Annotated in this window: 98 protein-coding genes, 4 tRNA genes and 9 pseudogenes (1 of these 111 running past the window's edge); 63 read left to right on the top strand and 48 right to left on the bottom strand. The window is 35.8% G+C overall.

Annotation, left to right across the window (positions count from 1 at the left end; translation table 11 throughout):
• Both rmuC and ABWU36_RS00550 read right to left on the bottom strand, forming a co-directional pair.
• A protein-coding gene (gene rmuC / locus ABWU36_RS00555) for a DNA recombination protein RmuC (protein WP_353272872.1) crosses the window boundary here: on the bottom strand, nt 1-957 show its 5' portion. It extends 375 nt beyond the left edge of the window; the window shows 957 of its 1,332 coding nt (coding positions 1-957); the start codon lies at nt 955-957; the stop codon falls past the left edge of the window.
• 434 nt (nt 958-1,391) lie between these two features.
• The gene (locus tag ABWU36_RS00550; protein WP_264688134.1) at nt 1,392-2,591 is read right to left on the bottom strand and encodes a phage major capsid protein; all 1,200 of its coding nucleotides are present in this window, start codon (nt 2,589-2,591) and stop codon (nt 1,392-1,394) included.
• 92 nt (nt 2,592-2,683) lie between these two features.
• Here ABWU36_RS00550 and ABWU36_RS00540 point away from each other — a divergent pair, with 92 nt between their 5' ends.
• Nucleotides 2,684-2,941 carry a hypothetical protein gene (locus tag ABWU36_RS00540; RefSeq protein WP_264688133.1) on the top strand — a complete coding sequence of 86 codons (258 nt, stop codon included), beginning with the start codon at nt 2,684-2,686 and terminating at the stop codon, nt 2,939-2,941.
• 229 nt (nt 2,942-3,170) lie between these two features.
• On the opposite strand, the gene pyrF is transcribed toward ABWU36_RS00540, so the two are convergent.
• From pyrF to ABWU36_RS00525, 3 genes are all read right to left on the bottom strand, one after another.
• Nucleotides 3,171-3,839: an orotidine-5'-phosphate decarboxylase gene (pyrF, locus tag ABWU36_RS00535; RefSeq protein WP_253307329.1), complete on the bottom strand. Its 669-nt coding sequence runs from the start codon at nt 3,837-3,839 to the stop codon at nt 3,171-3,173.
• A gap of 36 nt (nt 3,840-3,875) precedes the next feature.
• A complete protein-coding gene (locus tag ABWU36_RS00530) occupies nt 3,876-5,249 on the bottom strand; it encodes a hypothetical protein (RefSeq protein WP_353272870.1) in 1,374 nt (457 codons plus the stop codon).
• Nucleotides 5,250-5,339: 90 nt separating this feature from the next.
• Nucleotides 5,340-5,600, bottom strand: coding sequence for a hypothetical protein (locus tag ABWU36_RS00525; protein WP_353272869.1), 261 nt, complete (start codon nt 5,598-5,600; stop codon nt 5,340-5,342).
• 81 nt (nt 5,601-5,681) lie between these two features.
• Between ABWU36_RS00525 and ABWU36_RS00520 the strand changes: the two genes are divergently transcribed.
• Nucleotides 5,682-6,684 (top strand): IS630 family transposase gene (locus ABWU36_RS00520; RefSeq protein WP_353272868.1). Its coding sequence is split into 2 segments (ribosomal slippage): nt 5,682-6,191 and nt 6,193-6,684, totalling 1,002 coding nucleotides; the frame shifts between segments, so codons are not numbered across the junction.
• Nucleotides 6,685-6,802: 118 nt separating this feature from the next.
• Nucleotides 6,803-8,033 (top strand): annotated as a pseudogene (locus ABWU36_RS00515) (IS256-like element ISWpi15 family transposase).
• On the opposite strand, the gene ABWU36_RS00510 reads toward ABWU36_RS00515, so the two are convergent.
• The 4 genes from ABWU36_RS00510 to ABWU36_RS00495 all read right to left on the bottom strand — a co-directional run bounded on the left by ABWU36_RS00510 (nt 7,974) and on the right by ABWU36_RS00495 (nt 13,027).
• Nucleotides 7,974-8,792, bottom strand: coding sequence for a hypothetical protein (locus ABWU36_RS00510; protein ID WP_253307326.1), 819 nt, complete (start codon nt 8,790-8,792; stop codon nt 7,974-7,976). The pseudogene ABWU36_RS00515 and the gene ABWU36_RS00510 overlap by 60 nt on opposite strands.
• Nucleotides 8,792-10,024, bottom strand: coding sequence for a hypothetical protein (locus ABWU36_RS00505; RefSeq protein WP_353272867.1), 1,233 nt, complete (start codon nt 10,022-10,024; stop codon nt 8,792-8,794). Before ABWU36_RS00505 ends, ABWU36_RS00510 begins: the two co-directional genes overlap by 1 nt.
• 19 nt (nt 10,025-10,043) lie before the next feature.
• Nucleotides 10,044-10,379, bottom strand: a complete 336-nt coding sequence (locus ABWU36_RS00500) for a hypothetical protein (RefSeq protein ID WP_353272866.1) — start codon at nt 10,377-10,379, stop codon at nt 10,044-10,046.
• 65 nt (nt 10,380-10,444) lie between these two features.
• Entirely contained in the window at nt 10,445-13,027 is a 2,583-nt protein-coding gene (locus tag ABWU36_RS00495) for a valine--tRNA ligase (protein ID WP_353272865.1), read from the bottom strand.
• Nucleotides 13,028-13,704: 677 nt separating this feature from the next.
• Here ABWU36_RS00495 and ABWU36_RS00490 point away from each other — a divergent pair.
• Nucleotides 13,705-14,571 carry a hypothetical protein gene (locus ABWU36_RS00490; protein ID WP_353272864.1) on the top strand — a complete coding sequence of 289 codons (867 nt, stop codon included), beginning with the start codon at nt 13,705-13,707 and terminating at the stop codon, nt 14,569-14,571.
• A 467-nt stretch (nt 14,572-15,038) separates the two neighbouring features.
• Nucleotides 15,039-16,313, top strand: a complete 1,275-nt coding sequence (locus ABWU36_RS00485; protein WP_353272863.1) for an MFS transporter — start codon at nt 15,039-15,041, stop codon at nt 16,311-16,313.
• Between the two features lie 520 nt (nt 16,314-16,833).
• On the opposite strand, the gene ABWU36_RS00480 is transcribed toward ABWU36_RS00485, so the two are convergent.
• Together ABWU36_RS00480 and rsmH are read right to left on the bottom strand one after the other, a co-directional pair.
• Nucleotides 16,834-17,145, bottom strand: coding sequence for a hypothetical protein (locus tag ABWU36_RS00480; RefSeq protein ID WP_265016323.1), 312 nt, complete (start codon nt 17,143-17,145; stop codon nt 16,834-16,836).
• Nucleotides 17,142-18,095: a 16S rRNA (cytosine(1402)-N(4))-methyltransferase RsmH gene (gene rsmH, locus ABWU36_RS00475; protein WP_253309686.1), complete on the bottom strand. Its 954-nt coding sequence runs from the start codon at nt 18,093-18,095 to the stop codon at nt 17,142-17,144. Before rsmH ends, ABWU36_RS00480 begins: the two co-directional genes overlap by 4 nt.
• A gap of 220 nt (nt 18,096-18,315) precedes the next feature.
• Between rsmH and ABWU36_RS00470 the strand changes: the two genes are divergently transcribed.
• Complete coding sequence (locus tag ABWU36_RS00470; protein WP_253309685.1) at nt 18,316-19,527, top strand: MFS transporter; 1,212 nt, start codon at nt 18,316-18,318, stop codon at nt 19,525-19,527.
• A gap of 50 nt (nt 19,528-19,577) precedes the next feature.
• Here ABWU36_RS00470 and map read toward each other — a convergent pair whose 3' ends face one another.
• The 3 genes from map to ftsA all read right to left on the bottom strand — a co-directional run bounded on the left by map (nt 19,578) and on the right by ftsA (nt 22,192).
• Nucleotides 19,578-20,360: a type I methionyl aminopeptidase gene (map, locus tag ABWU36_RS00465; protein ID WP_353272862.1), complete on the bottom strand. Its 783-nt coding sequence runs from the start codon at nt 20,358-20,360 to the stop codon at nt 19,578-19,580.
• Nucleotides 20,361-20,510: 150 nt separating this feature from the next.
• On the bottom strand, nt 20,511-20,912 hold the full coding sequence (locus ABWU36_RS00460; protein ID WP_253309683.1) for a nucleoside triphosphate pyrophosphohydrolase: 402 nt from the start codon (nt 20,910-20,912) through the stop codon (nt 20,511-20,513).
• Between the two features lie 41 nt (nt 20,913-20,953).
• A complete protein-coding gene (ftsA, locus tag ABWU36_RS00455; RefSeq protein ID WP_265016322.1) occupies nt 20,954-22,192 on the bottom strand; it encodes a cell division protein FtsA in 1,239 nt (412 codons plus the stop codon).
• A gap of 138 nt (nt 22,193-22,330) precedes the next feature.
• Here ftsA and def point away from each other — a divergent pair, with 138 nt between their 5' ends.
• Both def and ABWU36_RS00445 read left to right on the top strand, forming a co-directional pair.
• Nucleotides 22,331-22,870 (top strand): peptide deformylase, encoded by a 540-nt coding sequence (gene def / locus ABWU36_RS00450; RefSeq protein WP_253309681.1) that lies wholly within the window; start codon nt 22,331-22,333, stop codon nt 22,868-22,870.
• Nucleotides 22,860-23,681 (top strand): uracil-DNA glycosylase family protein, encoded by an 822-nt coding sequence (locus tag ABWU36_RS00445; RefSeq protein ID WP_353272861.1) that lies wholly within the window; start codon nt 22,860-22,862, stop codon nt 23,679-23,681. Before def ends, ABWU36_RS00445 begins: the two co-directional genes overlap by 11 nt.
• Nucleotides 23,682-23,770: 89 nt before the next feature.
• Here the strand turns inward: ABWU36_RS00445 and ABWU36_RS00440 are convergent, their stop codons facing one another.
• Nucleotides 23,771-24,043, bottom strand: coding sequence for a hypothetical protein (locus ABWU36_RS00440; protein WP_264329155.1), 273 nt, complete (start codon nt 24,041-24,043; stop codon nt 23,771-23,773).
• Nucleotides 24,044-24,563: 520 nt separating this feature from the next.
• Between ABWU36_RS00440 and ABWU36_RS00435 the strand changes: the two genes are divergently transcribed.
• Nucleotides 24,564-25,427, top strand: coding sequence for a leucine-rich repeat domain-containing protein (locus tag ABWU36_RS00435; protein ID WP_353272860.1), 864 nt, complete (start codon nt 24,564-24,566; stop codon nt 25,425-25,427).
• A gap of 345 nt (nt 25,428-25,772) precedes the next feature.
• On the opposite strand, the gene ABWU36_RS00430 is transcribed toward ABWU36_RS00435, so the two are convergent.
• Nucleotides 25,773-26,726: a helix-turn-helix domain-containing protein gene (locus ABWU36_RS00430; protein ID WP_265016319.1), complete on the bottom strand. Its 954-nt coding sequence runs from the start codon at nt 26,724-26,726 to the stop codon at nt 25,773-25,775.
• Nucleotides 26,727-27,712: 986 nt separating this feature from the next.
• Between ABWU36_RS00430 and ltrA the strand changes: the two genes are divergently transcribed.
• The 9 genes and pseudogenes from ltrA to ABWU36_RS00385 all read left to right on the top strand — a co-directional run bounded on the left by ltrA (nt 27,713) and on the right by ABWU36_RS00385 (nt 34,631).
• Entirely contained in the window at nt 27,713-28,606 is an 894-nt protein-coding gene (gene ltrA / locus ABWU36_RS00425) for a group II intron reverse transcriptase/maturase (RefSeq protein ID WP_353272859.1), read from the top strand.
• 58 nt (nt 28,607-28,664) lie between these two features.
• Complete coding sequence (locus ABWU36_RS00420; protein ID WP_353272858.1) at nt 28,665-28,964, top strand: group II intron maturase-specific domain-containing protein; 300 nt, start codon at nt 28,665-28,667, stop codon at nt 28,962-28,964.
• A gap of 557 nt (nt 28,965-29,521) precedes the next feature.
• Nucleotides 29,522-31,315: a reverse transcriptase/maturase family protein gene (locus ABWU36_RS00415; protein WP_253309139.1), complete on the top strand. Its 1,794-nt coding sequence runs from the start codon at nt 29,522-29,524 to the stop codon at nt 31,313-31,315.
• 168 nt (nt 31,316-31,483) lie between these two features.
• A pseudogene (locus ABWU36_RS00410) lies at nt 31,484-31,678 on the top strand (PD-(D/E)XK nuclease family transposase); the annotation flags it as partial.
• 359 nt (nt 31,679-32,037) lie between these two features.
• Entirely contained in the window at nt 32,038-32,304 is a 267-nt protein-coding gene (locus tag ABWU36_RS00405; protein WP_265017506.1) for a hypothetical protein, read from the top strand.
• Nucleotides 32,305-32,312: 8 nt separating this feature from the next.
• Entirely contained in the window at nt 32,313-32,552 is a 240-nt protein-coding gene (locus tag ABWU36_RS00400) for a reverse transcriptase N-terminal domain-containing protein (RefSeq protein WP_253309103.1), read from the top strand.
• 155 nt (nt 32,553-32,707) lie between these two features.
• Nucleotides 32,708-33,382, top strand: coding sequence for a reverse transcriptase domain-containing protein (locus ABWU36_RS00395; RefSeq protein ID WP_353272857.1), 675 nt, complete (start codon nt 32,708-32,710; stop codon nt 33,380-33,382).
• On the top strand, nt 33,382-33,858 hold the full coding sequence (locus tag ABWU36_RS00390; RefSeq protein ID WP_353273207.1) for a group II intron maturase-specific domain-containing protein: 477 nt from the start codon (nt 33,382-33,384) through the stop codon (nt 33,856-33,858). Before ABWU36_RS00395 ends, ABWU36_RS00390 begins: the two co-directional genes overlap by 1 nt.
• On the top strand, nt 33,855-34,631 hold the full coding sequence (locus ABWU36_RS00385) for an Rpn family recombination-promoting nuclease/putative transposase (RefSeq protein WP_353272856.1): 777 nt from the start codon (nt 33,855-33,857) through the stop codon (nt 34,629-34,631). Before ABWU36_RS00390 ends, ABWU36_RS00385 begins: the two co-directional genes overlap by 4 nt.
• Before the next feature lie 34 nt (nt 34,632-34,665).
• Here ABWU36_RS00385 and ABWU36_RS00380 read toward each other — a convergent pair whose 3' ends face one another.
• A complete protein-coding gene (locus tag ABWU36_RS00380; RefSeq protein ID WP_265016784.1) occupies nt 34,666-35,307 on the bottom strand; it encodes a latrotoxin-related protein in 642 nt (213 codons plus the stop codon).
• 2 nt (nt 35,308-35,309) lie between these two features.
• Between ABWU36_RS00380 and ABWU36_RS00375 the strand changes: the two genes are divergently transcribed.
• Complete coding sequence (locus tag ABWU36_RS00375; RefSeq protein ID WP_253309672.1) at nt 35,310-35,534, top strand: ankyrin repeat domain-containing protein; 225 nt, start codon at nt 35,310-35,312, stop codon at nt 35,532-35,534.
• Between the two features lie 158 nt (nt 35,535-35,692).
• On the opposite strand, the gene ABWU36_RS00370 is transcribed toward ABWU36_RS00375, so the two are convergent.
• From ABWU36_RS00370 to ABWU36_RS00355, 5 genes and pseudogenes are all read right to left on the bottom strand, one after another.
• Entirely contained in the window at nt 35,693-36,802 is a 1,110-nt protein-coding gene (locus tag ABWU36_RS00370; RefSeq protein WP_265044935.1) for a hypothetical protein, read from the bottom strand.
• Between the two features lie 375 nt (nt 36,803-37,177).
• Nucleotides 37,178-37,314, bottom strand: a pseudogene (locus ABWU36_RS06795) (IS4 family transposase); the annotation flags it as partial.
• 204 nt (nt 37,315-37,518) lie between these two features.
• Nucleotides 37,519-39,330, bottom strand: coding sequence for a glutamine--fructose-6-phosphate transaminase (isomerizing) (gene glmS, locus ABWU36_RS00365; protein WP_253309670.1), 1,812 nt, complete (start codon nt 39,328-39,330; stop codon nt 37,519-37,521).
• A 32-nt stretch (nt 39,331-39,362) separates the two neighbouring features.
• Nucleotides 39,363-39,809: a preprotein translocase subunit YajC gene (gene yajC, locus ABWU36_RS00360; protein WP_353272855.1), complete on the bottom strand. Its 447-nt coding sequence runs from the start codon at nt 39,807-39,809 to the stop codon at nt 39,363-39,365.
• Between the two features lie 132 nt (nt 39,810-39,941).
• Nucleotides 39,942-40,018 (bottom strand) — tRNA-Asp (locus ABWU36_RS00355).
• A 192-nt stretch (nt 40,019-40,210) separates the two neighbouring features.
• On the opposite strand from ABWU36_RS00355, the gene rpsB reads away from it, so the two are divergent.
• Genes rpsB through ABWU36_RS00320 form a run of 7 tightly spaced genes read left to right on the top strand, consistent with a single transcriptional unit; the run spans nt 40,211 to nt 45,032 of the window.
• On the top strand, nt 40,211-41,059 hold the full coding sequence (rpsB, locus tag ABWU36_RS00350; RefSeq protein WP_253309669.1) for a 30S ribosomal protein S2: 849 nt from the start codon (nt 40,211-40,213) through the stop codon (nt 41,057-41,059).
• The gene (gene tsf, locus ABWU36_RS00345; protein WP_353272854.1) at nt 41,040-41,900 is read left to right on the top strand and encodes a translation elongation factor Ts; all 861 of its coding nucleotides are present in this window, start codon (nt 41,040-41,042) and stop codon (nt 41,898-41,900) included. Before rpsB ends, tsf begins: the two co-directional genes overlap by 20 nt.
• Before the next feature lie 10 nt (nt 41,901-41,910).
• Complete coding sequence (gene pyrH / locus ABWU36_RS00340) at nt 41,911-42,645, top strand: UMP kinase (protein WP_182182811.1); 735 nt, start codon at nt 41,911-41,913, stop codon at nt 42,643-42,645.
• 7 nt (nt 42,646-42,652) lie between these two features.
• Nucleotides 42,653-43,210: a ribosome recycling factor gene (gene frr / locus ABWU36_RS00335; protein ID WP_164224746.1), complete on the top strand. Its 558-nt coding sequence runs from the start codon at nt 42,653-42,655 to the stop codon at nt 43,208-43,210.
• A gap of 6 nt (nt 43,211-43,216) precedes the next feature.
• Entirely contained in the window at nt 43,217-43,720 is a 504-nt protein-coding gene (locus ABWU36_RS00330) for a hypothetical protein (protein WP_264688263.1), read from the top strand.
• The gene (gene uppS, locus ABWU36_RS00325; RefSeq protein ID WP_015589050.1) at nt 43,721-44,416 is read left to right on the top strand and encodes a polyprenyl diphosphate synthase; all 696 of its coding nucleotides are present in this window, start codon (nt 43,721-43,723) and stop codon (nt 44,414-44,416) included. It abuts the gene before it with no gap.
• On the top strand, nt 44,406-45,032 hold the full coding sequence (locus ABWU36_RS00320; protein ID WP_253309667.1) for a phosphatidate cytidylyltransferase: 627 nt from the start codon (nt 44,406-44,408) through the stop codon (nt 45,030-45,032). The genes uppS and ABWU36_RS00320 overlap by 11 nt, the downstream gene beginning before the upstream one ends.
• Before the next feature lie 24 nt (nt 45,033-45,056).
• Here ABWU36_RS00320 and ABWU36_RS00315 read toward each other — a convergent pair whose 3' ends face one another.
• Together ABWU36_RS00315 and coaD are read right to left on the bottom strand one after the other, a co-directional pair.
• Nucleotides 45,057-45,248 (bottom strand): zinc-finger domain-containing protein, encoded by a 192-nt coding sequence (locus tag ABWU36_RS00315; RefSeq protein ID WP_253309666.1) that lies wholly within the window; start codon nt 45,246-45,248, stop codon nt 45,057-45,059.
• 68 nt (nt 45,249-45,316) lie between these two features.
• The gene (gene coaD, locus ABWU36_RS00310) at nt 45,317-45,823 is read right to left on the bottom strand and encodes a pantetheine-phosphate adenylyltransferase (RefSeq protein WP_253309665.1); all 507 of its coding nucleotides are present in this window, start codon (nt 45,821-45,823) and stop codon (nt 45,317-45,319) included.
• An 81-nt stretch (nt 45,824-45,904) separates the two neighbouring features.
• On the opposite strand from coaD, the gene ABWU36_RS00305 reads away from it, so the two are divergent.
• Together ABWU36_RS00305 and ABWU36_RS00300 are read left to right on the top strand one after the other, a co-directional pair.
• Nucleotides 45,905-45,977, top strand: a tRNA-Phe gene (locus ABWU36_RS00305).
• Nucleotides 45,978-46,057: 80 nt separating this feature from the next.
• Nucleotides 46,058-47,059, top strand: a complete 1,002-nt coding sequence (locus ABWU36_RS00300; RefSeq protein WP_353273206.1) for a gamma-glutamyl-gamma-aminobutyrate hydrolase family protein — start codon at nt 46,058-46,060, stop codon at nt 47,057-47,059.
• 120 nt (nt 47,060-47,179) lie between these two features.
• Here ABWU36_RS00300 and ubiH read toward each other — a convergent pair whose 3' ends face one another.
• The 8 genes from ubiH to ABWU36_RS00260 form a co-directional block, all read right to left on the bottom strand.
• On the bottom strand, nt 47,180-48,328 hold the full coding sequence (ubiH, locus tag ABWU36_RS00295; protein ID WP_353273205.1) for a 2-octaprenyl-6-methoxyphenyl hydroxylase: 1,149 nt from the start codon (nt 48,326-48,328) through the stop codon (nt 47,180-47,182).
• Nucleotides 48,329-48,857: 529 nt separating this feature from the next.
• Nucleotides 48,858-49,868 (bottom strand): Mrp/NBP35 family ATP-binding protein, encoded by a 1,011-nt coding sequence (locus ABWU36_RS00290; protein ID WP_253309664.1) that lies wholly within the window; start codon nt 49,866-49,868, stop codon nt 48,858-48,860.
• 646 nt (nt 49,869-50,514) lie between these two features.
• On the bottom strand, nt 50,515-52,344 hold the full coding sequence (gene typA, locus ABWU36_RS00285) for a translational GTPase TypA (RefSeq protein ID WP_253309662.1): 1,830 nt from the start codon (nt 52,342-52,344) through the stop codon (nt 50,515-50,517).
• A 105-nt stretch (nt 52,345-52,449) separates the two neighbouring features.
• Nucleotides 52,450-53,046 carry an orotate phosphoribosyltransferase gene (pyrE, locus tag ABWU36_RS00280; protein WP_253309661.1) on the bottom strand — a complete coding sequence of 199 codons (597 nt, stop codon included), beginning with the start codon at nt 53,044-53,046 and terminating at the stop codon, nt 52,450-52,452.
• A gap of 3 nt (nt 53,047-53,049) precedes the next feature.
• The gene (locus ABWU36_RS00275) at nt 53,050-54,234 is read right to left on the bottom strand and encodes a dicarboxylate/amino acid:cation symporter (protein ID WP_264732084.1); all 1,185 of its coding nucleotides are present in this window, start codon (nt 54,232-54,234) and stop codon (nt 53,050-53,052) included.
• A 1,006-nt stretch (nt 54,235-55,240) separates the two neighbouring features.
• The gene (locus tag ABWU36_RS00270; RefSeq protein WP_353272853.1) at nt 55,241-56,566 is read right to left on the bottom strand and encodes a dihydroorotase; all 1,326 of its coding nucleotides are present in this window, start codon (nt 56,564-56,566) and stop codon (nt 55,241-55,243) included.
• Nucleotides 56,567-56,688: 122 nt separating this feature from the next.
• Nucleotides 56,689-57,930 carry a hypothetical protein gene (locus ABWU36_RS00265; RefSeq protein WP_265016776.1) on the bottom strand — a complete coding sequence of 414 codons (1,242 nt, stop codon included), beginning with the start codon at nt 57,928-57,930 and terminating at the stop codon, nt 56,689-56,691.
• Nucleotides 57,931-58,032: 102 nt separating this feature from the next.
• Entirely contained in the window at nt 58,033-58,212 is a 180-nt protein-coding gene (locus tag ABWU36_RS00260; RefSeq protein ID WP_253302580.1) for a hypothetical protein, read from the bottom strand.
• 22 nt (nt 58,213-58,234) lie between these two features.
• Here ABWU36_RS00260 and ABWU36_RS00255 point away from each other — a divergent pair, with 22 nt between their 5' ends.
• Together ABWU36_RS00255 and secF are read left to right on the top strand one after the other, a co-directional pair.
• The gene (locus tag ABWU36_RS00255) at nt 58,235-60,055 is read left to right on the top strand and encodes a heme lyase CcmF/NrfE family subunit (protein ID WP_253309656.1); all 1,821 of its coding nucleotides are present in this window, start codon (nt 58,235-58,237) and stop codon (nt 60,053-60,055) included.
• Nucleotides 60,056-61,062: 1,007 nt separating this feature from the next.
• On the top strand, nt 61,063-61,938 hold the full coding sequence (secF, locus tag ABWU36_RS00250) for a protein translocase subunit SecF (protein ID WP_265044950.1): 876 nt from the start codon (nt 61,063-61,065) through the stop codon (nt 61,936-61,938).
• Between the two features lie 6 nt (nt 61,939-61,944).
• Here secF and ABWU36_RS00245 read toward each other — a convergent pair whose 3' ends face one another.
• Nucleotides 61,945-62,460: a TIGR02281 family clan AA aspartic protease gene (locus tag ABWU36_RS00245; RefSeq protein WP_182182693.1), complete on the bottom strand. Its 516-nt coding sequence runs from the start codon at nt 62,458-62,460 to the stop codon at nt 61,945-61,947.
• A gap of 134 nt (nt 62,461-62,594) precedes the next feature.
• Here ABWU36_RS00245 and yidC point away from each other — a divergent pair, with 134 nt between their 5' ends.
• Genes yidC through nusB form a run of 3 tightly spaced genes read left to right on the top strand, consistent with a single transcriptional unit; the run spans nt 62,595 to nt 65,192 of the window.
• A complete protein-coding gene (gene yidC / locus ABWU36_RS00240) occupies nt 62,595-64,304 on the top strand; it encodes a membrane protein insertase YidC (RefSeq protein WP_264688255.1) in 1,710 nt (569 codons plus the stop codon).
• Nucleotides 64,282-64,710 (top strand): 6,7-dimethyl-8-ribityllumazine synthase, encoded by a 429-nt coding sequence (locus ABWU36_RS00235; RefSeq protein WP_253309653.1) that lies wholly within the window; start codon nt 64,282-64,284, stop codon nt 64,708-64,710. The genes yidC and ABWU36_RS00235 overlap by 23 nt, the downstream gene beginning before the upstream one ends.
• Entirely contained in the window at nt 64,710-65,192 is a 483-nt protein-coding gene (nusB, locus tag ABWU36_RS00230; RefSeq protein ID WP_264688254.1) for a transcription antitermination factor NusB, read from the top strand. Before ABWU36_RS00235 ends, nusB begins: the two co-directional genes overlap by 1 nt.
• A 110-nt stretch (nt 65,193-65,302) precedes the next feature.
• On the opposite strand, the gene ABWU36_RS00225 is transcribed toward nusB, so the two are convergent.
• The 3 genes from ABWU36_RS00225 to ABWU36_RS00215 all read right to left on the bottom strand — a co-directional run bounded on the left by ABWU36_RS00225 (nt 65,303) and on the right by ABWU36_RS00215 (nt 67,428).
• Nucleotides 65,303-65,932 (bottom strand): hypothetical protein, encoded by a 630-nt coding sequence (locus tag ABWU36_RS00225; protein WP_264688253.1) that lies wholly within the window; start codon nt 65,930-65,932, stop codon nt 65,303-65,305.
• 78 nt (nt 65,933-66,010) lie between these two features.
• A complete protein-coding gene (gene dut, locus ABWU36_RS00220; RefSeq protein ID WP_264688252.1) occupies nt 66,011-66,472 on the bottom strand; it encodes a dUTP diphosphatase in 462 nt (153 codons plus the stop codon).
• A gap of 149 nt (nt 66,473-66,621) precedes the next feature.
• Nucleotides 66,622-67,428, bottom strand: a complete 807-nt coding sequence (locus ABWU36_RS00215; RefSeq protein ID WP_253309649.1) for a YgfZ/GcvT domain-containing protein — start codon at nt 67,426-67,428, stop codon at nt 66,622-66,624.
• A 173-nt stretch (nt 67,429-67,601) separates the two neighbouring features.
• Here ABWU36_RS00215 and ABWU36_RS00210 point away from each other — a divergent pair, with 173 nt between their 5' ends.
• The 5 genes from ABWU36_RS00210 (at nt 67,602) to ABWU36_RS00190 (ending at nt 75,428) form a co-directional block, all read left to right on the top strand.
• Nucleotides 67,602-67,892 (top strand): co-chaperone GroES, encoded by a 291-nt coding sequence (locus tag ABWU36_RS00210; protein ID WP_373457551.1) that lies wholly within the window; start codon nt 67,602-67,604, stop codon nt 67,890-67,892.
• Nucleotides 67,893-67,992: 100 nt separating this feature from the next.
• Nucleotides 67,993-69,642, top strand: a complete 1,650-nt coding sequence (groL, locus tag ABWU36_RS00205; RefSeq protein ID WP_264688251.1) for a chaperonin GroEL — start codon at nt 67,993-67,995, stop codon at nt 69,640-69,642.
• A gap of 631 nt (nt 69,643-70,273) precedes the next feature.
• A complete protein-coding gene (locus ABWU36_RS00200; protein WP_253309646.1) occupies nt 70,274-70,777 on the top strand; it encodes a protein-disulfide reductase DsbD domain-containing protein in 504 nt (167 codons plus the stop codon).
• A 254-nt stretch (nt 70,778-71,031) separates the two neighbouring features.
• A complete protein-coding gene (locus ABWU36_RS00195; protein WP_253309645.1) occupies nt 71,032-72,366 on the top strand; it encodes an alanine/glycine:cation symporter family protein in 1,335 nt (444 codons plus the stop codon).
• Nucleotides 72,367-72,485: 119 nt separating this feature from the next.
• Nucleotides 72,486-75,428 carry a hypothetical protein gene (locus ABWU36_RS00190; protein WP_353272852.1) on the top strand — a complete coding sequence of 981 codons (2,943 nt, stop codon included), beginning with the start codon at nt 72,486-72,488 and terminating at the stop codon, nt 75,426-75,428.
• A gap of 274 nt (nt 75,429-75,702) precedes the next feature.
• On the opposite strand, the gene ABWU36_RS00185 is transcribed toward ABWU36_RS00190, so the two are convergent.
• Both ABWU36_RS00185 and ABWU36_RS00180 read right to left on the bottom strand, forming a co-directional pair.
• The gene (locus ABWU36_RS00185) at nt 75,703-76,134 is read right to left on the bottom strand and encodes a hypothetical protein (protein WP_253309643.1); all 432 of its coding nucleotides are present in this window, start codon (nt 76,132-76,134) and stop codon (nt 75,703-75,705) included.
• A 65-nt stretch (nt 76,135-76,199) separates the two neighbouring features.
• A tRNA-His gene (locus ABWU36_RS00180) sits at nt 76,200-76,275 on the bottom strand.
• A 150-nt stretch (nt 76,276-76,425) separates the two neighbouring features.
• On the opposite strand from ABWU36_RS00180, the gene murJ reads away from it, so the two are divergent.
• The 4 genes from murJ to ABWU36_RS00160 all read left to right on the top strand — a co-directional run bounded on the left by murJ (nt 76,426) and on the right by ABWU36_RS00160 (nt 81,508).
• Nucleotides 76,426-77,922, top strand: a complete 1,497-nt coding sequence (gene murJ, locus ABWU36_RS00175) for a murein biosynthesis integral membrane protein MurJ (RefSeq protein ID WP_253309642.1) — start codon at nt 76,426-76,428, stop codon at nt 77,920-77,922.
• Nucleotides 77,915-78,187 carry a hypothetical protein gene (locus ABWU36_RS00170; RefSeq protein ID WP_253309641.1) on the top strand — a complete coding sequence of 91 codons (273 nt, stop codon included), beginning with the start codon at nt 77,915-77,917 and terminating at the stop codon, nt 78,185-78,187. The genes murJ and ABWU36_RS00170 overlap by 8 nt, the downstream gene beginning before the upstream one ends.
• Entirely contained in the window at nt 78,184-80,736 is a 2,553-nt protein-coding gene (locus ABWU36_RS00165) for an AsmA-like C-terminal region-containing protein (protein WP_353272851.1), read from the top strand. Before ABWU36_RS00170 ends, ABWU36_RS00165 begins: the two co-directional genes overlap by 4 nt.
• Nucleotides 80,737-80,833: 97 nt before the next feature.
• Complete coding sequence (locus ABWU36_RS00160) at nt 80,834-81,508, top strand: hypothetical protein (protein ID WP_265044955.1); 675 nt, start codon at nt 80,834-80,836, stop codon at nt 81,506-81,508.
• Nucleotides 81,509-81,810: 302 nt separating this feature from the next.
• Here the strand turns inward: ABWU36_RS00160 and ABWU36_RS00155 are convergent, their stop codons facing one another.
• The 3 genes from ABWU36_RS00155 to ABWU36_RS00145 form a co-directional block, all read right to left on the bottom strand.
• On the bottom strand, nt 81,811-82,995 hold the full coding sequence (locus ABWU36_RS00155; RefSeq protein WP_353272850.1) for a phage portal protein: 1,185 nt from the start codon (nt 82,993-82,995) through the stop codon (nt 81,811-81,813).
• A gap of 235 nt (nt 82,996-83,230) precedes the next feature.
• A complete protein-coding gene (locus ABWU36_RS00150) occupies nt 83,231-83,473 on the bottom strand; it encodes a type II toxin-antitoxin system RelE family toxin (protein WP_264688493.1) in 243 nt (80 codons plus the stop codon).
• Nucleotides 83,470-83,703: a DUF6290 family protein gene (locus ABWU36_RS00145; RefSeq protein WP_010081986.1), complete on the bottom strand. Its 234-nt coding sequence runs from the start codon at nt 83,701-83,703 to the stop codon at nt 83,470-83,472. The genes ABWU36_RS00150 and ABWU36_RS00145 overlap by 4 nt, the downstream gene beginning before the upstream one ends.
• A gap of 275 nt (nt 83,704-83,978) precedes the next feature.
• Between ABWU36_RS00145 and lipB the strand changes: the two genes are divergently transcribed.
• The 3 genes from lipB (at nt 83,979) to ABWU36_RS00130 (ending at nt 86,185) form a co-directional block, all read left to right on the top strand.
• Nucleotides 83,979-84,596, top strand: a complete 618-nt coding sequence (gene lipB / locus ABWU36_RS00140) for a lipoyl(octanoyl) transferase LipB (RefSeq protein ID WP_253309637.1) — start codon at nt 83,979-83,981, stop codon at nt 84,594-84,596.
• A complete protein-coding gene (locus tag ABWU36_RS00135) occupies nt 84,596-85,573 on the top strand; it encodes an LD-carboxypeptidase (RefSeq protein ID WP_253309636.1) in 978 nt (325 codons plus the stop codon). The genes lipB and ABWU36_RS00135 overlap by 1 nt, the downstream gene beginning before the upstream one ends.
• A 414-nt stretch (nt 85,574-85,987) precedes the next feature.
• The gene (locus tag ABWU36_RS00130; RefSeq protein ID WP_341814129.1) at nt 85,988-86,185 is read left to right on the top strand and encodes a hypothetical protein; all 198 of its coding nucleotides are present in this window, start codon (nt 85,988-85,990) and stop codon (nt 86,183-86,185) included.
• Between the two features lie 89 nt (nt 86,186-86,274).
• Here ABWU36_RS00130 and ABWU36_RS00125 read toward each other — a convergent pair whose 3' ends face one another.
• A complete protein-coding gene (locus tag ABWU36_RS00125; protein WP_353272849.1) occupies nt 86,275-87,522 on the bottom strand; it encodes an IscS subfamily cysteine desulfurase in 1,248 nt (415 codons plus the stop codon).
• A 107-nt stretch (nt 87,523-87,629) separates the two neighbouring features.
• On the opposite strand from ABWU36_RS00125, the gene ABWU36_RS00120 reads away from it, so the two are divergent.
• From ABWU36_RS00120 to ABWU36_RS00085, 8 genes and pseudogenes are all read left to right on the top strand, one after another.
• Nucleotides 87,630-87,911, top strand: a complete 282-nt coding sequence (locus ABWU36_RS00120) for a hypothetical protein (RefSeq protein ID WP_341814130.1) — start codon at nt 87,630-87,632, stop codon at nt 87,909-87,911.
• A 70-nt stretch (nt 87,912-87,981) separates the two neighbouring features.
• A pseudogene (locus tag ABWU36_RS00115) lies at nt 87,982-88,997 on the top strand (IS110 family transposase).
• A 1,344-nt stretch (nt 88,998-90,341) separates the two neighbouring features.
• On the top strand, nt 90,342-93,782 hold the full coding sequence (gene dnaE, locus ABWU36_RS00110; protein WP_265016792.1) for a DNA polymerase III subunit alpha: 3,441 nt from the start codon (nt 90,342-90,344) through the stop codon (nt 93,780-93,782).
• Nucleotides 93,783-93,830: 48 nt separating this feature from the next.
• Nucleotides 93,831-94,613 carry a 30S ribosomal protein S6 gene (gene rpsF / locus ABWU36_RS00105; RefSeq protein ID WP_265016769.1) on the top strand — a complete coding sequence of 261 codons (783 nt, stop codon included), beginning with the start codon at nt 93,831-93,833 and terminating at the stop codon, nt 94,611-94,613.
• Nucleotides 94,613-94,888, top strand: coding sequence for a 30S ribosomal protein S18 (gene rpsR / locus ABWU36_RS00100; protein ID WP_064125330.1), 276 nt, complete (start codon nt 94,613-94,615; stop codon nt 94,886-94,888). Before rpsF ends, rpsR begins: the two co-directional genes overlap by 1 nt.
• A gap of 7 nt (nt 94,889-94,895) precedes the next feature.
• Nucleotides 94,896-95,441 carry a 50S ribosomal protein L9 gene (gene rplI / locus ABWU36_RS00095; RefSeq protein ID WP_264735518.1) on the top strand — a complete coding sequence of 182 codons (546 nt, stop codon included), beginning with the start codon at nt 94,896-94,898 and terminating at the stop codon, nt 95,439-95,441.
• Between the two features lie 112 nt (nt 95,442-95,553).
• Nucleotides 95,554-96,846 carry an adenylosuccinate lyase gene (gene purB, locus ABWU36_RS00090; protein ID WP_253309630.1) on the top strand — a complete coding sequence of 431 codons (1,293 nt, stop codon included), beginning with the start codon at nt 95,554-95,556 and terminating at the stop codon, nt 96,844-96,846.
• A tRNA-Met gene (locus tag ABWU36_RS00085) sits at nt 96,846-96,918 on the top strand. Before purB ends, ABWU36_RS00085 begins: the two co-directional genes overlap by 1 nt.
• 195 nt (nt 96,919-97,113) lie before the next feature.
• Here ABWU36_RS00085 and ABWU36_RS00080 read toward each other — a convergent pair.
• Nucleotides 97,114-98,451: an iron-containing alcohol dehydrogenase gene (locus ABWU36_RS00080; RefSeq protein WP_264688448.1), complete on the bottom strand. Its 1,338-nt coding sequence runs from the start codon at nt 98,449-98,451 to the stop codon at nt 97,114-97,116.
• A 42-nt stretch (nt 98,452-98,493) separates the two neighbouring features.
• On the opposite strand from ABWU36_RS00080, the gene dapE reads away from it, so the two are divergent.
• The 4 genes and pseudogenes from dapE to ABWU36_RS00060 form a co-directional block, all read left to right on the top strand.
• Nucleotides 98,494-99,699: a succinyl-diaminopimelate desuccinylase gene (gene dapE, locus ABWU36_RS00075; protein ID WP_353272848.1), complete on the top strand. Its 1,206-nt coding sequence runs from the start codon at nt 98,494-98,496 to the stop codon at nt 99,697-99,699.
• Between the two features lie 644 nt (nt 99,700-100,343).
• A complete protein-coding gene (locus tag ABWU36_RS00070; protein WP_253309627.1) occupies nt 100,344-100,871 on the top strand; it encodes a c-type cytochrome in 528 nt (175 codons plus the stop codon).
• A gap of 1 nt (nt 100,872) precedes the next feature.
• Nucleotides 100,873-101,622 (top strand): alpha/beta hydrolase, encoded by a 750-nt coding sequence (locus ABWU36_RS00065; protein ID WP_353272847.1) that lies wholly within the window; start codon nt 100,873-100,875, stop codon nt 101,620-101,622.
• Nucleotides 101,623-101,726: 104 nt separating this feature from the next.
• A pseudogene (locus ABWU36_RS00060) lies at nt 101,727-102,429 on the top strand (transposase); the annotation flags it as partial.
• A 228-nt stretch (nt 102,430-102,657) separates the two neighbouring features.
• On the opposite strand, the pseudogene ABWU36_RS00055 reads toward ABWU36_RS00060, so the two are convergent.
• Nucleotides 102,658-103,673, bottom strand: a pseudogene (locus ABWU36_RS00055) (IS110 family transposase).
• Between the two features lie 384 nt (nt 103,674-104,057).
• On the opposite strand from ABWU36_RS00055, the gene carB reads away from it, so the two are divergent.
• The 3 genes from carB (at nt 104,058) to ABWU36_RS00040 (ending at nt 108,961) form a co-directional block, all read left to right on the top strand.
• Nucleotides 104,058-107,360 carry a carbamoyl-phosphate synthase large subunit gene (gene carB / locus ABWU36_RS00050; RefSeq protein WP_353272846.1) on the top strand — a complete coding sequence of 1,101 codons (3,303 nt, stop codon included), beginning with the start codon at nt 104,058-104,060 and terminating at the stop codon, nt 107,358-107,360.
• Between the two features lie 129 nt (nt 107,361-107,489).
• On the top strand, nt 107,490-107,651 hold the full coding sequence (locus ABWU36_RS00045) for a hypothetical protein (protein WP_264688451.1): 162 nt from the start codon (nt 107,490-107,492) through the stop codon (nt 107,649-107,651).
• 29 nt (nt 107,652-107,680) lie between these two features.
• Nucleotides 107,681-108,961 carry a hypothetical protein gene (locus ABWU36_RS00040; RefSeq protein WP_353272845.1) on the top strand — a complete coding sequence of 427 codons (1,281 nt, stop codon included), beginning with the start codon at nt 107,681-107,683 and terminating at the stop codon, nt 108,959-108,961.
• 291 nt (nt 108,962-109,252) lie between these two features.
• On the opposite strand, the gene ABWU36_RS00035 is transcribed toward ABWU36_RS00040, so the two are convergent.
• Complete coding sequence (locus ABWU36_RS00035; protein ID WP_353272844.1) at nt 109,253-110,068, bottom strand: SDR family oxidoreductase; 816 nt, start codon at nt 110,066-110,068, stop codon at nt 109,253-109,255.
• A 5-nt stretch (nt 110,069-110,073) separates the two neighbouring features.
• Nucleotides 110,074-110,718, bottom strand: coding sequence for an alpha/beta hydrolase (locus tag ABWU36_RS00030; RefSeq protein WP_309166945.1), 645 nt, complete (start codon nt 110,716-110,718; stop codon nt 110,074-110,076).
• 253 nt (nt 110,719-110,971) lie between these two features.
• Here ABWU36_RS00030 and ABWU36_RS00025 point away from each other — a divergent pair, with 253 nt between their 5' ends.
• Nucleotides 110,972-111,127 carry a hypothetical protein gene (locus tag ABWU36_RS00025; RefSeq protein ID WP_253309621.1) on the top strand — a complete coding sequence of 52 codons (156 nt, stop codon included), beginning with the start codon at nt 110,972-110,974 and terminating at the stop codon, nt 111,125-111,127.
• Nucleotides 111,128-111,628: 501 nt separating this feature from the next.
• Nucleotides 111,629-112,331: pseudogene (locus ABWU36_RS00020) on the top strand (transposase); the annotation flags it as partial.
• Nucleotides 112,332-112,559: 228 nt separating this feature from the next.
• Here ABWU36_RS00020 and ABWU36_RS00015 read toward each other — a convergent pair.
• Nucleotides 112,560-113,575, bottom strand: a pseudogene (locus ABWU36_RS00015) (IS110 family transposase).
• 223 nt (nt 113,576-113,798) lie between these two features.
• Here ABWU36_RS00015 and ABWU36_RS00010 point away from each other — a divergent pair.
• A pseudogene (locus tag ABWU36_RS00010) lies at nt 113,799-114,344 on the top strand (IS256-like element ISWpi15 family transposase); the annotation flags it as partial.
• A gap of 23 nt (nt 114,345-114,367) precedes the next feature.
• On the opposite strand, the gene ABWU36_RS00005 reads toward ABWU36_RS00010, so the two are convergent.
• On the bottom strand, nt 114,368-115,264 hold the full coding sequence (locus tag ABWU36_RS00005; protein ID WP_265045026.1) for an Rpn family recombination-promoting nuclease/putative transposase: 897 nt from the start codon (nt 115,262-115,264) through the stop codon (nt 114,368-114,370).
• Between the last annotated feature and the right edge of the window lie 79 nt (nt 115,265-115,343).

Here is a 115,343-nt window from a genome sequence, read left to right as displayed (position 1 = left end):
AGCAGGCTCATATTCCAGTGCTGCGCTAAAAACCCCCTCCCCTGTTAAGAAAAGCACCACAAGTTCTGGCGTATTTTCAAATTGATTCCAATACTCTTTTTTACCCAAGTCATTTATGTGTTTTTTTATTGCCAGGGAATGATTCTTTAATTTCTCCTTTTGTATTTGCAAATCATTTTGTGATATAGCATCCATGTAAGAATCAAGCGGCACTTTAGCATCTATTATTATTTGCTTTCCAGATGGCATTTTGATTATTAAATCAGGACGCAATAAATTATCCTCGTTTTTATCAACCACTGACGGCTGAGTAAAAAAATCGCAATATTCAATCATTCCCGCCATTTCTACCACTCTCTTTAACTGCATTTCACCCCATTTTCCTCTAATGTGGGGCTTTCTCAAGGCATTAGCAAGGCTAGAAGTTTGGTTCATCAGCGCTCCAATTTGCTCCTTTAAACCTTCATAGGCCCCTACCCTCTCCTTTTCTAGCTCACGTATTTCGTTATCGAATTTTTCTAATTTTTCTTTTATTGGCGTTACAACTTCGTTGATCGTTGCTTGTCTTTTTTTGAAATCGCTTTCTGTTTCTTTTAATTTACTATCGATTACTTCCTTTGCTAAGTTCAGAAAATTATTGTTATTTGTCTGCAAAGCATCAAGAGAGAGCGCTTTAAAAGTGTTTGTTAATCTCTCCTCTGCTTTTGTTAGTAACTCTATTTCCTTTTTCTTTTCCTCACGTTCTTTTTGCAGAGTTACTTCAAGCTTTGCTCTTTTGACCCTTAAATCAACTATTTCTTCATTCTTTGTAAGTAAAGTTTGCTTTGTTTCTTGAAGCTCACGCTCTAATTTACATAAATTACCCTCAAGGTTTGCTTTCTTTTCGCTCAGTTTTTTTACAATAATGTAGAAAAATAGTAATAGAGAGACAACCAGAGCTATAGAATTGAAAAGCATCAGAATAAAAAAACTGCGTTTACAATTCTATATGATTTTTGTGTGTATAGCTATAAGTAACAACGTCATACCGCACACAACTGTACGAATGTCTAGTTTAGTTATAAAATGTATATAAAATATTAACCGCTGATGTCATCCCAGTGCGTGACACTGGGATCCAAATTTTTTAGACTGGATCTTATGGTCAAGCCCACAGATGTATGAACATTGTCTACCAGGAGGGTGTCATCCCAGTGCTTGACACTGGGATCCAGGAATTTTATTAAGTTGGTAAGCATAAAAGTAGCCGTTTTATGTTAAAATACAACGTTTTGATGATTATGAAAAGGCTGGATTCCAGACTGGAATGACAAGAAGAGGGCATGGGATGACAGGAGCGGAGCTATACAAAAAGAAGTAAAACGGCTCTAAAGATGATGCTATAGAAGTTTTTAGTACTTGCTCGCAACTTTCAACAATTTAATAGCACTGGTGTTTACAACCTCTCCGCCGACACGCTTAGTGACAAAAAACCTCACATAAGGTTTATTCGTATAAGGGTCTCGTAATATTCTCATTCCTCTGTTATCTACAATCTTATAAGCTTGTTTGAAATCTGCCATCGCAATTACCGGTAGCTGATTGTTTGGCACCGGTGGCATATCGGCAGATTGATATACTGGTATTCCCATTAAGGTATCTGGAGCTTCAAGCGACAAACTTGGTTGCCAAAGATATTGACCTGTTTGAGCTTTTAGTAGCCTAACATTCTTCAACGTACTCCTGTTCATCAAAAATGATGCATTTTTGGAATAATATTCATCCAGAGAGTAATACAATATCATTATTGAATCGCTATCCAATTTTTCAGTTTTAACTTGCTCTATTTTATTGTAGCCCTTTCCATCATCATAAGCTAAAATTCCTTTGGGTTGAAAAGTGCCATCACCCTTAATGAAGGCTTCGTTTTCTTTCTTACTAAAAGTCTCGGCAATCTTTTCCACCAGCCAACTCTCAACATCGACAAACGCATCATCGAGTAACTTTTGTGATATCTGTGGTTGAGCATATAACTCGTAAGTCGTGATAGAAATCTTTTGGATTTTAGGCGTGTCCGTATCTTTTGCAAAATCATACTTAGATTTATTGCCACCGTCCTCATCATCTACTGTTTCACTGCTCCAACCTGCACCGGCACGGTCAAAATCTTCTATAATGTAATCCAATGTTTCAGTAGAGATTCTTTGACTGGAGCATATTTGTCGCATTGGGGACGAATCAGTTACGCGCTTGTTTATGCGTTTTACAATATGCGGAGTAACTAGATACCCTCCGATATCATTATCATCTCCACTGAGGGTTTTGTGTGATAAACCGCTTTCCATTCCCTTGCGGATATAATCAGAAAAATATTTATCACTTGTGCTAAAATCTGTATTTACTTCTGGACGTTGAGCTGCAGTTTCGATCAAGTCTAAACGCTCTTTGCAACTATCAATGGCATTATTTACCTTGCATAGCTGCTCAATCGTTGCAGAATCAGCACGCCCTTTGCTCTCAATTTCTTTTAATTTGCGATCATTTATTAATTTAAATTGCTCCCATGATGAAGCGAGTTCATTGATACGGTGAGCGATATCGGTAAGTGACATAATAGCCTCCTTTGAAAATAAAATTAGAATGGAAATAAGGTAATAGGAATGGCACCCATAGATGTTTCCCACAGTTGTACGAATATTGCAATATGGTACATAGTAAACGATGTCATTCCAGTGTCTGGGCACATAACTGTACGAACATTGTAGTTTGGGAGCAATTCCCTACCAGTGGGGTGTCATCCCAGTGCCCAGACACTGGGATCCAGCTTCTATGCAACTTAATTAAAAACGTTTGTTTTAGCGTAAGACAACTACCTTTAGCTCATCAGCTCAGTTATAAGCAAAATTTCTGGATTCCAGACTGGAATGACATCATCTGTTGTGCAATTTATCTTCAAAAATGAATATTCGTACAGTTATGTGCCCAGACACTGGCATGACATCATTTGTTTATCTGTTGAAAATGTAAATCGGAAAATAGCGTGGCACTTTGTACCACGCTTAGTGATGTAAGCTTAATCCAGTAATTAAATTAAGCGAGGTAAAACAAAAGACAACAACAATATATAATGTTCGTTTTTTTATGTCAAGCACTTTTTTTATCTGCTTCAAACTTTTTTTTATCTGCTTCGATTAGATAAGGGATTTCAATATTAATTCTGCACTACTTGCAGTTTTTGTAATGGGTCTGCCAATGACGATATAATCAGCTCCTAAATTTATTGCTTCTCTTGGTGTTGCTGTTCTTTTTTGGTCGTCATGACCTGGATCTATACGAATTCCTGGAGTAATAATTTTAAAGTCTTCACCGCATTCTCGGCGCACTTCTTGAGCTTCTAGTGCAGAACAGACTATTCCATGGAGTCCAATCTTTTTTGCAAGCTTTGCAAGCAAAATTACCTGTGATTTTACCTCTCTTGCTACTCCAAGCTCGTTTAAATCCTCATTGCTCATACTAGTTAGCACTGTCACTCCAATCAGCTTTATTTTTGTGCCTTGCACCACACTTAGCGCTTCTTCAAGCATTTTTGTTCCGCCACTGATGTGCAGAGTTAACATTTCAACACTTAGAACTTTTATTACTTCAACTGTTTTAGCCACAGTGCTCGGAATATCATACAATTTCAGATCTAAAAAAATTGGTACATTGCATTTTGCAACTTCTTGCACTCCAGAGAGACCATGAGCAGCAAAAAATTCTAATCCCAGCTTTACCATGCCAACTTTACCACGCAGAGCATTAGCTAGAGAAATAGCCTTATTTAAGTCTTGTGTATCCAGTGCGCATATTATTGGGTTCATTATCTTGCATAATTTTTTTTATAATAAAGCTAATTATTATGTTTTGCAAATACCTTCACTCTGATTACGTTCATAAGATTCTGTCAATAGTGAATTTGGCAATTTGATCGGGGTGGATGAGCGACTGTTATATCCAGAATCTTCCTCGGATCCATATCCAGGATCTCCTGCATGTAAAGGAACAGATGTTTCGTCTGGCGATGATGCATATACAAGATCTTCCAGCGAAGAAGAAGGCATTTTGTCTGGCAAAAGCCGTGCAAATTCTTCTTGTAACGCAAACTTTAATATTTGAATCGTATTTAATATTGCTTTTCCATCATTATTTCTTATAGGTTCTTCTATATTGTCTGTTACGCATCTTATCAACAGTTGCACAAAATTCACTTGTTTTTCTTTCTCTTTCAAAAAATCTTCTATTTGACTGTCTCGTTCTAAAAGTGAATTTCTTAAACTTTTCACTTCGTTATTACAATCTTTTCTTATCCCATCTAACTCAAAAGATTGATTTTTAATTAAATCATCTGCTTTATATAGCTCTTCAAATTTCCTTTTTAATTCTTGAGATAAGTTTTTATTTTTCTGATTAATTTCTTTAAATTTACATTGTAATTCATCTAATTCTACACAAAGTTCTTCTTGTCTTTTATGTAATTCTTCTTTTTTTTCACATAATATATGTTTTTCCTTACACAATTTTTCTATTTCCTTACACAATTCCTCTTTTTCTTTAGATAATTTTTCTATTTCCTTATATAATTCTTCATTTTTTAATTCTGCATGTTTATTATTGTCTATTTTCCTTTTCAATTCCGTCATGCGTTTTTCTTTTTCAGCTAGATTACCTTCTTTTTCTTGTAACTGTTCACGTAAACGCGAGATTTTAAGATGCAATTCTTCTTCTCGTGCAACAAGCTTATCTATTTCCTCTTTTGTTTTGTCCAATTCATTGTCTATTTCAAACGTACGATTCTTTGCTGTTTCTAATCTTTTCTCTAAAGATTTTTTTTCTTCAAGAAGAGATTCTCTCTCAACTTCTGACTCATTTACTTTCTGATCCAATTTTTTTGCTCTCTTGTCTAAATTTTGCTTTTCTCGAGTTAATTCATGTTTTAATTTTTCCACTTCTTTGTTTGCAGCTTTTTCAGCTTCCTTTCCTAGAGTTATTTTATTTTCTAACTCTTGCTCTTTCTGAGCGAATTTACTTCTCTCAACCTCTATTTTTTTATTATTACTAATCATTTTATACGAAAGTGCAAGCACCAAAACAGATAATGCAGCTAAAGCAAGAATTAGAGGAAGAGGCACATTAGAAGTTACAGTAAGCGCTAAAGATGTAAGTAACGTAAGAGTAGCTAAGGAACTAGCTACAAAATAAAATGTGTTAGCTTTGTTAAACAAATTGCTCATTACTCCCCTCCCCTCATGAACAAAACTTCAGCAGTCTTGTATATATTTATTAAAATTCTCTTATCTGTGGAGGTCCCTGCACTTACATCGTTAAGGTGTGATAGGAATTATTTGTTGCATCTCTAAAAGCGATAAATTAGGGCTGCCGGTACTTGTATTAGGATTTTCGTGATTTAGTTGCTCTGAATTTTCTTTATTCTCATCCTCATCTTCCTTTTTAGGAGATAGAGATTTTCTAGAATATCTTCTTGGTGTGGATGTGCGAGGAGAAAGTGGTTTCGGGAAAGTTAGTCCATTAGCAAGCTTATTTTCACCTGTTCCTTCAAATTCTGATGAATGTTTACTACTCATACCAATTCCCACTATGTAAAGAACAGATAGACAATAATGGGAAAGAAGTGATACTAAAGTAGATAAAATAGAGAGGTATAAATGGCATTAAGGTCAAAACTATTAGACGAAAAAGTTGTAAATTTGGCGAAAGAAATGTTAAAAAAGGTCAGAAATAACGCATATGTTTCAAAAAAGTTACAAGCGGTGATAGTAGGAAAAGAAAGTAGTATAAGCGCTGTGGCAAGAATATGTAAAATTTCAAGGACTGCTTTGACTGAATGGATAAAGCATCTAAAATTTGGTAGAGTAGAAAGATTATTTGCCCCGTCTCAACGGCGAAGGAAAAGCAAATTAAACAAAAATCAACGTGAGCAAATTGAAATATGGGTAGAAAGAAATCCAAATATTACTATTAAGGAAGTGCAAATAAAAATCTCAGAGGAATTTGGCCTAAACATTAGCAAATCAACAGTGCACCGTGAGATACAAAGGATGAAATTTTCTTACATAACACCGAGGCCAATTCACCATAAACAAGATAAAAAAAAGCAAGAAGAGTTTAAAAAATACTTCAATAAAATAGTCAATTCCCACCCTGAAAAGGAGGTATTTTTTTGATGAATCACGATTTGGAACTCATTCAAAAATCGGACACGGATGGTTTAAAAAAGGGGTCAGAACGCAGGTTAAAATGAAAATTGGTAGACAAAATTTCTATATCTACAGTGCAGTAAATCCAAGAAGTGGTAAGAAAATTAGCCTACTTGCTCCATATGTAAACACTGATTGTATGAATATATTTCTGGAGCAGATGTCGAAAGATTTAGGCACGAAAAAAGTCTTTCTTGTAATGGATTGTGCAGGTTGGCATAGATCAAAAAGTTTGAAATTTCAGGAAAACATTACCATTATATACTTGCCTCCTTATTCACCGGAACTGAATCCTGTTGAGAGGCTGTGGCAATATATCAAACACAATACTTTACGCAACAGAGTCTACGATACCATAGGCTTACTTGAAGATGTTCTGTGTAATTTTATTGTCAGTATTTCCAGCACTACTATTAAACGAGTTTGTAATGTTTCTTATTTGTTCGATTAGTAATGGAATTTGGTATCAGATCCTTTATCATTTCCAGTGAATTAGTGGGAGTGTTAAATAAACTGTGTCAAACCGAAAAAAAAGTAATAAATTGATATAAAAAAATGGAGGTTTGACAATGAGTCAGAAAGTAGTAAACAGAACTACCGGTTTGGTAGATTATAAAGAATTAGAAACAAATATCCTGTCGTCTATACGAGAAGGAAGACCGTTGACAGGAAGAGATGGAGCATTAACACCGTTTATAAAAAAGTTGCTGGAGGTAAGCCTGGAAGGTGAAATAGAAAACCACTTGTCGGCTGAAAGCGAAGAGAATAATCGAAGAAATGGGAGGAATGCAAAGACTTTACGTACAAGCGCAGGGTCATTTGAGCTTTTGACGCCAAGAGATAGGGAAGGAAGTTTCGAACCACAAATAGTCAAAAAAAGGCAAACAAACTTACATCCAGAGCTTGAAACGAAGATTTTGAGCACATTTGCCAGTGGTATGGGCTATAGAGATATAGTGTCACATGTTGAGGAAATTTATGATCACAAAATATCGGTGGCAGAGATATCAAGTATTACTGACAAATTGCTACCAGTAATCAACGAATGGCGTAGTCGCCTGCTGCAGTCTGTATATCCGATAGTTTTCATGGTTTTTTAAAGTCAAAGAGGACGGGCATTGCGTAAGTAAATGCATGTATAACATATTAGGCATAGATCAAAATGGCAAAAAAGAAGTATTAGGTTTTTATTTGGCTGAAAGTGAAGGAGCTAACTTCTGGTTGGGAGTGCTAAATGACCTCAAAGAAAGAGGAGTAGAAGATATCCTTATTGCCTGCGTTGATGGGCTGAAAAGCTTTCCTGCAGCTATAAACAGTGTCTTTCCTAATGCGGAAGTGCAGATGTGTATAGTGCATCAGATACGCAACTCACTGAAGTATGTGGCCAGTAAAGATGCGAAGAGTTTTTTGAGCGATTTAAAGAAGGTATATCAAGCTTCAAGCAAGGAAATTGCCGAGAATTATCTGTTGGAATTGGATGAAAAATGGGGCACAAAGTACCCTATGGTTATAAAATCTTGGCAGAATAATTGGGAAAACTTGTCTGGTTATTTTAAGTATTCTGGTCCAGTTAGGAGGATAATCTACACCACCAATCCCATAGAGGGGCTACATAGGCAAATTAGGAAATTCACTAAGACCAAAGGCTCATTTACCAGCATAAATGCCTTGTATAAGCAGGTATATTGTGCTATAAAGAAGGCAGAGGAAAAGTGGACGATGCCTGTACATGATTGGGCATTAACTATCTCTCAACTTGATGTTTTCTTTCCTGGCAGATTGAAAATTGAGTTGAACTAAAAATGCGGTTTGACACAGTTTATTTAACACTCCCGAATTAGTTGCTTCTTGTACTGCATTTTCTTGTAATGAAATTCGTTCCAGCATGCTTAGCGTTTCCTCGTACTTGTTAATATTTTCGTTGAACTTCTTTTCCGCTTTTAGAGCTTTATTAAAAAGAGTTTTATCAATATTAGAATTTTCAGATGAGTGCTTTTTGTTTTGTTTATGTAAACCAATATTTCTACTTGTCATATTGAGGGATGCCTTTAGATCCTCTATTTCTTTTGTTATCTTTTTTTCTAACTCCTCATTTTTATTTTCATCTCCCCCTTTTCCTTCTGATTCATCATACAGTTCTTCTCCTGATTCATCATATAGTTCTTCTTGTGATTCTAACTGTTTCTTTAACCACTCTATTTCCTCATTTAGCCTTTCAATTTCGCTTTCTAAACCCTGCTTTTCTCGAGTTAATTTATTTAATTGATTCTTCACTTCTTTGTTTGCAGCTTCTTCAGCTTCCTTTCCTAGAGTTATTTTATTTTCTAACTCTTGCTCTTTCTGAGCGAATTTATTTCTCTCAACTTCCAGTTTCTTATTATTACTAATTATTTTATACGAAAGTGCAAGCACCAAAACAGATAATGCAGCTAAAGCAAGAATTAGAGGAAGAGGCACATTAGAAGTTACAGTAAGCGCTAAAGATGTAAGTAACGTAAGAGTAGCTAAGGAACTAGCTACAAAATAAAATGTGTTAGCTTTGTTAAACAAATTGCTCATTACTCCCCTTCCCTCATGAACAAAACTTCAGCAGTCTTGTATATATTTGTTAAGATTCTCTTATCTGTGGAGGTCCCTGCACTTACATCGTTAAGGGTGTGATAGGAATTATTTGTTGCATCTCTAAAAAGCGATAAATTAGGGCTGCCGGTACTTGTATTAGGATTTTCGTGATTTAGTTGCTCTGAATTTTCTTTATTCTCATCCTCATCTTCCTTTTTAGGAGATAGAGATTTTCTAGAATATCTTCTTGGTGTGGATGTGCGAGGAGAAAGTGGTTTCGGGAAAGTTAGTCCATTAGCAAGCTTATTTTCACCTGTTCCTTCAAATTCTGATGAATGTTCACTGCTTATATCTAGTTGATTATTTATACCTAACTTTTCATATATAGGTTGCATAAATTCATCAACTGCTTCTTGTATACGGTCTGTATCTTGCATGTCTTGTTCTTCTAAATTAAAAAGTCCTTGCTCTACTCTTTCTTTCACTACACTGAGTACAGTAAATACTGTTTTCGTTACATATTCTCTCTTTTTTTCTTCAAATTTATTTACATTTTTCTTGTAATCATCCTTAACGTTTATTGATTGATTAATAAGTTCTTCCTCGTCTGCTTTTAAAGATAATAATTCCTTTTCCAGCTCCTCAATTTTAGATAAGTGCTTTTTCTCCTTTGTACTTAATTTGTCAACTTCATTTTTAAAACGAGTGTGCTCTTGACGCTCATAACTAACTTCACCTTCTAATCTTTTCTTTTCCCTTTCCAACTGGTATAACTTCTTCTCTAATTCTTTTATGTCGTTACTTAATTCTTTTTCTCTTTTCTTTAATTCCTCCTTCAGAGAGGAAGCTTCATCACTTTTTATTCTTAACTGCACTACTAATTCTTCTACTTCTTTTCTTAATTCTGTTTCTAATTGTATCTTTTCTTTTTCTAACATAGTTAATTGATGATTTAGAGAAGAAACCTTCTCTTTTAATTTACAAGGTAAGTCATTGTATTCATGTTCTAAGTTGCTCAGTTTGTTCTTCATCTCACATAATTCACCTTGTAAATTACCTTTTTTTTCATTTAGTTTCGTATTTTCATCACGTAACTCTTTAGTAAAATCAAGAGAATTTTTCTTTTCACATTCTAACTGACTTACTTTCTTATTCAATTTTTTTATTCTCTCATCTAAACCTTGCTTTTCTCGAGTTAATCTATTTAGTTGATTATTCAATTCCTCCACTTCTTTGCTTGCAGCTTCTTTAGCTTCTTTTTCTAGAGTTATTTTCTAACTCTTGTACCTTACTCTCAAATTGTTGTTTTACGCTTTCTAACTCTTGCTCTTTTTCAGCAAATTTATTTTTCTCAACCTCTATTTTCTTATTATTACTAATCATCTTGCATGAAAGTGCGAGTATCAAAGTAGATAGTATAGATAAACTCAAGGCAACAGGAAGAGCTACATTAAAGACTGCAACTGAAGACAAGAACTCAATATAAGGGGCAACAGCAAGTGTCCCAGATGCAAGCAATACCAAAGTAGCAAAAGCACCAGCTATAAGATATGGTGCATTGGCTTTATTATATAAATCCCCCATTATTATTCCCTCACAACTAAAGTATTATAATAGCATAAATGTCAAGGGAAGTAAAGCTATACAAATCAGTATAAGTCTATATTCACTATGTATTTCCCGTCTTCAGTTTCAAGCTCAGACTGCATCCACTCTATCATTTCCGCATTGCAAACTGCTTGTAGGTCATTCTGCGCGGATTGATTCAATTTGTCCTCTCGTAGATCTGCTTTTATCACTAATTTCTTTATCAAATGCTTAACTGATACATTATTATCTGCTTTTATCTTTCTGATAATGTTTAATATCTGCACGCAATTGTCTCCCATTTCCTCTGAATATTTATCGTAGATAAGCTCTTCTAATTTTGGCCAATTACTTTGATTGTGTACAGAATTATAACTATACAACTGGTGGTATATCTCTTCTGTAATGTAAGGCAAAAAAGGTGCAAATAACCGCAAAATAACATTTAACACATACGCCAAGCTTTGTTTTGCACTTAAGGTTGCTTCACTGCTTCCGTACGCGCGTTTTTTTACTAATTCCAAGTAGTTATCACAAAAATCCTTCCAAAAAAATTCCTCTATTACGCCCAAAGCTTCGCAGTATTCAAACTGTAATAGGTTATTCGTTGCTCTTTCTATAACTTTGTATAACTTAGACAATATCCACTTATCTATTGTCTCGTGAGCAGAATTTATGCTCATTACTTGATGCTTTTCCATGAACATGGAAACAAACTTGCTAGCGTTCCAAAGTTTTGTAACTAGGCGCTTGCCAATTTTAAATATATTTTCAGAGTAGACTGTATCAACTCCAAGCCTTGAGTTCGCTGCCCAATAGCGTACTACATCAGCTCCATAAGTTTCAAGTATTACATGAGGAGTGATGATGTTACCTTTTGATTTACTCATCTTTTTCTTATCATCGGCTAAACACCAACCACTGATCATAATGTTTTTCCAAGGTAAAGAATCTGCATGATAATGTGCCTTTAAAATAGTATAAAAAGCCCAAGTTCTTATTATCTCATGGCTCTGGCTGCGCAGATCTGCAGGAAATATTGTATTATAGCGATGATTTGGTAAGCTAAACTCACTGTTTACTGCCAGTGCACTTAGTTGAGGAGTAATTGAACTTGTGGCCCAGGTATCCATTACATCTTGATCTGGGATAACCTCTTCTTTGCTATACCCTTTTGGCAAATCTTTGAGTGGATCTATAGGTAGGTCCTTTATCTCAGCTAGAATAATTTTACCTTCTTCTCCCTTACGTTTGGAATACCACGCTGGAAATGGCACACCAAAATAGCGCTGCCTTGAGATGCACCAGTCCCAATTTAGCCCTTCTATCCACACTTCCATGCGTTTACGCATATTGCTTGGATGCCAATTGCATTCTTTTACTTTATCTAATACTTGAGCTTTTTGCTCTAAGGTCTTGATAAACCATTGATAAGTAGGCAATATCTCAAGTGGTGCACCAGACCTTTCTGCGCACTTAACAGAATGAGAAATGCTAGTGCTTTCTATTAGTAACTCCTTCTCAGTTAGGATTTCGATCATCCTCTTTCTTGCTGCTGTAACTTTCAATCCATTGATTTCATTGTAGATTCCAGCGTCACGCGCTGGAATGACGCCGGGGTGTGGTGGAATGACGTCTTCTTTTGTCATCTGAGTAGCCCTTTCTCCTGTCATCCGAGTAGCCCCTATGGTGTCATCCCAGTGCCCAGACACTGGGATCCATGCTCTTTCCTTCTGACCATGTGGTGGATGCAGGTTCATCCTCCCATCCTGATCGATGATAATTTTCATCGGCAGATTATGCTTTTGCTGCCAATATATGTCGAGCTCATCACCGAATGTACAACACATAACAAGCCCAGTGCCTTTATCTACTTTAACCTTATCATCAGCTATTATTGGAACTTTTTCCTTTGTTATTGGCGCTACGGCTGTTTTGCCAATCAGATGGGTATAGCGTGCATCCTCTGGGTGGCAAAAAACTGCAACGCATGCGGGAAGTAACTCAGGTCGCGTAGTTGCAATATTGATCTGCTCATTTTCGTGAGTAGAGAAAACTATCGTGTTTAAGGATGACTCAAAAACTTTATCTTCTATTTCTGCTTGCGCAATTGCGGTTTTATCAACCGGATCCCAAAGAATAGGTTGCATTTTTCTATATGCATACCCTTTATTATATAGATCGATAAACGACATTTGAGAAAGTGTCACAGTTTCCTTGCTGATCGTGTGATATTCCAAACTCCAGTCATAACTAATGCCGACCGATTTAAATAGTTCCTTAAATTCTTGCTTTGATTTTTCAATAACTTCATGGCACATCTCTATAAATTTTTCTCTGCCAACTTCTTTTGCACGGGTTTTATAGGTTTGTTCAACCAATCTTTCAGTGGGGAGCCCATTATCATCAAACCCAATTGGATAAAACACATCTTTTCCCAGCATGCGCTGAAACCTTGCAATAAAGTCTGTGTGGCAATAGCTAAATATATGGCCGATATGCAATTTACCCGATATTGTTGGTGGAGGTGTGTCTATAGTGAAAGTGTTATCCTTTTCACCATTCCATTTATAAACTTTACTACCTTCCCATAATATGTTGCATTTGTCTTCAACTTCTTTAAAGCCGTATTTTTCTTTTAACATAAATATTTCTCAATTTTAAACCTTAAGCTAGCAACGTCATACCGCGATTCATTCGCGGTATCTCAGCCGCTAACACGTAGCAAGATACTTAACCGTCATACCGCCGCGGTATCTCTTAGCATAGATCCCGCTAACAAGTAGCGGGATGACGAGGTTATCGTCATACCACCACGAACCGTCATACCGCGATTCATTCGCGGTATCTAAGCCGCTAACACGTAGCAGGATACTTAACCGTCATACCGCCGCGGTATCTCTTAGCATAGATCCCGCTAACAAGTAGCGGGATGACGAGGTTATCGTCATACCACCACGAACCGTCATACCGCGATTCATTCGCGGTATCTAAGCCGCTAACACGTAGCAGGATACTTAACCGTCATACCGCCACGAACCGTCATACCGCGATTCATTCGCGGTATCTCTAGATCCCGCTAACAAGCAGCGGGATGACGATTGTCGATAAACCTAAATTACTTTAGCTATAGCACAATTAAGTAAATACGGCAATTTTACGCCAAAATTTTTTGTTTACGAACATAAATTTTCTATGCTATGATAAAAATATTACTTGACCTTAGGTTCTAAAGGTATTATGTAATGTTAATTATATATATTGAGGTTCGTTATGATAGGATTTGAAAGATTAGCAGGGATTTTGGGTGCTTTAGATAAGAATGGTCATAATCTGGATGCTACAAAAAAAAGAAGAGCTGAGAGTTTTCCTTAAAGGAGTGTTGGAAGGTAAAGAGGAAGAAACTTCAGAAAACATAGTAAGTGCATTCAGAGAGAAACTAAAAACAGAAGCTAAAGATGAACTTAAAGCTGATGAGGCAATAAAAACAGAAGCTAAAGATGAACTTAAAGCTGATGAGGCAATAAAAACTGAAGCTAAAGATGAACTTAAAGCTGATCAAGCAACAATAACGGCTGCAAAAGATGAACTGAAAACTGACCAAGCAACAATAACGGCTGCAAAAGCTGAACTCAAAGCTGATCAAGCAACAATAACGGCTGCAAAAGCTGAACTAAAAACCGAAAAGCTAAAAACTGAAGCTAAAAATGAACTATCAAATGAAATGCAAGAAAAAGTAAATAAACTTGAGCAGATAGAGAAGGAAAAAACAGACTTACAAACTCAATTGGGTGCAGCTAATACGCAAAAAACAGAATTAGAAAAACAATTAAGTAAGAAAGGCGAAGAATTAGAAGCTGAAAAGCTGAAAGCTGAGCAGGAAAAAACAGAATTACAAGCTAAATTCGATCAAGAAAAACAAGCACTAGAAGCTAAAAACAAAACAACTGAGCAACCAAAACAAGGCAATGGAGCACGGTACACCGCTACTGTTGGTATGGGTCTTGCTGCTGGACTGATAGCATTTACTGCACTTGAACGTACAGTTAGGTTAGAGATGTTAGTAATGATTGGTATAGCAGTAGCATCTGCACTCGTAGCTGGTAGTATTACATATGTAGCATTACCTAGTACTCAAGTAGATGGAGCGAAAGCACAAGAAGTAAATGAGAATGGGAAAAAGAAGTAACAAAGGCACTGGGCTGAAACCGTCATAAAGGAACCAGCGTCAGCTACTTGGATGACAAGAAGAGGGCGCTGGGATGAAATCATTATAGAGTGAACCAGTGTCACACTACTAGGATGACATCCTGACAATCGTCATACCGCTACTTGTTAGCGGGATGACGATTAATTATTCTGCGCGGGATGACAAGAAAGGAGCAGCAGGATGACGCCTCACCATGTCATTTGAGTAGCGGACACTGGAATGGCTTTGTTGCATCGCTAGCTATGATGGATTAAAGATAAAAAAGATGGAGAATATCAGTAGCTTATTATTCTGGTGTTTATAACAAGAACGGTCAGTGAATACCTAAATTTTAACAATCTCAATTATCACACACCATAATAAAACAGTCAACTTCACATGCTTAGGTTGCAAAATCCCAAAAAGCAGCCAGAATAGAATAAGCAAACATTTACGAATTAAATTTAGTGGATAATCACCAAATAAGGGTATTGATATCAACCATACTCTGCAGAATCGCAATATGGTATGACTACATGCTCTTCACTGATTTGATTAACATAATTAGCAGAGAGTTTTGTTTTGCAAAAGATGTCTACAGTAACATACTGCAATTATTTGGAATTGTAGGGCTAGGTGCAATTGTAAGGCCACTTGGTGCATTCATATTTGGTCACATTGGTGACAGGTATGGAAGAAGGATAGCATTAATAATTACTATCTTGCTAATATCGATACCATCAAGTCTCATTGCATTTATTCCAAGTCACAATCAAGTAGGTATAATTTCTACTATATTGCTTCTTGCAATCCATGTGACACAAGGAATTGCACTTGGTGGTGAACAGGGAAGTTCTGTTTATCTTATAGAACATTTATCCAGTAGGAAAGAGAACTTAGGAATGTATTTTGGAATAATGGGCTGTGGTCGCTCCATTGGTGTCTTGCTTTCTGCGGTGATAGTAATTATCTGCAAAAAAACTACTGATTTTTGTACCTGGGGTTGGAGATTGCCATTTGTTTTCTCAGCTATTTTAGGATTAATTAGCGCGTATAGCATATACACATTGGGAGAAACTCCAGCATATGAAAAAAATCGAAAACAAAGAAATTTACCTGATTTGCCAATAATAGAGCTTATAAAGCGCCACAAGAGAGCTCTTATACTTGCTATTTTAATATCTGTACCTGTTAATGTTGCTGTCGGATTTACCATATTTCTTCGAACACTCGCAAAGGAAATAGCATCAGTGGATGTGTATGTAACGACATATATCAACGAAATTGTGCTCATTATAACCAGTGTATTAATGCCGATATCTTCAATAGCGTTTGGAATGTTGGCTGATAAAGTTGGAAAAGAGCGCACTGCAATCTTATTTATAGCAATTACAATGGCACTATGTTGTCCTGCGTTATCTATTGCATATTACTACAAAAATTACCTTATAATTATGCTTAGTGTAATGGCTCTTTCTATAATAGAAAGAGGTATAGTTCCCATAGGAATAGTTGCATCTGAACTCTTTCCCACCAATGTTAGATTTAGTGGTGTGAGCTTATCACGCAACATCTCTTATGCGTTACATGGAGGATTTACTCCTATGGTTTGTATTTGGTTGACTGTAACATTTCCTCAAACAAACCTTGCTGCTGGGCTTTATATAGTCTTCTGCTTGTTGATCAGTGTGGTAGCAATATTGCAAATAAAACCGCAAGATAAAAAATGTGATTGGTCTTAATTTTCTCTTATGTGATTTGATAGTGATCTCCACCGGAAAAGGGTTTCATCTAAGTAGCTGACACCCTGACAACCGTCATCCTGCTGCTTGTTAGCGGGATCTAGAGATACCGTAACGGTATGACGTAGGACTGCTGTCATTCCAGTCTGGAATCCAGAAAAAAGGGGCTACTTGGATGACACCCTGACAACCGTCATCCCGCTGCTTGTTAGCGGGATCTATGTTAAGAGATACCGCGAATGAATCGCGGTATGACGTAGGACTGCTGTCATCCCAGTGCCCAGACACTGGGATCCAGGAATTTTATTAAGTTGGTAAGCATAAAAATAGCTGTTTTACGTTAAAATACAATGTTTTTGATGATTATGGAAAGGCTGGATCCCAGTGTCAAGCACTGGGATGACACCATTTGTTGTAAACTCACTTTTACTCTATGGTTATACTACCTTGCCGCTATCCTGAACGGATACAAAGTAAGTTTTATTGTGATGTGCTCATCTGTAAAAAATAAGACTTAATCTCACTGTTGATCATGGATTTTAAGTTGTGCTAACACACTGCGGCCATTTAAAGAGTCAAGATTTTTAACCTGGCTAGCCAGTATTAAAGAGTTATTTTTTAGGTATTTCTTTACAAGGCTTGCAAGTCTTTTTGGATTATTCAAATAGCTCCACTCTGCTTGTAAAACTTTTATATCACTTTGTACTAAACTAATTTCACTTTTTATTTTTATTAGCTCTCTATTTAATGACTGAACATGTAGTTTTATCTTAAATAGTCCTACAATGCTAAGAAAAAACATAACTATTGAGATGATGCAGAAAGTTCTCATGACAACTTCTGTATAGCTCTTAGTTTTGCTGAGCGTGAACGCGGATTTGCACTTACTTCTTCTATACTTGCTTTGATCACTTTTTTATTTAGAAGAGAGAATGTCTTACAATCAGTAGATCTTGGCTCACATAGATCTTTAAAAAAAGTTTTGACTATACGATCTTCCAAAGAATGAAAGGTGACAACAATTAATTTGCCATTCTCATTTAAAATTTCAGATGCAGCTTTAATGCCCCTCTCAAGTTCTCCCAGCTCATCGTTTACCCATATTCTGATTGCCTGAAATGTTCTGGTTGCAGGATCAATTTTGCTTTTTCCACGGAACACCACAGAACGTACAATGTTCGCAAGCTCAAATGTAGTTTTGATAGTTTTCTTCTTCCGTGCACTTACTATTGCTCTTGCGATTTTGCGAGAATGATGCTCTCCTCCGTAGTTATATATAGTATTTGCAATTTCTTCTTCGCGTAAAGCGTTAACAAACGTTGAAGCGTTTATATAAGAAGAGTTATCCATGCTCATATCGAGTGGACCATCATGTAAAAATGAGAACCCTCTATCTCCGTTATCAAGCTGCATAGATGAAACTCCGATGTCAAAAACCACCCCATCCACTCCGTTTGATTTCATTCCAGCGCGTGACCAGTTATTTTTTCCAGTATCAAGTACTGGGATGACAGGAGATGGCTCAACGCTGCTTAGTATACTTTTAATATTACTAAACTTCTCAATGAATAGTTTTATTCTATCGGGATATCTAACGCTTAAATCATCATAAAACTTAGTTACCGTTTCATCTCTATCAATTGCATATACCTTGCAATCAGCTGACTCCAATATTGCTTTGCTATACCCTCCAGCTCCAAATGTGGCGTCCACGTATATACCACCATCCTGCGGTGATAGTAGTGATAGCATCTCTTTTAACAAAACTGGAGTGTGTGTCATAGTGCTCCATCAAAAGACTCTGTGCATACAAATAAAAATAGCTTCCCACTAAAACATATGGAAATATATAGGCAATAATATAAAAATACTTGAATATAGTCAATGATATAAAAATATTAAGATTTAATAAGATACTATTATTAATATAATGTTCAAATTTTTCTATTATATAAAAAAAAGTAATGTATATTACTAAATACTAAACAAACTATAGAAAATTATGCAGCAAATAACAAAAGTAATATTTTCAAGTTTGATTTGTAACACTTTATTGTGGTATGACCACATGCTTTTTGGCCACTTAATAAACATAATAGGTGGTGTGTTTTTTCCATCGGATGATCAACTAACCAGCGTATTGAAGGCTTTTGGAGTGTTTGCAGTGGGTTTCTTAATGAGACCAGTCGGCGCTGCTATATTTGGTCACATTGGTGATAAGCATGGCAGAAGAGTTGCCTTATTGCTCTCGATTATATTAATGACTTTATCAACCGTATTAATTGCTTTTGTTCCAGGTTATCAAAGCATTGGAATACTAGCGTCAATGCTGGTAGTTTGTTTAAGATTATTGCAGGGTATATCCCTTGGAGGAGAAGCAGGAAATGCACCATTTTTAATAGAACACGCTCCTAAAAACAAAAAAGGATTTTTTGGCAGCATTGAAGTATTAAGCGCAATTTTTGGTTCAGTATTAAGCCTGATAGCAGTACTCATATGCAAAAAAGTATCTGATTTTGAATCTTGGGGGTGGAGATTACCTTTCATTTTCAGTTTAGCAATGGGATTAATCAGCATATATATGAGATATATACTTGATGAAAGCCCAGAGTATAAAAGACAGAAAAATCCATCTAAACTGCCATTAAAAGAGTTATTGAATAGCTATAAAAAACCTTTTCTGATATCAGTTGGGGTTGATATAGTTGAAAACTCATCTCTTTACATATATCTGGTATTTTTCAATGTGCTTACATCAACAATAAATACTCATTTTAACCATATGGTAGAAATACTGAGTCAAATTGCGCTCGGAGGATTGACAATATTGTTTGCAATACTTTCTGATAAGGTAGGAAGAGAAAAAGTTATGAAATTTTCATTTATAGCTTTTGTAATAGTGAGTTATCCAGTTTTCTCAATGTTATGTAGTGGCAATTACTTACTCACTTTTACGGCACATATTCTTTTTATAATTCCAATAGCTGCATCGCTTGGTCCTGTCAGTGCATTTATGTGTGAATTATTTCCAACAAAGGTTCGGTACAGCGGATTTGGCTTGTCAAGAAATATAGCTGCTGGATTTTTTGGTGGCCTTGCACCATTTATATGCACAACAATTATCAAAGTTACAGGACAAGAGACTTCAGCTAGTTTTTACATGATTTTCTGTGCATTAATTGGGCTAGTTGCTATATCGCAAATTAAGGATTAGCTTTCTTCAAGATCCAAGTATAGTTGCAGTATAGCAGAGTTTAAAAAAATCTAATTATATGGTGGGAAGTGCCAATTTTTAGGTGATAATGTGAATATTTCAGCACCATCTTTAGTTACTCCGAGCGTATGTTCAAATTGAGCAGAAAGTGAAAGATCGCGTGTTGTCACTGTCCAGTCATCGATTTTACTGAGCAGAGTCTCATGTTTTCCAGCATTAATCATTGGCTCTATTGTAAAAAACATACCTTCCTTCAAGATGAGATTTTCATCTTGATCATAGAAATGCACTACATTTGGTGGAGCATGAAAGACTTTTCCTATACCATGTCCGCAGTAGCTGCGTACGATAGAATATCCAAAATCTCTAATATATTTCTCTATAGCAAGCCCTATTTCATTTAACTTATTGCCGGGTTTAACTTGTTTAATTGCTTCCATCAATGCATGATAAGTAGCGTCACACAAACGTTTTGCTTTTATTGATGGCTTGCCAACCCAAAACATGCGACTTGTATCACCATGCCAACCATTTAAAATCACCGTGACATCAATATTTAAAATATCTCCATCTTTAAGCGTTTTATCATCGGGAACACCATGGCACACAACTGCATTTTTTGAAGTGCAAATCGATTTTGGATACCCCCTATAGTTTAGTGGTGCTGGAATTGCACCTGCATTAATTATAAAATCATGACATAGATCATTTAACTCATTAGCTGTCACCCCTACCTTTACGTACGGTGCAATGAAATCAAGAGTTTCAGCAGCAAGCCTGCCAGCCTTGCGCATAAATTCAAAATCTTCTTGTGAGTGTATAGTTATGTTCATATTTTCCATGTCTTATTGTAATTGGTACGCTTACTTGCAAGTACATAAATGTAATAACTTTACGTATTATGAAAATAAGCCCTATGGATCCTAGTGTCAAGTCATTTGTATGAAAGGTGGTCAAGCAAGAAGTCTATTTAATAATCTGAACTATACAACTACTATCTCAGGATAATCTGAAGGTTTTTTGTGATAGTAATCGATGCTATTAGAATTCACCTCAATGTAAGTATTGTAGATACGATTCTCAAAACCACCTCTCTCTTGTTTTTTAGAGATACGCTTTTCTTCAATTTGTTCTATAGATAGTCCACTTTCTTTGCCTAATGCATGTATGACCTCAAGTAAATCAGCTAACTCTTCAAGGTTTTCATCTGAGGTTTTAGAGGCAATAACTTCCTTTACTTCTTCTAAAAGTTTATCTTTGAGACGTTCAATGTATTCATCTTTTTCCATCACCCTCTCATAAACAATAATTCCATGGGAACGTATAATTTCAGTTGTATGATCACGAACAAGTTTATTAATTTTGAAACAATGTTTTTTATTCATAATGTTTCCTTTGACAGATATAAGAATTTCATTCAGTAAAATTAAACTGTAACTTTTGATTTAACCCAATGGTACAACTTACTTATTTTACCATCTTGACCGAGCATTCCAGAGTTATTCTTATAAAAAGTTTCAACTATTAGCTTTATAGAACCTATAGCAGCAGAAAATACAGGATTTTTATCATATTCGCCATCAAGACCGCTACAAGACTCAGGGCACCCAATTCGAACTTGCTTATTGAATATATAGCCTGCAATTTCCTTCATGCTTGTGAGTTGACTAGTTCCACCTGTGATCACTACTTTATTAATTGGATCTTTCTGCTCTTGAAATTGCTCTCTTACCATTTCAAGTATTTCTTCAACTCTTGGTCTTATGATGTTAATAAGCTCAGATTTGAATACTTGAGTAGGTTCATCATTTTCACTATTTTGGACTGTAATATATTCGTTCTCATCTATTGAAGTTACGATAGTGCTACCATACAGTATTTTTATATACTCTGCACGTTCTATGCTTGTGCATAGCCCGTAAGCAATATCTCGAGTGATATGAACGCCACCAATTGGAACGCTGCTTGCATACACAAGTTTCCCTCTTTTGAAAATTCCAATTGCAGTGCACCCACCGCCTATATCAACAATAGCAGTCCCGAGCTCTTTTTCATCTTCACTCAGACAGGCAAGACCTGCAGAATATGCAGAAGCAATACAACCTGCCATATTTAATCCACCATTATTGGTAATACAGTTTTCAATATTGGTAAGCGCTGGACGCGAAGCAGTGACAACATTAACATCAGCAGATAGTCTTTTTCCGTACAATCCACCAACTTCTTTTATGTCAGTCATGTCATCTAAGTGATATTTCAGTGGTATATTGTGAATGATAACATTTTCTTCAATATATTTCTCAAACGTCTGAAAAACTACACGTTTTATATCCCGGTCAGAAATTTCATGATTAGCTGCAATAATTTCATTATGTACATTAAAAGATGAGATGCCACATCCAGCAATGTTCACATATATCTGGTCTATAGTTTCCTCTGACACTTGCTCAGCTAAACCTATAGTTGATGAGATGGAGTAATTTGCGTGTTTTACATTAGTTATCGACCCACCGTTTACACCTTCTGCAATCTTATAGCCCGTTCCTGTCACTTTATAGCTGAAGTTGCCATTTATTTTAACGATTAGACAAATAATCTTTGTTGTACCTATGTCTAAAACAGCAAAAACGTTTCTCTTTGGTTTTGCTATTACTGCAGAGTACATTAGTTAACCTTATTACGCAATTTCATTTAAATTGTAGCTTTCTTTAATAATTTATATTTCTATTATAGATATAGCAACATTTTAATATACACTAAATTCTGGACAAAAGGAAAAGCAAAACATAGAATTATAATTTTTATGTCCATATTACCAATTGTAATTGCCCCTGATGAAAGACTAATCACACGTGCCAGTGAAGTAACAGATATAAACGATAAAATTAAAGAATTAGTAAACGACATGTTCGAAACTGTGTACGATGCAGAAGGTCTTGGCCTTGCTGCAGTGCAAGTTGGAGTGCTGAGGAGAGTTTTTGTTATGGACATTCAGCTCTCTCGAGCTGAAGACGAGCCAGTAGGGTATGAATCGACTGGCAAATTTTACATGATTAACCCTGAAATTACGGAATTATCCGATGAACAAGTAATTCTCAAAGAAGGGTGCCTTTCAATTCCAGAGCAAAGCTATGAAATTAAGCGTCCAAAATATTTGACTGTGAAATATAAGGATTTAAATAATGAGGAACAGACGCTAAAAGCTTGCGGCTGGCTCGCAAGGTGTATTCAGCATGAGCTAGATCACTTAAATGGCATATTATATATTAGACATTTATCTAAATTAAAGTATGATATGGCCATGAAAAAAGCACAAAAGGTTAAAAAGCATTATGAGCAATGAAGACCTAGAATTATTAAAATTTTACCATGAAGTGGGCGTTGATTGCACACTAACAGAGGGTGAAGAGGAAAAAAAGTTGGAGAGCAAAGAGGGTGTGCAACCCTCTGTTATCCAAACTGGGACCCAGAAGAAAGATGCAGATACGCGCTGGGGTGACACTAAAGATGGAAAAGACATGTTTCCAAGTGATTGGATAATTGAAGCAAGGAAACTTGCAAGTAAATGTAGTAGTGTGGATGAACTAAGAAGTGCAGTTGAATCATTTGAAGGTTGTGAGATAAAAAAAACTGCAACTAATACTGTTTTTTCCGATGGTAATCCAAACACAAAAATTATGCTCGTTGGTGAAGCTCCAGGAGCAAATGAAGACCTTCAAGGCATACCATTTTGTGGTGCAAGTGGAATGTTGCTCGATAAAATGTTAAATGCAATCAATCTTGATCGCACTAAGGTATACATAAGCAATACCGTATTTTGGCGCCCACCTGGCAATAGAAAGCCAACCGACCTAGAGCTTGATATGTGCAGACCATTTGTTGAGAAGCATGTTGCACTGGTTTCACCGCAAATTCTAATTTTGGTCGGGGGAATTGCGTGTTATAGCCTTCTTGACAGCACAAAAACTATATCGAATTTGCGTGGTAGATTTCATACGTACACTAACCAATATTTATCTCACTCAATCACTACAGCTGCTATATTTCACCCAGCTTACCTACTGCGTCAGCCAATGCAAAAACGTTTAGCCTGGGAGGATTTAAAGAAGATTAGGGAGTATCTTAATAATACCAATAACTGTACGAATACTTAACACCACTGGTGTCAAGAAGTAGCCCGCAGAAACGAAAAAACTTACTTGACAAGTTTCGTCAGCCCCCTTATCATGAAACTGAAGCTATTTCATTTAACTTCGCAATCTGTGCAGATTAAAACGACAAGAAAACTTGTATTTGTCGTACTATGCTTAATTTTTTGCACGATGACACTCTCGCATATAAACTCACTACTTTCATTTGTTTCTTTCTCTCTATTTTCTTTTTTTCTCTTTATCAATCTCTCTATCAGTTGCCCGTATACATCCGATAAGCGTTTATCTGCTAACTCATCAGGCTCATATCGACAGGTAACAGTTAATGTTCTTTTTCTCATAGTTTCTCCTGTAAATGTTTTCATAGTTCAGGCACTCCTTTTTTCCATAAATCCATTTATCAGCTATTCTTGCGAAAAAGACGCAACTGTTAACCTTCGTTTTGTTTTACTTTTATGCACAATTTTGGAAACACATAGCGCTATCTTTCATCAATTAAGCTCTCTTCCAAATCATCAAGCTCCTCTTTTCCCTCTAATGATCTTCTTTTCCAAATGACACGTTCGAACTTTTCTTATAATAATTTTACTATACCACAAAACTAGCTATATTGGCCTACTTTTACCATATTTATATACGAACCAATTTGCTTAACTTCGTTGCAACAATTTCAACCTTCTATTTTCACAACCTTATTTTTACCAAACAAGCTCTCACAAAGATACGTACTTTTTTGCGGTTTTAGAAAAAGTAAATGAACAAATTTTTTGTGACGCTACAGAGTCTGGTATTTTCTACAAATTTTCACGTAATTTGTTAACAAAATTGACAATCACTGAAATACTGGCTAAAATATTTATATGATAATTTTAGTAAGGAGAAGAAATGGATTTTAATGAACATGTTAAGTACGGTGTCCTTTATTGTCATTGCGCCGTAAACGTAAGTGAACTAGTAAGCTTTTTACAAAATAGAACAGACGTTACAAAACTTAGTTTGCACAGAGCAGAAATTGGCAATGAAGTTGCAAAAGCTTTAGCTAATCTTACAAATCTTACTACACTTGATTTGAAATATAACAATATTGGCAATGAAGGTGCAAAAGCTTTAGCTAGTCTTACAAACCTTACTAAACTTGAATTATCTGATAACAATATTGGTGATGAAGGTGCAAAAGCTTTAGCTAGTCTTACAAACCTTACTACACTTGATTTGACATGTAACAATATTGGTGATGAAGGTGCAAAAGCTTTAGCTAGTCTTACGAATCTTACTAAACTTGATTTGAAATATAACAATATTGGTGATGAAGGTGCAAAAGCTTTAGCTAGTCTTACGAATCTTACTAAACTTGAATTATCTGATAACAACATTGGTGATGAAGGTGCAAATGAGTTAGCTAATCTTATACATTGCGGGATAGGTTTTAAAAGACACCCTAAATTACAAATAAAATCTAAAAACAACAACAAATACTATGTTTGTGGCGGTATAGCAATTGGTTTGTTTTTAGGTTTGAGCATAGCATATCTTGCAGGAGCTGCTACTTTAACTCCTGTTGGTGCTGTTGCGGTGTTTCTTGTAGCTGCAGTAATTGGTGCATTAGTAGGTTATGGTGTTGGAAAGTTTTGCGAGAGAGTTAGTGAGGAAAAGCAAGAAGATCCCGATATAGGTACGTGTGATGCTGTTAAGAGCGTCCTTTCTAGTGTATGGACTACTGGGCACAATAAATCGCCAGTGTATTCTTAAATCTTGATTCAAATTATCAGCATATGCACAAGCTTTAAGTAACCTAAAGTCCAATATGTTGGCCTATTTTCATCCTATTTAGACACATACTAGCAATGATAGTTTCGCGTTTTTAGAAAGAATTAAAGCAGTCAAACAAGCATGTAGTACCTAAAGATACATTTCTTTGAAGATTTATGTACTTTTTTTTTCAACACTTTCCCAAATTAATTCCCATTTCTAGTTGCTTTTTAAGATTAGGAATAACTTATGATTGGTTCTGATATTCTGAAGTAAAAAAAACTTGACATACGAAATAATGTTTGTATTTTTACCATATTGTTTTCATATATTGTACTTTTTAGACTAGGAGGTATATATGGGTTTTCTAGATAAGCCAGTTATTGAAGAAATAGCATCAACAGAAATACCTAGTATAAGTAGATTATTTGCTACTTTTATCCCTTCTGCTTTGTCGATCTTTTCTCTGTAGATTTGCCTTCTTTCGGACAAAAATTCTATTAGTATGTTCAGTTCATCTCTTGATTCCTGATTATCAATTCTTTTGAATTCTCTCGTCAAACTTAATAGCTCATTTTCCGCTTCCTCGTCTTCACCTTCATAGTAATCTTCTTCCGTTATTAGATCTTCAGCATCCACTGATAATATTTCTGCAACTTTACACGCCACCTCGCTTAAAAAGGTACTCTTCCCTTGTTCATAGTTATGTATTTGTGAACGTGCTACACCTAGCTCTTTTGCCAATTCCTCTTGAGTATATTCTCTTATTATCCTCCATTTCTTCATCTCTTGTCCTTCCTTGTAACGCTTACAGACAACTAGCTCTTTATTATTATATTCATTTGTTGATAAGCCTGTTGCTCGGTAGATAATATCAGCATCAAATTCTAACTTGAGCATATTTTTTGCCATTCTTATTCTTGCTGCTTTTACATCACTTTCCTCTTGAGCTCGAATAAATTTGGTTAATGGATTAATTGCCTTGCGCGGTTCTCTCCCCTTTGTTTTCATGTATTTTCCCATGAAATCGTACGTCTCTTGCGCCTTATCTTTATCAAAACAACTGTCTTCTCTTGGTGGAGGAAGTAGATTACTAATAGGAACTGACAATGCCTTTGCTATACGTTTTAACTTTTCAGTTGGAATGCCACATTTTCCTTTTACATACCTTAGCAGCGTATAGTATTCTATACCTGTTTTATTTGCTAAATCTTTTTGGGTATATTTTCGCTTTAATATCCAGCTTCTTATATTTTGTGCTATTTTGTACCTTATGGAGATAGTAGTACGTTTTGCCATGCCGCTAACAGAAATAAACTACACATTATTACACAGGTTAGCATAAATTTACTATGAAAATGTTGACGTTAAACTTCAAGCTCTTTATTATGAAAGATGTGAGAGCTCGATGGTAGGTTTGAGCTTTTGGCTCGTATTTTATTAGGCTCTCACACCAAAAATAAGTATTTTTAAAGCTCTTTATAGCTACTAAATCCATGAATTCATTTGCCGGGGTTTTTAGGCGCTTTATGAGGGGGGTATAAAAAGATCTACAAAAGGACCTCTAAGGTGCGTAGTAGTATTCTAAAGCCACCTATGGGAGACATTTTTTTCATCAACGCATTCAAAACTTAAAAAAATAAACTAAAAATAAAGAAGTTGAATATTTTTTCAGAATTGTGTATAATTATTAATGCTTTTTAGGTTAGTTCGTTATGGCTCTTTCGAAGTTTCTCGATCCAAAGAATGATGGTGTGCTGCAGCAACAAACAGGGTAATGTTTGTGAGAAGCTTTATTGAAGATGAAGGAAGGTCCTTCGAAATCGGTTTTCAGGAGCAGGTTTCAAACCACCTTAAGTGGCTCTATTTAAGAGATAGGGTCATAAGCGTTAAGGAAAAATCAGCGTAAGAGCTGGAAGGTGTGGATCAGAAAGGCGAACGTAAGTGAACCACTGATGAACGTGTCGAAAAGGGAAGTGAACATCGAAAGGAGGAGTGAGTTGTTCTCCTCTTAAAAGCGTACAGGGAACCTGATTACTGTGTAGGCGGTGTTCGGCATAAAGGTGGCGTGAGTCTGATCTGGGCTTTAATAAGGAACTGCAGGAACCAGTCGATTTGATGCAAAGCGAGACAAGCAAGAGGCAAATCCTCAAGCTTTAGAGTAGCGATACAAATCACTGGGGCGGATCAACTCGTAGTAGTGAAGAAGTGGTTGTAATGACCATGGAGCGAAGGGGTTGAACTAGTCGACTTTAGTAAATCATTCAACTTGAAGGAGGATGAAAATGATTGAACGAACAAAGCCTTTTGATATACCGAAATCTCTAGTGTTTATGGCTTATAAAAGAGTTAAAGAAAACAGAGGAGGAGCAGGTATTGATGATCTAACAATTGAAAAGTTTGATCAAGACTTAAGCAAGAACCTTTACAGGCTATGGAATAGGCTATCATCTGGTAGTTATTTTCCACCTGCAGTTAAGGCTTGTGATATAACCAAGGCAGATGGAGGGACAAGGACACTTGGAATACCAACTGTCTCGGATCGTATAGCACAGGAAGTTGTAAGAAGTGTTTTAGAACCAGAACTTGAGAAGGTATTTGATGAGGATTCATATGGTTATAGGCCAAATAAATCAGCATTAGATGCCATAGGACAAACCAGGAAGCGATGCTTCGACCAAAATTGGTTAATAGAGTTTGACATCAAGGGAATGTATGATAACATAGACCACAATCTACTGATGAAAGCAGTCAGAAAGCACACTACAAACAAATGGGTTCTCTTATACATACAAAGATGGCTAAGTGCAGATATACAACTTGAAGATGGAACAAAGATAAAGCGTCTCAGCGGAGTGCCGCAGGGAGGTGTAGTTAGTCCTATCTTAAGTAACCTATTCATGCACTACAGCTTTGATGTGTGGATGAGAAGAAAATATCCAAGTGTAAAGTGGGCAAGATATGCTGATGATGGTGTTATACATTGTGTAAGCAAGATCCAAGCACAACTAATTTTAAGTCAACTTGAGCAGAGACTGAAGACTTGCAAGCTGGAAATAAAACATACAAAGACCAAAATCATCTACTGTCAAGATGGAAAACGAAAGGATAGTCATGAGAATGTGTCATTTACATTCCTAGGATATGAATTTCGCAAAAGGCTTGTAAGAAATAGATAAAGATGGTAGTCTATTTGTAAGTTTTACTCCAACCGTAAGTAAAGAAAGTCTGAGAAAGATGAAGAAAGAAATTAGAGGCTGGAAATTTGCTAGAAGAACAAACTTGGAAATAGAAGATATATCACGAATATGTAATCCAATTCTAAGGGGTTGGTTTAACTATTACGGGAAGTATCACATAACTGCGCTAGAGGACATAATAAGAATGTTTAATAGGAAACTCAGAAAGTGGTTTCAGACAAAGTACAAGAAGCTGAGTAGGCATAAAACCAAAGCAGCTAAGTTACTAGAAAGAATCGCAAAGAGTAGACCAAATCTTTTTGTGCACTGGAAATTAAGTATAGGGTTAGGGCAATGACTAGTGGGAGCTTTATGAGACGCGAGTGTGCGCCGTGGTACGCATTAAGAAATACTTAGCAGAGCTAAGCGGGATTCAGAATAAATGGCCTCGAGGTGAACAACTAACTTTAACCCGAAAGGGAAGGAGGACAAGAGCATGTATGTAAAGCGAGAGTTATCTGAAGATGTGTAAGATAACGGCTTGCAACACCTGATCAATATGGTTAAAGCTAAACTGCTTGAATTCTAATCTTCAGGGGTGGGACTTCACATCCATGGGTATCGCATTTAAAACCCCATGTCTACGGTAAGCACAGATTAAACTTTCGTTTGTGTGACATTCTGGCTGTAGAACGATAAGTAGTGAACTTATTTAAGAGGATGAATGGAAAACCTAAGTTGATCTAGAACAGTTCTTAGTGACGGAACATGGGATGACCTAAGGAACGCGAGTTCTATGGTTACGGAGTCATCGTAGTAGTCGTGAAAGTAACGAATCACCGGGGAGCGTGGGAAAGCCACATACAGGGCAAAGGGTGACAGATAATTGAATGTTGAAATTGGGAGGTACGCAAGATGCGGAAAGCTGAAACAATACTTAACATTATACGTGAACGTGGACAAAGAAATTTGCCGGTTAAAAACGTATATCGCCTACTTTATCAGCGTGATCTTTACCTTCGAGCGTATGGCAAACTTTGTCGTAATAAAGGTGCTATGACAGAAGGTGTGACAACTGAAACAGTTGATGGTATGTCTTTGGAGAAAATCGATAAAATCATAGAGGATTTACGCTATGAGCGATATCGGTGGACACCAGTAAAACGTATCTATATTTTAAAGAAGAGTGGTAAACGCAGGCCGTTAGGATTGCCAACATGGTCAAATAAGTTACTTCAAGAAGTAATCCGATTAATATTGGAAGCCTACTATGAGCCTAAATTTAGTGAATGTTCACATGGATTTCGACCAAAGCGTGGATGCCACACTGCATTAAGAGCAGTAATGCAAAAAGGCAGAGGTACAAAATGGTTTATAGAGGGAGATCTCAGTGCATGTTATGACTCAATTGATCATACTATGTTGTTGAAAATACTGAGTGAAAGCTTCCAAGATAACCGTTTTATTCAGCTAATCAATCGACTGCTAAAAGCAGGATATATGGAAAATTGGAAGTACAATAAGAGTCATAGTGGGGTACCACAAGGTTCTATTATTGGTCCAATTTTGAGTAACATATTACTCGATCGGTTAGATAAACATGTGGAACATATACTAATACCAGCAAATAACCGAGGTAAGCGAAGAAAGACAAATCCAAAATATTTAAGGTTAACCATGCAAGTATCGATGATGAGAAAACAAGGGAACTGGGATCAAGCAAAACAACTGCGTCAATTAGTGCAGGGTATGCCATCTAAGGATTCTTGTGATCTAAATTATCGACGTCTTTGGTATGTTAGGTATGCTGATGATATTCTGGTAGGGTTTGCAGGACCAAAAAATGAAGCTGAACAAATTAAAAATGAGATTGCTAAATTCCTCAATGAGGAGCTCAAACTTATGCTTAATGAAGATAAAACGCTTATTACACACGCGTGTGATAGCAAAGCCAATTTTTTAGGTTATAAAATACACGTCTTGCATGCAGATGATAAACATGATCATCGGACACAACGATGTATTAACGGTAGTATTGGGTTACGTGTACCACATCATATAAAGCAGAAAAAGTGTTCTGAATATATGCGTTGTGGAAAGCCTATACATTTACCTCAACGTACACTTGATACAGCTTACAGTATTGTTGCTCAGTATCAAACTGAATATCGAGGAATTGTACAATATTACAAAATGGCCTACAACCTTCACACACTAAGTTATTTGAAGTATGTGATGGAAGTATCATTAGTAAAGACTTTAGCATCTAAATACAAAACAACTTGCAGGAAAATTTATAGAAAATTTGGTGCAATGATTGAAAACGACGAAGGTGAAAAACGAAAAGTCATCCAAGTCAGAGTAGATCGTTTACCATCAAAGATACCATTAATTACACACTTTGGTGCTGTGTCACTAAAATGGAATAAATGGGTAAGTATAAGTGATAACCTTATACCAATATGGAATAAGCGTAGTGAAATAGAGCAAAGACTATTGGCACAAACTTGTGAATTATGTAAATCACAAGAGCAGATTGAAGTACATCACGTACGTAAACTTGCTGATTTGCTAGGTAAACGTAATACTGAGCTACCGAAATGGAAAAAGAGAATGATTGAACGACAGAGGAAGACTCTTGTTGTTTGTCATGAATGCCATAAGAAAATCCAATATGGAAAATATGATGGTGACTCCTTAAAACGTTAGATTATTGGAGAGCCACGTGATACGGAAACGATCATGCGTGGTTCGGAGAGGGGTTGTTGGAAAAGTACTTAACAAGTAACTCGCTGGCTGCCCACTCTACCTCACGTAGGGTTCTGCGAGGGGCCAGGAAGGAAGTTTTCCTGGTCTACTCTCCTCGCCTTTCGCCGTATCTTTGGTACTGAAAAGAATAAAGATATCCTCATTCACTTCCTCAATGATATTCTGGGTTTTGCTGGCAAAAATGCAATACAGGATATAGAGTTTTTAAGTACTATTCAAGACCCTGATATCGCCGCTAAAAAGCAAAGTATTGTTGATGTTCTCTGTAGAGATTCTACAGGTGCTCAATACATTTGCGAGATGGTGCGACCTGAAAGTCTTCGGTCATATTGTTTAAAGGGAGAGGAATTCCTTCAGAAAGAAACTGAAAGAATTCTAAAACTTATTAAACCAGATGTTTTGCCATCTGAGTCTACGCATCAGTGCGAATCGGGTAACCGGTTGGTGCCGAGCGATGCGGACAATGAACCTCCTCTTGAAAAAAGAAGATGCGTAATCGTAAGAGGAGCATAAACTACAAGCATCATGTGGTTGGAGGGCTAGGCTAGTGGTATGGTGAACGTAAGTGAAGCTTCGTAAGTATCGTAAAAATTGAAGAGCTAAAGATGCTGATAAGCTCTGACCAAAAGGTAATGTGGATAAGTTACATTTTTCATCTCTAGATGTACGCAAATAATAACTCCACCGGTATAGAGAAGTCACCTAACCCACTGTTGTATGACAGAAGGAACAGGGTAAGCCTGTATTTCCGCCTATATGGCAAGCAAACCGCAAGGAACGCTGATGAAAATGCAGGTAAAGGAAAATGGAGAAAGCGAATGCCATTTTGTAACGAAATGGATAGAATTTGTAACATTAATTCGCGTGAAAACGAGCAGACTTCCATTTGGTCCCTCGTGACAAGAAACTTTGTCAACCACTTAAGGTAGGAAAGCAGATGATTACAAGTAAAACTGTAAGTGCACCTACCAACAGCTCCGAAGCATGGAACCAGTTGCCATGGAAGAAATGCCAAAAGGTTGTTATGAGGCTACAAAGGCGTATTGTTAAGGCTGTTCAAGAAGGAAGATGGAGTAAGGTAAAATCTTTACAACATCTCTTAACACGCTCTTTTAGTGGAAAAGCTTTAGCCATTAAAAGAGTAACTGAAAACCAAGGAAAAACACAGCAGGTGTAGATCGTCAACTATGGTCAACTTACAATGCTAAATTTCAAGGAATAAAGCAGTTAAAACAAAGAGGGTATAAACCTTCTCCGCTAAAACGAATTTATATCAGTAAATCTAATGGCAAAAGAAGACCTCTTGGAATACCCACGATAAAAGATAGAGCCATGCAAGCATTATATTTGTTTGCTCTGGAACCGATAGCTGAAACAATCAGTGATCGTCACTCTTATGGCTTTAGATCTAAAAGATCCTGCGCGGATGCTATTGTTGCTTGTCACTTATTACTGGCAAGGCGCAATCGACCACAATGGATACTAGAAGGTGATATCAAAGGGTGCTTTGACAACATTAACCATGAATGGCTTATGAAGCACATTCCTATGGAGAGAAAAATTCTCCATAGTTGGTTAAAGGCTGGTTTCCTAGAATCAAAAACCTTGTACCCCACAACTGCTGGTACCCCGCAAGGAGGTATAATCTCTCCAGTACTAGCTAACTTTACCTTAGATGGTCTTGAAAAATTATTAGAAAGTCGTTTTGGTAAACTAGGTAGCAAAAGAAGAGAAAAAATCAGAAGTGGAGTAAATTTAATCAGATACGCAGATGACTTTATCATCTCAGGAAACACATGTGAAGTACTGGAAGATGAAGTCAAGCCATTAGTATCATCCTTCCTTTGTGAGAGAGGTCTAGCTCTGTCAGAAGAAAAGACAAAGATTACATTTATTACAAAAGGGTTCGATTTTCTCGGTTGTAATGTACGTAGATACAGCAAGAGATTAATTATTACGCCTTCGAAGGAAAGTGTTAAGAGGTTTCTTAAAAAGCGCGTGCATTAATAAAAGCAAATATAGGTAGTTCACAAGCTGTAGTAATTAAATCACTCAATCCTCTACTAAGAGGATGGGGAAACTATTACCGTCATGTGTGTGCTAAAAAAGCGTTTAGTAAGATCGACAATGAAATTTGGCATAGTTTATGGAAATGGGCAAAGAAAAGACATCCCCGTAAAGGGTTACGTTGGATAAAGAATCGCTACTTCAAAGTAACGAATCATCGTCAATGGGTCTTTGCTATTTCTGTATGCAAGAACAAACCAAAGGAAATAAGGTTTATGAGCTTACTCAAACTAAGCGATATTCCTATTAGACGTCATATTAAAATCAGGGCGGATGCAAATCCACTTGACTTAAAATGGAAAAAGTATTTTGATAAAAGAGTGAAACGAACAAGAATGTTAGCAAGCTCTTTCTCAAGAGAAGGTTCTCTACTGTTAGTGTCACCACTAAAGATGCTGTTTTCCGAGGAATCATGAAAGACAAGCCGGTTCGAGAAAAGAAGAACTTAGATAAGGGGCTCAAGCGCAGTGCTGGGAAACCTGCATGCTGCGTTTCTAAGGGAGGGAGTAGTAGTAATACTACTTCCTTACCTAACCAGGTCGCTAAAACTAAAGGCTTTGAAAAACGCGCCCAATACTATGCTGCCAAAGCCTATTCAAGACAGGCTGACAAGGGCGATCAATACCATGACCTTAAGGAAATTATCTTCATTGCTATAGCAGATTGTGTACTGTTTCCTAATAAATCTGAGTACAAATCAAAGCATACTATTCGAGATGAAGACACTAATGAACACGATCTAAAAGATTTTTATTTTATATTTATTGAATTGCCAAAATTTCCGAAAACAAAAGAAGATCAGTTAGAAAATATAGTTGAAAAATGGATATACTTCTTTAAATATGCAGATGAGACTAGTGAAGAAGAGCTGGAAAAAATAATAGGTAGTGATGTAATAATTAAAAAGGCCTATGAAGAGCTAAATAGATTCAATTGGTCAGAGAAAGAATTTATTGCCTACGAACAGGAAATAAAACGTATTCTTGATGAACAGGCTGTCCTCGCTCAAAAAATTGATGATGCTACTGAAAAAGGCAGAGCGGAAGGTAGGGAAGAGGGCAGAAAAGATAGGGATATTGAAGTCGCAAAAAACCTACTTAAGGCTGGCGTTTCCATTGATACCATCTCCCAAGCGACCGGTCTTCCTAAAGCTGAAATAAAACAACTTCAGGAAGAAAATACTTTTTAACCATTTTTGTTAAGCTCTTCACAAAAGAGGGATTTCATAGCCCTAAAACATGCTTTATGCCTTTAACTACTGATGTATCGCTTAAGAAGGTATCAGGCTTTTTAGATGGCTCCATTGCAACTACTTTCCTTGAAACACTAGATGTTGGCTGATCTGCAGTCTGCTTTTGTTGTAGAAATACAGTTTCCTTTTTAGCTAAAAACTCTTCTAGATGGCTTTTCACATGAACTAGAAACTCACCAGTTTGTTCAAACTCTGGACAAGCTTCTTTTGCAGATGAGTATAAGGTTTTTGATATTTCAGAGAATTTACCACTTCTTATTTGCCCGGCCACCTTTAAGAATACTTCTACAGGATTAAATTTTAGATTTGTAACTGGTATTCCTGACTCAATAGCAGCACCCTCTAATGCTTGTTCAAATTCTTTTGCAATAGGTAATGCATAAATTTGCGCTTCCTGTTCAGAAATACTCCTTATATCGTTAGAAATATACTTTTGGCCTGTAACTTTTCTTATAAATACATCTAATAAAAGAAGTGTACCATTTGTATCAATACCTTGAGCTGTAATAGCTTTAGAAGGTTGGGAATGCTTCATATCTATAGCTGGCTTAAAAGGAGAAGAGATAAACTGAGGAGGCCAACATTCATGCTCAAGCCCAGAATGGTGCAACACCTTTGCACTTTGCTGCTTCTTATGGTCACTTAGATACAGCCAAGTTTCTTGTGGAAAAAGGGGCTAATATTAATGTTGAAGATAATTATAAAAATACCCCTATGGGTTTAGCTATTGCACAAAACAAGCAAGATATTATAGAATTTTTTAATGTACTATTACCTACTCCTAACTCTAGTCTTGAAGGAGTTTCTACCTGTAGTGGCAATACTAGGTTGCAGAAGTGATTTTTGGGAGCTATTCAAAACCTCATACGCTCAAGGTAAGGAGAAATAGCAGGGAAATAAATATTGAGTTAATAATTTAGAGATTCTTCTTAAGAAATTATTTTCTTGATGATTATGATTTTTTGAATATACACTTTTATGTTGGATTCAAAGAAGACTCAACAATTAGCTGTTCTATATCTTCCACTTTCTCGAGCTTGGTGTTGGGGTTTATGATATTGTACAGCGCAAAGCTCATACACACCAATCCAACTACTCCCACAGCTACTGCTACTGTGACATCGATTTTCAAAACATAAAATACAACACCGCTCACCAATAACGCTGTGCCAACAATACCTGCTACGATTGCCTGTCTTTGCCGTGTTGAGGGTCACAGTGTTGCCAGATCCACTACATGGCTCAGCGAAAGATGGGCTGTCAGCTCTATCAACGGAAGTTGGCTCTACAGTAGTTGAATCATTTTGCACTTCTTCGCTGCTTTCACATATAGGTTGAAGATCTTCACTATTTATATTACATAATTTAGTGTCAGTTTCTGTAGCTTTATCAATTACGTGAGTAGCATCTTTATGCTCTATATTTATTACACTATATTTACATACTTCATGCACTTCCTTACTATTTTCATCTTTAGCTGTAGTAGTTTTGGCTGTTACAACAGTGGGCTTCTGGGTTGCTCTCTTATTAAAAAGTTCTCCGGAGAATTTTAAGATTTCTTCTACAGCCTCACTATTTTTACGTGCTTCAGCATAGGTAAATGGGGTGTAAGTCATTTCCTCACCATTTGAATGTTTTATCGTTATTCTTTTTTTGACAATCTCTTTCAAGATACCATTTTCCTCAGAGATCTTTAACACTGCTCTAATCATGTCATTGTCTCTACGTGATATAGCATCTGTAAGTATTGTATGAATTTCTTCCCGACCATCTGAATGTTTTGTGGTCATCTCTTCATTCAGAACTTCCTTTAATAGTTTTTGTTTTTTGGCTTCTTCTAAAAGATCTTTTACAGCTTGATTATTTTTATGACTTATAGCATAATGTAGTAGTGATAATGTCTCCTCTCTACCCTGATACTTGTAAGTTATTTTTGCTAAAAGAATCGTGCTTACGTTATAGCTGGATTTTTTAAATATTCCATTTCTGAACCTTCCAGCAATACCTTTCCCTTCCTCTATTTCTCTTGCTAGCTTTTGAATATTCTTTCCATCTTTATTTGTTAACTCATATATATCACATACTAATGTCAGTTTTGACGTTTTCATAATGTTTTTCCCCTATTAAGATTTATTGATTTAGTTGTAGTAGTTGCAGTTGCTCGCTCCATAAATTTGGTGCTCTTTTTCAATCAAAGGTGTCTTGCTGCTTGAAATGTTTTCCTTGTAAAAATTTAGCTTATCTTTTACATTGAAACAGCATTAAGACGATTTGCCTTTTTTTGGATGTAGAAATTTTCTAGGAATTGTCTTCTTGAGTTCTATGGTATTTTGTTTAACATTGAAACAAGAGTCTGTTGTCGTTTAATCTGCACAGATTGAAGATAAATGAATACCTTCAATACCATGATAAGGGGGGCTGGCGGAGTTTGTCAAGTAGGTTTTTTCGTCTCTATTCCCAATAAAAGTTCGTTATTGGTTATGCAGGAAGTCTAATACTGTCGTAAAAGGAAGTTTTCTTGTGCGTGTGAAACTTTTTTTCCAACAAAATGGATCTTCTGAAAAGTTTTCGAGTATATTGTATTTTTAATTTGTAAAATAAGATTTTTCCCTTTTTGCATGTTTCACCTAAAAAGGACACATTTTAGACTTCTTTGTTGAAATAAAACAGAAACAAAAGTGCTGTTTATTGCAGCTTTTGGGTAATTTAATGGTAAAAATTTTAGAGAGAAATTTTACACACAATCGCAGACATTTTTCCTTAAGTTGACGCCATTGAGTGAACGGTTACCTTAATTAGAAGTCTAGCTTTAACTTTAAATGGACTACTCAACCGTGACAGACTTAGCTAAATTTCTTGGACAATCGGCATCTAACCCTTTTTTTGCTGCAGTATAGTAAGCAAGGAATTGCATAGCAACACTATAGATGATAGGAGAGATAAAATTATCAGTGTCTGGAAGTTGCACCACATCTGCGCAAACTCCCCTTAGGAATGGCGCTCCTTGCTTATCACTGAAGGCAATTACTTTGCCTTTTCTTGCAATAATCTCTTGTATATTAGATAGCGTTTTAAAGAATAAACTATCATAAGGGATAATTGCTATAACAAGCACAGTAGAGTCTATTAAAGCAATAGAACCGTGCTTCATTTCTCCCGCTGCAATACCAATTGTATTGATGTATGAAAGCTCTTTTATCTTCAATGCACCTTCCATTGCAACTCCGTATGAACTTCCTCTGCCAATTAAAATAACGTTATTGTGCTCTAATATACTACCTGATATATGTTGTATTTGCATCACATTCAAAACGTGCTCAACATACTCGGGAATAGAATTGATAGCACTGCTTAGCTGTTTTATTCTCTCTCCACCCAGTATACCTTTTATTTTTCCAAGCTCCACGGCAAAGCATGCTAAAGTTGCAAGTTGCGCAGAAAAGGTTTTTGTTGAAGCAACACCAATTTCTGGCCCAGCAAGAGTATGTAACACAATATCTGAGATCTTTTCAATGCTGCTGTTAAATGTGTTAGTTATACTAATGATTGTTTGCTTCTGTGATTTCGCATAACGCAGCGCTTCTATGGTATCTGCAGTTTCGCCAGATTGAGAGATGAATAACCCAATGCTGCCTTCTTCTAGCTTGACGTTGCTATACCTAAATTCTGATGAGATTTCTAGATATACTCGAACTTGAGCGACACTTTCCAGCCAATATTTTGCTATTAGCCCGGCAAAATAAGATGACCCGCATCCAACTATAGTAATGTAACTCCGCTCAGAAAACAATTTTTTGTTGACCTCTTTATATTGCTTGTAAAATTGATTTATTGTTTTGTTTAATGCACGCGGTTGCTCAAAAATCTCTTTTAACATGAAGCTAGGATACCCATTTTTGCTAATTAGAAAATCACTTGGACTACTATTTTCTATACTACGTTTAACTTGTGTACCATTGTTGTATATACTAACTCCACTAGATTTTATCACTGCAATGTCACCATCTTCCAAATACGATATTCTTTCCACAAATGCACTTAAAGCATTAGAGTCAGATGCAGCAAACACTGTGTTACAGTTATAGCCTATTGCTAAAGGCAAATTTCTCTTCGCAACAAATAAGGCATCTGGATATTCTGCAAATAATAAGACCAAGGCAAATGAGCCATGTAAGTTGTTTAAACACTTAAATAGAGAATCAACTGGCGACAATCCTTCATCAAGATATAAGGTTAGCATATTTGGTATGATCTCTGTGTCAGTATCAGTATGGAATAACATTCCCCTTTCTTCTAGACCCTTTTTTAGCAGATTGTAATTCTCAATTATGCCGTTATGAGCAACAACAACATTATTTGTATGAATGGGATGAGCATTTTTAAGGCCTGGAACTCCATGTGTAGCCCAGCGAGTATGTGCTATACCAACTGTACTGTGAGACATCTTGCTTTCATCAACAACTTCATACAATCTTTTAACTTTACCTTCTGATTTTTTGACTTCTATCTCGCCTTCGTTATTTATGATTGCTATACCTGAGGAATCATATCCCCTATATTCCAATTTTTGCAACCCAGTTAGTAAAGTTGGTATTACTGAATCACCGCTACTTACTACACCAAATATTCCGCACACAAATGGATCACCAAATGAACTTTCTTTTAAAGTTATGCAGCATTTTTGCCTTTATCATCTTTTCCCTTTTTACTTTCCTCTGGTGGTTGATTTTTATTCTTTTTATCACTCTTTTCGATTTTGCCTTTTTCAATTGGTTTAGCTGCCACTTTTTGAGTTTCTTTGTTTAAAACTTCAGATATAGCGGACTTTAGGACTTTCACCTCAATTTTTGGTGCTATTTCTATTATAAATTGTGCATTTGCCTCATCAACTTTATTAACTTCACCTATTATCCCGCCAGAAGTAATGACTGTATCACCACGTTTTATTTGATCTATAATTTTTCTATGTTCTTTTAGTTTTTTGTGGTTTGGGCGAATAATAAGAAAATAAAATACCACAAATATTAAAATCAATGGAATAAAACTAGCAAAAGATGCGCCGATACTTGATGCATTGCTAGTTGCATCTGCTGCAAAAACTTCAGAAATGAGCATATTTAATCCTAATTGTTAATGATAAAAACAAACCTATTTAAGTATTAATTACAATACCATGCCATGTCTGGTGAAAACGTTTCTAAATACCGGCAATAATATTGCGGATTTTAGATTATGCTAAAACCACTATGGCGGGAGTGATGAGACTTGAACTCACGACCTCATGCGTGACAGGCATGCGCTCTAACCAACTGAGCTACACCCCCCCTAATTTCTTTTTAGCGTTTTCAGGCTTCGACTTTAAAGCTAATAAACATGTTGCCCTTTGTCAATATTTTTTGTTTGCGCTTTGCTGTCTTTTCTATTACTATGTAAATAATTTAATTTCACACATGGCTTGTACAAGTAGTCCCATTAGGGTTATGCCATGGAAGATAAACTATTTGGAGGAATGATATATGACAAATTTGCCTGAAGTCACTGTGCGTGATTTAGCCGAATCTGGTGTACATTTTGGTCACAAAATTAGTCGCTGGAACGCAAAAATGGCTCCATACATATATGGAGTGCATCAAGAAAATCGTATACATATAATTGACTTGCGAAAAACATTACCATTGCTACAGGTGGCCATGAAGGCTTTATATGACGTTGCATCTCAAGGTGGTCGCATTCTATTTGTTGGTACAAAGTTTCAAGCTTTTGATATTATTGCAAGTGAAGCGATTCGTTGTGGTCAATATTATGTGAATCATCGATGGCTTGGTGGTATGCTTACTAATTGGGGCACTGTTTCTTCTTCGATAAAAACCTTGATACAATATGAGAAAATATTAAATGACGAGGATAGCATTTTAACAAAGAAAGAATTGGGGAACATTGAAAAGAAAAAGCAAAAGCTTGATAAGGCGCTTGGTGGTATTAGAGAAATGGGAGCAATTCCTGATATCTTATTCATCATTGATACTAATAAAGAGCATATTGCGGTTAAGGAGGCTAAAAAGTTAGGAATTCCAATAGTTGCAATACTTGATACTAATTCTGATCCAGATGATATTACTTATCTAATACCTGGAAATGATGACTCAAGAAAATCAATAGAGCTCTATTGTAAATTAGCTACCGACTCTATATTAGCTGGAATAGAGTCTAGTCTAGCAAGATCTGGAGTTAAGATTGATAATATAAAAGGTGATGAGTTTATTCAAGAAAAAGAAGATAGTATTGTGCAAACTAAAAGGAAACGTAGTAAAGTTTACAAAGAAGAAGAAAGGGAGGTAGTAACAAATGAAGATGAATCCAGATAATATAAGGGAATTACGTGATAGGACAGGGCTTGGCTTAAGTGACTGTAAAAAAGCATTAGAAGAATGTGATGGTGACATCAAGAAAGCCGTTGATAAGTTGCGTACAATAGGTCTTGCTAAAGCTGACAAAAAATCTGATAGAGTAGCTTCAGATGGGCTCGTTGCTATGTGTTTGACTGAAAATTATGGTGCATTGGTTGAACTCAATTGCGAAACCGATTTTGTTGCAAGGAATGAGAAATTTATAGAGTTAGTTTCAAATTTAGCATCAATTGCTCATCAAGAACGCTGTATCAGCGTTGATGAGTTAAAAAATGCCAAGTATGAAAGCATTGGCACAGTGCAGGAAGCTATTATGAATGGTACGTCAGTTCTTGGTGAAAAGTTAGAGTTGAGCAAGCTTTGTTACCTAGAGGCTAAGGATGGAGTTGTTGCTGGTTATGTACACGGTGATGTACGTGGTTTAGGTAAAACTGGCGCTTTAGTTGCATTGCAATCACCCGGTGATAAGGCAAAGTTACAGGAAATTGGAAAACAAATAGCGATGCACATAGTTGCTATGAAGCCTGAAGCTTTGTCTATAGATGATTTAGATCAAATGAAGTTGAAAAATGAACGTTCTATAATTGAAGAGCAAGTAAGGAGCTTAAATAAACCTGAAGAAGTAGCAAAAAAAATAGTAGATGGACGAATGGCTAAGTACTATGAAGAAGTTGTTTTACTAGAACAAAAGTTCATAAAAGATGATAAAATGAAGGTTTCTGATTTTATAAAATCAAGCGAGGTGAGTGCTATTAAATTATCTGATTACAAGTTACTTGTTTTGGGCAGTGCAAACTAAATGGCAAGAAATGTCTTCCTTAGCAGATAAAGTAAAATACTCTAGAGTGTTATTGAAGATCTCTGGTGAAGCTTTGATGGGGTCACAGTCTTTTGGCCATGATATGGGAATAATAAGCCAATTATGCAAAGATATAGCTGATGTTAACAGGCTTGGAGTTCAGGTATGTATTGTTGTTGGTGGTGGTAATATCTTTCGTGGCGCATCTGCGTCTTTAAGTGGCTGTGAAAGAGCAAGCAGTGATTATATTGGAATGCTTGCAACTATAATCAATGCTTTAATTTTACAAAACTTTTTAGAAAAAAATTTAGTAGCTTCTAGGGTATTATCTGCAATACCCATGGCCACTGTATGTGAACCTTACATAAGAAGGAAAGCTATTCGTCATTTAGAAAAAGGTAGAGTGGTAATTTTTGCAGCAGGCACAGGCAACCCATTTTTTACTACAGATACAGCTGCAGCCTTACGTGCTGTTGAAATGAATTGTGATGTTATTCTAAAGGGTACACAAGTAAATGGTGTATACTCCGCTGATCCGAAAAAAAATGAGGATGCTGTAATGTATGATAGGCTTTCTTACACGGATTTATTGACTCGTGATTTAAAAGTTATGGATGCATCAGCAATTTCACTTGCTCGTGAGAATTCTATTCCAATTATAGTTTTTTCTTTGAAGGGAGAAAAAATAGTCAATATTATTAAGGGTCAAGGTACTTATACTATAGTTTCAGATTGTAAACAGTAGGTAATTTATGTTAAATGAAATAAAAGCTAAAACAAAAGAAAGAATGCTAAAAACTATTCAGTCCTTTCATGATGATATTAAAGGCGTACGCACTGGTAGAGCTAGCGCATCGTTGCTTGATGGTATAGTTGTAAATATCTATGGTGGACATCAAAAGTTAAATCAGGTTGCAGGCGTTTCAGTTATAGATAACAAAACCCTATCAATTAAAGTTTGGGATATTAATGTTGTAGGTGAAGTGAAAAATGCTATATTAAATGCCAACTTGAATTTAAATCCTGTTGTTGAGGGCAATACCATACGTATAGCTCTTCCGGATTTAACACAAGAAACCCGTGAAAAATTAGTAAAATTATTGCATCAGTTTTCTGAAAATGCGCGGATTGCCATCAGAAATATACGCAGAGATGTTATGGAAGAAATAGAGAAAATGAAGGGAAATAAGGAGATCTCAGAAGATGATTTTCATGGTGCTAAGAAGGAAATACAAAATATTACTGATGATAATATAAAAAAGATTGATGGTGAATTGTCCATCAAAGAAAAGGATATATTGCATCACTAAGGTAATATGAAAGAAACCTTCAGTAGTGAAAAAGAAAAAATTATATGCAAAGGTGTCATGGAGGTAGTCGACACACAACTGTATGAACGTTGCAATATTGCACAGTATTATACAGTAAATGATGTCATTCCAGTGTCCTCTTTTTTGTCATCCCAGTGCCTTTTTTCCCTGTCATCCCAGTGCGTAACACTGGGATACATCTTATTTTCATCATGGACATTATATGCTCTAAGAATCTGTTATCCATTTCCCTCTTTCCTGTCATCCCAGTGCGTGACACTGGGATACATCTTATTTTCATCATGGACATTATATGCCCCAAGAATCTGTTGTTCATTGCATAATTTGCAAATATTTTTATACTTAGATCCCAGTGTCACGCACTGGGATGACAGGAAAAAGGGCTACTGGGATGACACCTTTCAAGTAGAGATTGCTACTAAATCACTATTTTTGTACAGTGATATGTTAAGCACTCAGATGATATCGGGTGGTTTAGGTGAACTTTAAATGTTGAATCAAGAATCTTTACCGAAACATTTAGCAATTATTATGGATGGTAATGGTAGATGGGCGAACAATCAAGGAAAGGTAAAAATTGATGGTTATAAAAAGGGCAGTGAAGTTGCATACGATATTGCCAAGTATTGTACGGACCTAACCATACCCTACTTAACTTTGTATGCATTCTCTATGGAGAATTGGCTTAGACCCAAAAACGAAACTGACTGTCTATTTGATTTATTTTACTCCGTTTTAACTAATGAAGATAAAGTCAATTTCATTTGCAACTGTAACATTAAGTTGAATTTTATTGGCAATTTAAGTCTGTTATCCAGTAAAATATTGGATCAAATTAAAAAAGCAGAAGAAATGACACATAAGAACGATGGTTTATTACTCACTGTGGCAGTCAGTTACGGAGCAAAGCAAGAAATTACACAAGCTATAAGCAATATTATAAAAGAAAATATTGCTTATGTATCAGAAGAGGAATTTGAAAAATTTCTGTATACTAAAGATCTGCCAAAATTGGATTTATTAATTCGCACTGGCGGCGAAAAAAGATTAAGCAACTTTTTATTATGGCAAGCAGCTTATGCTGAATTGTATTTTTGTGATACTTTATGGCCTGATTTTTCTTGTCAAGATTTGAGTAAAGCATTAGAAGATTATACAAAAAGAGAGAAAAAATATGGTAGATAATAATTTTATAATTAGAATGTTGTCCTCAATAGTAATATTATTCATATTTTCCTTTGCTACATATTTCAGTGATTTATCGTTTTACCTATTGATTTTTTCAATAGCAGTTTTATCTTCTTTTGAATGGTATAATCTAACCCAAGGAAACAAAATTTTATACGTTTTCGCATTATTATTGATTGCACTACCAAGCGCCTCATTAATATATTTATATAATCTACCACAGGGAAAATACGCATTAGTATGGTTCGTCTTAACCATTTGGGGAATTGACATTACTGCCTACCTATTTGGTAAGAATTTTGGTGGAGCTAAAATTTGCCCAATTCTTAGCCCTGGAAAAACTTGGACAGGACTTCTTGGTGCGATTTTAGCTGGAGTAGTGTGCACAATTTTTGGATCAATATTTTTTGGTCTATTTTCAATTTTTTATTCTCCAATCATTGGCCTTGCAATCGCTATTCTAGCGCAACTTGGCGATTTCACTGAGTCGCTTGTTAAAAGAGCTTACGGTGTTAAAGATAGTGGAAGTATGATACCTGGCCATGGAGGAGTGCTCGATCGTATGGATAGTTTCATTTTTACTGCCCCTCTTCTTGCTATTTACATAAGCTAAGTCTGCAGAAGAAACAAAGTGCCATTAGAGGTCATCCCTAGTCAGCTCCCCAACCGCTTCTACAGTACAGTCATGGACAAACGTCTTTTCACAATAAGGGCAGGCTATTTCCTCTTCTTCTCCCATATCTAAATATATTAATGGATGGCCGGAACCCTCATTATTCTCATCACCATGACAACAAACTTTTCTATTATTAACCCTCACTTTTGACATGCTACTCCTTTAGCTTATAACATTTTATATATTGAATATACCCATTCAGAAATAAAAAACAACAAGCACTATTCTCCATTTTTTATCCTATTCAGGTTAATCAATTCGTTTTGAACGCCTTTTGATACAAATTTGCTAACATCTTCTCCTAATCTTGCTATTTCCTTTACAAAACTTGATGAGATAAATTGAGTATCTTCAGAAGCAGGAAGAAATATGGTTTCGATTTCAGGAAGAAGTTTATAATTTACCCAACTCATTTGAAACTCGTAATCAAAATCCGATACTGCTCTTAATCCTCTAATAATAACAGAAGCATTCTGCTCTTTGGCAAACTTCACTAGCAACCCATTAAAAGATATAACATCTGCATCAATTCCTAGCCCTTTGATTTCACTTTCAGCCATGCTTGTGCGTAGCTTTGTGTCAAAGGCAACATGCTTATTAACGTTTTCTGCAACTCCTATTATTAATTTATCGACTAGTTTACACGCTCTTTTGATTATGTCAATATGCCCAAAAGTTATAGGGTCAAATGTGCCAGGGTAGATTCCTATTCTGTTATTAATGTTCATCCTTTATTTTTATATAAACTACTTTAAAAACTTTTGATAGACATAATAACATTTTTTATCTAAAAATGAAAGTATACAGTTGGCCTGATAGCTCAGTTGGTAGAGCAAAGGACTGAAAATCCTTGTGTCGCTGGTTCGATTCCTGCTCAGGCCACCTTCTCTTTCTTGGCAAATTTGCCTTTTTGTTATAAAATACTCTATATCGTAATATAAATATTAGAGAGGCAAGTTATGGTGTATAAATATTACAATAAAGTATTTAAGATCTTATTAATTATAGTTCTATTATTAAGCAATATTACTTATGCTGGCGTTAGTGAAAAACCGGCATCTCAACATGTAACCAGAAAAGAAGAACCAGCGTCAACTGCCTTGACGGCAGAAAATACAGTAAATAATGACATAGTTGTTGGTTTGTTGAAAACGGAAGAAGCACATGAGCTTGGGCTATCTCAAAATATCTACGAGATGTTTAATAACTTTGGGGTTAAGACTGTACTGATTGATTATAATAAGATAATTAGCCTTAAAAAAATTCAGACAGAGTCACTTAATCTCGCAAAACAAGATGAAACATTGGCAAAGAAGCTTACATTAGACCGAATAAAAATTGAAGTTGCAAAGTTTATTAAAGAGCACAAAATAAATAGAATATTTATTCCGGATAATTTACACTCAGCACCCACTCCTTGTCGCCAGCTTGTTACTGAAGCAATTGCAAAAATAGTGGATGATAACCCTGCAATTCATTTACTTGGCATATGTGAAGGCATAATGAATGCAAAGGGAATTGAAGTAGTGAGTGTTGTGAGTGATGAAGAGAAGCGAAGATCTCATTTAAAATCAGCATCTAATCCACATAAAGAGGATGCACCTCTCCAGCAGATAAAGATCGTTCCAAACAGTCGTTTAGCGGAATTAGTAGCTAAATTCTTAATACCTAATGAAAATGGCTGGTTTTCAACATATTTTCCAGATGCTCATTCAGGGGCAGTAAGTAATACACCAGAAAATAGAAGAAAATTGGAGTTACTTGGATATAAAGTTGCAGCATTTTCCAGTGATGGGGTAATAGAGGCTATTGAAGATAAGCACGGTAATATTTACTTTCAATGTCATCCAGAAGCTCTTGTTGTAAAATCAGATAAAAACCTCTATTTATCACATCACAAGGAACGTCAAGTGTCTACACTAGTTGCTATAGCGATTATAAATGATTTTCTTTATCGTGCTTAATGGCTATAGCTTTAGATTTACCAACGATTTGATAAACGACAAATTCGTCATCCCGCTGCTTGTTAGCGGGATCTAGAGATACCGCGGCGGTATGACTTGCATTAGCTATAAAATAGTAGTTTATATAAATCCCATAGCATGCCGAATGAAGCTTTTTTTGAGAAAATTTGAATTTTCAACTGCAATCAAGCCAAGATTTCTTAGTGCTTTAGCGCAGAATATTCTGTTGGAGAACATCCTATTTAATCCATCAGTTGCAAGCGCCATTGTAAAATTATCAAAGTATCTGTTACGTGAAATTTTCTTTAATAAATAACTACTGCCAACATCAATACCAGATGCTTTTGCAGCAACTATGTGCTTTATAACACTTTCTACATCTCTAATTCCAAGATTAAGCCCTTGACCTGCAACTGGATGAATTGAATGTGCTGCATCGCCGATAAGCAAAACTCTACCCTTATATAACTTTTTTGCGAAAACAAAACTTAAAGGATAAAGTTTTCTTTCACCCTCTAATTTTATCTCTCCTAAATAAGAACCAAATCTTTTTTTGAGCTCTATAATAAATTCTTCTTCAGACAGATCCATTAGCATTTTTGAAATTCCAGATTTTTCTGTCCAAACTATCGAAGAAGTATAGCCACCCTTCATCGGTAGAATTGCAAATGGACCGCCAGGAAAAAAACGCTCTACAGCTAAGTTTTGGTGATGCAGTTCATGCTTTACATTAAATACTATGCTACTTTGTTTATAATCAAATTTCACTGTCGGTATAGAAAATAACTCTGGTAGTTTAGAGTTTTTGCCTTCAGCGCAGATAAGTAGCGATGATATTAATTCCTGGTTATTATCAAGAATAACTTCCACATATCCTGAATCACAAGCAATTGTTTTATAGGAATGTGGAGAGTATATATTTAGTTTATTCAGAAAATTATTGTTGATTGCATTCCATATAGTAGCATTGTTAATAACATAACCCATTGGTTCTTCATCAACCATTTTATGATTGTAATGCACAGTAACCGCATCTAATATGCATATATCAAGTATTGGCTCAGCTTCGCTTTCTATAAACTGCCAAATCCCTAATTTTTCCAATATTTTTTTCGAGCCTTGAGAAATAGCAAATGCTCGGTTGTCATCTACTACACGTGGTAGACTATTTTTTTCAATCACAGCTACAGACACAGAGTCACAACTGAGGCCAATTGCAGTAATAAGACCAAGTAACCCACCACCTGAAATGATTACATCATAATTCATTTTATTCACGCTAATTGTAAAATTATATTTTATCTATTTTGAAAATAGTTTAAACAAACTTTGTATACTATGAGTAAAAGACTTTAAGGTTTTCTTATATACAAATTAAGTCTCTTAGAACCTGTCTTGAAAATGGCTAAGCATAGAAGTAATCATATTAGATTTCTTGCATAACCCAAACTAAGTAGAAAAAAGGCAACTCCCCTGTCATCCCAGTAGCCCTTTCTTGTCATCCCAGTGCGTGACACTGGGATCTCATTTTACTTTATAATGATGTCATGGAAGTAGCTGACACTGGAATTCAGAAAAAAGGATGATGTCATTCCAGTCTGGAATCCAGCCTTTCCATAATCATCAAAACGTTGTATTTTAACATAAAACAGCTATTTTTATACTTAATAAAATTCCTGGATCCCAGACTGGGATGACACCCTTCTGGTAGACAATGTTCGTACAGTTGTGGATTCATTCGCGGTATAAATTCCGCTAACTAGTAGCGGAATGACGGTTTTTCAAATTATAGGTAAACCTAATCCACTTTAGCTATAACATCTTTAGCAATGTCTTCATAAATCTCTGCCAAATCTTCACTTAGCATTAAAGGATTTCCACAATCAGAAGCATGACATATTTGTGGATCCAGAGGAATCCTGCCTAATAGTTTGATGCCCAGCTCCTCAGACATTCTTTTTGCGCCGTCTTTTCCAAATATGTATATTTCTGAGTCATTTTGAATGAAATAACTCATATTTTCCACAATGCCAATAATCGGTATACTGAGCTTTTTAAGCATATCATAAATTTTGCGAGCATCGATTAAAGAGAGCTCCTGTGGAGTTGAAACTATTATCGCCCCGGTTAAGTTAAAATTTTCCATAAGACTTAAATGCACATCGCCAGTTCCAGGTGGTGTATCAACTATCAAATACTCTATATCGGACCACTTTGTTCCCATGAGCAGATTATAAAGTGCTTTTGTGATCATAGGTCCGCGCCATATTGCTGCACGATCCTTGTCAACAAAATAGCCGATTGAAATAGTATGCAGTCCATACCTTTCTATAGGTATTGCTTTTCCACCCTGTATTTCTGGCTTTAATTTTTCAGTGCTAAGCATTTTAGGAATTGAAGGACCATATATATCTGCATCAACCAGCGCAACTTTATGTTTCAACTTTGCTAATGAGAGAGCAAGATTTAGCGCAACTGTGGACTTGCCCACACCGCCTTTACCAGAGGCCACAACGATTATATTTTTCACTCCTTCGATATGTAATTTAGCTTTTTGTTGCCCAGTTTGTTTTTGACAAGTAGCAACCACGATCACTTTTGTCACCCCCGGTATAGCTTTAACAGCTTGCTCACAATTTCTTCTTAATTCTTCGTTTGCTTGCGTGTTACCGGCAACTTCAAGCGCAAAACCAATGTCCCCGCCTTTAATAATGATTGAGGATATTATGCCAAGAGCGATCACATCTTTACCGCTTTTTTGCTCTATGACTTTTTTTAAGTTCTCTCTTACAATTTCTTCGTTGATCATTAGACCTCTTACATAGCAGATCCCAGTGCGGAACATTTGTTTCGGAAACAGTATGTTAAATGTTATAGCAGGTTTTGCCTAGAACACAAGCCAAGTACTGGTTCACTTTATGACAGTATCATGAAAGTAGCCTCTTTCTTGTCATCCAAGTAGCCCCTTCTCCTGTCATCCAAGTAGCTTGACACTGGTTTACTTTATGATGATGTCATGAAAGTAGCTGACACTGGTTCTTTTTTTCTAGATCCCAGTGTCACGCACTGGGATGACAAAAAAAGGAGCACTGGAATGACAGCAGTCCCACGTCATACCGCGATTCATTCGCGGTATCTCTTAACATAGATCCCGCTAACACGTAGCGGGATGACGAATATACCGCCACGAACCGTCATACCGCCACGAACCGTCATACCGCGATTCATTCGCGGTATCTCTTAACATAGATCCCGCTAACACGTAGTGGGATGACGGTTGTCGGTGAACCTAAGTTACTTTAGCTACAAACATTAAGAAATTTACCAAATGAAAAAAAAGGCAAAAGAAGCCCCGTGGTTATTATCCGCTTTAAAATATTGGCGTTTTTTATGTTTTAAACGCTTGACAAGCGAGATAGTACGCTGCTACGAAAATTACCTGCAAAAAGAAACCTCTACTCCTTATTCTTTGCCCTTCCTGCACGCTTACGTTCATTTGGATCAAGGAATTTCTTGCGTAAACGTATAGATTTTGGAGTTACTTCCACCAATTCATCATCATCTATATACGCTATCATATCCTCCAGTGTCATTATCTTTGGAGGAGTGAGTTTTATGGCTTCATCACTACCTGAAGCTCTTACGTTTGTTAATTGCTTACCTTTTAGCACGTTTATCTCCAAATCATTGTCACGGCTATGCTGGCCGACAATCATGCCACAATATACCTTATCCTGTGGCTTGATAAACATAATTCCCCTGTCTTGCAAATTGAAAATTGCATACGCCACAGCCTCACCCTTATCTGTAGAAATTAAAACTCCATTGCGCCTTCCAGAAATTGGACCTTTATGTGGAGCATAACTATGAAATAAACGGTTAATTATGCCTGTGCCCCGAGAATCAGTTAAAAACTCTCCTTGATAACCAATTAATCCTCTTGATGGCACTAAAAACGTTAATCTTGTCCTACCATTACCAGAAGGTCTCATGTCAGTCACTTCACCTTTTCGGAAGCTGAGTTTTTCCATGATGATTCCACTATATTCATCATCTACATCAATTACTACTTCCTCTATAGGTTCAAGTTTTTTGCCATCTTCTTCCTTAAATAGCACGCGAGGGCGTGATACTGAAAGCTCAAAACCTTCTCTCCTCATATTTTCAATTAACACTCCAAGCTGTAGCTCACCACGTCCACCTACTTCAAACGCTTCACCACTTGATGCCAAAGTTACGGTAATTGCAACATTTGTTTCTGCTTCTGCATATAAACGATCCTTTATAACGGTTGAGGTAAGCTTTGTTCCCTCTTGTCCGGCAAAAGGTGAATCATTAACACTCAGAGTAATCGCCATCGTCGGCGGATCAACTGGAGTTGAGCTTACTGCAGTTGTAACCTCTGGTACTGCTATAGTGTCAGAAACTGAAGCTTTCTCAAGTCCTGCAATTGCAATTATGTCTCCCGCCACAGCTTGTTCTACTGGAATACGTTTCAAGCCAGAAAATGAGAGCAACTTAGTTAATCTCCCTCGTTCAATTACTTTACCGTCCAGATCAAGTACCTTAAGATCTGAATTGACTTTTGCAACGCCCTGATAAACCTTTCCTGTCAATATTCTGCCAAGAAACTTATCAGACTCAAGTAGAGTGACCAACATAGCAAAAGGGGCATTTTGATCATAAACAGAAGGTTTTATATAATCTATAACCGTTGAAAATAATGGGCTTAAATCTTTTCTTTCATCAGAAAGCTCCTTAGCACACCAACCATTTCTACCTGAAGCATACAACACTGGAAAATCTAGCTGCTCGTTGGTTGCATCAAGGTTAAAAAATAACTCATATATTTCATTTAATACTTCATCAATTCTGCTGTCTGGTCGGTCGACCTTATTGATTATCACAATTGGCTTCAAATTTGCTTTTAGTGCTTTTGACAACACAAATTTAGTTTGTGGCATGGGACCTTCCGCAGCGTCAACCAGCAGCAACACACCATCTGCCATGCACAATACCCTTTCTACTTCTCCACCAAAGTCTGCGTGCCCTGGCGTATCAATAATATTGATTTTTTCATCACCCCACATTATTGATGTGCATTTTGCAAGTATTGTAATTCCGCGCTCACGTTCTTGGTCGCCACTATCCATAACTCGCTCTTGAACTTCTTGATTCTCACGGAACGTGCCACTTTGTTTTAACATGTTATCAAGCAAAGTAGTTTTACCGTGGTCAACGTGTGCGATTATTGCTATATTACGGATCGATTTAAATTCGTTCATTTTCTATCATTTCAAAATTAATTTAGTAATAAGTATACATAAAATACACTTGGAGTAAATAACTAAAGCTGTGTATAAGTGCTGTGTTTCCAAGATATTATAGGATTACTTTGTTAAATATTCTCTACTCCCAGGTTTTGTTATGGGTAGTTGTTTTAATTCACTTGGAAGTTCTTCCTCGCTGTAGTTTTGGATGTTCAGTTCAATCAAAGATATGACAGGAAAAGGCAGTTTCGTTTCACTATTCCTCTTTATTAGAGAAGCTTCAGCAATGACTTTACCTCCCTCCCCTTCTGCACATTTCACTGCTTCAAGTGAAGATTTGCCTGTGGTTATCACATCCTCGATAAGTAATATTTTCTCACCCTTTTTGATCTTAAATCCACGGCGTAATTCAAACTTGCCATTAACGCGCTCGCAAAACATTGTCTTTATTCCAAGCTGCCTGCCAATCTCATAACCTACAACTATTCCGCCAATTGCAGGAGATAATATTAAATCTATGGAGCTATTTAATTCTTTTTTTATTTTATCTGCCAGTAATGCGCAAACTTTCATGGCTCTGCTTGGATTTTCAAAAATTTTAGCGCATTGTATATATGTATTGCTATGCAATCCAGAAGATAAAACAAAATGCCCATGCAAAATTGCTTCTGCTTCTTTAAATTCTTTTATTATTAGGTTGTTTTCGTCTAATATCATTTTTTAAGTTTCACTATTACATTCTTTATTAATTATCTGAGTGATACAAATATCAGACCACACGTTTATTGCAGTTTCAAACATATCGATGATTGTATAAATAGGCAAAATCAGTCCCATAATATGCAGAGGAACATTCATCGACATGAGATAACTGGTTGCCATAAAATAGCACCCCATCGGCACTCCAGCGTTACCAATTGCTGCACTAGTTGCTAAAAAAATCCATATAAACATTTCGCTTAAGGAAAATGCGCATCCATTCATCTCTGCAACAAACATTACAGTGATTAGTATAAATGCAGCACATGCATTCATATTAATTGTTGTGCATATTGGTAAAATAAAGGACGACAATTTCTTTGGCACCTTTAGCTTATTTTGCACACAGTCTATAGTTGTTGGCAATGTTGCACTGGATGATTTAGAAAAAAACGCAAGTGTGAGTGCCGGCATAACCCCTTTCAGCGTTTGAATTGGTGATATGCCTTTATACCACATAAGTAGCGGTAAAATCAGAAATGCCTGCACAAAATTTGCAGACATTATGCAAACAAAATACCATAAAAGACTGTAGAACTCGCTACCACCTTTTAATTCGTGCAAAAAACATGTAATAAAAGACCACACAGCAAGTGGAACAAGCTTTAGTAACCCCTGAGCAATTTTAAGTAACGTATCGAAAAGTGCAGAGAATATTTGATGTAATATGTCCTGCTTTTCTTTTGAAAGTGAAACAATAGCTCCACCCATCAAAAAAGCGATCAATATGCTACCAATAACGTTATTTTCAAGAAAAACTTGCACAAAATTCGAAGGAATGAGTGATTTTAAGTATGAAAAGTAACTGTAATTGTTATTATCCAAACTTCCTATCGTGTTACATATGAAATTTTTTTTCACTGGGTCTATTAGCAGGTAAAACAATAATGCAACAAACGCAGCTATAATAGTTGTAAGCAGCGTATAAAATAGTGTTTTCTTAACTAAGGTTTTAATTTCGATTGAGTCTTTAAGTCCTGAAATTGTGGAAACTATTGATAGAAAAACTAAAGGTAAACTTATTAATTTCAACAAACTAACAAATATGTCACTAAACAGCTTTGCTATTTCAAATATAATCTCACTGTTTAAATAGTAAGCAACTATTGCAAACAGTATAGAAAAGAGTATTGCAAACTTGTGCATTGAAAATAAAACTTCAAAGTAACATTATACAACAATTTTGCTGTTTTGGAATCAGATTGATAGACAAAATAACTTTACAAATTAGGAAAAGATAAGAGGATGCGTTTATTCGGAGACAGTAGACTTCTTGCATAACCCAAACTAAGTAGAAAAAGGTATCATCCGAGTAGTTGACACTGGTTCCTTTATGACGGCAGTGCCCAGATACTGGAATCCAGCCTTTCTGCAATCTCATCGAAAACGTTTTTCTATGCTAGTTTGCTTGTGAGCAAGCAAACTTTCCTGGATCCCAATGTCTGGGCACTGGGATGACACCCTACTTAACCGTCATACCGCGATTCATTCGCGGTATCTCTTAACATAGATCCCGCTAACAAGCAGCGGGATGACGATTGTCATTTAGCCATAAATATTAAGAAATTTACCGAATAAAAAAAAGGCAAAAGAAGCCCCATGGTTAACTAGTTATTTATATGTACTTCAAAATATTGGCGTTTTTTTTCTAAACGCTTAATAACCGCGATTCAGCCGCTTTTAAATGCGACTAACCTAAATTACAAACATTAAGAAATTTACTAAGTGGAAAAAAAGGCAAAGAAACCCTAAGGTAGCTAGTATTCAAATTCTCCCTTGTCTATTTGACGTCTTTTGCTGTCTTAAACGCTTTATAAGCGCGTTTCGGCTTGTATAGGTAGAAACCTAAAAGTTTTATAAAAACATGAGGTGCACATAGTGCAAAAAATTAAGCATGATTTACGCCAAATACATTAAGTTTTTTTGTTATTAATCCACTGCAGAGATTGCGAAGGTAAATAATTAGCTTCAGTTTCATGATAAGGGAGCTGGCGGAGTTTGTCAAGGAAGTTTTTCGTTTCTATTCCCAATAAAAGTTTATTATATGGTTATGCAAGAAGTCTAGTGGAATTGGCTAATATTTCTTAATTTAAATTCAGGTGCACTTAGCCCATTCTGGTGATAACAAATTGGAACAGATAAGGTATGATAACTAACTTTTCTGTGAGTATATAGTTTTGCCAGACACAACAGTACGTACCACGTGCCCTTTTACTTTGCGCCCATCGAAAGGGGAATTCTTTGATTTACTAGCAAAGTTGTCAGTTTTAATTTCCCATTCATGATTGAGGTCAACTAAAATTAAGTCTGCAGCAAGGTTTTTTTGTATACGACCACGTGATACGTGTATTATATCTGCAGGCTTATATGTCAATTTTGCAAGCACATCAAGTAGACCCATTTGCCCACTGTGGTAAAGTTCAAGTGAAAGGGGCAGCATTGTTTCAAGGCCAACAATACCAAATGCAGCATTTTCAAGTGGAAGATCTTTAGAATTACGATCATGCGGAGCGTGATCGGTTGCAATGCAATCAATCACACCTGTCTTTAAACCTTCAACCATAGCTAAACGATCTTCTTCAGTGCGAAGCGGAGGGTTCATTTTTGCAATTGCTCCATGTTGTTTTACTATATTTTCAGTCAAAGTGAAGTGATGAGGGGTTACTTCACATGTAACATTTAATCCCAAATCTTTCGCACGTTTAATAGCATCAAGTGAATCTTTTGAAGAGACATGTAGAATATGGTAGTGCACATTTTCCATATCTTTCATGAGCAGTATATCACGATTTACCATAACCGATTCTGACGCACTCAAGATTCCCTTTACTCCCAATTCTTCAGAAATTTTACCTTCGTTGATTGCACCACCTGCTGATAAATTTAAATCTTCTGCATGTTGAGCAATAGGAACACCCAGCATACTTGAATAAAGCAGCGCCTGTCTCATAATCATTGGGTTCATAACTGGCATGCCATCATCAGTGAACCCAACCGCACCTGCTTCCTTTAAAAGTGCCATTTCAGTCAACTTTTCTTCCGAAGTGGTAATTTTAGCGTAAAATTCAACGTTTACATGTGAAGTTTCAAGTGCTCTATATTTCAAATATTTAGCCAAAACAACGCTATCAATTGCTGGAACAGTGTTCGGCTGACAAACTACAGTTGTAACGCCTCCCGCAGCTGCAGATTTGCTGCCTGTATATATAGTTTCTTTATGTTCTTGGCCTGGTTCACGAAAATGTACGTGAATGTCAATAAGGCCTGGCATTAGAACAAGCCCTTTACAGTCTATTGTTTCATCGATCCCACTTGTTGAAAATAATGATTCACCAAAGTCAACAATTTTATCCCCTTCAGTCAATAATGAACCTTTTATATCAAGCTTAGTTTCGGGATCGATAACACGAGCATTAATATATGCAATTTTATAGCCTTCCTTTTGCCCTGTTTGCAGCAAATTCCAAGTTTGAGTCATTATATTTGAGTATCGATTATAAAATAAATCTAAAGTTTTTTTAACAAAATACAACCAAATAAAAACGCAGACTAAAGTTGCGAGAGCTGTCTTGAATTAAAATTGTCCCAAAAATTTGGCTCTTATAACCGAGTTACTTCAGTTTTAACGTTAATATGAAAAACTCTTAGCTCTGTTGAAGGATTTTCCAGTTGAATATCTAGCTCATTCTGTATGTTCGATAAACAAATCAAAGCTGAGTCAAAATTTTCATCACACTGCTTCGCTTCATGCATACCATCGATTATTTCCTCTAATTCTTCCACATCATCCATTTCTTGCGGCGCACTTTTTAATATCGCTTTTATTTGGTTTAAATTTTGACGAATTTTCTCCTGATATCCAGCAATTCTCTCTTGATATATATCAATTATTTTTTGACATGCGTTGCCTCTAAATGGATGTTCTTTTTTCTCTTTTATGTAAGAACTTTGAAAGTCTTTACAGTTAAGGATTGCTTCTCTATGTTTTTTTATGTCATTAATTGCACTGACTATCGACTTATCTATTTTCTTCAAATTTTCTTCCCGTCCTTCTCTTTTAATTATACTTTTGGATTCATTTTTCATTTGGTTCATTTTGTCATACAGGTTTCTGCATTCTTTGTAAGATACCATTGGTTGTAATATTCCTTCTTCTACACCTTTATTGTAAAAATTCTTCAACTCATTACTTGATAGTATTGTTATAGCATCTTCCCTTTTGCCTTGTGATTTAGGATACTTTTTATTCAATGAACTAACATGATTTAACAAGAAATCTTTAACTAGCTCTTCCTTTTTAACTTCAGCTAATTTTTCTAGTGTTTCTATATATTTCAGAACTTCCGCAAAGAGCTGTCCACCAGATGGAGCAAATCCTTGAAGTGGTTTACTCTGAGCTTTATAAAAATCGGTTTGTAAAAAATCTTCAGCTTGTTTTTTTATTACTGAAAGTTCATTGAAGGCTTTTTCTGGATTGATTTTTCTCAAAATACCAACAGTTTTTCTAATCGCTTTTTCTCTCTTTTTATTATCTTGCTTTTCATTTAATATCAGATGTTCAGTTTTGGTAAAAGCATTACCTTGATCACTCTTTGCAATGTTACAAACGATGTTTTTTACAACTTTTTCAGTTGCTGCATAATCTATTTCTTTTGCAAAGCAGTCAACAAATGATTGCCAAACTTTTTTATTAACAAGCTTACTTGTCTTATTTTCAAAATCTTCTCTACTTTTGAATCCTAAAATAGTATAGAGATTTTTTTCAACTATTGGTTCGGCATGTTGTTTTGCCACTTTACCTTTTATATTGAATGGAAATTTACTAATCTTAGTTGTACCCACAATGTTACCTCAATATTAACGCTATCTATAAAAGTATAAAGATTTAATATTTAATTTTTAATTAATACTAGCACAGCTAACTACGGGGGCATTATGCTAGCATCAATAGCAAGCGTCAATTAACACTTTAACTTCTAACTTGTCATCAGTAATATTGTTTATATAAAAACTATAATTTTTTATGCCTGAACTTGGGAATATATTGCTACTCATAGCCTGCTTATTGTCTTTGACATATTTGTTTTTACCGCTTAGTTCTTGTCGGTTTATTACCACTGCCATATTTTTTTGTGTATCAACATCAATGGCTATTTTGATCTACTGCCACATTACAAATGATTTCTCACTCGAAAACGTATATTACCACTCACACACAACAAAACCTTTGATCTATAAGATTTGTGGAGTTTGGGGAAATAAAGAAGGGTCTATGTTGCTTTGGACATTAGTGCTTACCTTTTACCTATTTCTGATGGGTATTTTTACTGATAACGACAGTAAATTGAAGAAAGTATCCTTGATCACCCAAGGCTTGATTTGCTTTTGTTTTTTACTGTTCACTTTACTTGAATCCAGCCCCTTCACTAAAATGCCAAGCGTTGAAAAAGATGGATTGGGTTTTAATCCGATATTGCAAGATATAGGCCTTGCTATTCATCCACCGATATTATATTTGGGGTACCTTGGATTTAGCGTTCCTTTTTCGCTCTCTATAGCTGGATTAATTGCAAATACTGAAGGAAATGTTTGGGCTAAAATTGTCAGGCCTTGGGTACTTATTTCTTGGTCGCTGCTCACTTTGGGCATCAGCTTGGGTAGCTGGTGGGCATATCGCGAACTTGGGTGGGGTGGATTTTGGTTTTGGGATCCAGTGGAAAACGTTTCTTTGATACCGTGGCTAATTGCAGTGGCGCTGACACATTTGTTGCTCGTTGTACGAAATTTCAATACTTTAAGGAATTTCGCTATTTTACTTACGCTTACAACTTTTATATTGAGTGTAACTGGAACATTTCTAGTCCGCTCAGGAATACTCACCTCAGTGCACACGTTTGCAGATGACTCAAGGTATGGACTGTATATATTAGCTCTACTTGGTGTAATTACAGTCAGTAGCTTAGTAATATTTGTAGTGTTTACGAGAAAAAATCGCACATCTTTCCAGTGCTCGACATTGGAATCCAGAAAGAAATCTGCTACTCAAGTGACAGAGGGTAGAAGATTCTTTTCACGCCTTACGATGATGCTGATGAACAATTTATTATTTATTACTGCCTTTTTCATCGTGTTCGTTGGCACTTTATACCCTACAGTGCTTGAGTATTTAACCGGTGAATTAATTTCAGTTGGAGCACCATATTACAATTCTTTATTTAATCCTATTGCACTAGCTATTCTAGTGCTCACCATGATCGGGCAATACTGCCGTTGGCAGGGAAATAGTCTATTGCCAATATTTCGTGAATACAGATTTTCATTCTGTAGTGCTGCAGCTATTTTGCCGTTTATCTTTCACATGGAGCTAATAATTGTGCTATCAATTACTATCTCCATAGCATTATTAATCTTTGTTTTAGAAGCATATAGTAAAAGAATTTGTTTATTTAAGGTAGCATTTGGTGAATCAATTTTATTAGCAAGAAAAGTTTCTAAATCCTACTATGCAATGATGGCAGCTCATGCTGGAGTGGCAATTTTAGTGCTTGGTATAGCTTATTCAGTTGGTTGGCAGGAGAAAAAAGAAAATTACTTAAAAATAGGGGATAGCATAACAGTCAATAAATTTAAAGTTACTTTACGAAATATTGAGCTAATAAAAGAAAAAAATTTCCATGCAGTGAGAGGTACAATGGATATCAGGAATTTGCTGAATAATAAGATATTGGGTGAGATAACCCCTGAATATAGATTTTACCTTGTGGAAGGTCAGAAAAATGTTGAAAGCAGTATCTACCACAATTTGCTTTCTGATATTTATGTTGTAATCGGTGAGATTGATAAGAGTAAGAGCAAAATCGCAGCTAAAGTGCACTATAAACCTGGAATGTCTATAATCTGGCTTGGATCCTTCCTCATCGCTTTTGGTTCGCTCCTTGCTGCTTTTCCTTTATTGAGAAGATTTTAATAGGACTCCTTTATACTATAACGAAAAAACTTCCTTGACAAACTCCGCCAGCGCCCTTATCATGGTATTGAAGGTATTCAGTTATCTTCATCTGTGCAGATTAAACAGCAAGAAAACAACGTAATTGGCGTCTTATTTTTAATTTTTTGCACTATGTGCACCTTATGTCTTCACAATATTTCTAGGTTTTTACCTACACAAGCTGAAACGCGCTTATAAGTCGTTTAAGACAGTATAGTACGCCAATTTGCAGGATTAGAGAGTGACAACTAGCTAACGCGGGGTTTCTTTTGCCTTTTTTTCTGCTTAGTGAATTTCTTAAACATTTATAGCTTAAGTTAGTTGCACTTAAAAGCAGCTAAATTGCAGTGTTTAAGACTTAAAAAACGCCAAATACTGAAAATAGACAATGACTAGGGCTTCTTTTGCCTTTTTTTTGTTTGGTAAATTCCTTAATATTTATAGCTAAACGACAACCGTCATCCCGCTGCTTGTTAGCGGGATCTAGAGATACCGCGGCGGTATGACGGTTCGTGGCGGTATGACGGTTCGCGGCGGTATAGTAATTCGTCATCCCGCTACTTGTTAGCGGGATCTATCCGCGGCGGTATGACGTAGGACCGCTGTCATTCCAGTCTGGAATCTAGTTCTTATTGTACATTTACTTAGTGTAGAGTTAAGTTTCCTGGATCCAAGTAGTCTGGGCACTGGGACGACACCCTTTTGGATGGAAACCTCAGCTACTTTCATGACACCATTCTTTCTTCTGGATCCCAGTGTCAAGCACTGGGATGACATCATAGGGGTACTAGCCTGACAACCGTCATCCCGCTGCTTGTTAGCGGGATCTAGAGATACCGCAGCGGTATGACGTAGGACTGCTGTGATACCATTATAGAGTGAACCAGTGTCAGCTACTCGGATGACAGAGAAGTCCAATCACAGAATAAACTAGTGAATTTTTTGAAAAGTATATAAAATTCAAGTGATTATTTTAAGTAAATAGCATGGCACTTAGACTCATTCCAGATAACCTCAATATCAAGTTTAGTAAATATAGGGATTTGACTGCACTCGTTAGCATTATTTTTATCATCTTTTCAATGCTCACTGTTGTGCTGCGTGGAGTGAACTTAGGCATAGACTTTGCAGGCGGAATTTTGATAGAGATAAAATCTTCAGATGAGAATCACTCTATTCTCGATGCATTAAAAGAAAATGGTTTTACAGTGCAGAGTTCAAAAGCGGGTGATAATTTAGTCATGCGTTTTAAAGATGAAGGAGATGAAGATAAAATCAAAAAGATAAAAAGCATACTAGAAGAAAAGCTAGGTAGCTCAATAAGCTATCGTAAAATAGACTATGTTGGCCCACAAATAAGCTCAACACAAATATTTGAAGGAATGTTATCCATGTTGATCGCAATTGTTGGAATATTTTTTTACGTTTGGTTTAGATTTAATTGGCAATGTGGATTCAGTGGAATAACAGCACTGATTCATGACGTGATTTTAACTGTTGGTTTTATTAGCCTAACTGGCATTGAGTTTAATATTTCATCAGTTGCAGCTCTCCTCACTGTCATTGGTTATTCAATCAATAACTCAGTAATTATATACGATCGGATTCGAGAGTATTGCAAGAGTGGTAAAAGTGGGCGGATGAGTGAGATAGTAGATGCAAGTATCAACGCTACATTATTTCGCACTATATTAACCTCGGGTACAACCCTTCTTGCTGCTCTTCCTTTGACATTAATCTGCACAGATGCAGTGAGAGACTTCAGCTTGATCATTTTTTTTGGTATTTTGATTGGCACTTGTTCTGCAATATTTATTTCTGCTCCTATATTAACCTACAGAGCTTTGATAAGTAGATTGTAGAAGTGTTTAGTCGCGGTATAATATCAACTTATTATCTCTTATAGTGAAATGAAAATACCTTAAAAAGCTCATTCCAAGTAGTGAATGAGACATAGAATGAGTGTTAACGCTCGCCTGTACATCATTAACTAAAAAATTCCCTATTTTAACCTGAGGGATGTGAACAACACCAGCTTTTATTTGACCTTTAGCAGTTTCATATATTTTAAAATCCTGAACGTTTTGTAAGTTAATACCAACATGTAATGCGTCTTTTTGTGATAGAACAATATCGGTTGCTCCGGTATCAAGCAAAAACGTTATATTGCGATCATTGACCTGAGCCTGAATATAAAAGTGTCCATCGTATGATTTCGTAAATTCGATACTTCCACTATTCTGACCACTATTCTGAATTCTCCCTTTATATGGTAAAAAAGTACTGAGAAATCTGTCGCTTAGTTTGTCCCTTTGTGAATCAATAAGCATTGAAGTGGCAGCTATTATTAGTAACCAAATAACTAGATTTTTCACCGCGTTCATATTGTTAAAATTTGAAGCTATTAAAATAAATTTTAAAGATTAGCGTTAAAAGTTATTATTAAAAATAAGTAAATTTCATTGTTTTAGTACAATATTTAATATACACTTTAAGAAGATATGTTTGATTTAATTTCATGTCAGAAGCAAAAAGTTTAATTTTAGCAGCTATCCTTTCCATGTTGATCATGGTATCTTGGCGCATTATTTATGATAATTTTTTTAGTGCAAACCACAACCAGCCATTGATTGAAAATATTGAACATATCGAATCTTTTAACGACCTTGCTCCTATAATACACCAAAATCGTTCTGAAATTATTAATTCCACTCGAGAACAGAGGGTTAGTTTAACCAATAACATGATTAAAGGATCAATTTCTTTGAAAGGTGCAAGGTTTGATGACTTAATCTTAACTAACTACCACTTAGAACCGAGTTCTTCTTCTCCACAAGTGGTGTTACTGTCACCTGCAGAATCAAAAGATGTATATTTCGCAGAATTTGGGTGGCTCGATCCGAATGAAAAGATTAAAGTTCCAGATTCTAAGGCAGTCTGGCAAGCAGATAAACTCAATCAAAAAGAGGTCAATTTATTTTGGGATAATGAAAATGGCATTTTATTTAGAATGAAAATTAGCCTTGACGATAACTACATGTTTAAAGTTGAGCAAATTATTGAAAACAATACAAAAGATAATGTAGTTTTGGTTCCTTATGGTAGAATTAACCGTAAACGTGACAATATCAACGAATCTTATTGGATATCCCATGAAGGAGTACTGGGTGCATTTGATAATAAACTAGAGGAGTGGACATATAAGGATATTTCCAAAAAACATTTAATAAAAGCAAGCACGAGTGAAAAAAATTGGTTTGGTTTTGCTGATAAATACTGGCTTACAGCCATCATACCTGAGAAATCCGATAAAATAAATGTAAGCATTAAGCATACTAACGCTAATGATATTGATAAATTTCAAGTAGATTTTGTCAAACCTTATAAGAGCATACTTCCTGGCGCAAGTGTTTCTAATGTGAATTATTTTTTTGCTGGAGCAAAAAAGTTGAATTTACTGGATTCTTATAAGGATACTCTCAATATACCTTTGTTTGATAAAGCTGTAGATTTTGGTGTTCTTTATTTTATAACCAAGCCAGTGTTTTTACTGCTTGAATATTTTAACTTCGTTTTAAAAAATTTTGGCTTAGCAATATTATTGCTGACTTTAGTAATCAAACTTTTGATGCTTCCCTTATCTAATAGATCATATATTTCGATGTTCAAGGTGAAAAGCCTGCAGCCTGAATTAACTCGTATAAAAGAGTTGTATAAAAATGACAGCTTAAAGCAGCACAAAGAGACAATTGCGTTGTTCAAGAGAAACAATGTAAACCCAATGTCGAGCATTTTTCCCATGCTAATACAAATACCGGTATTTTTTGCTCTATATAAAGTATTATTTGTTACTATAGAGATGAGACATGCTCCTTTTTTTTTATGGATTAAGGATCTTTCAGCTCCTGACCCAACGAACATCTTTACATTATTTGGGTTGTTTAATTATAACTTTCCTATTTCTATAGGCATTTTACCTATAATTTTCGGTGCCACCATGATAATTCAGCAGAAGCTAAGTGAGAAAGATCAAACCAATAAAGATGATATTCAAGTAAATGTTATGAAGTTTTTACCTTACATTTCTGTCTTTATTTTTTCTTCTTTTCCTGCCGGCCTGGTAATATATTGGATATTTAGTAATATTATAACTTTAATTCAACAATCATTAATAAAGTTGTTTTTAACGAAAAAAGTGGTAGTAAATGTCGAAAATACTAATAGTTAATTCAATTTATTATGCTGAAATAGCAAACCTTTTGCTTGAAGGTGCAGTCGATAGATTAAAAGAAAGTCATGCAAGCTATGACATAATTGAAGTTCCTGGTGCATTTGAGATACCAGCTACAATTCTCTTTGCAGTAAAAAGCAAGAATGCTAATTATGACGGTTATTTAGCTCTTGGGTGCGTGATTCGCGGTGAAACTGATCATTATCAATACGTTTGTAAAGGGGTAATCGAAGGTTTAAATGAGGTTGTTATGCATTATGCAATACCCTTTGGTATGGGCGTAATTACCGCTGACAGCAAAGATAAAGCACTAGTTAGAGCTGACAAAAACAAAAAGAACGTTGGTGGCCATGCAGCCTCAACTGTTTTGCATATGATAGATTTACACAATAAATTAAAATAATGGAGGAAAAACCAGTAGATAAAAAGTGGCGCATAAAAAGAAGTACGGCAAGATTTCTTGCTGTACAAATTGCTTATTCAAATATTTTCGTAGGTTACAACAAAAGCACTTTTAAACTGGAAAATTGTGAGCTTAAGAACTACATAAGTAAGTTGAAAGATATATTTGAATGTGAAGAATTTGAACATCAGTTCTTAGAAAACTTGTTATATAAGGTTATAAAAAGCAGTGAAGAATATGATAAAATAATAGAGTCTTATTTACATCCAAGCTGGTCCCTCTCACGTTTAAATCTTATAAGCTTATCTATCTTGCGTGTTGCAATATGTGAGTTAGCTAATTGTGATACGCCAGTTCCAGTTGTCATTAATGAATATACTAACATTGCATCTGATTTACTTGATAAACCAAGCGAAATTGGTTTTATTAATGGGTTATTGGATAAGGCAAAAGATGCAGTTAAATTAAATAAAAATCCTTAGCAGCTTCTCACAACTATATAAAAGTTAAGGCAATTTCCATAATAAATTTAAGTAACTGACACTAAAAAATAAAGAGGCAGACTTAATCTACCTCTTTTATACTTAGCTGTCTAGCTTTTTGCTTTTTCTTCAGAAGCAACTTGTTCAACAATAAGTGAGCCTAAATAAGTGTTAACCTCTTTAGCATCATCTTTGTCTAAACCTAATGTTTTATTCCACTCTGTTTTATTTACTGCCTCGAACTCACCTTCTTTGTTTTTCACTTCTAGTGAACTTATACTTAATAATAAAGTATTGCCTGCTGAACTGAAAGACCCAACAATAATACGGTAGTTCTTGCCTTCTAAGCTGAAGTCTATATAACATTTACCTTTCATCTTATCTTTTTCATCTTTAACTTGGTTATTCTTTTTTATTTCCTCATACACCTCTTTTGTTACTAGCAATGCTGCTTGTTTATCATCAACAACAATCTTCGGAGCTTTCAACTCAGATATTTCGTTATTTTTGCTGATGGCATATACTGCTAAACAAATCAGTGCAACAGCAACAAATGCTAAAACACCCATTCCAAGTGGTGTAGCTGCAAAAGCTGCAAGTGGAGCTAGCATGGAAGTTGAAGACACCCAATATGGTGCTGAAAGTGCTACTGCTGCGCCTATGACATACAAAGAAGTAAGTGCAACAAGTGCAGTGTTTGTTTTGTGGAACTGACCTCGATGATTTTTGAAAGTTAGCATAAACGACCTCATTTAATAAAATATTAATATGCTTAAATTGTATATAAAAGAACTGTCATAGTCAAGCTTTTTCGCAAATTACCTGCCACTTGAGCCAAAGCCCCCTGCATTGCGACCGGTTTCTTCTGTGCAGAATTCTTCTCTGTCATCCCAAATTACCTGAGATACAGGAGAAATAAGGATTTGTGCAATTCTATCTCCTCTTTTTATCTCATACGACTGATTACTTAGATTAATTAGGCAAATCTTCACCTCACCTCGATAATCAGAGTCTATAGTGCCCGGAGAATTTAAGACAGTGATTCCATGTTTTGCAGCAAGACCAGAACGTGGGCGGATTTGCCCCTCAAAACCGTTTGGTATTGCAATCACAATTCCAGTTGGAACAAGTAATCTCTCAAGTGGATTTAAAACAGCAGAGTCATTCAATGCAGCATAAAGATCCATACCAGCACTCTGCGTAGTTGCATAACATGGAAGAGACAAGTCTTCTCCGTGTGATAATCTCTTTATTTCTACTTTAATTTTACTTCTTTGCACTCCAATTTACCAACTATGAAGATTCAATTATAGCATGTAAATTGTATCTGCAAAAGTAATAAATGTTACATCGTAAATGATGTCATTCTAGTGCGTGACGCTAGGCCATAAAATAAGTTTTTCGTTTCTATATGCGCTACCTTAAGACTTTAATTATACAACGTCTTAACGCACTTAACCCCATCGACATATAAATTTGCATGACTTTTTTGAGTATTAAGCAATGCAAGTCCAATGTTGTCTACACTAGAGCGCAGTTCCCCTATTTCCTCATTATTTTCATTTGTCACTTTAGTGCCAATATCTGGAAGTGCGTTATCCCCCTCAACAAGATAAAGTTTTCTTCTGAATATTTCTTGTCTGCTCATTCGATTTACGACTTCCTGACCTACGTAACACCCCTTATTAAAGCTTATACCGTTTGCCTTATCGATTAAATATTGCAATGGGAACGATGAATTTTGTACCATATCTTTTGCTCCATCTGGGACAAGGTTTTTAATTCTAACTTTTTCATACTGAATAAAATCTCCAACCGGTTCTTTTATTTCATCTTTATGTATGATCCTCATTCCTAGCAGCTTGTGCCTTGGATCTTGAAAAATAACTTGTGACTTACTACTACACTCCGCCAACTTAGTATCAAACAAAACTCCAACCTTATATAGTGCACTAATGTCTTTAATTTTCACTCTCAAATAAGTTTTAAGTAAATCTAGTTTCTCGATTATTTGCTGTAAGTGCACATTTTCGCACTCTAAGAAAATATATCTACCATATTCAATAAGAAAAAAATCATATAGGTATTTTCCCTGAGGGCTAAGCAATAAAGAGTAAATAGCTTTTTGGCTATCTAGCTTATTAATATCATTGGTTATAATGCCCTGCAGAAAATCTCTAGTGTCAGGCCCATATAGCACTATCACACCACGACTTAAGAATGGTATATAACTCATGAAATCTCTATAAATAAACCTAAATTTTATTATATAACATTAGGCTCTTTTAGAAACTGCTTTTGGCGTGCATATTTTATATGGTGTGCATATTTTACAAGCTCCAGCCCTTGAAATCTAACTTACGAGTATATATATAAAGTTATAGGTTAATTTGTTGAGAGGAAAAGCAAATGTCAAGTATAAGTTTAAATGTATTGGATGATAGCGTGCTGATCAAGCCTATTAGCGAGGAAAAGCAGGGTGGAATTATGCTTCCATCAAGTGCTGAAAAGAAACCTACTAAAGGTGAAATTGTAGCAACTGGTGAAGGTTCACGCAACTCAAATGGCGAACGCATAGCTTTAACTGTAAAGGCTGGTGATAAAGTGTTCTATCGTCAATGGGCTGGTACAGAAATAGAACATAATGATGAAAAGCTTATCGTGATGAAAGAGTCCGATATACTTGCTGTCATTAAATAGCAGTCTTTATTTTACTAAATTGAAACAAAGCGCAACATGGCGCATTGTAAATGGTTTTATTATAGTTTTCTAAATTTTTTATTAACAAGAGGTGATAAAAATGACTAATGTAGTAGTATCAGGTGAGCAGTTACAAGAAGCCTTTCGTGAAGTCGCAGCAATAGTGGATTCAACGGTAGCAATAACTGCGGGACCTAGAGGAAAAACAGTAGGGATTAATAAGCCCTATGGAGCACCAGAAATTACAAAAGATGGTTATAAGGTGATGAAGGGTATCAAGCCTGAAAAACCACTAAATGCTGCAATAGCAAGCATCTTTGCCCAAAGTTGTTCTCAATGTAACGACAAAGTTGGTGATGGTACAACAACGTGCTCAATATTAACTAGCAGCATGATCATGGAAGCTTCAAAATCAATTGCTGCTGGAAACGATCGTGTTGGTATTAAAAACGGAATACAGAAGGCAAAAGATGTAATATTAAAGGAAATTGCATCAATGTCTCGTACAATTTCTCTAGAGAAAATGGATGAAGTAGCGCAAGTTGCGATAATCTCTGCAAATGGTGATAAGGATATAGGTAACAGTATCGCTGATTCCGTGAAAAAAGTTGGAAAAGAGGGTGTAATAACTGTTGAAGAGAGTAAAGGTTCAAAAGAGTTAGAAGTTGAGCTGACTACTGGCATGCAATTTGATCGCGGTTATCTTTCTCCGTATTTTATTACAAATAATGAAAAAATGATCGTGGAGCTTGATAATCCTTATCTATTAATTACAGAGAAAAAATTAAATATTATTCAACCTTTACTTCCTATTCTTGAAGCTGTTGTTAAATCTGGTAAACCTTTAGTTATTATTGCAGAGGATATCGAAGGTGAAGCATTAAGCACTTTAGTTATCAATAAATTGCGTGGTGGTTTAAAAGTTGCTGCAGTAAAAGCTCCAGGTTTTGGTGACAGAAGAAAGGAAATGCTCGAAGATATAGCAACTTTGACTGGTGCTAAGTACGTCATAAAAGATGAACTTGGAATCAAGATGGAAGATCTGACACTTGATGATCTTGGTACTGCTAAAAATGTTAAAATTACTAAAGATAATACCACAGTTGTCAGCGAAAATAGCGATTCTGACAGTGTGAAAGCTAGAATCGAGCAGATCAAATCTCAAATTGAAACTTCAACTTCTGATTATGATAAAGAAAAGCTAAGAGAACGTTTAGCGAAATTATCAGGTGGTGTTGCTGTGCTAAAAGTTGGTGGAGCAACTGAAGTGGAAGTTAAAGAACGTAGAGATAGAGTTGAAGATGCGCTGCATGCAACAAGAGCTGCAATTGAAGAAGGCATAGTTCCAGGTGGTGGAGTTGCACTTCTTTATGCTTCATCTGTTCTCGACAAATTAAAAGGTGCAAGTGACGAAGAGCAAATAGGCATAAACATTATTAAGAAAGTTCTCAGTGCTCCAATTAGAAGGTTAGTTAAAAATGCTGGTCTTGAATCTGCTGTTATCATTGACTATTTGATTAAGCAGAATGATAAAGAGCTTATATACAACGTTGAGGCTATGAATTACGCTAATGCATTTACAGCTGGTGTGATTGATCCAGCAAAAGTGGTGCGTATTGCTTTTGAAACAGCGATATCTGTTGCGAGTGTGCTGATTACTACTGAATCTATGATAGTTGATGTACCAAGCAAAGAAAATGCTTCATCTCCTATGGGCGCAGGAGAAATGGGTGGCATGGGTGGATTCTAAGTAGAGTGAAACCGTGGAGCAATTGCTCCACGGTAGTTCCAAAAAATCTCAAATTTTACTATTCGTTAAAGGTAATACGTTTGGTGCAGAAAGGCACTACTGTTTGCATCCGTTTCACCCCTTTATATTGTGGTTGTCTAATAACAAAAAGGCAGCATAAGAAAACTATAATCCCTAGTATATTTATACTATAGCTGACCCAAGCAACACGTCATACCGCGATTCATTCACGGTATCTCTTGGCATAGATCCCGCTAACACGTAGCGGGATGACGAGCTTATTGTCATGCTGCCGCGAACCGTCATACCGCGATTCATTCGTGGTATCTCATCCGCTAACACGTAGCAGGACGACAGCAATCCTACGTCATACCGTGATTCATTCGCGGTATCTCGGCATAGATTCCGCTAACAAGTAGCGGAATGACGAATTTTTGTTTTTCAAATTGTCGGTAAATCTAAGTCAGTTTAGCTATATGTGTTTTCCACAATGACTTATTCTTTTCACCCATTTATATTACAGTTGTATATATTAGAATAATGCTATATTAATAAATAATCTATATAATGCTATTAAATATAACACTTAAAATCTAAATCACTTTCTCTATAAAAGGAGAAATTTGCCTTAATGAAAATACATATATATTTAATATTGTTTTTATTTTTTTCTTGCACCCAACTATATGCTGACGAGGAAATTGCAAAATTTGATTTACTTATTGGCGAGATAAATGAAGCAAACCTCACTCTTAAAGGTGCAATAAAGGTTACAGTAGAACCAGGCTGGCACATATATTATAAAGATCCTGGAGATTTCGGTCTTCCCACTTCTTTTGATTGTAAGGGTAACACATTAAACATAGATATTTACTGGCCTACTCCAAAGGAACATAGAGATAAAGTAGGAAGAGAGATATTTATCAGTAACGTATATAAGGATATGGTATTATTTCCCTTTAAGATGAATGTGTTTTCAAATCAAGGGTATATTGACCTTAACTTCCATATAAATTATGCGATATGTAAAGATAGGTGCATCCCTAAAAATGTTGAGATAAAAACCAGGCAACCACTAAAGGATTTTATAGATTCTGATATCAATAAACTTATAAATGAGTGGTATGAAAAATAGGGTTCTCATGGGGTAGGTGTCATTCCAGTGCGTGACACTGGAATCTCATTTACTTTTTTGTTCACTATGTGAGGAACTTGGGCCTACAAGTATATAAACATAATGGTTTCGCATAAAAAATTTAGATCCCAGTGTCACGCACTGGGATGACAAGAAAAGGTTTCTAGAATGACGGAAACGAAGTCATACATAGAAAATAGGTTAGGTATTCTCAATTTTTGTTGTATACTTAAATAAAAATCTCACTTTTACAGATGGATACAGTAAAGTTTGTTTTATTACTGCCAACAATATTACTCATGCTAGTTGCTGGTGTTTACCTATCGGTTAAACTAAAATGGCTACAGATATTTAGATTGCCGTACGCCCTTTCACTCATTGGAGTTAAAAGAGGGGAAAATAAATTTTCTTCTATAGCCGCCCTGTTTACAATCTTAGGGGGAAATTTAGGAGTAGGAAACATTTCAGGAACTGCTGTTGCTCTAAAAACCGGAGGACCGGGCTCTATTTTATGGATGGCAATAATTATTGTTATCACTTCTGTGATAAAATATGTCACTTGTTATCTAAGTATAAAAACCAGAAAGGAAAAGAACGGACGGTTTATAGGTGGCCCTGTAGCCTATATGGCTGATGCATTTAATTCTAGAAAAGCTACAATTGTGTTTCTGGTTGTTATGATGATGGTTTCAATAACAGCTGGTAACCTTGTTCAGGTAAATTCTCTATCAATACCACTTAACATGATAGATGTGCCTGTAGTCATTGGTGGCATTGTAATGGCCATAATATTTTTTGTTGTTGCAGTTCTCAGCTTAAAAAAAATTAAAATTTTTATATCGGCTATGATACCGATAATGACGGTAAGTTACCTCACACTTTGCGGTATCATATTATTTAAGTTTAGTGAAAATATCCCTCCTTCTCTAAAATTAATAACAAGCAATTTTTTGACAGCTAGTAGCTTTAACTCTGGTTTATCTCTAGGTTTGATTTTAGAAATGTTGACTATTATTCAAGTCGGAACTTTGCGAGGTATTTTTGCAACAGATATAGGGCTTGGCCTCGAAGGAATCGTACATTCTTCAATTGTTCCTAAGAAAAATAATAATAAATTTATTATTGAGCAGAGTCTAATTACAATAATATCGCCTTTTATAGTTGCATTTATAGTGTTTATTACAACAATGGTACTGCTTGTCACAGATTCTTGGGTCACTGATTTAGAGAGTACTAACATGTGCATATTTGCTTTTAGAAAAGCTATGAATTGGCCCTATATTGACTATTTAATTATGGCCATAATGTTTTGTTTTGCCTTTACTACTATTTTTACTTGGTTTTTTTGCTCAAAACAGACAATACGCTATGTGTCTATGGATAATAAATACACTAAAATCTGGATTGTAATTTTTACCATGATCATTCCGCTTGGTGCAATAGGTAAAGTCCGATTGCTATGGGATGTCGCTGATATCTCGATTGCTGCTTTGTTATTTATCAACATACTCGCTATACTCAAGCTAACTTCTCAAGATCCAGAAGTGTTTACTGTGAGCAACAGATATTTAAAATTAGGCGCCAACTAAAAGTTGCCATCTGAGTAACAACACAACCTTCCTTAATAAAAATTCAACCAATGCTCGTGATAATTATATTAGCTAGTATTAGCTAGAACTAAAGGCAGAGGGTTATTAGTGAGGGGTATATGAATACTAACAATATACAACAAAAACACATTTATAATGAGCGCGTTCAAGAATTTTTTCCTTTATTTGATGAAATAAAAAAGGAAGACGACCTAATTTATAATGTTAGAGTTGATTTTAACACAGTAAAGTTTTTAACAGAACACGCCGACTGGAATTGGGACGAAGATGAAAACAAAAATAAAGCATGTGGAGTTATTCTTCAGGAATGCAACAAGACAGCTAGACAAGAGCTTGAAGATAAAGCTAAAGAAGAGTTGAATAAATATATTACTAGTGCTAATAATATTAATGATGATGTTGAAGATAAAAAAGTTTCAATATACGGTAATCATGCCAGTATTACACTGGAGGATAACAAGAAAGAGTTCAAAATCAGCGAATTTTTAAACAGTGATTTTTGTCAGAAGAATGGAATCTCGGGATTTTCAACGTTGCATAGTGATGGAAAGAGCGGAATGCATGGTTTTGTTGCCGAGGAAGGAGGGAAAAAAATAAGACATTATGTCGTAACCGATGATTCATATGAGATGACTCTGAAATGGTATGCGAAAGGGGAAGAATGCAAGATCAAAATTAAGATTGATGCTAACGGTGTAGACCTTGTTAAAGGTGATGATTTTTCTCTAGAACGGTTAGAAGCGAATCAAGATGTAAAAATAGGTGGTTTATTCTTGCATGAAATAAAATTCAGGGAAAAAGGAAAAGTGAATGAGGTGCAACATGACGGAAAAGACAATCAAGCCCTTAACAAATCATCTGAAATCGCAATAAAAAGTAACAGTAGAGATATTGAGCAAGAGGTCAAAAAACCTGTTCAAAAACACCAAGCTACTCATATGAATCGAGAAATTGGGTCTCAGACCCCTTCGCTGCCACCACTTAGAACTACACCTGAAAAAGATGTTTTCAATGAGCAAGGGAGTGGAAGCCAAAAACCAGATAGAAGTGAGCAAACACCTAATAATCAGCAAAAAGGTGCAACTTCTGATCCTTCGGACAGTTCTACTTTCACCAAGTCTGTAAGCCACAATCAAGATAATAGGCAAAAAGATGAACGGTATGACAATCCTACATTTGGACATGCTGTACCTGGAAGCCAAAAACCAGATAGAAGTGAGCAAACACCTAATAATCAGCAACAACCTAAAACCCAGCAACAAGAAGGAAATAGCAAAGGCGATCTATTACAAGACATCAGAAATTTCAAGAGAAACAGCTTACGGCGCACTGGTGTTGTTGATGGTAGCGGAGCATCAATGGAAGGAGGCAGGAAAAATGAATCAACGTCTTCTATATTAGAAACATTAAAGGACAAAGTTCCTTACTTGCCTTATTCAAATATACATGAACATGACAGTGATAACCGTGGTGCCAGTGATGCTGAGTGGGAAGAAAGTAAACAGCCACTTTCTGTTCCAAAACCCAATAGCAAAAGTGACTCGGGCTATTCACCTCAAATTCATGCTCAACCTCAAGTAGATCCTGAGCAGCCAAAGAGGAGCTTAGAGAACATTGAACAAAGTGACCAAACTCCACCTGAAAATCTTCTTAAAGAAATCAGAGATAGATCACAGCAAGATAATAGAGGATTAAGGCAAGTTGATCCTACTGATAAACTGTCACAAGATAAAGAAGATGGGTTGCTAAAAGACAGTTCAACAGATGTAAAAACAAACGATTCGGGCTATTCATCTCCAACTCATGCCAATCATGGACAATCTCAAGTAAATCCTGGACAGTTAAAAGCGAGCCTAATGAATGTTGAACAAAGAGATGACACTCTACTTACGGAATTTACCAGTAAGTTGGATAAAGAAACTCAGAAGTTCCCACTAAAACCGGTGGATCAAAAAGGAATTAGTGAACAAACCAAAGAACATTTATTAGCAGCAGGATTGCTAAAAGACAGTTCAACAGATGTAAAAACAAACGATTCGGGCTATTCATCTCCAACTCATGCCAATCATGGACAATCTCAAGTAAATCCTGGACAGTTAAAAGCGAGCCTAATGAATGTTGAACAAAGAGATGACACTCTACTTACGGAATTTACCAGTAAGTTGGATAAAGAAACTCAGAAGTTCCCACTAAAACCGGTGGATCAAAAAGGAATTAGTGAACAAACCAAAGAACATTTATTAGCAGCAGGATTGCTAAAAGACAGTTCAACAGATGTAAAAACAAACGATTCGGGCTATTCACCTCAAATTCATGCTCAACCTCAAGTAGATCCTGAGCAGCCAAAGAGGAGCTTAGAGAACATTGAACAAAGTGACCAAACTCCACCTGAAAATCTTCTTAAAGAAATCAGAGATAGATCACAGCAAGATAATAGAGGATTAAGGCAAGTTGATCCTACTGATAAACTGTCACAAGATAAAGAAGATGGGTTGCTAAAAGACAGTTCAACAGATGCAAAAACAAACGATTCGGGCTATTCATCTCCAACTCATGCCAATCATGGACAATCTCAAGTAAATCCTGGACAGTTAAAAGCGAGCCTAATGAATGTTGAACAAAGAGATGACACTCTACTTACGGAATTTATCAGTAAGTTGGATAAAGAAACTCAGAAGTTCCCACTAAAACCGGTGGATCAAAAAGGAATTAGTGAACAAACCAAAGAACATTTATTAGCAGCAGGATTGTTAAAAGACAGTTCAACAGACATAAAAACAGTGGCAGAACAAGAAAACAATGACACTAATTCAATTGTAGATAAAAATAGTAATCTATATAAATTACTAGAGAAAGATGAAGCACAACTGAAAATTGGAGTAATAGAAGAAGAAAGAAAAGATACTTTAACGGAACACACTGATAGTTATGATCGCAATAGAATTGCATTAGGTAACAGAAATAAAAGGCCACTGGATTGGACTAAACGTATTGCTGAGTCACAACAAGAAAAAGATACCAATAAAGGTATTTCAATATAAATTGAGGTTAGGGAATGTTCAAAAAAGCATACGCGTCAAGTTAAGGCCCAATATAGCACCATTCTGATACAATGTTGAACATTTCTTTTTGCATTTTGAATTCTATGGTATTTTGTTTAACATTGAAGCAAGAGTCCAGGCACTGCCTTTGTGTTTGAGGCAAAACCGGCTATAACACTTAACACACTGCCTTTGCAAACAAATGTTCGTACAGCTATATGCTGCACACTAGAATAACAGAAAGCAGAAACCTTACTTAATTGGTTTAAAGTGATTAGCACCCCTTCCCTTTTGAAGAAAAACACTCAACTATAGGAGAAATAATATATTCATTCACTTTTTTAGCAGCAAATGATGTAGCTATGATTGCAAATATCCCTGCAATTGGCGCTATGGCTCCTATTGCCGCACCTGTTAAAGCTGCAGAGCCCATTCCAAGCATTGCACCAGGAAAAATAGCAGTTGCGGCTGCAGCAAGGCCAACTCCAATTGCAGCGCTTGCAACGCATAAAACGGCCATATTGAAAAGATCTTTCTTGGAGCATTCTCCTTCGCATATATCACATGCAGTCAATAATATTACAGGAACGTCAGCAATAATTCCACCTATAACCAAAGGTGACAAAGCTGTGAAACTCAATCCCAAACCTGTAAGTGCACCTATTACTGATGCTACACCTAAAAGTATTAAATCTCCTTTATCCATACAACCTCCCTAATTAATTGATATATTACCATTTGTTCATATTTCTGTAAAGCAGAAAATTTTAGTGGGGCGAGCGACCAGGATCGAACTGGCGACATTCAGTACCACAAACTGACGCTCTACCAACTGAGCTACGCCCGCCAAGATATAAAATATCTAACATACGAGCGCAAATAGTCAATTGATTATTTAACTCTCCTTTTGTAGAGGGTTTTAAGTTTAGCCAATAAATATTTTCATTGATACTTTTACTATTATAGTTAATTGTATTGATACTAATGAAGTAGTGGTATGTTTAAAAGTATTTTCACATTTAGTTTTTTTACGGCTATTTCAAGGATCTCAGGGTTAATAAGAGATGTATTGATTGCTACGGTTATTGGTGCAAACTCTCTTGCAGACATATTTTTTTCTTCGTTTCGTTTTGCCAATCTATTTCGCGCATTTTTTGCAGAGGGAGCATTTACCACGTCCTTTATACCGTTATATTCAATAGAATCACACGATGATAAAAAGGCATTTAATTTTGCAAGTAGTGTAATATCCATTACGTTTATTATCTTAGTAATTTTTTGCCTTATCATGCAAACTTTCTCCCCTTATATGATTCAAATTTTTGCTCCTGGATTTGACCAAAGTAAGTTTACCCTTACTGTTACTTTATCAAGAATTATGATGCCCTACATAATCTTTGTTTCAATTGCATCACTTATTGGTGGAATGCTGCAAGTAAAGCAGCATTTTGCTTCAACAGCTATTGCACCAATCGTTTTGAATCTCTGTTTAATCATCAGTTTGTTTGTGCCTTACATAAAAACTCCAGCGCACAACCTTTCTATAGCTGTCCTTATAGGAGGAATTTTCCAGCTACTTTTGATACTATTTAGTGCATACAAGTTAAAGGCAGCTTTTTCTTTTAGCCTTGAATTAAGCAATGAAGTAAGGTTGTTTTTTAAGCGTGTGATACCTGCAATTATCAACAATTGTGTAACTCAAATAAGTGTATGGATTGACACAATCATGGCGAGTTTTATACCAAATGCGGTGTCCTATATATATTATGCCGATAGACTAAATCAACTACCGCAGGGAATAATCGGTACTGCAATCGGTACAGTGCTTCTTCCTTTAATTTCAAAACAGGTAAATAATACTGAAAATATAGTCAAAATACAGAACAAGGCTCTCAACATAGGATTAATGTTAATTATGCCAACAACTGCTGCCTTTATTATTATTCCCGACATAATTTTACTTACGCTTTTTTCTTACGGCCGGTTTGATCATTATGCAGTGCAGCAAACTGCTCCCACGTTAATAGCATTTTCTCTTTCTTTACCTGCATTTATTATAAATAAAGTATTGCTACCCACGTTTTTTGCTAAAGGCAATCTAAAAATACCAACTATGTTCTCACTAATGTGCCTTGGAATTAATGTAGTGCTAAACCTTTTGTTAATGAACGAGTATCAGCACACGGGGATTGCTATCGCTACTTCCGTTTCCACTTGGATAAACTCCATTCTATTAATTAGTTATTTAACAATAAATAAAATATATAAGGTTAGCCAAGCGTTATTGTTAAATATCATGAAAATTTTTGTAGCAACGGTAGTCATGTCAATAGCCCTTTATATTTTTAATTCTTTGTTGGCAGGATTATTTTTTGATAAAATATTGGCTCGTATTGTTTATTTAACGACTTTAATAGCTTTGAGTGTTATTGTTTATTTTGGTATTCTCTATTTAATGTTTAGAGGAAATTTGAATAATTTGAAATATGTATAAACTAGATCTTTTGCTAAAGGAACAGCAAACGGTGTCATCCCAGTGCTTGACACTGGGATCCAGATATAAAAATATTTGCAAATTATGCAATAGACAACAGATTCTAGGAGCATACGCTGAAATAATGCCCATGATGAAAATAAGATGGATCCCAGTGTCAAGCACTGGGATGACAGGAGTGGGTGCTGGGATGACAAAGATAGACATTGAGATGACAAAGGTAGGAAATAGAGTAACTCCATTGCAATTAAGAGGCATATTATGAAGCTCTCAATATACGCCATATTATCAATCTCGCTGCTATTAATTCTCATGCACGTTGCTGCAACTTTTAAGGATTGGAGTGGCTACAGGAAATATATCATAAAAGAGTTGGAGAGAACGTATGATGCTAAAGTGCATATTGGAGGGAAAGTTGAAGTTTCACTCATTACTCCAAAGCTCACTATTCATAATGTATATATACAATACAACGAAAATAAAGAGCAAAAGCTATCAGATTTAATTAGTGTAAGAAAAATTGAAATAAGGCCATCGTTCCTATCGTTGCTTTTATTCTCGTTGCAACCAAAGTCAATCACATTGTTTGGCATGAAAAGCAATAAAGAAAATTTAATTAATATTATAAATACAAAAGCCAGTGGTAACACAGTCGATATAGTAATAAAAGACAGCCAAGTAAGTTTTAAGAATGATTTCGCTAATTATAGCAGCATTGTTAATATAAAGGAAGTTGCTGTAAAAAAAAATAGGCAATTCTCCGGTAAAGTAAAGGTAGGTGATAATAATTACGATTTTTCAGGAAAGGTTGATATCACAAAAAAGAATGTACACATTAGTGTTGAATCAAATTTTGTAAATTTGCTATTTACAGGTAATAGAAATCAAGAAGAACTCCAGGGTAATTTAACATTAACAATTAATAACAGTTCCGGTTCTGTGGGTGATTTAGCAAAAATCATTAATCTTAGCTTTCTCTCTTGTGTTATTCCTAGCGAAAATATCAAGATATCATCCAATATAAGTCTTAATGAAAGTGAGTTTACGGCAACTGACTTAAAAATTGATTCCAAAAGCATGCAAGCCAGCGGTACAATACAAAATGATAGAAAAAGCGATCACACTAATTTCAATATTAGCTTCAGTAAAGTTGACTTAGATTCCATACAAGACAATTCACAAAAAACAACGAATATAAAAGACCTTCTGGAATGTTTTAGAGCAGTTGTGCCAAAGAACTTGAGCTTAAATTTTAATATGGAAGCTTCTAACATTCAATATCAAAACAAAATATTGGACAATTTCCGTGCTGTACTAAAATCCACTGATGGCAAAGTAAAAGTTAATACGCTTCTTAAATTTCCTGGAATCAATAATATATCTTACTTATCAGGAGAGATCTCAAACAATAATGTCCTATCTGAATTCAACGGTGATTTGTTAGTAGAAGGAAATGATTTTGAGTCATTCATTTCATGTTTTTTTCCTTCTATAAAGATGAAAGAAAACCAGAAAAATCAATTTACACTAAGTTCTAAACTGCACCTTGCACCAAGAATATTATCTATCTCAGACATTAGACTGCTAAATAATAAGGAATCCTTGCAAGGGTCAATTAGAGTAAGCCACACAAAAAAACGCAGTGTGGTTGATGGTAAATTTAGCATGCATAATCTTGATGCAGATAAATATGATCATTCATTATTTAGCAGTTTATCTAAAATGCAACGGCTGAAAAATTTTCAGTATGATGCAAATATAAAGGCCAGTGTTAATAACCTTACATTGAATGATACGAAAATTAAAAATTTGGATTTTTTGCTGAAAATGGAAAAAGGTAAGCTAGTTGCAGATAAAATAAAACTATCTGGAGAAGATTTCGATATTACCGGTAATGCAAAAATATTAGTAGATCAAAAATACGCCAAACCTTTATTAGATGTGAACCTTACGGGCAATAAATTTAATGGAAATATCTTTAAATTACCAAATTTAGTAGAGGTAAAAAGAAATTCAAGAAATGAGATAGATCAAATTCAATGGTCAACAAAGCAGCTTGATTTTTTGGATGACAAAGAAGGCTTTGATGCAAATGTGCAAATCAATACTGCAGAATTTAAAACCGAGCAGAATGTTTTGAAAGATTTTAATTTGGATGCGGTAATGAGAAACAACGTTATCACTATCAGGCAGGCAAGTTACGTATTAGAACACGGGCAAGTGTTTTTTCAGGGTTATTTAAGATCAGACTCAATGAATACAAGATTTTCTATTGTAAATTTGGACACTAAAAAGATTGGTAAGGTTATAGGAATTGACAATGTAAATGGTCAGATAAGCTTAAGTGGTGCAATCAAAACTCAAGGAAAAAGTTTTCATGATTGGGCTAATAGCTTATCAGGAGATGTAAACTTACAAGCGCAGGGAATAGAAGTTACTAATGTAGATTTCAATTCATTTATCGCTAATTTGTTAAGCAGTAAGAATAAGTCTGAAATTTCCACATTTGCTTATGTTGATATATATAATGGCAGTACATTTTTTGAAAATATTAGCGGAAAAGCAAGTATTAAGAGTGGTATATGTTCAACTAGTTTACAATTCGGGATTGATCAAGCATCAGGGTCGATCTCTTCTAATTTAACCTTATCTAACTTCGCTTTAGCTTCTATATTCAGGTTCTTTTTCATACCACCAAACTATAGTAATCCAATCTATATCGATATGCATTTGGATGGCCCTATTTGGCATCCTAAGATGAGTTTTGATGTAGACCAAATCTTCATCGCTCTGGTTGGCAAGAGGAATAGTTAATTTACTAACATCTGTTTATAAGAGTCATATGTGCTTGACACCTGGTTAATATTAGGTTAATATATTGATATGAGCGTTAAGTTGTAGGTAAAAAAAAATGTTTAGTATGTTTTCGAATCTTTTTGGCAAAAATTCTAATAATTCAAGTGTTATTGGAAGTGATGTAGAAGTTAGCCCTATAAAAGAAACAGTGACTCCTGTAGATATTGATGAGGGTTTTGAAGAGATTGATCTTGCAGAAATTGATGAGAAAGAATTTTTTGAATGTGCAGCAACACAAGAAGAACTAAATTCGTTGCTTGAATCTGAATCACAAGGTAAAACTATTTCTTATGCCCTTAAGCCATTGCTTTATACTGCAAAATATGGAGCTAAAGCGCTATCAGCAACAACGGTAGTTGTATCGTACGCCTTAAATGGGGCTTCATATGGTATAGCTGGTATATCTTATATTCCTCATGGTGCATCAAAAGTGCTTAAAAAATGCAAAGGAGAAGATAAAAACACAGTAGGGTATAAAATTACCACTTCTTCTCAGAACTTACTAGATTTTACGTCAGGTGCTATATATACTGTGTCATATGTACCATATGGTGCTGGAGTAGTTTTAAATGGAGTGTCTGGTATAGCGAATCAATTAGATTCCTCTTTATCTCCTAAAAAAATAGAGCAGATCTGCACTAAATCAGATTTGTTTGTAGACAACTTATCCAGTAAATTAAAGGGAATAAAAATAGAGAATTTTTCACAAGCTCTAGCGGTAGCTTGTTAGGCGTGTACGGTTTAGGAGACAATAAACTCATCTGAACGGATATCTTCAAGCATATCTGTTCAATGGTGCGGTAGAAAATGGTTGCGCAGACAAAGTTGCTATAGCTAGTGCAACCCTACGTCACACCGCCGCGGCGCTAACATGTAGCAGAATGACGAACCCTCGGTAAACCCAAAACTATAGGATAAAATAGACTAAATATGGTGTAATTTGGCTGATTTTTTTAATATTTTACAAAGTACAAAGCAAAAACTTAAACTCTTTTAAGTTGTCTTTTAGCCGCACAACTGAACGGATCAAACTTAACCTAACTCATCACCACCTGGCAGTGGTGGCAAGCCAAATGCTTCCCTTTTTTCATTGAGTGTCATAAAGCTTGCGTTTTCTACGTATTTCCACAACTTTTGCCTCTTTTCCATGAGAATTTCTATTGCATCTTTGTCGTACGACAAGCACAGATCCTCGCCAAATTTTGGTGTTAGCCAAGAATTCAGGTGACAGATAATATTTTCTAGCGTTGGTAAAACCGTCTGTTCCCAGAGGGATAAGCGTGCTTCGACTAAATTGCTATAAGTGTTATCACCTGGTATGCCAAGCAACTGCGGTGGGACGCCAAAAGCCAGGGCAATATCACGAGCTGAACTGTGTTTGGACTCAATAAAATCCATATCCCTTGGTGATAAGCTCATTTCCTTCCACTCCAAGCCTCCTTCAAGCAATATCGGTCTTCCAGCATTGACAGAACCTGAATAATGATCATTTATTTGCTCTTTTAAGCGTTGGTACTGCTCTTGACTTAAACTTCCACCACTCCCGTCCTTCGCTGATTTCACAACTATTGCACCACTTGGTCTTGCCCCATTTTGCAACATCGCTTGATTCCAAGCACCCGCCTGATTATGCTGATCTATACTGTATGCAGCTGCCTCAATTGGTGATAATCCATACCAATCATTCAAAGGGTTAAAGGTCTTTAGGTGCAACACTGCTGAACATCCGGTTAGTTTATCAACTTTAAAGTCATAACCGTTGTTATTTATGGTATAACGATAGATATAAGGAACGTTATTTCTCCCTGGAACAATTTCAACCCTATCAGGGCGCAGAAGATAAAGCTCTGTTGGTGGTTTTCTATTGTTCTGCGACTCAACCATCAATATATAAGAATTGCCGTTAACTAACCGATAAGTTACAATCCCCTCAATAAATTCCGATTTTGATGTCATTGGATTAGGAGAATAAAGTAATTTCAGTAATGGATGGGCTTTTAGTTGCGATTTTCCCTGTTCAGTAAGCTGGCAGAGAGTAAAAGGTACCGAAGATGCAGCACTTGCAATCATATTAATTGCTCGAAAGGCAATAACATTTTTTATGTAACCTTCCTCAGCAAAACTTACATAATCACGCTTACTCCAACTTGGTTCCATCATTAGCTGCAAAGCAGAATATTCACTGCTTTTCTTTCTTTGAAAAATGTTGAAATTCATATGTGCCTCCTAAAAAATTGAATTTGTGGTAGAATTATATCAATTGGTGTCACAGGAAGGATATACTAACGTACGAACATTATGTTTGAGAGCAATCTCTACACAGTAGTTAAATGGCAGGCACAATAAGGGGTAGCAAAAAGAATGAGCTTTTTTTTTGAGCTGAGCGAAGCCACCTAAGGTAGAAAATGAATCAGGAAGGAGTAAAAATATATTTAATGTTTATATGATGTACTTACTTATAAATATCTTTTCTGTGTCCTATCTCTGTGATAACCACTTCATATTTTATAATATTTACGGAATAGATAACGCGATAATCACCTACCCTTAATCTTCTTTGTCCTTTAAATCTGTAATATAATGGCTCACCAAGGTTAATGGGATCAATTGTAAGGCGCTTATTTATCGCATTTATGATCCTTAATCTTATTGTTTTTGGAAGAGCTGGAAGGTCTTTCTCAAGAACGCTTTCTATGAAGATAATATTGTATTCCAGTCTACATCCTCACTTCTAATTTTCTTTACACCTGAAACATTACGTTTAGCAGCACGCTCAATTAGTATTTTATCTTCCTCATTTTCAATTGCTTCTTGTATTAGCTTCTCTGTTAGTTCTTTAATGGACTTATTTCTTATTTTAGCTAGTCCAGCAAGACACTCTGAAATTTCGTTGTTGAAAGTTATGCTAAATTTTGAGTTTGCCATATATTTTACCTAAAATCTACTAATAATTATACAACATTTTTCTGAATTTTTCAATAAAAAAAGTTGCCTATACGTAAAGAGGACCTGTGTTGACAAACAATTAAACATTTGTCATGTACTATGTTTGTTAAGGAGAAATAGCACAGAAGTTAGTATTAAGTATATTAGGAATAAGAAAGGCTGCGCTCAGTGTCACACACTGGAATGACAAGAAGAGGGCACTTGGATGACAGGAAAAGAATGCATTGCTATACTAAAAAGAAAAGAAATTGAACATGACAGAATGGCTAATATCTAATCAGCTTATTGATTATAACTGTGCCGTAAAATCTATGGAAGAAAAAATTCAACAAATTTACAATAATTCAGCAGACGAATTGGTATGGCTACTCCAGCACCCTCCACTTTATACTGCAGGAATCAGTGCAACAGATGATGATATTGTTGAAAAACTATTTCCTATATATAAAACAGGAAGGGGTGGTAAACACACATATCATGGTCCAGGACAGCGCATCATATATTTAATGTTAAACCTTAAAAAAAGAAATAAATGTGACATAAAGCTATATATTAGAGACCTAAGTAAGTGGATAATAAATGTTTTAAAGCAATTTAATATACTTGGAGAATTTAAAGAGGATAGAATAGGTGTTTGGGTGAATAACAATGGAGTAGAAAAAAAAATTGCAGCTTTTGGTATTCGCTTAAGAAAATGGGTAACTTATCATGGCATAGCGCTTAACGTCTTTCCAGATCTCTCTCACTATAAGGGTATTATTCCTTGTGGACTGCAAGGTTATGGCGTCACATCAATGGAAGAACTAGGAGTGAAAGTTCCACTCTCTGAATTGGATGATATACTAAAAAAAGAGTTTTATAAGATATTTTAATGATCATTTACCTTTTATATTTTATTTTCACTTTATGTGCTAACACAGGTATTCATGCAATCGACCGAGTTGATATTATTGCTCCTTCTTCCAAGGGAAAAGAATCAGATCTGACTACTATAAAAGAATATGTAGAAGCTTCGGATTTTAATCCCCATATTTCGGAAAAAATATATAGTAATGACAATCCATTTTATTCCAACTCTGATGAATTCAGAGCAAATGATTTGGTTAGTGCACTAACTAATGATAGTAAAATAATTTGGTGTATCAGAGGAGGAGAAGGGGCTTCTCGGTTAATTCCCTATCTAGAAAAGTTACCCAATGATAAAAAAGAAAGGATTGCTCAAAACAAAAAAATCCTCATAGGCTATAGCGATATAACTGCCTTGCACATCTATCTACAAGCTAAATATGATTGGCAAACTCTTCACGGCACCATGTTGGAAATGATAGTAAATAGCTCCGTTTCTGAAAGCTCTGTTGAAAAATTGAAAGAGTTAATTCTTAACAAGCGGGATTCTATCAGATTTGATAACCTAAAGATGATAAACAATGGCATTAGACTAAAAGATGGCAGATTAGAGTCTAAAGTCATCGGTGGTAATATGACTTTAGTTGAAAATAGTATAGGAACCGCTTGGCAAATAAATGCGAAAGGTAAAATTCTATTTTTAGAGGACATAAGAGTTTACCCATACGCAATAGAGCGCAGTTTAGATCACCTAAAACAAGCTCACATTTTTGATGGAGTGCATGCAGTAATCTTTGGGGATTTCGTTAACTGTTATAATGATAATCTTGTTGAAGTTGTAAAAGAAAGGCTTGCAAAAAGTGTTAACTTTCCTGTATTTACAATGAAAGGGGTAGGCCATGGACATACAAATGACCCTTTACCTCTTAACACTCACGCTATTATTAGCGTTCAAGACGAAAAAGAAGGTTTGTTTTTTATGGATGTGCAGAATGTTAGCTAATCTTATAGCTAATGCGAGCTCTACGTCATGCCGCCACGGTATCTCTTAGCCGCTAACACGTACTTAACCGTCATACCGCGATTCATTCGCGGTATCTCTAGATCCCGCTAACACGTACTTAACCGTCATACTGCCGCGGCGCTAACAACTGTACGAACGTTGTAGTTTGGGCCATCAGTGGGGTGTCATCCATAAGTGTTGAAAGTGCTATAAGTGGCATTATATAAGGTGGTTAACGGCATAAATTTCAATGGTAATAAAATAAATTAAAAAAGCGCCTTTTTGCCTGTGGTTAGAAGGTTTAAGCGAATTTTCGACGTGGTTTATCTGCTTTCCCAACAACGAAGGTTGATATCAAGAGGAGATTTACATACCATTAATCACCTTGTGTGATTGCACTTTCAACACTTATGGGTGTCATCCCAGTGCCCAGACACTGGGATCCAGCTTCTATGCAACTTAATTAAAAACGTTTGTTTTAGCGTAAGACAACTACCTTTAGCTCATCAGCTCAGTTATAAGCAAAATTTCTGGATCCCAGTGTCTGGGCACTGGGATGACACCATTTGCTGTGCAATTTACCTTCAAAAACGAATGTTCGTACAGCTATGAGTGAGATCAAAGAATTGCAGAATTAAGTGTGAATGGTTACAGAGTAATTTCAAAGTGCATTTGCAGTTGGACTGGCTGAATGGATATACTTAATGAAAGTCCCATTTCACGGTGTTCAAATCTACTCCTTCTTGTACCATCTCCCAAAGTGGGCTCATTTCTCTCAGTCGGCCAATATTTTTAGCAACAAGATCTGCTGCGTACAAAACTTCTTCTTTAGTTGTAAATCGGCCTAGGCCAAATCTAATTGATGAATGCTCAAGGTCGTGGCCATTATTTAGCGACCGTATGACATAGGAAGGCTCAAGAGACGCAGACGTGCACGCAGAACCAGAACTTACTGCTAAATCCTTGATTGCCATGATGAGAGACTCACCCTCAACATAGGGAAAGCTCAAGTTTAGGTTGCCAGGAATTCTATTTTCATAATCACCATTTAAAACGATATCAGGAAATGCTTCTTTTATCTTATTGTACAAAATATCTCTCAGTCCTTCCAATTTGCTTGCTTCTGTTTCCATTTCTTCTTTAGCGATACGTGCCGCTTCACCAAAACCAACTGCAAGAGGTGTTGGAACTGTTCCAGAACGCATACCTCTTTCTTGTCCACCACCACTAATCAATGGTATCAGCCTAACACGAGGATTCTTTCTACGGACATATAATGCGCCTATTCCCATAGGTCCATAAATTTTGTGGCTAGAGAGACTCATAAGATCAATGCACATCTCATTAACATCAATTGGAACTTTTCCAAAGCTTTGAGCTGCATCTGTATGGAAAAATATATTATGCTTTCTGCATATTTTACCAATCTCCTTTACAGGCTGAATTACTCCGATTTCATTATTTACCATCATCACTGAAACCAGGATTGTTTTATCAGTAATTGCTTCCTCAAGCTTTGATAAATCTATAATTCCGTTTTGCTTAACAGGCAAATATGTAACTTTAAAGCCTTCATTTTCCAGATGCCGACAAGAATCCAGAACACACTTATGCTCCGTGCAGACAGTTATTATATGATTTCCTTTATTTTTGTAAAAGTGAGCAATGCCCTTGATTGCTGTATTATTTGACTCAGTTGCACCTGAGGTAAAGATAATTTCTTTGCTATCTGCGTTCACCAGATCAGCGATGTGTTTCCTTGCTTTTTCCACTGCTTCTTCAGCAGTCCAACCAAATGAATGGCTGCGAGAGTGTGCATTACTGAACTCACCAAAATAAGGTATCATTACCTCCAAAACACGGGGATCCACTTTAGTAGTAGATTGATAATCAAGAAATATTGGTAATTTTATTTTAGTATCATGTATTTTCTTACTTTCAATATTCATAAAGCTACCACAGGGACAAAATTTACAACTATTTAATAGCACTAAAACTTAATTTTTTCAAGGTATAATCTTGCATCAACAAACATTGTCACCAAAGGGATGTGTGTATGACGCTGGTTCACTCTGTGATGGTGTCATTCCAGCGCCCCTATGATGTCATCCGAGTAGCTCCTTTTTTTGTCATCCGAGTAGCTGACACTGGTTCACTCTATAATAGTATCATCCGAGTAGCCCCTTCTTGTATCTTGAAAAAAGCATCTAGTGTTTTAAGCTTAAACATTAGATGGAGAAGGGAAAATTTTGTCAATAATCTTAGATATAAAATCTGTGGTAAAGTCAAGAATCCCTCCTCAAAAGTAGAGGCTGGACGGTATCGTAGAAAGACCTAAATGGTTCTAATTCTGTATTCACAAGGTTAGCCTTACTTTTCATTTTTAATGGTAACGTATGGGGTTATATATGATCAACAACTTTTTGGGCATAGATATATCAAAAGATCGCTTTGATGTTTTTCTCTCATTTATAAGCAAAAAAGGAAAGCGTGAAACTAGAAAAAGAAGCTTTAAGAACGATGGTTTCAAAGTCTACTGAATTTTCTACACAAACATAATGTAGAAAAAGTAAAAACCTGCATGGAATCTACTGGTTGTTATAGCGAAGCACTGGCTGAATTTCTACACAATGCTGGACATTTTGTAAGTGTTGTAAATCCTTATTGCATAAAATCTTATGCAAGGAGTAAGCTGATACGACAAAAGAATGATCAGACCGATGCAGAAGTTATTGCTGATTATTGCCAAAGACAGGAACCTTCTAGTTGGACACCACCTTCTCCTGAAATGAAAAAATTAAAACATCTTTATCGTTGCTCAGTTGCGTTAAAAGATGAGTTAACATTAGTAAATAACCACTTAGAAAAAAAAGAGAGACTGCCTAAAGAAGTTGCAAATGCTTGGGAAGACCTTGCAATGAATATAGCTCAAAAAATAGAAACAATAAAAAACTCCGTACGTGAACTATTAAATCAACACAAAGAATTGTTGGAAAATTTTCAACTTCTATTGACTATTCCAGGCATAGGAGAAGAATCAGCAATAGCTATTTTAGCTGAAGTTTCTGATATAGAGGTTTTTAGAGATGCCAGGCAATTGGCAGCATATACAGGAGTTATACCACGAAATATGACGTCAGGTTCCTCTGTATATGCCAAACCCAGATTAAGTAAATCCGGTTCACAAACATTACGTAAGGCACTTTTCTTTCCTGCCATAGTAGCTAAGAATCACAATCCTATCATTATGAGCTTTTGCCAAAGATTAAAGGAAAAGGGTAAGCATAATATGGCCATCGTTGGTGCTGCAATGCGTAAGCTACTCCATATCATTTTCGGTATTCTGACATCCAAAAGTGCTTTTGATCCTAACCATATCAAAAACTACAGGGCTAGGAGGTTGACTGAAGGTTTAGTACTTTAAAATCAAAAATGCTTCCTATCTATCTTATGTAAAGTGGTATCTTACACAAATTTATTGAATGTTGTTGGTTAGTGGATATGTTGATAAGTAAACTTCATCTGTTTTGTGCGTATAAAACTAATTTACTTATCAACATATCCACTAACTATAATCTGTGTACTGTTACACAATTGGAAGTATTTTTTGATTTTATGATGCAACTTGGGAAATTTTTATAATTTTTTTGTTGACTAACAAGACGGTATCTCCTGTCATTCTAGTGCTCCTTTTTTTGTCATCCGAGTAGCCCCTTTTTTGTCATCCGAGTAGCCCCTCTTCTGTCATCCGAGTAGCTGACACTGGGATCTCATTTTACTCTATAATGGCAGTGCTCCTTTCTCGTCATCCCAGTGCCCAGACTACTTGGATCCAGGAAACTTAACTCTACACCAAGTAAATGTACAATAAGAACTAGATTCCAGACTGGAATGACACCCTACTTAACCGTCATACCGCCGCGGTATCTCTTAGCATAGATCCCGCTAACAAGCAGCGGGATGACGAATTACTTAACCATTATACCGCCGCGGTATCTCTAGATCCCGCTAACACCTTACTATTACCCACAAATATAAATGTTTGTTGCATAGCTCTTAATGGCATAACTTTTGCTTGAAATAACTGTTTATATGGTGCAATTTACAGCTTTTAGTTGCTAAAATTATAACTCTTAATTTAATAATTTTAATCCAATAAGCTTTCAGGTTAATAAAATTAAATTATTTGAGTAAATACAATACCATGTCTTTATTTGTGGGTAATAGTAAGCGCTAACACGTAGCGGGATGACGAGATGCCACCGCGAACCGTCATACCGCGATTCATTCGCGGTATCTCTTAGCCGCTAATACGTAGCGGGATGACGGTTGTCGGTAGGCCTAAATTACTTTAGCCATAAATATTTAAGAAATTTACCAAACGAAAAAAAAGGCAAAAGAAGCCCCGAGTAGCGAGTTTTGACTCTATATTACTGTAAGTGGCGCTGTAATAATGTGCTGACGCTTAGTTTAAGCGCGATTTGGCTGAATGTAGAAAAAATAAAAAAGACATGCAGCCGCTATAATTTTATCTAATCCGCCAATAAATACCCTGAGTTTTTTACTGAATTTTTGTTGTTGAACCTGCGCAGATCAAAAACAAGTTTTGAGTCATAAATACCCTTATTATCATAATAAGGGGGCTGGCGGAGTTTGTCAAGGAAGTTTTTGTATTTTAATTTTAGAATTTTATAGGCTTTTGTTTTCATGAAATTATGTTCTCATGGGTAAATTAATGTTATCCTTTTTTGTTGATCTAAAGTTTTTTATGTTCATACACTTACGTGTTCATAGTGTTTATTCGCTGCTTGAAAGCTCGGTTAAAATTGAGGAGCTGATAGGCCTTTGTTTGCGAAATAAAATGCCAGCGGTTGCAATTACTGATTCAGGCAACTTGTTTGGCTCGCTCGAATTTTCAGAATATGCAGCAAGTAGGGGAATACAGCTAATAATAGGATGCAATATTATAGTTAAACATTCAGAACAAAATTTACCTATATTATTGCTTGCAAAAAATGAGCAAGGGTACACTAATTTAGTCACTTTGGTGAGTGAGTCTTTTAAAAAGCGCAAGAATAACAGCGATATTCCTTACGTTGATTTTGATGAGCTATTGAATTTAAGTATGGGTCTGATCGCTTTAACCGGTGGATGTTTGGCTCAACTATTGTTGGGGCAAGATAAAGAAACGGTTGAAAAACTGCTTTCAGCATTCGATGGTCATTTATATGTTGAATTGCAGCGTCATGGGCTGAATAAAGAGCTAGAGCTTGAAGAAGCTTTAATAGATTTTGCTTATCAGCGCAATGTACCACTGGTTGCAACGAACGATGTGTTTTTTCCAAATAGGTCTGATTATGAGGCTTATGACATATTAACGTGCATATCGGAGGGGAGTTATGCCCTGGAGAATAACAGAAAGAAGTTAACTACCGAGCATTACTTCAAATCTGTGGCAGAAATGGAGGAGCTGTTTAGCGACATTCCCGAAGCAATTCATAACACTTTAGTGATAGCTAAGCGGTGCTCTTACATGCCAAGAAGCAGGCAGCCTATCTTGCCTAAATTTCCTTGTCGAGAAAATAAAACTGAGAATGAAGAACTGAGGGAGCAGGCAGTTGCAGGATTGAAGCTGCGTATTGCAAAATCCTCTTCTGTCACCAGAACACCCTCCACTGTCATCCCAGTACTTGATACTGGGATCCAGAGAGATTCCAGCGTCACGCGCTGGAATGACACCAAACCAGATGATGACACACAACATGATATCGATTTCAAGCAATACTACGACAGGTTAGATTATGAACTAAGCGTAATAACTTCGATGAACTACGCTGGCTACTTTTTGATAGTTTCTGATTTCATTCGTTGGAGCAAAGCAAATGGCATTCCAGTTGGTCCAGGAAGAGGCTCTGGTGCTGGATCAATTGTTGCTTGGAGCTTACAGATTACAGACCTTGATCCAATAAAGTTTGGCCTAATATTTGAAAGGTTTTTAAATCCCGATCGTGTATCAATGCCTGACTTTGATATCGATTTCTGCCAAGAGAAAAGGGACCTGGTTATTGATTATGTTCAGAAAAAGTACGGTTATGTTGCTCAAATAATCACTTTTGGAAAATTGCAAGCAAGGGCAGTATTGCGTGATGTTGGTAGAGTATTGCAAATGCCTTACTCTCAAGTGGATAAAATATCTAAAATGGTTCCATTTAATCCAGTAAATCCTGTAACTTTATCGCAAGCGATAGAGCTTGATCAAAACCTGCAGAAAGAACGGGATAGTGATGAGGTAATTGCAAAGCTTCTTGATATATCACTAAAGCTTGAAGGAATATATCGTCACGTTTCAACTCATGCTGCTGGAATTGTAATATGTGATCAAAAGTTGGAAAATTTTGTTCCTGTGTACTACGATCCAAATTCGGCTCTGCCAATCACTCAATACAGCATGAAATATGTGGAGAAAGCTGGGTTAATAAAATTTGATTTTCTTGGACTTGGTACGCTAACACTAATAGATCATGTATGTCGTTTAATTAATCGTGATGAAAAAAAGATCGATATTTCTTCAGTTCCTTTGAATGATCAAAAAACCTATGAGATGCTCTCTAGCGGTGATTCAATTGGAGTGTTCCAGCTTGAAAGTTCGGGAATGAGAGAAGCTTTAATCAAATTAAAGCCAGATTGCATTGAAGATATTATCGCTTTAATTTCCCTTTATCGTCCAGGACCTATGGATAACATTCCAACTTATGTTGCAAGAAAGCATGGACTTGAAAAGCCAGATTATATTCATCCGTTACTTGAAGGAGTGTTAAAAGAAACATTTGGGGTAATAATCTACCAGGAGCAGGTGATGGAAATAGCCCGTATTCTTTCCGGGTATAGCTTAGCGGAAGCAGATCTGCTGAGACGTGCCATGGGTAAGAAAATTAAGGAAGAGATGGATAAACAACGTGAACTTTTCATCCAAGGGGCAACGAAGAATGGCGTTGATTATGACAGGGCAAGTTATATCTTTGACCTTGTTGCAAAATTTGCTGGTTATGGATTTAATAAATCTCACGCAGCTGCATATGCGGTTATATCTTATCAAACGGCTTACCTTAAAGCTAATTATCCATTAGAATTTTTTACAGCACTAATGAATCTAAATATTGATGATAGAGATAAACTGAATTTATTTTATCATGCAGCAAAGTTTAGTGGCGTTACCGTTCTTCCACCTGATATAAACAAGTCTCAAGCTGAATTCTCAATAGAGGGTGAGTGCATACGTTATGGTATTGCTGCCTTGAGGAATGTTGGTTTTTCTATAGCAGAAGGAATAGTGAACACACGTTCAAGCGCTTATAAGGACATATGGGAATTCATTCAAAATTCAGGTCATATAATAAATAAGAGAGCGCTAGAAAGCCTAATTAAATCCGGGGCATTCGATAGCGTGCATAAGAACAGAAAGCAGCTATATGAGTCAATGGACATGCTGATTTACTTTGCAAATAAAAACAAACAGGATAGGGAATCAAGTCAAGCTGCTTTGTTTGGTAGTCTTGATGTCCTCAAACCGAAATTTGAGAATGTGGAAGATTTTGATGAAGAGGAAAAATTAGAGCATGAGTTATTTTCACTAGGATTTTATTTAACTAATCATCCACTTGAAAAATTTAGAATTCTTCTGGAAAAGTTAAATATTGGGTTTATCGGAGAAAATAGAACAGCAAAAACTGCTGGGGTAATATTAAATGCACGTATGAGAACTTCAGAGCGTGGAAGGTTTGTTATACTCACACTTTCTGATCCCCATAACGTTTCTGAAATAGCATTTTATAATAATGAAATAATAGAAGAAAAAAGAGATTTATTTTCACCAGGAACATTTGTGATAATTGATCTTGAAGCTTCGGAAAATACGACAAGATTAGCAGGCAAGGATATATCTGAGTTTACAAAAAGAATCGCTTCTACAATAAAGGAATTAGTTCTCACCACTGAGTGCACGGATTCGCAAAAAGCCGCTATGGAATTAAATGCAATATTGAAAGATAAAGGCAGAACCAAAATAATGCTAAAACTTCTTCTCGAAAAACATAAAGTGAGCATCTTATTACCAGGTGCATACTCAATTGCTCCTCAAGTTATTTATGAAATATCTAACTTAAGCTGGATTAAAGGCGTAGAAATTAATACAAATAACTTGCTTATATAAAAAAGCTTTATATAATGAAATATTTAATCGGTATTAAAGGAAGATATAGTGAATCTTTATGAATTTACTTTTATAGCACAACAAGGATTATTACAGCAAGAAGTAGAGGAGATGGTCCAAGAGCTAGCTGTTTCATTGAAAAATATTAAAGCAGATGTTATTTTCCAGAAGATCAAGAGTCTTATGGAAAGGCAAAATAGTACGCTTACAAAACAAGAGTTAGAAACGCGTGCTGAAGACATTAAAGAAGGTCTAGTTGCTTACTCTGATTTCTTAGAAGATCTTACAAAAATTTTATGGGTTGAATTGGAAGAAGATCTTTCAAATTTGAAAGAAGTGAAGTCAAAAATCGATAAAGAGTTGAAAGATGACCTAAAAGATTTAGGAATAACGCAAGATTTTATAAAATTTCTAGGAGGCAGTGAGCAAATTACTAAAAGTGCGTTTATCCATAATGCAGTAAATGCTTTGAAGAGAAATATTTCAGAACATCTAATAAAGATTTTTCAAGATATTTTGAAAGATTTTAGAATAAACGGTCCAACTCAATCGAGCAAAGCATTGGAGATGCTTTTGGAAAACATTGAAGCATCGGGATTAATCAAGTATGAACATTGGGGTCTTTTGGATTTTGCATATCCAATAAATAAGATGAAGAGCGGTCATTATTGTATAATGTGCATAAGTTCTACTGCAAACATTCTGGATGAATTTGTGCGTAGAATGAAACTTAATGAGAACGTTATTCGCCACTTGTCTGTGCAGGTTGATAAATTTTTTGAAGGTAAATCTTATATGATGAATAAACAAATTGAGGAGCAAAACGCATAATGATGAAAAGACGAAATAGTTTTAATAATTCTTACGTATCTGTAAATAATAGGACTGGCTTTAGGCGTTCTAAAGTTTGCCCTCTTGCTACGTCTAAAGATGAAGACATAGATTATAAGAATACAGATTTATTATCCAAGTTTACCTCTGACTATGGTAGGATATTACCTAGAAGGTTAACAGGCGTATGTGCAAAAAAACAAAGGAAGTTACGCTTAGCGATCATAAGGGCACGTTTTTTGGCTCTTGTTCCTTACTGTACTAAAAAAGTTTAGGTAATTTATGTTGATAATTTTAAAGGAAAATATAAGGACTTTAGGTAAGCTTGGTGAAGTTGTCAAAGTTAAACCAGGTTATGCACGTAATTTTCTTTTTCCACAAAGAAAAGCGGTGAAAGCTACCAAGGAAAATTTAACAAAGCTAGAGGAGCAACGTTTATTACTGGAAGAAGAGAATATAAAAAGATTAAATGTAGCAAAAGAGCTTGCATTGTCACTACATGATAAGTTTGTGGTATTGATAAAGCAAGCTTCAGAGGATGGTAAAATTTTTGGTTCTGTAACAACACGTGAAATTGCGAAAGTTTTACTACAAGAAGGACATGCGATAGATCATCGTAGTTTATCTTTTGGTGGAATAAGCATCAAAAACTTGGGTGAATACCAAGTAAACGTAGAATTACATAGTGAAGTAGTAGTACCAATTACTATATACGTCGTGAAATCCGAAACAGATGCGCATGAATTAAGGCAAGTAAAGTTGCAAAATCAGAAGTCTGAGCAACAAGAAGGTGAAGCAGTGGAGCAAGAAGATACAAATAACAAATAGCAGTGAATAAAATATATCAACTATTCCTGTCATTCCAGTGCCTTTTTTTTCTGTCATCCCAGTGCGTGACACTGGGATCTAGCATGTTCAAAGATAAGACGGGGGTCATTTAATGATCCCGCGCTATAGCCAAAAAGAAATGTCTTCCATTTGGGAGGAAAATAATAAATTTAATATATGGCTTAAAATAGAAAAATTAGCGTGTGAAGCTCAAGCAGAGTTAGGAGTGATTCCAAATAGTGTTGCTCAGAAGCTCTCTGGTGCTATTGAATTTGATATTGAACGTATCAACGAAATTGAATCCATTGTAAAACATGATGTTATAGCTTTTCTGACATATGTTGCTGAAAAAGCGGGAGTTGATGTTCGTTATCTCCACTATGGAATGACAAGTTCTGATGTTTTGGATACATGCCTTGCGGTGCAGTTGAAAGAGTCATGTGATATTTTACTCGGGAATCTAAAAAATTTACTTGCAGTATTGAAAAAAAAAGCTGAGGACTATAAAGATATTGTTTGTGTTGGGCGCAGTCATGGAATGCATGCAGAACCAACAACTCTTGGATTAAAATTTGCTAGATTTTATGCTGAATTTAAACGCAATTATCAGAGATTAATTAGCGCGCAAAAAGAGATCTCAATTTGTAAAATATCAGGTGCAGTAGGTAATTTTGCAAATGTTGATCCGTTTGTTGAAGAGTATGTAGCAAAAGAAATGGGACTCATACCTGAAACCATATCGTCTCAAGTCATTCCTCGTGATAGACATGCCATGTTCTTTTCGGTTTTGGGAGTGATTGCAAGCTCAATAGAAAATATTGCAATTGAAATTCGTCATTTGCAAAGAACTGAAATCGGCGAAATTTCTGAGCATTTTTCCATTGGGCAGAAGGGAAGCTCTGCTATGCCACACAAATGTAATCCTATTTTAAGTGAAAATCTGACGGGACTCTCACGTTTAATACGCAGTTATGTTTTTCCTGCGTTAGAAAATGTTGCATTGTGGCACGAACGTGATATATCACACTCGTCTGTGGAAAGATGCATTGCTCCTGATGCTTGTATAACAATGGATTTTGCTTTAGTGCGATTAACAGATTTGATAGATAAATTGGTAATCAATAAGGAAAACATTGAAAAGAACTTAAATTCTTCAAAAGGTTTAGTTTTCTCACAGCGTGTATTGCTTGAGTTAGTAAATAGTGGTTTGGCGAGGGAAGAGGCGTATAAAATTGTTCAGAGCAATGCAATGAAAGTGAAACAAAACAACAGTGATTTTCTGGCCGAATTGAAACAAGATAAACCTTTACTTAAGGTTATTAACTCGGAAAAACTTGAATCTTTGTTTGATTTGAAATATTATACAAAGCATGTAGGTCACATATATAGCAAGGTTTTCAATTAGGCTGAGTAGCTCAGTTGGTAGAGCAGGAGGATCATAATCTCTTGGTCGGGGGTTCAAGTCCCTCCTCAGCCACTCGAACTAAACTATGTTTAGCAAGATAGTGCTATTGGTGAAGTAGTGCGACCCAGTGTCAGCTACTTGGAATGGTTACGTTCAGTTGTATATCCACTTAGGTGTACAGTTTAGAGGAAAATGGATAAGAGATTGTGAAAAGGGTTTAGCTTTTGGCCTATGATCTCTTTAAATGACAGAATTTCACTACAAAACTTAACTTTCTTCTATGCAATTAGCTAAGTCAAGAAAGGTGAATCTATCTCTTGTTGCAAACGCAAGATCGACCACTTTACAATATTGTTCTTTATTCCAACTGAGGTGCTCTGGTAAGTGCGGAATTGATAGATCTTCAAATATTTTTTGCAGGTATTTTGCAGGTAGTAAATTTTGCTTAATTAAATTGGAAATATTAGTCCATTCTTTACAAATAATCTCTTGGATTTTTTGCTGCATAATTTGCTTCTGTTCAAAAGTTCTTACAAATTCGATATTATCAAAGCACTGAGTTATATGTTTTACATCTAAAGTGGTCGGGTTGATAATCGGGTTTTGTATTGATAATATTTTTTCCTGCAAATTAGCCATGGTAATCGTCGTAACAGCAATTTTTTCGCCATGTAGTGAGGAATGATCTCTTGTTACCATTTCCATTGCGTGAGCTATCATATGCTCTCCTTGGCTTGCAGAATAGCTGCCTTTTGATATTACCATTCCAAGTCCTGAAATTAGTAGAACTTCCATAAGTAATAGGACCACTTTTCTACTTCTTTTAGTAAGCGCCGTATACTCTCTTAGCAAAATTTGCTCCAAATCGCGAACAAGTGTAAAAGGTAATTCATTGTATTCTGTGCCAAGCAACAAATGAGATAGTAGCCAGTCAGCCTGAACTGTCGAACGGCAAATGAAATCTGCAAATCCGCTTAATGTGAGGCGCAGTGGTGCATTGGTAAGTATGTCTATATCTATATATATCGCTCTTGGAAGATGTGCTTTGAACGATTTTTTGTATCCATTTACTAATATTGAAGCATTTGCGGATGTATATCCATTCATGGAAGCGGCTGTTGGGAACGATATATAATCTTTTTTCTCGAGGTAGCTTGCATATTTGCAGATGTCGTTAACGGTGCCGCTACCAAATGCAACTATTAAGTCACTGTCTTTTGCTTTGTTTCTAACTAAATTTATGGTTTCAAGAGAGGCAAGTGAAAGATTAGTACCCATGGTTGGTGTCATTCCAGCGCGTGACGCTGATTTTTTTTCCTGGATCCCAGTCTCGAAGGACTGGGATGATAAAATGTAGGGAGCATCCGAAATGATATGAGGTTTTGCAAGAGGCCTAATGGTATTGCTCGGGATAATTAAGTGAGAAATTTTATTAAATACGTTTTTGTTTAAAAGTTTTGCTGTATTTTCATCTGCAACTAGAAAGATGTCATTTCCGTGTCGTGTGCATATTTCATAGATATCATCAGCAAGGTGGTAATCTGTTATTACTTCTCTTAGAAAAGTTTGTTCGGTTTGATGTAATATTTGTTTTAAATAGTGCATAGAGTGTTTACAATATAGCAATATAATTATTTTAAGGTTGACATGAAAATTGACCCTGTAGAGCTAACTAAGAAATTGATCTCTTTTGAGAGTATAACACCAAGGGACGGCGGGGCAATAGAGCATATAGCAACAATCTTCAAGAAAAGTGGCTTTGACTGTGAGATTTTAGAATTTGGTGATGATGGAACTAAAGTTAAAAATCTTTATGCGAAATATATAAATGGAGTACCAAATTTGTGCTTTGCTGGGCATGTTGATGTTGTACCACCGGGTCAGTTAAAAGATTGGGCATTTGGTCCATTTAATCCAGAAGTTAGAGATGGAATGCTATATGGAAGAGGAGCAGCTGATATGAAAAGCGGAATAGCTGCATTTATTGCTGCTATGGCAAATTTAATTGCAGAAAAGTTTCAATTTAATGGTTCGATAAGTGCATTGATTACCAGTGCTGAAGAAAGCACGGAAGAATATGGAACAAAGGCAGTTTTGGAATGGATGAAAAGTAAGCAAAAAAAGATAGATTTTTGTGTAGTTGCCGAACCAACCAGTAGTGAGAAATTAGGTGATACCATAAAAATAGGCAGAAGAGGTTCTGTAACATTTGAATTAATTTGCCATGGAAAACAAGGACACGTTGCCTACCCAGACCTAGCAGATAATCCAATATATAAGGTAATATCGATATTGAGTAAGGTAAAAAATACTACTTTTGATCATGGTAATAAATATTTTCAGCCTTCACATTGCGAAGTTACTACTATCGATGTTGGAAATAATACTAGCAATCTAATACCTAGTTCAGCAACTACACGTTTTAACATTCGATATAACGATACACAAACACCTGACGGCTTATATAAGCTGATTGATGAAATATGCTCCAGTATAACTAACGATTATAAACTTTCTATGCATAGCAGCAGGGACGTTTTCCTCTCTACTCCTGATAGAAATACTGATATTATGCTTGATGCGATAAATAAAGTTACCAGTATTGATGCTGTGCTGAGCACAAGTGGTGGCACATCTGACGCTGCGTTTATCAAAGATGTTTGTCCAGTGATTGAATTTGGTATAATCAACAAAACCGCACATCAGATAAACGAATGCGTATTAGTAAATGATATACATAAATTAACAGCTATATATAAGGAATTTATAGAAAATTATTTCAATCCCACTAATAAAATATTGAGTCAGGTCAACGTAGTTAGTAATATATCTAGTGGTCCATTGTTAGCTTAGATGTAATCAGATCTCTTGCATAACTGTTGTTTGAGTAACAACTGCCAGCGTGTGACGTTAGAATCCAAAAACCATGAGAGCTACAAAAACCACTTGACAAACTCCGCCAGCCCCCTTATCATGAAAATGAAGCTATTTATTTATCTTCTCTGTACAGATTAAATGACAAAAAAACTCAACGTATTTGGCGTCTCATGTTTAATTTTTTGCACTATGTGCACTCTATGTCTTTATCAAATTTCTAGGTTTTTACCTATACAAGCTGAAATACGCTTATAAAGCATTTAAAACATTAAAAAACGCCAACTTAAAAAATGGATAGTGAATAATTAGCTACCCTAGGGTTTCTTTTGCCTTTTTTTCTGTTTAGTAAATTTCTTAAACATTTATGACTAAAGGTTAGTTGCATTAAAAAGCAGCTAAATCGCGGTTATTAAGCGTTTAGAATAAAAAAACGCCATACTTGAAAGTATAATGTAAGTAATTAGCCAACCACGGGGCTTCTTTTGCCTTTTTTTCCATTTGGTAAATTTCTTAATATTTGTAGCTAGAGACTCTCATCTTTAGCGAGCTTCAAGGTAATTGGTTGCTATTTGCGAAAATATTTGCATAATTTAAGCAACATTAATTGATAAAAATTAACTATGGAGCTTAATAAGATTGCAGCATCGATTTTACTTTCTGGGCTAATCATTATGATAGTCAGCAACGTAGTTGATATGCTGTATAGTCCAGAGGAATATAAGATTGAACACCAAACGATAGTAGCTGCTGGTAACAATGAGTTCCAGCAAAAAATCGAGCAAGTGGCGCTCGATATTGGAGCGCTCATGCAGAATGCTAGCTTTGAAAAAGGCAAGTCAGCAGCGAAGAAATGTATAGCCTGCCATAGTTTTGAGAAAGGTGGAATGAATAAAGTAGGACCAAACTTATGGAACGTAGTTGGAAACAAAAAGGCTCATCTTGGTAACTCATTCAATTACTCAAAAGCAGTGCTTGAAAGAGGTGGAAAATGGGGGTATGAGGAGCTATTTGCTTTCTTAAAGAACCCAAAAGCCTATATAAAAGGTACGCGTATGGCATTTGCAGGTATTTCCAATCCACAAGAAATTGCAGATCTAGTTAGTTATTTGCGTCAATTGAGTGATAACCCGGTTGCTTTGCCAAAGTAGTATGGATTATTGTAATGATGGAAATAATGGTCACATAGCATATCGAAAGCTACAAGGAAAGAAAGCTTCTGTAGTTTTTTTCGGTGGATTTGCATCTAATATGGATGGAACTAAAGCAACTGCTATTTACAAATTTTGCCAAGAAAACGATATAGCACTTGTGCTATTTGATTATTTTGGTCACGGTCATTCAAGTGGTGATTTTATTGATTACACGATAAGTGATTGGCAAGAAAATTGTGCTAAAGTGATAAGTGAATTAACTAGCGATAAACAAATAATTATAGGTTCAAGTATGGGAGGATGGCTGATGCTGCTCATTGCCCTTCAATTTTCAGAAAAAATTGCAGCATTAATCGGCATATCGTCTGCTCCTGATTTTACTGAAGATTTGATATTCAAGCAATTGTCAGGCAAGCAAAAAAAAGAACTAGGTTCTAAAGGTGTAATAGATTTTACTTCAGAGCATTGTACATACAAAATAACTAAAAATTTGATCGAAGATGGCAGAAAGAACCTTCTTTTAAACAGAGAAGCAATAGATATAAACTGTCCTGTGCGCTTATTGCATAGCATTAATGATAAAGATGTTCCTTATCAAACTTCATTGAATTTAGCTGAAAAAATTAAGTCAACCGATGTTGAAGTATACTTGATGAAATCAGCAGAGCACAACATGTCTGACAATCACTCACTGAAAGTTTTATTTAAGACCATTAGAGAATTTTTGCCAGCAAAAACATATAGGTAACCGTTCACAGATTTCCACTTAATTCTTCAATCGGGAGTGTTAAATAAACTGTGTCAAACCGAAAAAAAAGTAATAAATTGATATAAAAAAATGGAGGTTTGACAATGAGTCAGAAAGTAGTAAACAGAACTACCGGTTTGGTAGATTATAAAGAATTAGAAACAAATATCCTGTCGTCTATACGAGAAGGAAGACCGTTGACAGGAAGAGATGGAGCATTAACACCGTTTATAAAAAAGTTGCTGGAGGTAAGCCTGGAAGGTGAAATAGAAAACCACTTGTCGGCTGAAAGCGAAGAGAATAATCGAAGAAATGGGAGGAATGCAAAGACTTTACGTACAAGCGCAGGGTCATTTGAGCTTTTGACGCCAAGAGATAGGGAAGGAAGTTTCGAACCACAAATAGTCAAAAAAAGGCAAACAAACTTACATCCAGAGCTTGAAACGAAGATTTTGAGCACATTTGCCAGTGGTATGGGCTATAGAGATATAGTGTCACATGTTGAGGAAATTTATGATCACAAAATATCGGTGGCAGAGATATCAAGTATTACTGACAAATTGCTACCAGTAATCAACGAATGGCGTAGTCGCCTGCTGCAGTCTGTATATCCGATAGTTTTCATGGTTTTTTAAAGTCAAAGAGGACGGGCATTGCGTAAGTAAATGCATGTATAACATATTAGGCATAGATCAAAATGGCAAAAAAGAAGTATTAGGTTTTTATTTGGCTGAAAGTGAAGGAGCTAACTTCTGGTTGGGAGTGCTAAATGACCTCAAAGAAAGAGGAGATACCGTCTTGTTAGTCAACAAAAAAATTATAAAAATTTCCCAAGTTGCATCATAAAATCAAAAAATACTTCCAATTGTGTAACAGTACACAGATTATAGTTAGTGGATATGTTGATAAGTAAATTAGTTTTATACGCACAAAACAGATGAAGTTTACTTATCAACATATCCACTAACCAACAACATTCAATAAATTTGTGTAAGATACCACTTTACATAAGATAGATAGGAAGCATTTTTGATTTTAAAGTACTAAACCTTCAGTCAACCTCCTAGCCCTGTAGTTTTTGATATGGTTAGGATCAAAAGCACTTTTGGATGTCAGAATACCGAAAATGATATGGAGTAGCTTACGCATTGCAGCACCAACGATGGCCATATTATGCTTACCCTTTTCCTTTAATCTTTGGCAAAAGCTCATAATGATAGGATTGTGATTCTTAGCTACTATGGCAGGAAAGAAAAGTGCCTTACGTAATGTTTGTGAACCGGATTTACTTAATCTGGGTTTGGCATATACAGAGGAACCTGACGTCATATTTCGTGGTATAACTCCTGTATATGCTGCCAATTGCCTGGCATCTCTAAAAACCTCTATATCAGAAACTTCAGCTAAAATAGCTATTGCTGATTCTTCTCCTATGCCTGGAATAGTCAATAGAAGTTGAAAATTTTCCAACAATTCTTTGTGTTGATTTAATAGTTCACGTACGGAGTTTTTTATTGTTTCTATTTTTTGAGCTATATTCATTGCAAGGTCTTCCCAAGCATTTGCAACTTCTTTAGGCAGTCTCTCTTTTTTTTCTAAGTGGTTATTTACTAATGTTAACTCATCTTTTAACGCAACTGAGCAACGATAAAGATGTTTTAATTTTTTCATTTCAGGAGAAGGTGGTGTCCAACTAGAAGGTTCCTGTCTTTGGCAATAATCAGCAATAACTTCTGCATCGGTCTGATCATTCTTTTGTCGTATCAGCTTACTCCTTGCATAAGATTTTATGCAATAAGGATTTACAACACTTACAAAATGTCCAGCATTGTGTAGAAATTCAGCCAGTGCTTCGCTATAACAACCAGTAGATTCCATGCAGGTTTTTACTTTTTCTACATTATGTTTGTGTAGAAAATTCAGTAGACTTTGAAACCATCGTTCTTAAAGCTTCTTTTTCTAGTTTCACGCTTTCCTTTTTTGCTTATAAATGAGAGAAAAACATCAAAGCGATCTTTTGATATATCTATGCCCAAAAAGTTGTTGATCATATATAACCCCATACGTTACCATTAAAAATGAAAAGTAAGGCTAGTCTTGTGAATACAGAATTAGAACCATTCAGGTCTTTCTACGATACCGTCCAGCCTATACTTTTGAGAAGGGAATTCTTATCTCCTCTACAGATTTTATATCTAAGAAGAAGCACAGAGTTCCTCCCTTCTCCACCTAATGCTTAAGCTTAAAACATTAGATGCTTTTGACAAGATACAAGAAGAAGGCTACTTGGATGACGCCCTCCTAGTGGACTCAAATCACAATGTTCGTACAGTTATGCGTCAAGCCTAAAAACAGTTAGCTAATAGGTTTAATAAAAATTCACATATACAGGAAAGATTGGTAACATTATTTGAACAGAAATCGTTATTGTAATTATGCCAAAACGCACAGATATAGAATCTATATTAGTAATAGGAGCAGGCCCAATAGTTATAGGTCAGGCATGCGAGTTTGATTATTCCGGAACGCAAAGCTGTAAAGTATTAAAAAGTGAAGGTTATAAAGTCATTTTGGTTAACTCCAACCCCGCAACTATAATGACAGATCCTGAGTTTTCTGATGCAACTTATATTGAGCCGGTACTGCCTGAAATCATAGAGAAAATTATAATTAAGGAGATGCCAAATGCAATATTGCCAACAATGGGCGGGCAAACAGCACTCAATTGCGCAATAAAACTTGCAGATGATGGAGTGTTAGACAAATACAATGTAGAATTAATAGGGGTAAATAGAGAAGCAATAAAAAAAGCAGAGGATAGAGAGTTATTCCGTCAGTCCATGGATAAAATAGGGCTAAAATACCCCAAAAGTATCATTATAAAAAATCAAGAACAAATAAGAAAGGCTTTGGATTACATTGGATTACCAGCAATCATCCGCTCGTCATTCACCCTTGGTGGTGCAGGTAGCGGCATAGCATACAATAAAGAGGAGTTTTTCAATATTGCAGAAAGTGCTCTCAAAATTTCGCCAATAAATGAAGTTCAGATAGATGAATCAATTATCGGCTGGAAAGAATATGAAATGGAAGTTATCCGTGATTGTAAAGATAACTGCATAATAGTCTGTTCGATAGAAAATATTGATCCAATGGGAGTGCACACCGGAGATAGTATCACGGTTGCTCCTGCTTTGACTCTGCGTGACGTAGAATACCAACAGATGAGAAATGCATCTATAGCAGTGCTAAGAGAAATTGATATTAGTGCCGGTGGTGCAAATGTTCAGTTTGCAGTGAATCCTAAAGAAGATGGAAGCCTCGTTGTGATTGAAATGAATCCAAGGGTTTCTCGCTCTTCTGCACTTGCTTCAAAAGCAACAGGTTATCCTATTGCAAAAGTTGTAACTAAACTTGCTATCGGCTATTCACTCGATGAGATACGTAATGATTGCGCTCCAGTTATACCTGCTGCATTTGAACCAGTGATTGATTACATCGTCACTAAAATTCCTCGTTTTGAATTTGAGAAGTTTAAGGGGACGAATTGTGAACTATCAACTTCCATGAAATCAGTGGGGGAAGTGATGTCGATCGGCCGCACTTTTAATGAGTCGCTGCAGAAAGCTTTTCGCTCGCTTGAAACTGGGCTTACGGGACTTAATGAAGTATTTCCTGAAAATACTGATATTGATCACATCAGATCTCAATTAGCAAAATTGCTGCCAAACAGATTACTGATTGCTGCTGACGCAATGCGTCATGGAATAAGCATAGAAGAAATAAATTCGATTACAGGATATGACTTATGGTTTTTGCAGAATATACAGCAAATTATATTAGCTGAACAAAAAATCAAGGAAAACGGCCTTCCTGAGACTGCATATGAAATGTTAGAGCTGAAAAAAATGGGGTTTTCAGATGCAAGATTGGCAAAATTAAGCAATAAGAAAGTAGAGCAAATTGAAGAAATAAGAAAAAAATTTGGCATTAAACAAGTTTATAAGCGTGTAGACACCTGTGCAGCTGAATTTGAATCGAGCACTGCTTATATGTATGGCTGTTATGAGGGTAACACAATGATGTCATTCCAGCGCGTGACGCTGGAATCCAGAGATAAGGAAGAATGGATCCCAGTGTCAGCTACTCGGATGACAGAGGGAATGGAGTGCGAAGCAGATGTTTCTGACCGAGAAAAGGTTGTCATTTTAGGAAGTGGTCCAAATCGCATTGGTCAAGGTATTGAGTTTGATTATGCATGCGTACATGCAGCTTCTGCCGCCAAAGAAATGGGGTATGAAACAATAATGATCAACTGTAATCCAGAAACCGTTTCAACTGATTATGATACCACTGATCGTTTATATTTCGCCCCACTGATTGCAGAGGATGTGCTTGAAATACTAAGTAAAGAGCAAGAAAATGGCACACTGGTTGGTGTAATAGTTCAAATAGGTGGTCAAACACCTTTAAAGTTAGCCAAAGTGCTTAACGAGAGAGGTTTCAAAATTCTGGGAACTTCGTTTGATTCTATTGACCTTGCAGAAGATCGCATGAGGTTTAAAAACCTTGCTTTGCAACTTAATTTAAAACAACCTGAAAGTTCTATCTGCCATTCAGTAAAAGAAGCGTTAACCAACGCAGAAAAGGTGGGGTTTCCACTAGTAGTCAGGCCATCATATGTCCTCGGCGGTCAGTCTATGTCGATTAGACACGATACTCAGAGCTTTAAAGAGTATGTCTTGAATCAAACCAAAATTTTTGAACACGGATCGCTGCTTCTTGATAAATTTTTAGTCAATGCAGTTGAGGTTGACGTTGATGCTGTGTGTGATGGGAAAAAAGTTTTCATTGCAGCGGTCATGGAGCATATTGAAGAAGCTGGTATCCACTCTGGCGATTCAACATGCTCAATACCGACAAATACATTGAGTGACGAAGTAATAAAAGAGATCGAGCTCCAAACTGAAAGAATAGCTCTTGCACTAGAAGTGAAAGGTCTGATAAACATTCAGTTTGCTGTTCAAGAGAGTTATGTATACATACTTGAAGTAAATTTACGAGCTAGTCGAACCGTTCCTTTTATTTCCAAGGTAATCAATATTCCTATTGCAAAGCTTGCCACTCAGGTTATTTTGGGTAAAAAATTGAATCAGGAAAACAAGCCTTTCAATCATTTTGCAGTTAAAGCTGCTGTTTTTCCATTCACGCGCTTTTCGGGAATTGACACTCTACTTGGTCCTGAAATGAAATCAACAGGAGAAGTAATGGGAATTGACTCATCGTTTGAAGCTGCACTTGCAAAAACGCACATGGCTGCAGGATACAAGTTACCAATAGAAGGAACAGCTCTGGTTTCAGTAAAAGATGATGATAAAGAGTATATATTGCCTGTTGCACGAATGTTGAAAGAACTGAGTTTTGAAATATATGCAACCAAAGGCACAGCTTTATATCTGAATAATAACGGCATTGCTGCAAAAGCTGTAAATAAAGTGAGAGAAGGCAGACCCCACATAGTTGATATGCTCAAAGATGGAAAAATAAATCTAGTAATCAATACTTCAAAAGGTGTGAAATCAGTCTCAGATAGCAAAGATATCAGGAGAACTGCTATTTTGCAAAATATAGCTTATAGCACCACAGCTTCTGGGAGTAAAGCGTTAGTGCTTGCAATTCAATATGTAAAGAATAGCAAATTGGAAGTGAAATCATTACAGCAGATACAAAACGTTTAAATGCCAAACGAAAATAATTCATTACTCTATCTCAAAATTGTGGTAGAGTAATGTAAGTCAAATTTTTTTACTGACTTGCCTATGTATTATGGTATTTGTTAAAGAATTATTGAATAACGGTTATGCAACATGAATAAGGTAAAAAGGAAACGAACTCAATTTTATCAGCCTTATCCATTACGTAAGACGAGGAAAACAGAAGCAAAAAATACCCAAGAATTATATGATCCAACACTAACTGATATTAGGTTAGGCGAAAGTGATAATCAACAAAGTTTGGAAGTAATATAAAAGATCCGATGGAGTTCTCTCGCAGTGATTTGTCAAACAAAACAGATGAACACGAAAGTGATAATCGACTACAGAACTTTAGTGATTATGATTCATATGATAGTTCTGCTGATGGTAATCAGACGCCTTGTACTGAACCAAGTGATTGGGACTCAAATTCGAGCTGTAGTTCAGATTATTCTTATTTTCCGGAAGGTGGCTCACTTTTAATGGATCTAGAAATACCATTAACTGAAAATGAAGAGAAGCTGATTGATGAATTTTGTAAGGAGATGAAAAAGGTGGAAGAAGAAAATAACAAAGAAAGTGCTTTAAGGCTTGTTCGAGACATAACAAATAAATATTTAGGGAAAGGGATAAGACTAAATTCATGTTATGGTGATCGTTATAGAACTGTAACAAATTTGATATTTGAAGAAATAATAGATGTTATCAATAATGAAGGCCTATGCCCTAGCAGTAAAGCGCATGCATTTAGAGGTCAGGATGTTTCTTGTAACAATGAAGATCAAGATGATGACAACACGAATGAAGCACTGGAAGATGGTAATTTAGACATCATAAGAAACACCATTAGGGATTTATTGTTAAAAGGTGGGAAAGTAGAAAGAGGTCTTTTCGATGGTGGTGAGCTAGGATATGTAACTTCTGATTCTGATTATGTAAATGATCTCTTTGCACAATGTAAGGAAATTGAAAACGATCTAAAAAATGCAGCATATGAAAGTATTGTAAACAAAAATGAGCAAGCTCAAAAGGACAAATTAGAATTAAAAGTAGAGATAGATAATGAGTGCTTTTGTATAAAATATCCACAAGATAGTACTGTTGAAGTTGCAAAAATCCTAAGCAATGAAAAGAATAAAGGTTTAAACTTAAGAGTTGGTATACTGCAAATTGGGAAAAGTATAGTAAGAGTTGAAAGCTACAACGGAAAAAGAAATTATCTGGATGTTTGTAAGCAAGGTGTAACATTATCTTTTGATAGTGAAGCAGGAAAAATCAGTATTCATCTAAATCCTAAGGAAAATAGTAATGAAATAGAAGTAAAGATTGATAAGGAGAGCGAAGCAAGGCTTAACGAGTTAGAAGATAAGGGGAAAAGTTTAGGAGAAAACTGTCTTTTAGGAGGAAAAAGCGTTCTGGAAGCTATACGAGATGGAAATTTTGAAAGAAATAGAAGTATTATACCAACTAGCGTAATTGAACAGCCAAATGCTGCAACGAATACTCCACAATCTTACCTAGAGAACATTAGTCTGAGCGGACACAATTACAGAACTAAACGTATTGATTCAAGGCATGGCTAATGTGCAAATATTGAAGCAAAAGTGATCAGTGCTTGACACTGCTCTCCTTTGTCATCCCAGTGCCCAGACACTGGGATCCAGGAATTTTATTAAGTTGGTGAGCATAAAAATAGCTGTTTTACGTTAAAATACAATGTTTTGATGATTATGGAAAGGCTGGATTCCAGTGTCAAGCACTGGAATGACACCATTTGTTGTAAACTTACTTTTTTCTTGATTTTTTGGTTTATCTCGCCTACCTATTTTGCCACTTTGCTGAACGGATACAACTAAACAATAGGTCTATCTACTTCATTCTAATGTGATTTCAGTTTTTTTTACATGCAAACTCTCTAATCCCACCTTATAGTTAGGATAAATTAGAGAGACATTAAGATCTTTTTTAATTTTAACATTACTTACTTTTTTTGACCCTAAATAAAAACTCTGTGCATAATCTGGTAAGGAAGAAACCTCAATTGGCTCTGGAGGACTAACATTGAGGAGTTTGGCTGCATACATTATCACTTCAGATTGTGTAGTGGGTAAATCATCTGCACAATTGTATACTTCACCAGGTTTTATGTTTTGCATGGAAAAAAATAGAATGTTCGATATATCTTCAACGTGAATACGAGAAAAAAAATGCCCTTCTTTTTTCACATTTTTTGCTTTGCCAAGCTGCAAGTCAATTAACACGTTCCTACCAGGACCGTATATTCCAGCTAAACGAAAAATATGTACAGGCAGTTTGCTATTCAGCCACTTCTTTTCAGATCTAAGGCGCTTTTCTCCTCTGATTTCTATAGGTTTTGTTTCAGATTCCTCATTCACCCAATTACCAGAGTAATCACCATAAACGCTAGTTGCAGACAAATAACCAAACCATTTAACATTTTGCAGGCAATCACCATATCTCTCCATAACATCATCACCATCTGGAGGAATAGAAATTAAAACGTGCGTTGCGCTTTTAAGCAGATCTTGACTAACTTTCTCATAATTAAAGAGGATTACATTTTGTATATTTTTACTTCTTGATGTGCCACTGACTTTCCAACCTAAGTTCAGCAGTTTTTTCGATAAAAATTTAGCCACATATCCATAACCAAAGCAAAACAAGTGCATGAAAATTAATTTTTAAAATTCTTCTTGATAAATTCTACTCCTAATTTTATCCCCTCTTCATTAATAATATGCCCTAATGCATGAATTGGGTGCCCTTCAACATTTATTCCATTTTCTTTCAAAGCTTTAACCGCTAAGTCGAGGGACGAAAAAGGTACCACGTCGTCAGCATCACCATGGATAACACATATGTTAGGTTTTGACTTGATCTCTGGTGCAGTTTTTGAAGGTGAAAGAAACCTACCAGAGTATGCAACAACTGATGCACAGGATTGAGAGCGGGTGAGAGCTGTATGTATTGCAAGCATTGCTCCTTGAGAAAATCCAACCAAAGAAAGTTGCGTATCTTTTAAATTAAGCTCCTTTAATTTTGTATCAATGAAATGATTTACAATTGATGTAGCATTTTTTACTCCATTATATAGCGCTTCCTCACTACGATCTTCCAAGCTGAACCACTGATAACCATCACCTATTTCTCTTTCAAACGGAGCATTGGGTGCTACAAAATATGACTCGGGTAAAAACTTGCTCATAACTTTAGCAAGGTGAATGAAATTATCGCCACTTGAGCCCCAACCATGTAAAAAAATAATCAAATTTTTCTTATTTCCGCCTGCACAAATTTCTTGGCCTTTAAGTTCAATCATTTCTTTTCCTTTTGCATTTATATTTTTATTTAACACTAATTTTCAAATTTGTAAAAACATACTGTGATTGCTGTTGAATGATGGAGAGACATACTCCATTATTTTATACCTATAGCTAACTGAAAAAAGGTTACCTCAGAAGGGATAAAAAGGTATAAAATGGCTTTGGATAAGGTAGAATGATGCCAAAGTGAGGATCTGAGGGAACGTGTTTTGAAAGTAGTAGACGAGAAAAAAATGACTATGGAGGAAGATGTTCAAAATTGATAGAAAAACAATATATTGGTGGAGGAAAAGAAGAGAAGAAACAGGAAGCATAAAACCATCTTCAGGCTATCAAAAGGGGCATAGTCATAAAATTAAAGACTTAGATAGCTTTGTCGAATTTCTAGATGAAAATCAGAGTTGAAAAGATAATTGAAAAATTTGGCAATATGTGCAAAGACAAAGTATATAACTACCTTAAAAAAGTGAACTATATGTATAAAAAAAACTTTTCTCTACCAGGAAAGGGATGAAGGAAAACGAAAGGAAGTCATACAAAAGGTAGCAGAAATAAATGAAGAAAATTTAGTATTCATAGATGAATCAGGTATAGAAGACAACGAATTTTATGAATATGGATGGTCTCGAAGAGGAAAAGGGCTATTTGCGGAGAAACCAGGATACAAAGGAAGAAATAATTGGAGCCCTAAGTGAAGAGGCACCATGAGGGATATTGCAACAGTGAGCTTTTTGAAGCGTATGTTGAAAATAGGCTTATGCCAATATTAAAACCTGGCTAGGTTTGACAATGCGAGTTTTCATAAGTCTGACAAGACGAAAGAATTAATAGAAAGGGAGTGTTAAATAAACTGTGTCAAACCGAAAAAAAAGTAATAAATTGATATAAAAAAATGGAGGTTTGACAATGAGTCAGAAAGTAGTAAACAGAACTACCGGTTTGGTAGATTATAAAGAATTAGAAACAAATATCCTGTCGTCTATACGAGAAGGAAGACCGTTGACAGGAAGAGATGGAGCATTAACACCGTTTATAAAAAAGTTGCTGGAGGTAAGCCTGGAAGGTGAAATAGAAAACCACTTGTCGGCTGAAAGCGAAGAGAATAATCGAAGAAATGGGAGGAATGCAAAGACTTTACGTACAAGCGCAGGGTCATTTGAGCTTTTGACGCCAAGAGATAGGGAAGGAAGTTTCGAACCACAAATAGTCAAAAAAAGGCAAACAAACTTACATCCAGAGCTTGAAACGAAGATTTTGAGCACATTTGCCAGTGGTATGGGCTATAGAGATATAGTGTCACATGTTGAGGAAATTTATGATCACAAAATATCGGTGGCAGAGATATCAAGTATTACTGACAAATTGCTACCAGTAATCAACGAATGGCGTAGTCGCCTGCTGCAGTCTGTATATCCGATAGTTTTCATGGTTTTTTAAAGTCAAAGAGGACGGGCATTGCGTAAGTAAATGCATGTATAACATATTAGGCATAGATCAAAATGGCAAAAAAGAAGTATTAGGTTTTTATTTGGCTGAAAGTGAAGGAGCTAACTTCTGGTTGGGAGTGCTAAATGACCTCAAAGAAAGAGGAGATACCGTCTTGTTAGTCAACAAAAAAATTATAAAAATTTCCCAAGTTGCATCATAAAATCAAAAAATACTTCCAATTGTGTAACAGTACACAGATTATAGTTAGTGGATATGTTGATAAGTAAATTAGTTTTATACGCACAAAACAGATGAAGTTTACTTATCAACATATCCACTAACCAACAACATTCAATAAATTTGTGTAAGATACCACTTTACATAAGATAGATAGGAAGCATTTTTGATTTTAAAGTACTAAACCTTCAGTCAACCTCCTAGCCCTGTAGTTTTTGATATGGTTAGGATCAAAAGCACTTTTGGATGTCAGAATACCGAAAATGATATGGAGTAGCTTACGCATTGCAGCACCAACGATGGCCATATTATGCTTACCCTTTTCCTTTAATCTTTGGCAAAAGCTCATAATGATAGGATTGTGATTCTTAGCTACTATGGCAGGAAAGAAAAGTGCCTTACGTAATGTTTGTGAACCGGATTTACTTAATCTGGGTTTGGCATATACAGAGGAACCTGACGTCATATTTCGTGGTATAACTCCTGTATATGCTGCCAATTGCCTGGCATCTCTAAAAACCTCTATATCAGAAACTTCAGCTAAAATAGCTATTGCTGATTCTTCTCCTATGCCTGGAATAGTCAATAGAAGTTGAAAATTTTCCAACAATTCTTTGTGTTGATTTAATAGTTCACGTACGGAGTTTTTTATTGTTTCTATTTTTTGAGCTATATTCATTGCAAGGTCTTCCCAAGCATTTGCAACTTCTTTAGGCAGTCTCTCTTTTTTTTCTAAGTGGTTATTTACTAATGTTAACTCATCTTTTAACGCAACTGAGCAACGATAAAGATGTTTTAATTTTTTCATTTCAGGAGAAGGTGGTGTCCAACTAGAAGGTTCCTGTCTTTGGCAATAATCAGCAATAACTTCTGCATCGGTCTGATCATTCTTTTGTCGTATCAGCTTACTCCTTGCATAAGATTTTATGCAATAAGGATTTACAACACTTACAAAATGTCCAGCATTGTGTAGAAATTCAGCCAGTGCTTCGCTATAACAACCAGTAGATTCCATGCAGGTTTTTACTTTTTCTACATTATGTTTGTGTAGAAAATTCAGTAGACTTTGAAACCATCGTTCTTAAAGCTTCTTTTTCTAGTTTCACGCTTTCCTTTTTTGCTTATAAATGAGAGAAAAACATCAAAGCGATCTTTTGATATATCTATGCCCAAAAAGTTGTTGATCATATATAACCCCATACGTTACCATTAAAAATGAAAAGTAAGGCTAGTCTTGTGAATACAGAATTAGAACCATTCAGGTCTTTCTACGATACCGTCCAGCCTATACTTTTGAGAAGGGAATTCTTATCTCCTCTACAGATTTTATATCTAAGAAGAAGCACAGAGTTCCTCCCTTCTCCACCTAATGCTTAAGCTTAAAACATTAGATGCTTTTGACAAGATACAAGTAGAAGATATCCTTATTGCCTGCGTTGATGGGCTGAAAAGCTTTCCTGCAGCTATAAACAGTGTCTTTCCTAATGCGGAAGTGCAGATGTGTATAGTGCATCAGATACGCAACTCACTGAAGTATGTGGCCAGTAAAGATGCGAAGAGTTTTTTGAGCGATTTAAAGAAGGTATATCAAGCTTCAAGCAAGGAAATTGCCGAGAATTATCTGTTGGAATTGGATGAAAAATGGGGCACAAAGTACCCTATGGTTATAAAATCTTGGCAGAATAATTGGGAAAACTTGTCTGGTTATTTTAAGTATTCTGGTCCAGTTAGGAGGATAATCTACACCACCAATCCCATAGAGGGGCTACATAGGCAAATTAGGAAATTCACTAAGACCAAAGGCTCATTTACCAGCATAAATGCCTTGTATAAGCAGGTATATTGTGCTATAAAGAAGGCAGAGGAAAAGTGGACGATGCCTGTACATGATTGGGCATTAACTATCTCTCAACTTGATGTTTTCTTTCCTGGCAGATTGAAAATTGAGTTGAACTAAAAATGCGGTTTGACACAGTTTATTTAACACTCCCCTTCAATCTCACTAATAGAAAGGCCTGTAAACTTGACAATAGTGTTGACATCAACATTATTAGCCAGCATTGCTTTTGCGACTTCAATTTTCCCTTCAATTTTCCCTTCAATTTTTCCTTTCTCTATACCTTTTTGTATACCTTTCTCTTCAGCAAGATCAAGTCTGTATTCAAGAATGGCTTCTTCTTTCCGTAGATCCATTATTCTTTCTTCGTAAGCTACTAAATCTTTTTCGTTCCAACGAAACTTGTCTAATTCATCATATGCTAGCTTTATTATTGGCGCTTTTTCTGCTATCTCTTTTAAGTCCTCTTCTGTTGTTTCTTCTGCGTATTTAAAAAAGAAACACCACCTTTCTACTATACTTTCTAACTGCTCTACTTTACTTTTTGAAAATTTGGGCAATTCTATAAAGATAAATTGAAAATCTTTTAAGTAATGGCCGTTAGTTTTTATATCACGTATATTGTGAGTAGAGATATAACCAACTTCTTCAGGAAGTAAGTTACAATTTGATATAGCAATAAAGAAGACTTTCTTTAAATCAATGTAGTTGCCAGATTTATCTAATTGTCTTGAGTAGGCTTTAGCGGCATATAATTGAGCGCGTTTTTCGAAGCCCTTGTCTCTAGCGAGCTGCATTTCTGCTATATATCTATTTCCGTGAGAATCCTTGCAGAGAACATCAACAATACTTTGTTTATCAGAGGCAACTTCGGGATCCATAATAGTGCTAAGAAACTCAACTTCTTGTATTGCATTTATCTCAGTAAACCCTAAAATATCGTTCAAAAAGTGGATCAGGATATTCTTATTTTTTTCCGTTCCAAAGATTTTTTTGAAACACAAATCATTGCGAGGATCGAGAAATTTTGAAAGAGCCATGGCAAAAATGCTTGAAAATATTAATAATTATACACTATTATTAACAATTATTCAACCATATTTTTGAAGATAGCTATAG

The sequence above is a fragment of the Wolbachia endosymbiont (group A) of Portevinia maculata genome (assembly GCF_964028525.1).
Lineage (GTDB): Bacteria > Pseudomonadota > Alphaproteobacteria > Rickettsiales > Anaplasmataceae > Wolbachia.
Note: the sequence above shows the minus strand (reverse complement) of the source record. Positions and strands in the feature narration are given on the sequence as shown.

Excerpts from the sequence above, each read along its gene's own strand:
- ABWU36_RS00470 (WP_253309685.1), top strand. The coding sequence starts at position 18,316 with ATGCAGCAAATAACAAAAGTAATATTTTCAAGTTTGATTTGTAACACT.
- ftsA (WP_265016322.1), bottom strand. The coding sequence starts at position 22,192 with ATGTACTCTGCAGTAATAGCAAAACCAAAGAGAAACGTTTTTGCTGTT.
- pyrF (WP_253307329.1), bottom strand. The coding sequence starts at position 3,839 with ATGAACCCAATAATATGCGCACTGGATACACAAGACTTAAATAAGGCT.
- ABWU36_RS00145 (WP_010081986.1), bottom strand. The coding sequence starts at position 83,703 with ATGGCAAACTCAAAATTTAGCATAACTTTCAACAACGAAATTTCAGAG.
- ABWU36_RS00070 (WP_253309627.1), top strand. The coding sequence starts at position 100,344 with ATGGAGCTTAATAAGATTGCAGCATCGATTTTACTTTCTGGGCTAATC.
- rplI (WP_264735518.1), top strand. The coding sequence starts at position 94,896 with ATGTTGATAATTTTAAAGGAAAATATAAGGACTTTAGGTAAGCTTGGT.
- ABWU36_RS00170 (WP_253309641.1), top strand. The coding sequence starts at position 77,915 with ATGTATAAACTAGATCTTTTGCTAAAGGAACAGCAAACGGTGTCATCC.
- ABWU36_RS00025 (WP_253309621.1), top strand. The coding sequence starts at position 110,972 with ATGTTCAAAATTGATAGAAAAACAATATATTGGTGGAGGAAAAGAAGA.
- ABWU36_RS00135 (WP_253309636.1), top strand. The coding sequence starts at position 84,596 with ATGATCATTTACCTTTTATATTTTATTTTCACTTTATGTGCTAACACA.
- rsmH (WP_253309686.1), bottom strand. The coding sequence starts at position 18,095 with ATGACACACACTCCAGTTTTGTTAAAAGAGATGCTATCACTACTATCA.
- ABWU36_RS00255 (WP_253309656.1), top strand. The coding sequence starts at position 58,235 with ATGGCTATTTTGATCTACTGCCACATTACAAATGATTTCTCACTCGAA.
- ABWU36_RS00190 (WP_353272852.1), top strand. The coding sequence starts at position 72,486 with ATGAATACTAACAATATACAACAAAAACACATTTATAATGAGCGCGTT.
- ABWU36_RS00235 (WP_253309653.1), top strand. The coding sequence starts at position 64,282 with ATGTCGAAAATACTAATAGTTAATTCAATTTATTATGCTGAAATAGCA.
- ABWU36_RS00510 (WP_253307326.1), bottom strand. The coding sequence starts at position 8,792 with ATGAGCAATTTGTTTAACAAAGCTAACACATTTTATTTTGTAGCTAGT.
- ABWU36_RS00195 (WP_253309645.1), top strand. The coding sequence starts at position 71,032 with ATGGATACAGTAAAGTTTGTTTTATTACTGCCAACAATATTACTCATG.
- ABWU36_RS00460 (WP_253309683.1), bottom strand. The coding sequence starts at position 20,912 with ATGAATAAAAAACATTGTTTCAAAATTAATAAACTTGTTCGTGATCAT.
- typA (WP_253309662.1), bottom strand. The coding sequence starts at position 52,344 with ATGAACGAATTTAAATCGATCCGTAATATAGCAATAATCGCACACGTT.
- frr (WP_164224746.1), top strand. The coding sequence starts at position 42,653 with ATGTTAAATGAAATAAAAGCTAAAACAAAAGAAAGAATGCTAAAAACT.
- pyrE (WP_253309661.1), bottom strand. The coding sequence starts at position 53,046 with ATGATATTAGACGAAAACAACCTAATAATAAAAGAATTTAAAGAAGCA.
- ABWU36_RS00215 (WP_253309649.1), bottom strand. The coding sequence starts at position 67,428 with ATGAGTTATATACCATTCTTAAGTCGTGGTGTGATAGTGCTATATGGG.
- yajC (WP_353272855.1), bottom strand. The coding sequence starts at position 39,809 with ATGCTCATTTCTGAAGTTTTTGCAGCAGATGCAACTAGCAATGCATCA.
- ABWU36_RS00495 (WP_353272865.1), bottom strand. The coding sequence starts at position 13,027 with ATGTTAAAAGAAAAATACGGCTTTAAAGAAGTTGAAGACAAATGCAAC.
- ABWU36_RS00420 (WP_353272858.1), top strand. The coding sequence starts at position 28,665 with ATGAAGAAAGAAATTAGAGGCTGGAAATTTGCTAGAAGAACAAACTTG.
- ABWU36_RS00260 (WP_253302580.1), bottom strand. The coding sequence starts at position 58,212 with ATGGCAGTGGTAATAAACCGACAAGAACTAAGCGGTAAAAACAAATAT.
- ABWU36_RS00430 (WP_265016319.1), bottom strand. The coding sequence starts at position 26,726 with ATGGCAAAACGTACTACTATCTCCATAAGGTACAAAATAGCACAAAAT.
- ABWU36_RS00480 (WP_265016323.1), bottom strand. The coding sequence starts at position 17,145 with ATGAGAACTTTCTGCATCATCTCAATAGTTATGTTTTTTCTTAGCATT.
- ABWU36_RS00045 (WP_264688451.1), top strand. The coding sequence starts at position 107,490 with ATGAATAAGGTAAAAAGGAAACGAACTCAATTTTATCAGCCTTATCCA.
- purB (WP_253309630.1), top strand. The coding sequence starts at position 95,554 with ATGATCCCGCGCTATAGCCAAAAAGAAATGTCTTCCATTTGGGAGGAA.
- ABWU36_RS00400 (WP_253309103.1), top strand. The coding sequence starts at position 32,313 with ATGATTACAAGTAAAACTGTAAGTGCACCTACCAACAGCTCCGAAGCA.
- ABWU36_RS00290 (WP_253309664.1), bottom strand. The coding sequence starts at position 49,868 with ATGATCAACGAAGAAATTGTAAGAGAGAACTTAAAAAAAGTCATAGAG.
- dapE (WP_353272848.1), top strand. The coding sequence starts at position 98,494 with ATGAAAATTGACCCTGTAGAGCTAACTAAGAAATTGATCTCTTTTGAG.
- ABWU36_RS00530 (WP_353272870.1), bottom strand. The coding sequence starts at position 5,249 with ATGAGCAATTTGTTTAACAAAGCTAACACATTTTATTTTGTAGCTAGT.
- secF (WP_265044950.1), top strand. The coding sequence starts at position 61,063 with ATGGCACTTAGACTCATTCCAGATAACCTCAATATCAAGTTTAGTAAA.
- ABWU36_RS00395 (WP_353272857.1), top strand. The coding sequence starts at position 32,708 with ATGCAAGCATTATATTTGTTTGCTCTGGAACCGATAGCTGAAACAATC.
- ABWU36_RS00065 (WP_353272847.1), top strand. The coding sequence starts at position 100,873 with ATGGATTATTGTAATGATGGAAATAATGGTCACATAGCATATCGAAAG.
- ABWU36_RS00200 (WP_253309646.1), top strand. The coding sequence starts at position 70,274 with ATGAAAATACATATATATTTAATATTGTTTTTATTTTTTTCTTGCACC.
- def (WP_253309681.1), top strand. The coding sequence starts at position 22,331 with ATGTCCATATTACCAATTGTAATTGCCCCTGATGAAAGACTAATCACA.
- ABWU36_RS00540 (WP_264688133.1), top strand. The coding sequence starts at position 2,684 with ATGGTACATAGTAAACGATGTCATTCCAGTGTCTGGGCACATAACTGT.
- ABWU36_RS00120 (WP_341814130.1), top strand. The coding sequence starts at position 87,630 with ATGACGCTGGTTCACTCTGTGATGGTGTCATTCCAGCGCCCCTATGAT.
- ltrA (WP_353272859.1), top strand. The coding sequence starts at position 27,713 with ATGATTGAACGAACAAAGCCTTTTGATATACCGAAATCTCTAGTGTTT.
- dnaE (WP_265016792.1), top strand. The coding sequence starts at position 90,342 with ATGTTCATACACTTACGTGTTCATAGTGTTTATTCGCTGCTTGAAAGC.
- ABWU36_RS00160 (WP_265044955.1), top strand. The coding sequence starts at position 80,834 with ATGTTTAGTATGTTTTCGAATCTTTTTGGCAAAAATTCTAATAATTCA.
- rpsB (WP_253309669.1), top strand. The coding sequence starts at position 40,211 with ATGACAAATTTGCCTGAAGTCACTGTGCGTGATTTAGCCGAATCTGGT.
- ABWU36_RS00225 (WP_264688253.1), bottom strand. The coding sequence starts at position 65,932 with ATGCTAACTTTCAAAAATCATCGAGGTCAGTTCCACAAAACAAACACT.
- ABWU36_RS00155 (WP_353272850.1), bottom strand. The coding sequence starts at position 82,995 with ATGAATTTCAACATTTTTCAAAGAAAGAAAAGCAGTGAATATTCTGCT.
- ABWU36_RS00445 (WP_353272861.1), top strand. The coding sequence starts at position 22,860 with ATGAGCAATGAAGACCTAGAATTATTAAAATTTTACCATGAAGTGGGC.
- ABWU36_RS00165 (WP_353272851.1), top strand. The coding sequence starts at position 78,184 with ATGAAGCTCTCAATATACGCCATATTATCAATCTCGCTGCTATTAATT.
- ABWU36_RS00245 (WP_182182693.1), bottom strand. The coding sequence starts at position 62,460 with ATGAACGCGGTGAAAAATCTAGTTATTTGGTTACTAATAATAGCTGCC.
- ABWU36_RS00370 (WP_265044935.1), bottom strand. The coding sequence starts at position 36,802 with ATGAAAACGTCAAAACTGACATTAGTATGTGATATATATGAGTTAACA.
- ABWU36_RS00275 (WP_264732084.1), bottom strand. The coding sequence starts at position 54,234 with ATGCACAAGTTTGCAATACTCTTTTCTATACTGTTTGCAATAGTTGCT.
- tsf (WP_353272854.1), top strand. The coding sequence starts at position 41,040 with ATGAAGATGAATCCAGATAATATAAGGGAATTACGTGATAGGACAGGG.
- ABWU36_RS00320 (WP_253309667.1), top strand. The coding sequence starts at position 44,406 with ATGGTAGATAATAATTTTATAATTAGAATGTTGTCCTCAATAGTAATA.
- ABWU36_RS00125 (WP_353272849.1), bottom strand. The coding sequence starts at position 87,522 with ATGAATATTGAAAGTAAGAAAATACATGATACTAAAATAAAATTACCA.
- ABWU36_RS00490 (WP_353272864.1), top strand. The coding sequence starts at position 13,705 with ATGGTCATAATCTGGATGCTACAAAAAAAAGAAGAGCTGAGAGTTTTC.
- ABWU36_RS00330 (WP_264688263.1), top strand. The coding sequence starts at position 43,217 with ATGAAAGAAACCTTCAGTAGTGAAAAAGAAAAAATTATATGCAAAGGT.
- rpsR (WP_064125330.1), top strand. The coding sequence starts at position 94,613 with ATGATGAAAAGACGAAATAGTTTTAATAATTCTTACGTATCTGTAAAT.
- pyrH (WP_182182811.1), top strand. The coding sequence starts at position 41,911 with ATGTCTTCCTTAGCAGATAAAGTAAAATACTCTAGAGTGTTATTGAAG.
- lipB (WP_253309637.1), top strand. The coding sequence starts at position 83,979 with ATGACAGAATGGCTAATATCTAATCAGCTTATTGATTATAACTGTGCC.
- map (WP_353272862.1), bottom strand. The coding sequence starts at position 20,360 with ATGAACATAACTATACACTCACAAGAAGATTTTGAATTTATGCGCAAG.
- ABWU36_RS00035 (WP_353272844.1), bottom strand. The coding sequence starts at position 110,068 with ATGCACTTGTTTTGCTTTGGTTATGGATATGTGGCTAAATTTTTATCG.
- nusB (WP_264688254.1), top strand. The coding sequence starts at position 64,710 with ATGGAGGAAAAACCAGTAGATAAAAAGTGGCGCATAAAAAGAAGTACG.
- ABWU36_RS00030 (WP_309166945.1), bottom strand. The coding sequence starts at position 110,718 with ATGATTGAACTTAAAGGCCAAGAAATTTGTGCAGGCGGAAATAAGAAA.
- ABWU36_RS00415 (WP_253309139.1), top strand. The coding sequence starts at position 29,522 with ATGCGGAAAGCTGAAACAATACTTAACATTATACGTGAACGTGGACAA.
- ABWU36_RS00080 (WP_264688448.1), bottom strand. The coding sequence starts at position 98,451 with ATGCACTATTTAAAACAAATATTACATCAAACCGAACAAACTTTTCTA.
- coaD (WP_253309665.1), bottom strand. The coding sequence starts at position 45,823 with ATGAACATTAATAACAGAATAGGAATCTACCCTGGCACATTTGACCCT.
- ABWU36_RS00550 (WP_264688134.1), bottom strand. The coding sequence starts at position 2,591 with ATGTCACTTACCGATATCGCTCACCGTATCAATGAACTCGCTTCATCA.
- ABWU36_RS00500 (WP_353272866.1), bottom strand. The coding sequence starts at position 10,379 with ATGGGGGATTTATATAATAAAGCCAATGCACCATATCTTATAGCTGGT.
- uppS (WP_015589050.1), top strand. The coding sequence starts at position 43,721 with ATGTTGAATCAAGAATCTTTACCGAAACATTTAGCAATTATTATGGAT.
- ABWU36_RS00270 (WP_353272853.1), bottom strand. The coding sequence starts at position 56,566 with ATGACTCAAACTTGGAATTTGCTGCAAACAGGGCAAAAGGAAGGCTAT.
- ABWU36_RS00435 (WP_353272860.1), top strand. The coding sequence starts at position 24,564 with ATGGATTTTAATGAACATGTTAAGTACGGTGTCCTTTATTGTCATTGC.
- ABWU36_RS00185 (WP_253309643.1), bottom strand. The coding sequence starts at position 76,134 with ATGGATAAAGGAGATTTAATACTTTTAGGTGTAGCATCAGTAATAGGT.
- ABWU36_RS00210 (WP_373457551.1), top strand. The coding sequence starts at position 67,602 with ATGTCAAGTATAAGTTTAAATGTATTGGATGATAGCGTGCTGATCAAG.
- ABWU36_RS00525 (WP_353272869.1), bottom strand. The coding sequence starts at position 5,600 with ATGAGTAGTAAACATTCATCAGAATTTGAAGGAACAGGTGAAAATAAG.
- ABWU36_RS00405 (WP_265017506.1), top strand. The coding sequence starts at position 32,038 with ATGTACGCAAATAATAACTCCACCGGTATAGAGAAGTCACCTAACCCA.
- ABWU36_RS00440 (WP_264329155.1), bottom strand. The coding sequence starts at position 24,043 with ATGAAAACATTTACAGGAGAAACTATGAGAAAAAGAACATTAACTGTT.
- murJ (WP_253309642.1), top strand. The coding sequence starts at position 76,426 with ATGTTTAAAAGTATTTTCACATTTAGTTTTTTTACGGCTATTTCAAGG.
- carB (WP_353272846.1), top strand. The coding sequence starts at position 104,058 with ATGCCAAAACGCACAGATATAGAATCTATATTAGTAATAGGAGCAGGC.
- groL (WP_264688251.1), top strand. The coding sequence starts at position 67,993 with ATGACTAATGTAGTAGTATCAGGTGAGCAGTTACAAGAAGCCTTTCGT.
- ubiH (WP_353273205.1), bottom strand. The coding sequence starts at position 48,328 with ATGAATTATGATGTAATCATTTCAGGTGGTGGGTTACTTGGTCTTATT.
- ABWU36_RS00315 (WP_253309666.1), bottom strand. The coding sequence starts at position 45,248 with ATGTCAAAAGTGAGGGTTAATAATAGAAAAGTTTGTTGTCATGGTGAT.
- ABWU36_RS00385 (WP_353272856.1), top strand. The coding sequence starts at position 33,855 with ATGAAAGACAAGCCGGTTCGAGAAAAGAAGAACTTAGATAAGGGGCTC.
- yidC (WP_264688255.1), top strand. The coding sequence starts at position 62,595 with ATGTCAGAAGCAAAAAGTTTAATTTTAGCAGCTATCCTTTCCATGTTG.
- ABWU36_RS00005 (WP_265045026.1), bottom strand. The coding sequence starts at position 115,264 with ATGGCTCTTTCAAAATTTCTCGATCCTCGCAATGATTTGTGTTTCAAA.